Raw genomic sequence first — 115,343 nt, 5'->3', positions numbered from 1 at the left:
CAATGATTAACCTTTCATTATAGTTTGCACACATAAAAGTTGGATTGATGTGGTGTGTTTGGGCATAGCTTTATATCCCCTACCTGTACACTTTATGGCAAAAAAAGAGTTGTTTCAAACAAAGCTAATTAAAAGGCTACTAGAAAATTTGAATGCATTTCCTGTAGATAGAAAAAATCCAGGTCCTAGCGTCTTAAAAATACCTATAAAATTACTTAGACAAAACAAAGTAGTGGGATTTTTCCAAGTGGGACAAGAGCCTCAGAGGAGAAAGAATTAAAAAATGGGGCAATTCATATTGCTTCAAAGGCAAATGTACCAATTATACCTGCAGTTTATATTGGGCCCTCTTCTATAAAAGACTTATTAGGGAGAAAGAAAAGAACAATTATAACAGGAGACCGCATTAAAGTTCCTAAATTGCATATTGACAAAGAGGCTATTATAAAGACAGCAAATGAATTGATTTCAAATTCGTTTGAAAAGTTAATACAAACAAAAAGCAATAATATATAAATACATTAAAAAAACAACTTAGTTACTAAGAGAATATCTTAGCCGCTAAGTTGTTTTTTTGTTTATTTATTATCATTGGTAAGCTCAATTGAAAGTTCCTGAGACAAAATTTTGTTACCAACAAACCAAAATATAAGCGTACTGCCTGCCAACATTAAAAGCGATACAGTAATTATTACTTTATAATCTATTACAAACTCGCCAGGATCAACTAAAAGAAGTATAAAGGTCGTTAGTAAGCCCATTATTATACCAATAATTAATCCAATCCCAATATATAGGTTCACTTGTGACAGTATAACTTTACGAAGACCTTTTGGTGTCACGCCCATTGCACGTAAAACAGCAAATTCTTTCCGTTTAGAGTATATGTTATTTGCTAAAGAGTTAAATACACCAACCATCGTAGATGCAACTAATGTAGCTATGACTAAAATAAATATCCCCCAGCGCTGATAAAACATTTTGTTTGCTTCTTTGACCGATTGTTCATAGTTACTGATTTTAATTTCTGGATACTGACTCTTTAATTCCTCAAGTTCATTAACTGTATTTTTTATATGTTCGGAATCCACATAAAGGGTATAGAAAATAACATCCAGCAATTTTTGGTTATTCCAGTCTACATATGCATCTGCGTTATTTAACAGTTGCTTTTCTATGGCAATGACTTTAAAGGTTCCTTTAGACTCGACAATTTGTGTCTCGTTAGAAAACTCTCCCACTGGAACTGTCTGCCCTACTTTTAAATGGCTCTGCTGTGCAAATCTTTCAGATAATATTAAGCCATTACTAGGAGTTTTACTGTTTAAGTGAGCCATCAATCCTTGTGCTTGTAGTCTTTTGAGATCAACTACTGCATAATTCATATCTACTTTCTTTCCTTCGGTTTGTAATTCTGCCAACCCTAGGGTGCTAAAGTTACTAACGGACTTTACACCTGATAGTTCCTCTACTGTTTTAGTGAATTCCATAGAATTTATTTTGGAATTATCAATTCGAGTTTCAATTAGAATAGGAGTGGCAAAATCTTTTTTCAACTGTTCCAGTTGGCTTATTTGAATTGTACGTAATGTAACAGATCCAAATACGGCAATTATCATTAAGCTGCTTATCATTAAAATAATAGCAGTGTTCTTTCTGACTTGAGGAATAAGGTTTTTCACAGAAATATAAAACTCTTGTCCAAATAACCTTTGCCCATAAGGTAAGAAGAACCATTCTAAGATTTTTGGTAACCAGATAGGAAAAACCAACACAAAGGCTAGCAATACTAAAACCGCTGATATTAAAAGCATAGCAGGCCCATACGTCCCCCTTGTGGGCAACACTTGGCTACCAATAATTAAGAATACAGCAATTCCGACTAAAACTTTTGAGAGAGTAACCCTTACTTTTGAATAACTATAATTAAGTTTTTCGTTTTCCTCCATTGTTTTAAGCGGTAATACCTTTGTACTACGGTAAGCTGGAACAAATAAAAAGAGCTGAATAACAATAAAAGCTAAAATAGAAATACTTATAGCGGCACCCACATTAAATTCCGAAGGTGTGGTTGGAATATTAAATAGCTTTTCTACCCAACTATACAGGGTTCTCTGACTTAAAAAGTTTAGTATAAAACCCAAAGATATACCGGTAATGTTAATCACAGTGCTTTGTATCATAATAATTTTACTAATTTGTTTAGTACTTGCACCTAATGAACGCATAATTGCGAATTGATTTCGCATTTTATAAAGCAATAGTTCGAAATTTGAAATGATAATAAGAGAAGTAACAATTAACACTAATACAGACAATACAACAATAAATAGATGTAATGATTGCAAATTACTTTTTACCCCATAATCTTGCTCAGCAATATCAATGTGTAAGTCTTTATCATAAGATTTTATTTGATTAGCTAAAGTCAGAGTATTTACATTCTTCTTTGCTTTAATTAATAAATAAGTAGCTTCGGCTTTACGATTATCCTTTGCTTGGATATAGCTCTTTACAACCTTTTGGTTAAGTATTAGCATATCTGGGGCAGAACCCGTAGCAGTTAAGTCATCTACTGTCTCTACCAAAGTGTATTTTTTGTTTTCAATAAGGATCTTATCGCCAATTTTTGCGTGTAGAACTTTTGCTAATCCTTTGTTCATTACAACAGACTCTTCATTTAAATCCTCAGTAAAATGGTATCGGCTTTTGGGTAGATAATTATTTTCTGCACCTACTGTATAGATAGCGGTGTCCATCTTGTTTACGTTTAAGTGAGCAATAGAAACTTTAGATACTTTATTAACTTTTTTGTTTTGAACAATTTCGTTCACTAATTTTGGTGTAAGGACGTTGCTTTGGTCCATATTAAATCCTACTGATAAATCCATTTCCCCATACGCCTGTTTCATCTGATTCTTAAGCGTATTCTGAGCATTAAATGAAAATAACACCATACTAAGTACAAGTGTTGCAGAGATAGCTATGCTTAAGATAGATGAAAAGACAATAAACTTATTAGCTTTAAACAAACGTAAAGCTACTCCTTTTATGGTCCTCATAGCGTTTGTTTCTCCGGCTTTGTAATAAGTTTAAATTTCTCCAATATGTAATCTAAATCATTATTTCCGTTACAGTTATACGTATCAACAATGCTACCATCGTGAAAGAATAAAACTCGATCTGCATAAGTGGCTACGTTAGGGTCGTGAGTAACGAGTAATATACTTTGGTTAAGCTGCTTCTTCGTAGACACCAGTGTATTTAATATATCTTCCGAAGTATTAAAATCTAGATTACCTGTTGGTTCATCCGCCAATATGATAGGTGGTTCAGTTATAATCGCTCTTCCTATAGCTACCCGCTGCTGTTGTCCACCTGACAGTTGTACAGGACGGTGTTTTTTCCAAGCTGTTAAGCCCAAGAGCTCAACAATGCTATTTACTTTTGAATCAATTGCATCCGATGTAAGTCCTTTTAAAACTAGCGGCAGAGCTATGTTTTCTTCTACAGATAAATCTTTTAATAAGTGGAATGATTGAAAGATAAATCCAATATTATCTTGTCTGTACGCTGAAGCTTGAGGTTCTTGGAACATATCTTTTGAAAGCATTCCTTTTAATTTAATCGTTCCACTAGTTGGCTCATCGAGTGCTCCTAAAATGTTCAGCAGCGTACTTTTTCCTGAACCACTCGTTCCCATAACAGCAACCATTTCACCTACCCCTAACTGAAAGGATATATCATTTAGTGCAGTGACTTCATAGCCCTCTCCTTTATAAACTTTAGTTAAATTTTCCACCTCTAAAATATGTTTATTTTTCACGTCTTCACCTCGAAGTAAGTTTCTTTTTTGTAGTAACAAAGATGGTTAACTCTTTTATCGCATCTACCTTTGTAAATTTCTCCTATATCTAGTACGTTTCAAAACAGGAATAGTTTTACATTTTGTGAAAAAAAGGAAAAATTTTTAGTTATTTATAAGAAACACAAAAAAGTAGAAGTTTATTAGATAAGCTGCTACATTCAAATTCAAACAAAAACAGTGTTGTATTTGACTCTGTTTTCTTGCTTAAATTCACTTGAACTCACATAAAATATTTCCACTTTTACCCTTATGTCTTGTAGTCCAACACGTAAACAATTATACTTATTTTAGTAAAAATTCATAAAAAAGGAAGTGAAGAAACGTCATGCCGCCAAATCCATCACACCATCCTATTATTCTATTTGATGGTGTTTGCAATCTTTGCAACGGATGGGTACAGTTTGTTATCAAACGAGATCCGCGTGCTCTATTTCGTTTTGCGTCGCTTCAATCTGATAATGCTGGGATCTTGCTGCGTAAGCATAACTATGAGCATCCACCACTTCAATCGGTCATTCTTCTTATGAACGGGAATCTTTACACAGAGTCTACGGCTATCCTACATATTGTCCGCCAGCTTCGAGGACCCATTCAACTAATGGCGTGTTTCCAAGTGGTTCCCGCATTCATTCGAAACCCATTCTATCGTTTCATGGCACGTAATCGGTATAAGTGGTTTGGAAAACAAACGTCATGCATGTTGCCAACCCCTGAAACTAAAATACGATTTTTGGACTAAGCATACAAATGGAGGAAAACAATGCGTTTATCAACAAAAGAGAAATTTCGTTTAAGTATTCTTGCGACCCTAAGGTGGACCATGGCCATTACGTTTCTTATTTATGGAATGGCCAAAATTTACCCAGGACAATTTATAACAGGCGATTTCGTGTTCGATTCAACAAAAGATTCTGCGATGAAACTGGCGTGGTATTTCTTTGGGTATTCTGATTTCTACAACTATTTTATTGCTGCTGGCGAATTATTAGCTGCGTTGTTATTGGTGATTCCGCGTACCGCAACACTAGGGAACATTATTTTTCTCCCCATTATTGCCAACATCACCGTCCTTAACTATTGTTTCAACATTCCTGCCAAAGTGGTGTGTGTTCCGCTGCTTGCAATGAGCTTGCTATTAGTATTGATGGAATATTCAAAGTTAAAAGGCATCTTCTTTGTCAACACTGCTACCCCAATGCAGAAAGTAGACGTTCACTCATCCGAAAGGAAGGTGACCGTTAAATGATTGTCTTTCTTTTGCCGCCCATTATCTTCGGTTTGGCATGTACCTATTATTTTGGTCTTCGAAAAGAAGACTGAACACAGACAATTGCTGTTTTGTTTTGACTAGTAGTTACGGAAACCAGAGAAGTTCTCCATAAGATGCTAAAAAAACTGCTGCAGATAAGGTAATAAAAGCGCAACTTAATGCCACTCTCAAAAACAATAAAAAAGGCAGCAGCTCAACTTATGAGCTGCTGCCTTTTATTTATAGAAACACAGAAATAACCTTTTAACGATACCAAATCGTTTTATCTTGATATGGAATACGTTTTGATGAAGCTTCTTTATTAGGGTGTCCGACGTAAATTAAGCCTAAGAGCTTATCGTCTTCTTCTAGAGATAAAAAGTCATTCAGTTCTGACTGATAGACAATATCACCCGTTCTCCAAATTGTAGCCAAACCTTGTTCTTCCGCTACTAATAGCATATTTTGTATGCTTGCCGCTACGGCAGAGATTTCTTCAATTTCAGGCACTTTTCCTGAAGGACTTACTGCTACAGCAATAATGACAGGAGCACGAAGCGGGCCTTTTTTAGCTTTTGTTGTTTTTTTCAACGCTTCTTCTTCACTTAAGTGAGCAGTTTTTTGCTTCATAATACGTTCCATTTCGTCTCCTAAACGAACGCGTGAATCCCCTGTAAACACTCGGAATTTCCAAGGCTCTGTCTTTTTATGGTTAGGAGCCCAAGTGCCTGCTTCTAACATAAGATTGATAGCATCTTCTGATACATCTTTGTCTTGCATAGCTCCAATCGTTCTTCTGGCTTTAATAATATCTAATACGCTCATGCTTTTCGTCTCCTTTTTCACATTCAATTTATTATAGTTATGTATTTGTCTTGAATATAGAATAATTGAAAATCATTCTCACTGTCAAATGTTTTGATTATCAATTAGGTAACGATGAATATGCCAATTTTTTAAGCGTGTTTGTTTTTTTAGCAGTTTTTCTTTTAATTATTTGGCAGTTCCGGCAAATAAAAAACGATTTGGAACATGTAATCCAAATCGTTTTTTTATCTTATACCCAGCCGCGGAAACGAGAAGCTTCAGCTGATTTTTTGATTCCTGCCATGTAAGCAGCGAGTCTCATGTCTACGTCATTTTCTTGAGCGATTTGATAGATCGTTTCAAATGAATCCACCATTACCTTGCGTAATTTGTAAGCTACTTCCTCTTCAGACCAGTAGTAGCCTTGATTATTTTGCACCCATTCGAAGTATGAAACCGTTACGCCTCCAGCACTTGCTAAAATATCTGGCACTAAAAGCACGCCTTTTTCATCTAAAATGCGCGTGGCTTCAAGCGTAGTCGGTCCGTTCGCCGCTTCGACTACAATAGAGGCTTTAATGTGATGAGCGTTACGAACCGTAATTTGATTCGAAATGGCTGCGGGTACTAAAATATCACATTCTTTTTCTAATAGTTCTTCGTTTGTTATCACATTTGTAAATAAATTCGTTACGGTACCAAAACTGTCGCGTCGATCAAGGAGGTAATCAATATCAAGACCAAGCGGATCATAAAGAGCTCCATACGCGTCTGAAATGCCAATTACTTTTGCACCTGCATCATGCATGAACTTAGCAAGAAAACTGCCGGCGTTTCCGAAGCCTTGAACGATAATTCGCGCTTCTTGCAAGTTAAGGTTTTTCTTTTTAACGGCTTCTTCAATACAAATGGTTACGCCTTTAGCCGTTGCAGTTTCACGTCCTTGAGATCCTCCAAGCACGATAGGTTTTCCAGTAATAAACCCAGGAGAATCGAACTCGCGGAGTCGACTATATTCATCCATCATCCACGCCATAATTTGAGAGTTTGTATAGACATCCGGTGCAGGAATATCTTTAGTAGGCCCAACTATTTGACTGATGGCTCTTACATAGCCGCGGCTCAGTCGTTCTAGTTCACCAAACGACATGTTTCTTGGGTCACATACGATTCCGCCTTTACCGCCGCCGTACGGAAGGTCGACAATCCCGCATTTTAAACTCATCCAAATGGATAATGCTTTCACTTCTTCTTCATTTACTTCAGGATGAAAGCGCACGCCTCCTTTAGTAGGCCCGACAGCATCATTATGCTGAGAGCGGTAGCCAGTAAATACTTTTACCGCTCCATTATCCATTTTAACTGGAATACGAACCGTCATCATGCGCAGCGGTTCTTTCAGCAAATGATACATTTCTTCACCATACCCTAGTTTTTGAAGCGCTTCTTGAATAACGGTTTGAGTAGATAAAAACAAATTAAGTGATTCCTGTTCTTGCTGCTGTTCTTTTTTTAATTTACTAGCTGTTTTTGTAATGGACATTCTGTTCACCCCATATTAATCATTGAATTTTCTCAACGATTTAACATGCAATTCCTGTGCCAATTTCTGCTGCTTTACAACGGTTCTTATATTATACATAATCCGCATTAGCAAGCCTTATATTCCCTGCATAGGCTGATATTAGTATATACTTAAAGAAATAAGACAAACTATTTATACTGAAAAGGAGGAAAATACTATGTTAAATGAAAGAAAAGAACAAGAGCGAAGCAATCACTATATAGAATGCTGTTCCATCTGCGGAGAAAGGCTAACATCTTTTCAAGAAAAAGAAATTTTCACATGCGACAGCTGCTTTGAACAAAAAGTCAACGATGTGCTTTCTGAGCTGTAATCAGGTACTCTATTTTTTAGAAACAGGTGTCACAATATTAAAGTTTGGATCGATAGAATCCTGACAAGACAAAAAGAAATCCCATTTTGATTTATCTCCTTGAACAAATATGACTGAGCTATAAGAGTGATCATTTGTAGTTGTTAGCCGATATAAGGTATCTTGCCACATCGTTACCGTCACCTCAGCTTTCTTTCGCGTATCTCCGAGGTACCTAAAGATTCCATGCTTAAGTTCTGTGAGAGCTACTTCATTGCGATCGGGTATCACAAACAATATACGATAGTTACATGCGCCTGCCTTTAATCCATCTACGCGAATGCTAAATAGTTCTAAAATATTTTTTAAAGGAAGTGTGTCCCATACTTCTTTTGTAATAATGTTGACTGGCAGCGGTATATTACCTAAACGAAGTTCTTTGGCTCCTGTTAAATATTCATTTCGCCAAGGACCAGATTCAGCTATATACCCTAATTGTTCAAGCGCGTCTGCGCATAAAAGTTTTGCCTTCACATGGTGAGGATTAGCGTAAATTACTTGTTTGGTCACTTCAGCTACCCATTGATAGTCGCCTTGCTGAAAACAGCGCTGTGCTTTTTTGACAATGTTGTCCGCTCCGCCCATATACTCTACATATTTCTTAGCTGACTCTTCAGGAAACAGTTTATTTAAATCTACAGGATTGCTGTTATACCAGCCCATATAGCGCTGATAAACCGCTTTTGCGTTATGGTTAACCGTTCCATAAAAGCCGTTTGTATACCACTCGTGAGATAGAGTTTCCGGAAGCTTCATCATTCGGCCGACGTGGTCGATGGTATAACCTTGATTCATCAGCCTTAATGTTTGGTCATGAATATATTGATAAACATCTCGTTGATTTTCGATATAGGTAATACACGACTCGTTTCCGAACCTTGGCCAATTATGTACCCCAAATACAGTTGTTAGTTCTTGGCCAAATAAATTGATTGCTTGCTGCAAGTACCTTGCCCATGCTGCTGCGTCTCTTACTTTTGCTCCTCTGAGCGTATAGAGGTTGTGCTGAGTAGCCGTGCAGTTTTCTGCAATACACAGAGACTTTTCACTAGGAATATAGATGTTCATTTCAGCAGGCGCTTCCGTCCCTGGCGTAAGCTGAAACTGAAATGAGACGCCGTCAATTTTCTTACTTACATAAGAATGATATTCGGAAGGAAGAATTTCTTCTATTCCTGTAATAAGCGTGATCGTTCCAAATGAAATTTCTTTTCCGATGCCGTTGTCAATTAAGCCTTTTTCATCGCGTCGCAGTCGAATACCGTACATATATTGACTTCTTCGTGTCATTGCTGTTGCCGCCGTGACGTTTTCATCGATAACCGCATCCATAAATCCAGCAGGAGCATAAACTTTACTAGTTTTATTTTGTATTGAGTCAGGTAATATCCCTAGAACTCCACCGTAATGATCTATATGCGAATGAGAGAAGATAACGGCTCTAACAGGACGCTTCCCGCAGTGCTCATTTACTAGTTTAAGTGCTTCTTCCGCTGTTTCTTTTGACGTCAAGCAATCAATAACAATCCATCCCGTTTTCCCTTTAACAAATGTAATATTAGCCATATCAAAGCCTCTTACTTGAAAGATACTTTCAGTTACCTGATATAAGCCGGCTTGTACATTTAATTTCCCTTGTTCCCACAGTTTAGGGTGGACAGTAGCAGGTGTAGATTGTTCAAATAAAAAAGCGTACTTTCTTAAATCCCATACAGGATACAGTTGATTTCTTTTGAAAATCAGAGAAAAAGGTACGCGTACAAGAGCTTGGTAATCCGCAAGATTTTGTTCTAATTTAACTTGTTCCCAGTCTATGTTTTTATAAGTCTCAGCATTAGTCGCTGCAGTCTTTTGAGTAGCATCTTTTCGGTGAATCGTTAACTCCTGTTCATAATCAAACAGCATAACCCCCTCCTTTTTATTACTTTATGCGTAAAAATAAGACGAAGTACAAAAGAGAGGGAAAATAGAGTCAACAAAAAAGAAGATGCGCTTAGAACGCATCTTCTTTTTTATACTGAATGTTATGTTTGAATAGTCGAGTATTCTGTCTGAATTAGACAGCCTAGCACTTAGTATAACGATTGTTTACCAATGTGCCTTTTGTAATTAAAGCAAATCTTCCTTCTAAGGTGCTCAATACGTTTCTTGAAGTCGCTGTAGAACAATGCATTTGTACAGTCTCTCCTTTCCTGTATTGGCCTTACATAGAATGTGTACCCGGGGAAAAATAATTAAAACTTGATTTGGGTATTTTTTCAAAAATAATAATAAATCCATTCCGGTGTTTTTTTAAGAGAACGTTCCCATTTAGGGATTTCATCTATTACTGTTTTGGTTAATCTGCGACTGTTTGTTTTATCTTCATTAATTTCTCGTTCTATGTGTGCAATCATCTCGCGATCGTAAATAATACAGCTTGCTTCATCATTTAAATAAAAACTTCTGGGATCCCAGTTGGCTGTGCTAATATTGGCAATCGTATGATCGATGACCATTACTTTTCCGTGAAAAAATCCCTTTTTATATAAGAAAATTCGAATACCTTGGTTTAATAGTTTCTCTGTTTTAGGGTAACTAGGCGGTTTAGTGAACCACGCATCGGTATTGTCTGGAAGTATAATATCAATTAAAACGCCTTTTTCTTTTGCTGAAATAAGTGCATTCATTAAATGTTCACTTGGAATAAAATAAGGGGTAGCAATGGTAAGCTTTACTTTGGCACGGTTGATTAGATCAATCATCTTTTGCTCAAGTTCTTCTCCAGTTGAAAACAGTAGCTGATAGTTTGCTCCGTTAGAGCGAGCGATAGGAACTCGCTGAGGAGATATATGTTGTCCCGTGTCTTCTTCCCAATCTTTCAAAAATTGCTTTTCAATTTCAAAAATCCCTTCTCCTTTGATTCGCAAGTGGTAATCACGCCAATAGCCCAATTTTTTATGCTTCCCTAAGTATTCTTCTCCTATATTAAAACCTCCGAGATAAGCTTCTTGGCCATCTATTACGACAAACTTTCGGTGATTTCGATGATTAATGCTATAGAAAAAGTGCTGCCTGCTTGCTTTTCGGCTAAAAGTAAACTCAACTCCATTTTTCTTAAGATCATCTATGAGTGTTCGGGAGAGATCGTTTCCTCCAAAACGATCTACAGAAAGTTTAACCTTTACCCCTTCAGCTGCTTTCTCTTTCAATAGCTTAAATAGCTTCATGCTAATGTTGTCCGCTCGAATAATAAAAAATTGAATGTACACGTACTTTTTTGCTTTTTTAATGTCCTCAAATAAAGCAAAATATAAACTACTTCCTTGTGCATACAGCGCTATCTCGCCTTGGTAAACAGGCGTTTCGATAAGCGGATGTACGCGAACATAAGCGTTATAGCCTTTTTTTACGTCCCATTGAAAAAACAAACACAAACAAAGCCCGCATACTAAAATAAACAGCATTCTTTTAACCATACTGTACTCCTGATTCATCTAATATGTATATATAGGCTTTGGAGGTTTGTTTTATTTTATATGAGGAAATGTATGGAAATATAAAACGTGTAACACAAAAAGCTTAATCATTTTTTGATTAAGCCTTTGTGTACTTCGCTAGCATTTAGTAAATATAGTCCTTATACAAGTCAGACTGAATAACCTTTTTATAAGCGAGACCGTGTTTCTTAGTAAGAGCTTTTACCTCATCTACACAGCTTTGAGCGCTTCTTGGTGATACATAAATTTCATTGATAAGCTGATGTAAATTACATGTAAGGAGGTTGCCATGCTCGTGAGAAAACTCATACGATCTTTTTTCAAGGATATCCATTCGTTTTTGCCATTGATTTGCGGAAATACCTTGAATTTCAAATAGCTTTTGCAGCTTCCAAGCGTGTATACGACTTGCCACAATAACAAGCCTCAATTCATTTTCATGCTGATAGGATTTGCGCTTGTAAAATAACGTGTCATATACAGAGTGACTGATCATTTCTTTTTGGAAGTCTATGTACTGCACTTTGCCAGAGAAGATTTTATAGCGCAAATCTTTAATACTGCACAATAAATTTTCATAGGTGGTTTTAATAGCTACGCCATCATTCCCCTTTAAATATAGATCCCACATTCCAGCGGCTTCGTAGTCATTGATATGCCAGGATGAAACAGCAGAAAATTCATGGATTTTTCTTATATAGGTTCTAGAGGTACGGTTATGACGTTCGCCTGTTTTTCTTAACTCTTCTATGTTCCACATCGAAGAGCATCCTTCAAGTGGGTCCGAAAATGCATCAGGTTTTGCGAAAAAAAGCGCATTGGTTTCTAGTAAATCTTGAAAATCAGACAGCGGCATAAATCGCCACACTGTCGGATTATTGTGCACCTTATAGCGTTCATCATAATCGTCATAGCTAGATTCGAATCTTTTGGCATATTCGTACGCTTTCTCTCTATAAGCTAAATCCATTGGTTTTCCTCCTCTGAATGCATATTCATACTTGAATTATAGCACTTAATTGTTGTAATTTTCAAAATTATCCACCTGCATTAAGTTCTATTATCAGAAAAGAAGACACGCCTCAACATTTACAGCGCGTCTTCTTATTTAATGAAATGAATGTTTTGCTTAACACTTTCACTTTCTGGCTGATTTAATTCTAATAAATAAATTTCATCCGCTCGAAAATCAGTATTCTTCATTTCTTTTTTTAAGGTACGAATAAAGGCAGCTGAACTTTTTCCATAGGCTTCAAAATAATGAAACGTGTGTACAACAAATAGAATGGATGCTCCACTGTAATCTTTTTTGCTCTTTTTTTGGATGTTTTCTAGCACTTTTTCTATATACTCTTCCACAGAACCTTCCGTCTGGATACGGGGTAGAGCAAAATTTCCTGAATTGACCCTCTGTGCATCTTCAAATTCCAGTTTCCCATCTTTGTAAGAAGTAATTTCAATTCGTTTTTCAGTACCATCCGGCTGAAGAATTAATCCGTCGTATCCTTGACTTCCAATAATAAGCTTCAATTTTGAATTTCTCGGACAATAAGAAGATTGGCTGAAACAATAAAGCGGATAAAACTCTTCAAAAAACTTTTTGAAACGCCCTTTTTTGAGTCGAGCTAATTTTATATACTCTTTGTTTTGATGAATCATTTGCTGCGTGTGTTCAAAATACTGCTTCATTTCTTCTTGCGTTCTGTACACATCAAGGTCTTTAAATAATTTATCCATCTTTTTCACCTTCAATCCTGCCAACTAAAAAAGTATCCTTACTTAGTAGATACATATTCACAAACGTGTGTGACAATTTTCTTTTTTTAGAGATATAGCCTTTTTTAAAACAAAACAAGCACACTTTTCTTTTTTGTACATATTCTGTTATTCGTGCGTTCAATTATAAGCGTACGTTTCAGCCTTTAGTTGTAAAAAATGAACCGTAAACTTACAGCTGATGGCCGATGATATGCGTTTGATTATTTCATAAACTATAACAAACAGGAAACTTAACAATGATTGAGGTGTTGGAAATGTTTGATAATGATTACGTAGTTAAAACCATTCATGATTTACATGTAAAACGTACAGAAAGTAAATTAAAAATCTTCTTAACTTATTTTTGCCATAAAAAATAACGCATGTTTATAGATGGTAATATAGAGTCAGTTATTACTTGAAGTTTCTTATAGGAAGAAGACAGACTGGGACAATTTAAAAGGAATTTGATACAAGTAAAAAGGAACAGTGGTTAATCCGCTGTTCCTTTTTACTACACCTGCAATTCTCGAATAAGTTCAGCAAGAATTTTAATGCTTCTATCGATATCTGGTAAAGAGGCATAGGCGTAAGAAAGCCGAAGATAACTGCCGGTTTCTTGTGCATAGATACTTCCAGAATTAAGCAATATCCCTCTTTTTAAAGCACGAGAGTATAAAGATTTCATTGAAATAGAAGGTTGAATATGCACCCATATAAAAAAGCCTCCTTCAGGATTCGTCCATGTTGCTAAATCTCCTGCGTATGTTTCTAAAGCATTAAGCATCACTTTTCTTCTTGTTCGCAATTCGGTTCGTACGGTCTCCATATGCTGTTGATATAAGCCATTTTTAAACCATTCGGCTGCCACTCTTTGAGATAATGAGCTAGAACCATAATCTGTTTGCATTTTAATATCCGCCAAACGCTCAATGACTGGTTCTGGGCCGACTATCCATCCGATACGTAATCCCGGGCTTAATGTTTTAGAAAGACTGCTAACATATAATACGTGTCCATTTTTATCTAAAGCCTTCAATGGCAAAGGAGGCCGTTCGTCTAGCCATAATTCGCGGTATAAATCATCTTCAATAATAGGAAGCTGATGTTCCTCACATTCTTTCAACAAATCGTAACGCCTTTTTTGGGACATTAATGTTCCCGTCGGGTTATGGAAACATGGATTTGTATATAAAATAGCTTGCCCTTCTTGAGGATCGGCTTGTTTTAAAGCTGCTACTTTTATTCCTTCCTCATCCATAGGGAGACCTTTAAGTTTCATTCCGGCTGATTGGAATACATGTAAGGAGTATAGATAAGAAGGTTTTTCTAGCAAAACCGAAGAGTTCTTTTGCAGCAGTCCAATCGAAATAAGCTGAAGAGCTTGAAGAGCTCCGGAAACAATTAAAATAGAATCTGGAGAGGCTTCAATGCCAATCGTTTTCATGTATATACTTAACCCTTTTCGCAAAGGAAAATACCCCTTTGGTTCTTCGTATCCGAGAACCTCCATATTTTCTGCTACTTTTTTCACGGCGTATTTCATTTTGTTTTTAGGAAATATATCTGGTGAAAGTTCACCTTTGCTTAATTGAATAAGGTTAGAGTTAAATTCGGATTCATTAATATCTTGTACCATTGCTTGACTAGGACGATGCATACCTGATTTCACATGAACGTTCCAATCCGGCGGGTTCGTAGCTAAAAGTGTCCACGTATTATTTATAACAATTGTTCCCGTTCCCATCTTACCTTCAATTAAACCGTCCGCCGTTAATTCATCTAATGCTGTGATGACCGTACTTCGATTAACCTCAAACATAGCCGCAAGCTTTCTCTGACTAGGAATTTTACTTCCGATCGGCCATTCGCCACGAGCGATTTTCCCTTTCATAAAATCAATAATTTGCTTGTATTTTGGATAACTTGAACTGTCCTCTTGAGTCATACGTTTACTCCTATTTTAAAAGTGGTTGGGTTAATTGCCTTTAAACTGGTTGAAGACATTTTATCAAATGTTTATTAACATGGGAACAACAATAGATACTGGTTGGGTTTAAAACAAACAATGGAGATGAATAGGTATGAAATTAACGTTTAGTCTTGTGTTTTTACATTTACTGATGATTAGCTTGTGGGCTTCCGCATTTCCAGTTATTCAAATAGGACTGGAATCGTTCTCTCCTCAGCATCTCGCAGTTGTTCGATTAAGTATTGCTTCTGTAGTGCTATTAGTTATTGCAATAGCCACACGCATGCGCTTGCCTGATATAAAAGATATTCCACTTCTTTTAGTGCTCGGATTTTTAGGGTTTACCGTATATCACACGGCATTAAATATTGGAGAAAAAACCGTGAGTGCGGGTATTGCGAGTTTACTGATCTCGACGACTCCTATTTTTTCCGCGTTTTTAGCTATTTTCTTTTTTCATGAAACGTTCGGAAAAAGAAAATGGATTGGATCTGCAGTAAGCTTTGTAGGTGTTGCGCTTTTAACCTTTAGCAAAGAGAATTTTGTACACTCAGCTAATGGAATTTTACTGATTCTACTAGCTGCCCTTGCAGAAAGCATTTATATCGTATGTCAAAAAGATTTATTAAAGAAGTATGGTTTTCTTTCTTTTGTGACGTACAGTATTTGGGGAGCTACAATTTCTATGCTGATTTTCTTGCCAGGATTAGGAACAGATTTTTTAAATATCTCGTTCAGATCAGCGATAAGCGTTATATATTTAGGGTTATTTCCAACCGTTATTCCGTACATAATACTCGCTTATCTGACATCACGTGTAGGTTCTGCTGAAGCTGCCATTTCTCTTTACTTAACTCCTGCGCTGTCCTTTTTCTTAGCGTGGCTGCTTTTAAAAGATATCCCAAGTGTAGCAGCTATTGTAGGAAGCATTATTACGTTATGCGGCGTGTTGCTTACACATAGTAAAAGACGAGCAGTAGTAAAAAAGACGAGGTTCACAATACAAAGATAATGTGTATGGTTTAGGGAATTCTCTTAGAAGCTATGTTTTTTATTTATATATTTTATTTAGAACATACTTTAATTTCTTCTTTTTGCAGTTTAATTAATATAAAAAACCGCCTTTCTTTAATCTTGGTTTGAGATTTAAAGAAAGGCGGTTTTTTATGCAGTTTCTAATTCTGCTTTTATTTTTCCAGCCACTGCGTGAGTCAGCTGCTGAAGGTCATAAATCTCTTCTCCTGAAAGTACTACATGTCCGTTTAAAACGTGGTTATGTTTATATGCTCGATACGTCACTTCAATACTTTTTATCGCACGCTCTACTTCATCGTTCACCATAATGTTTTCGTAGTGATAGGACAGTGTTTCAATTCGAATCTGCGTATTTTTCATATTCATTCACCCTCCATGAACTGTTGACTAAAAATATGACTGTTAGAGGTGAACTATACATAGAACCTTTTTTGTTACCACCTCCTTTGTTATTTAGAACATATTTTAATTACTTAATTGATGTTTGCTATTCTTATTTTATAAAATCCCAAACCAAAACCCCGCTCTTCGGAGCAGGGTTTTATTGCTTGTAGTACCAACCTTTTTTATCTAAAAACTGCTTAACTTTTACGAAATCAAGTCCAGCTACTGTGAGTTCGGCTGACGGATTACCTATTGCATGTACATTTAATTCACTGTCAATTCCTTCATTCTTTAAGAAAGCACGGAACTCCGTTTCCATGTCTTTACTTAATCCACCTGTTTTAATTGTAACGGGAATAGGTTCCACGTCTTTCATTTGCACAAATCCACCCGGAACAGCCCATGCTGCATACGTATAGCCATATACGCTAAATACCGTATCTTTTTTTATAGTTCTAAAATTTTTTGTTACATTGGCATACTTGTAAACCCCAATATCCTTCTTCGCTTTTACTTGGAAAGAATATTTATCTCCCAGTGAAGTAACCTTAGGTAATGCTTCTTCCATAGGATTGCTTACACCTTTAAGCAATTCCATCATTTTAGCTAAGGTTTTTTCATCAGCTTTTCCAGTTGACGCTAATCCATACTTCTCTTGAAAAGCTTTAACAGCTGCAACGGTTTCATTTCCGTATTGACCATCGCTTCCTTTTTGAGAAAGATCAAACCCTAATTTAATTAAGTTTTGCTGCAGTTCTTTTACGGCTAGTCCGCTATCACCTTGCTGCAATTGTGCTGAGGGATTATTATTATCCACCACCGTAATGCCTGTATTAATACTATTAAAGAAGTCCAGATCCATTTCATTGATATCAACATTGCCTTTAATTCCGTTTACTTTTCCTTGATCTGTATATTGAAACATAGACCATCTATCCCAAATGGCCGTATCACCTGGGTTAGTAAATCCCTTAGAACGGTTACTTCCACTGTAACGAGCTATCCATAGCGGATATTTTGCCACAGCGCTTGTAAAATTGGATTTAATAAAACTATACCCGGTGTAAAGAATAGGCGTAATGCTTGTTTTCCTTTCAATATACTCCATCCATCTAACTGCAAAGGCTGTGACCTGCGCTTTTGTTTTCCCTTTATTTTCTTCCAAATCTAAGCAATGAGGCAAATCAACTTTCATGCTGCCTAATTTATTTAAAAAGAAATTAACTTCTGCAATAGGATCATTATCAGCATGAGCAAAGTGGTAAAATCCCACACGTAAGCCTGCATTTTTCGCTCCTATATAATTATCATATGATTTTTTATCTAAGAAGGTTGTGCCTTCTGTTAATTTAATATATGCGCCTTTTACCCCATCTGACGCCACTTTTGTCCAATCAATTGTTCCGTTGTGATGAGAAACATCAATGACCTTAATATTTTGATTATTACGGTTTTGCACTGCTATCACTCCTTCCTACAAACTATGAATAAAAAAGAAAATGGCAACTGATACAGGCCTAATAGATAGATTTTAGGCTTTGTAGTAAGCTGTCTGATAAGGAGTGATTTGAGCTACTAGGACCTTTTTTGAGGATTATCTTATTAAAATAAAGGAATTTATTTAATTTAATAAAGTTATAAGAGCTATAGTCGTTTATACTAAATATAAAAATATTGTATAAAAAGTGGAGGAATATGATGTCTATAATAAAGGAAGCACGTAGATATGCAGAAGACGCTCATAGCGGTCAAATGCGCAAATTGTCTGATATACCTTATATTGTTCATCCTATTAACGTAGGTAATATCTTAGAAAAAGCAGGTTTTAGTGAAGAAGTAATAGCAGCAGCTTATCTGCATGATGCTGTAGAAGATACAAATGTAACACTTGAAGAAATTGGACAAAAATTTGGTTTAGAGGTAGCGGAGATTGTTGAAGCACACACAGAAGACAAATCAAAAAGCTGGGAAGAACGTAAACAGCATACAATTCAAACCGTTAAAACAGCTTCTCTTGAAGTGAAAGCCTTAATTGTAGCAGATAAATTAGATAATTTACGGTCTTTAAAAGAAAGCTATGATCAGCACGGAGATACGATTTGGAATAGCTTTAAAAGAGGATTTGAAAAGCAGAAATGGTACTACGAGTCCATCAGTAAATACGCTGAAAAAGGATTAGAATCAAGTCAGATTCCAAGCTTCTTTTATACGTACGAACAAGAAGTAAATGATTTTTTTAGAAGTTAATATTCATATAAAGAAATTAGAAAACACTGAAAATAACTATTGCGAACGTGCCATATACGTATTAAAATATAGTAGAGTCAATAAACGATAAAGACTCTACATAATCGGGACTGTAGTTCAGTGGGAGAATACTTGTCTGGCAGACAAGGGGTCGTGGGTTCGAATCCCATCAGTTCCATAAAATCAGTTGTATCAAGGGTTTAAAACACTTTAAAACTCTGCACGATGGAATGGTCGCAATACTGTTTCATTTGACCTCTTCATGATTTCCATGAAGAGGTTTTTTATTTTCTTTTTTTATGATTGATCCTCATGATTTTTATAATTGTTCTTTTCATTGCTTCTACTTACAATTTCTCTAAGTTCGCCCTCGTCGCCTTTTGCATTAATAATTTCAAAAAGCTGATTCAGCCCTTCACTTGTTTCATCTTTTGTTTCTTTGTCCATTCTATCCCCTCCTTTTGCTTTTAGGATGCCCATTTTTTACACAATGTTTCATTTAAAAAGCAATTTATACACATTAATGGTCCATAAAAGTATACCTTTACTCGATACACGGATATACTTAATCAATCCTTTAAGTTTTGCAGCGCTTTATAGTTTTTTTAATACTCATCTATAATAAAATACTCATCACAAACTTCATCAAAATCGTTCTCTTCGTGTAATTCTATTTCTTGATCTTTAGATATCTCGTTTTTTTGTGTAAATAGTTTAAAAAACTTGTTTAACATTGCTCCACCTCATATAAATTATTCATACATTCAGTATGATTAATTTATATGAAGCCAGTATGAATTGAAGCTTAAGATAATTTGAAGTTAGATATTAACGTGAGATGTTAAGCGTGTTTACTTCTCTTTGGTTCTATCCATAATCGAAAGAAAAAATGCAAACTATAAAAAAGAACTTTGCATGCTGCTGCAAAGTTCTTTTTTGTACCATCGTTAAAAGCTATTCAGTTAACAGTCCTTCTTACGCTTTTTTTCAAACCATCCATAGGCAATTTCAGCTTCGATTTCTTTATTTCCTGGAGAAACTAAGAAAATAACGTATGAACCGTTGTTTGGAAAGATAAATTTGCCGTCTTCATCACTTACTAATGTACTTTTCGGCGGAACAACACGGTTAAATACGTTTACCCCTTTAGCAGGAACGCCTTTTACCATTTCTGCAAATTTAATTTTCCCTTTTGGCTTTGAACGTATTGTAGTATTTGCTGGACTCACATTATCTGAAGTTGTTCCTTTTCCAGGGGGGATAGAATTAAACCAAATTTCAGCAGTAAAAGGTTCGTTTGAATAGTTAGTGATAGTAAAAGCATTCACAAATAAATCTACTCCGGAGCCGGAAGGGTTCACTAATCCGCCCCAAGCGTTTCTGTTTCCACCAAAACGAATAGGCTCAGTTTGTCCAACAAAATAGTCTCCTTTTAACGATTGATATAAAGGATTAGGTATATTAACCGCTTTAATATACTGTTTGTTCGACTCATAACTTGACATACAATCACCCCCTTTTTTGTACTATATTTTATGAAGTTTTTCGATAAACGCTTGGACAAGTGTATATATAAACGAAAAAAAGATAGACACCCTCTTGTGCCTACCTTTTTCTATCACTTTTCCAAAATGAAATTTCACTTTTTTCTTTTCTTCCTAGTACTCTTGTCTATACCTGGTGTATAAAGGATTGTTTCGTTACTTTATCGTCCAATGTTTATTTAATATTCCCACAATCACTTATTCTTAACATAGTAATCATCTATTCTTTTACGGTCATAAAATGGAGAATTTTAATCTTTTTTTCGCAATATTCAACGATATCATAACAAGTTGTGAGGATATCATGTCTAGACAGTTCTATTTCATCCAATACAAACTTTGAAAGCTGCTTTTGCAGAACCTCCAGCTTTTTGCTGTCTTCTTCATCGATCCATAGTCCTTCCGTAATACACACATCTGCTAGTTTGTTAATAGATTGAGCCGTCCAGTTTAAGCCGGCTGAAGAAACGGTTATTGTCAGTAAATCATTTTTTATAGCTAGAATAACTTGACACACATGGGTATAGGCATCAACTTTCTTTTGGATAAATGCTTTGCGAAGCTCTTGCTTGTATTGCTCTTTCGACATCGCTATAGCTACGACAGACGTAATGAATGTTCCTGCCAGCGCGATGAGCGACCCTATCAAAATTCCTATCATTTCTTCTGACAAAACGTTCACCTCTTTAAAGATATTTCTATATGCTATGGGACTGAAGGAAATGATATGAGGATAAATACCATGTAAAAACAGCCCTAACTTAGAAAAGTTAGGGCTGAAACACTAAAATATGATGGTAACCAAATTAGATAATACGACTTGTAATAATTCCTTCAATTTGACCAATTTTTTCTTCTAGCTCAGGCACAATCTCGTCACTTACTTGATTGTCAATATCGATCATTGTATACGCATATTCACCGCGGCTTCTGTTCACCATATCTGCGATGTTTAAATTGTAGTTTGAGAATACTTGCGTAAGCTGTCCTACCATATTCGGCACGTTGTGATGGAAAGCAGCTACGCGTTTTTTCCCAGTGTAAGGTAGAGATGCATTCGGGAAGTTCACTGAATTTTTAACGTTTCCTGTTTCTAAGAAATTTTTCACTTGACGTGCTGCCATTACCGCACAGTTTTCTTCTGATTCTTGAGTTGATGCCCCTAAATGAGGAATTGGCACAACATTTTTCATGTTCAAGACATTTTGATTTGGGAAATCTGTAATATATCGACCAACTTTTCCACTTTCAAGAGCAGCTTTCATATCTTCTTCGTTTACAAGCTCACCGCGTGAGAAGTTCAAAATATGAACATCAGGTTTCATGATGCTAAACGTTTCTTTATTGAAAACACCTTTTGTGTCGTCCGTTAATGGAACGTGAACCGTAATATAGTCAGATGCTGCAAATAGTTCTTCTAGAGACATTGCACGCTGTACGTTGCGAGACAAATTCCAAGCTGTATTAACAGAAATGAATGGATCAAAACCAATTACGTCCATATCTAAATCAAGCGCGTCGTTTGCTACAAGAGCACCAATTGCACCTAAACCAATAACGCCTAATGTTTTACCTTTGATTTCTTTTCCAACAAACTGTTTTTTACCTGCTTCAACTAACTTAGGAATTTGATCACCTTGGCCGTCTAATCCTTTTGTCCATTCAACTCCAGCAAATAAGTTACGAGAAGAAGCCATAATTGTAGTTAAAACCATTTCTTTTACTGCGTTTGCATTAGCTCCTGGCGTATTAAATACAACGATACCTTGCTCCGTGCAAGCGTCCACCGGTATATTATTAACCCCTGCTCCAGCTCGTGCAATAGCTTTTAAATTTTGGTCAAATGCCATGCTGTGCATGTTAAAGCTACGCACGACAATCGCATCTGGATTTTCGCTGTCGTTGTCAATTTGATAACCTTCTTGATTAAAAACATTTAGACCTTTTTGTGCAATGTTGTTTAATGTTTTGATTGTTTGTACTTTTTCTAATGTTAATGTGCTCATTTTGTACTCTCCTCTGATTATCATCGTAGTTTTACATGTTTTTACCTTTGGATAAAGGAACTTCATTTTTAATTTTTTTAAAAGTCTGGTTTTTTAGCCTACATGTCTGATAACTTCTATATCCTCTCCCCCTAAACAGAAAGAGGTAAGAGATATGTATTAATCCCTTACCTCTGCCCAGGCGAACGGCTACGTCACTATATGCTTCCTCACGGTTATCCGCGTTTCGCCAGTCACATATAGTCTTTGAAATTAAGTATATTCTAGCAAACTCTTTCAGAACGTTCAACCTTTTTTTAAAAGTTTGCTTTTTTCAGTCTAATTTTTAATCTCTTTAGTGAATCTCCTAATATATTGACAAATATCCTAATACATGTTAAATAAAAAGAGTGATTAGCACTCTATCCACTCAAGTGCTAATTATTTTATAAGCCCTATTTGGAAAGGAGAACTTCTTATGTCAAAAAAAGAATTCAAAGCCGAATCAAAGCGATTATTAGAGATGATGATTAATTCCATCTATTCTCAAAAAGAAGTATTTTTGAGAGAACTTCTATCAAATTCAAGCGATGCAATCGATAAAATTTATTACAAAGCCTTAACAGACGACTCCTTGCGTTTTAACAAAGAAAGCTATTACATAAAAGTAACACCAGATAAAACTAACCGTACCTTAACCATTACGGATACTGGGATTGGCATGACGCAAGAAGAGCTTGAAAGTAGCTTGGGCACAATTGCGCGAAGCGGTTCCCTTGCGTTTAAAAATGAAAATGAAACAAAGGACGGACACACGATTATTGGCCAATTCGGCGTTGGGTTTTACGCAGCGTTTATGGTGGCAGATGTCGTAACGGTGATTAGTAAAGCGTTAGGCAGCAATGAAGCCTATAAATGGGAATCTACTGGTGCTGATGGTTATACAATCGAACCTTGCGAAAAAGAAACGGTTGGAACTCAAATCATTTTAAAAATCAAAGAAAATACAGAAGATGAAACATATGATGAGTATCTAGAAGAGTATCGTTTAAAAGAGATCATTAAAAAATATTCAGACTTTATCCGCTACCCGATTAAAATGGACATAACGGAAAAACGTCCTAAAGAAGGTTCTGATAACGAGCTAGAAGATTATACAGAAGAGCAAGTTATCAACAGTATGGTACCGATCTGGAAGAAAAATAAAAATGAATTGACTTCAGAAGACTATGAGCAATTTTATTCAGAAAAGCGCTACGGGTTTGATAAACCGCTCACTCACCTTCACATTAATGTGGATGGAGCGATTCGCTACAATGCTATTTTATTTATTCCAGAAAATAGTCCGTTTGATTACTACTCAAAAGAATTTGAAAAAGGACTTGAACTGTATTCAAACGGCGTATTAATTATGAATAAATGCGCAGATCTTCTTCCAGACTACTTTAGCTTCGTGAAAGGTATGGTAGATTCTGAAGATTTATCTCTTAATATTTCGCGTGAAATCTTACAGCAAGATCGCCAGCTTCAGCTGATTGCCAAAAACATCGGCAAGAAAATCAAAAATGAATTAAAAAGTTTGCTTAAAAACGAACGTGAAAAGTACGAGAAGTTTTATGAATCATTTGGCCGCCAGCTAAAATACGGCGTTTACAGTGACTTTGGCAGCAACAAAGATGTATTAAAAGACCTGCTTTTATTCTATTCTTCTACAGAGAAAAAGCTCGTAACACTAGACGAGTATGTATCACGCATGCCTGAGGATCAAAAGTATATCTATTATGCATCAGGCGAATCGTACAACCGCATTGAAAAGCTTCCTCAAGCAGAATTAGTTGCAGATAAAGGGTACGAAATTCTGTATTTTACAGAAGATATCGATGAATTTGCGATTAAAATGTTAATGACGTACAAAGAAAAAGAATTTAAGTCTGTTTCAAGTAGTGACTTAGGGATTGAAGCAGAAGAAGAACAGCTCAATGAGTCTGAGGAAAAAGAGAATAAAGAGCTATTTGACTATATGAAAAAAGCTTTGGCGGGAAAAGTAGGAGATGTGCGCGCGTCTAAACGTTTAAAAACACACCCCGTTTGCTTATCAGCTGATGGTGAAGTAACGATTGAAATGGAGAAAATTTTAAGTGCTATGCCTGATAATCAGAATGTAAAAGCAGAAAAAGTGTTAGAAATTAACGTAAATCATGATGTATTCGCTTCTTTAAAAGATGCATTTGAGAATGATAAAGGGAAATTAGACCTTTATACAAATTTATTATATAACCAAGCTCTTTTAATTGAAGGCTTATCTATTAGTGATCCAGTTGAATTCACAAATGATATTTGTAAAATTATGATATAAAAATCAGGCGCAGAATCATTCTGCGCCTGATTATATGTATGGCATAATAAAATTAGTTATATAGTAAGAAGCGATAAAAATGGGTACGGGCAGTTCTTCTGTTACTCTTATTGAGTGTTTGCCTTCTTTAAAATGAAAAAGATCTGATTTAAATTCTGCGACTTTTTCTCTTTTTCCATTAAAAATACACGCTTCCTCTACGGCTTCATGACTGTTTAACATGTAGACGTTATTTCCCCATCTAATTTCTTGTGCTCCTTCGTTTTTGATTATTCCTTTCCCTAATAGATACCCCACTGTTTTTCCACTTTCTTTTATCACCCACCGGTGTTTTTTTATGTGATCAATAAACACCGTTCTTCCTTCCCATTGAACTTGTAAATGTACCTTTAAGCCGCAGGAAAAGATAGGAAACCAAGAAATAGAATCTAAAACTGGAAGTCCATCACGAGTTAAAAAATCAATACTTTTAGTCCACATATTTTTATGCACTCTCTTAAGCTGTCCGACATTTTCTCCATTTTCATTTGTAACTGCTACGGTCTTCCCCGCTGATTTAAAATAGGGAAAATAAAAAATATATTCTTGCATATAAGCCTCCAAAGCTTCTGTACCTTATATTAAAAGCGTGTACATAGTTATGTTTCTATCTTTCATATATTTCGTTTGTTTCTTTGGATTTCTTCCTTTGTTTAAATTGGCTTTGATTTTCTTTTAAATGCTTTAGTAAAGCAACAATCAAGAAACTAACAATCACAAGAAGAAGCCAAGAGCTAATTTTACTTATATGAACCATTGTCCACTGCTGCTGTTGATCTGGATACTGCCATGCTCCGAAAAATGTTGCGATATTTTCAGCGATCCAAATGAAAAAGCCAATCAGTACAAAAGACAATACTAAAGGCATGCGATATGTACGTTTGTTAACCGTAAAATACACAAAAGTTCGATAAAAAATAAGTAAAGTAAAAAGTTTTAAAAACCAGCGGAAGTCGTAAATGAAATGATGCGTGAAAAAGTTAAGGTAAATGGTTATACTTAGTATACTGACAATCCACGTAGAAGGCCAATTCGCAAGCTTTAATTCAAGCCTTCTCCACACTTGGCACATGTAGCTGGCTACACTAGCATACATAAATCCGCTGTACAGCGGAACTCCCCAAACTTTAGTGAAAGCTTTTTCCGGATAGCTCCATGAGCCCATATGAACTTTGTAGAGTTCTAACGCTAGTCCAATTAAATGAAATACTGCAATGACTTTTACTTCATCAAGCGTTTCGCGTTTAAACATCACCATTAAAACTTGAGTTCCTAGACAGACTAATAAAATAAGGTCATATCTAGAAATAAACGGTACTTCAATTATTTTTGTCAGAGCCAATGTAAGAAAAATAATAACAGGAAAAACACAGGATTTTGCTTGTTCTAAACCAAAATAGATTAATTGCTTCATTGTAACATCCTATCTTTATAGTATTCCTTAGTATTTTCACAGAAATGATTCTCTGAAAATTATTGCAGATTTTTCAAATTTATTCAATAAGCATCTCCGCTGTTTTTGTAACTAAACTATGATACCCAGCGGAGATCATTTTTCTCCATTAACTTTTCAAAAAATCGGTTACTCGCTGTACATAGCCCTCTTTATCGTAAGATAAGTACAGATAACTAGTTAACTGTACAGGCTCACCAAAGAAAAAACGTTCATACAGCGTTTCTCTTGTGCCAAACGGACTCATCGTTAAATCCCACGCTAGTCGAAAAAGCTTAATTCGATCTTCTGCTCCTCTCGATTTAGCTTGCAAATAACGCGTAATATCTTCCTTAACCAATGAGCGGCACGTATTTTCTGTTGGTATTGCCATTAGTCCGCTTGCACCTAAAAGCTGGATAATTTCTGTAAAGGTAGGATATGTTTTTGAAAATATATTTGCGGCAATACGAAGTGTAGTTTCATTCGGACGCATGTATCCCCATGTATCAATCTCCGCTTCTTCTTCTGCTTTCATCACGAGAGCTTTCATCGTTTCTAACGCAATAATAAGCTCTGTTGCTTTTTCTCGTACATGTGGATAGTCTGTAATGTTAATGGTTTCAATCAGAGATTGTACAATTCCTAATACAAATTCTGTTTTGACAATTCTCCTTGAAGTTACTTGATGCAGAGCAAAAGCTGAGAAGGAACTAGAAGCAAGGAATGTATTTGATACGTCTACATTTTCATAGAAGAACACGCGGTTCCACGGTACTAATACATGGTCAAAGACAACAATTGTATCCATTTCTTCGAATCTAGAACTTAATGGATAATCAAACGTCGACTCTTTTCCTGCAAATGATTCTCTACAAATAAATTTAATTCCTTTTGTATTACTTGGAATTGAAAAAGCAAACCCTTTTTCTTTTCCTTGAATGCCCGCTGAAGACAGTACGAGCAGCTCATCTGTCATTCCGCCCTGTGTAGCAAGCAGTTTCGCGCCTTGGATAACGATTCCCTCATTGTTTTTATCAACTATTCTTGCTGCTATCGGTTCATCGTTTTGCTCGTAATAAAATTGGATTCGATTGACTTGAGGATCGATGAATGTATGAGTGAGCGATAAGTCGTGCTCTCTCACATATTCATAATAAGAAATGATGTTTTCAGGAAAGCAATTTTCTGCTCCTCTCAGGAGTTCTGCAGAGGATGCAAAAGCCATCAATACGGTATTCATATAATCTGGACTTCTCCCCATCATACCGTGAGTTAAGCGAGCCCACTGCTGAGTCATCTCTCGCCTCTTTTTTAACTCCTCTTTTGTTTTAGGCTGTAAATAAGATGTACCGACAAATTCCTTAGAAGCCGGAGATTGGTATGTCATGATATCTTTGATTTTTTTATCATGCTGAAGATCATAAAGCTTAGCTTGACTGTTAATGGCTCCTTTAAAAGCCGGATGTTCTGATATATCGCCTGTTACGAGCTTGCCATCAACCCATACATTTGCTTTTAATTGGTTAATTCTCTCTACGTATTGCTTCCCATTAATTGCTGACATACTCCCACTCCCAGACTTTCGATAAATATTTTCACCTATTGCATTTTTATCATATTACGATGTCTTTTCCATGTTTCCTTCATACATCACAGCTTTGAGCATAAAAAAAGAAGGTTACAGTAACCTTCTTTTTTTATGATTTATTTATATTGAATATCATTTCTTAGGGATTCAACTTTACTTAATGCTTGGTCAATATCAGGCTCTTCAACATTAAAGTGAGCAAGTGCATCGTGAAGATGCTTAGCAATTGCATTAAAATGTTCGGGTTGAATATTCATATTTGCATGTGCTTTGGCCATCGACTTTCCTGAATATTGATTCGGTCCACCTAAGGCAAAGCTTATAAACTTTGCTTGATGTCGACGCTGTTTATCCATATCCGTGTGCTCGAAAAAGTGACTGACTGTTTCGTCTTTTAATACAAGCTCAGAATAAAAATAGTCTACTACTTTTTCAATCGCTTCTTGTCCGCCCACTTTTTCATACAATGTTTGTTCCAAACCAATTCCTCCTTTTGTACCTTTACCCATTATTACCCAATACAAGTATTCATATTCTTTAAAAGGCTTCTTTATGGAAATTCGTTATTGTCATGTTTTATTCCTCTTCCTCATAAAGAATAAAATGTAAAGGGAATGAACGTAGTGCAAAGGAGTTGTAGAAACTGCATTTAATATCTATCGCTAACGGACTTTAAGCATGACGACATTAGATAAGCGCTTCTCTAATACACGTAAGTATAAGCCGGCACGCCTTTTACTCCTACTCGACATGAAAAAAGAGAGCCGGCAGCTTCTTCGTATTTTTCTTCTTCCTTAGCTGTGGTGATAAATAAGGTTTGTAAATCGTCTCCTCCAAATGTACAGCAGGTTACATTGGAAACAGGAAGATGAATAGATTCTATAATTTCTCCTTTATCTGGATCTACACAAATAACTTTCGAACCTCCCCAAAGCGCTACCCATAATCGGTCGTGCTCATCAATTGTCATTCCATCAGGAAACCCGTCCATATCTGAAAGGTCAATCACCACTTTTTCATCTTCGAGCCTTGTTGTTTCTTTAGAAAATGAATAAGACATAATTTTATTTTTCGGTGAATCAACCAGAAAAAATTTGTCTCCTGTTCGATTCCAAGCTAGTCCGTTTGACACGCTTAATCCTTCTTTAGCGCTCTTAATTACACCTTTTTCATCTACTACGTACAGCTGGGCTTTTCCTTCTTCATCTTCTTCACTCATCGTGCCAATCCAAAAGCGATTATATGGATCACATTTCCCGTCATTAAAACGCATGGTTTTTTCAAGAGTATCTAAACGGATATACTCTTCATGATTCTTTTTGTTTTTATCCACTAAAAGCAGCTGATTACGAGTGGAGACGATCAATTTTGAATGATTGGTTGTAGAAACGCTTGTAACGACTGAAGGAAAATCCATATCTTCTAAGGTTGTCGTTTTTGGATCGTACGTAAGAAGTTTTTTATCTAAAATGTCTACTAGCACTAATCTTTGATTTTCTTCATCCCATAGGGGTCCTTCCAGCAAACGTCCATCGTACTTTTTTTCAATTTTCGCTTCCATTTTCAAGCTCCTTTGTTGTTTTTATGTACAACCGTTTTTTAATTGCTTTCTAAAAAATATTCCTTTAAGTACGCAAAACAAAAAAACAGGAATATGTTTCCTTTTTATAAATACCCGTTGCATAACCTTCTCTAAACACTAGGTTACAAGAGAATCTTTTCATAAAAAAACAGCACGCTATATATAGCGTGCTGTTTTTTTATTATAAAGTTACGTGTTCTTTTTCTAACTCTTTAACACGTGTTGCAAATTCTTCTTCTGTTAAACCATGTTCTTTTACATAGCGGTTACGAGGACTTACTCGGCATTCATGTGAACAAGCGCGTAAATATTTGTGTTCGTTTTCTTCAGAAGCTAAGATTTTCTTGTTGCATTCTGGGTTTGCGCAGTTGACATAGCGTTCACAAGGCTCGCCGGTAAAGTGATCCTTCCCGACAATCACATGCTCTTTTTGGTTAACTGGTACGCTGATGCGCTCATCAAATACATAGCACTGACCATCCCATAGTTCACCTTGTACTTCCGGATCTTTTCCGTATGTTACAATGCCTCCGTGAAGTTGGCTTACATCTTCAAAACCTTCTTCAAGAAGCCATCCAGAGAATTTTTCACAGCGAATACCGCCTGTGCAGTACGTTAAGATTTTTTTATCTTCAAACTGTTCTTTGTTGTCGCGAATCCATTCAGGAAGCTCACGGAAGTTTCGAATATCCGGACGAACAGCTCCTCGGAAGTGACCTAGATCGTATTCATAATCGTTTCGTGCATCGATTACGACCGTATTTTCATCTTGCATTGCTTGATAAAATTCTTTTGGGCTTAAGTAGTTACCCGTTACGCGGAGAGGATTCACATCTTCTTCTAATCGAAGAGTTACTAATTCCTTGCGGTGACGCACGTGCATTTTTTTGAACGCATGTTCATCTGCTTCGTCTATTTTAAATACAATACCTTCAAAACGAGGATCATTTTTCATCGTTTCCATGTATTTGTCTGTTTGTTCAACTGTTCCTGATACCGTTCCATTGATCCCTTCAGCCGCAATTAAAATGCGTCCTTTTAATTCAAGCTCTTTACAAAATGCCAAGTGCTGAGCTGTGAACTCTTCGGGATTTTCAATTGGAGTGTACAAATAATATAGTAGTACTTGATATGGTTTTCTTTCAGTCATGTTGCTTCTTCCACCTATCTGTTTATATTTGCAAGATATAATGCATGTAGGTCGGTTATTGTGAACCGAATTGATGGTAACAATTCATTACTTAAAGGTACATTACGACAAAAACAACATCCTTTCTATAAGGATGCTTCTATCTAAAAAGTAGTATAGTGAATGATTGTTTCAAAAACATACAGTATTTAAGCCTGTAATAGTATAACATATCAAAGCGTTCACTTCTAGGATTTGTTTTTTTATGAACATTTTCTTGCAGAGATACGTTCTACCTGAGCTTTTCTGCGCATACATGATGAGATATGAACCTTTGAGATTGGGGGGGGGAAATGATGCCTTTTTATCCATTAAAAGACGGTGCAACTTTGTACTATGAGCAACAAGGGGAAGGAACACCTATTATTTTCATTCACGGAGTTTGGATGAGCAGTCGTTTTTTTCACAACCAGCTTTCTTTTTTTTCGAAACAGTATCAAACTATTCTTTTGGATTTAAGAGGACATGGAAATTCAAGTCATATTCCGTACGGTCATACAATTTCCACTTATGCTCGTGATGTGCATGAGTTTATAACCACTCATCAATTAAAAGACGTCATATTAGTAGGCTGGTCGATGGGTGCTTTTGTTGTGTGGGAATATTTGAAACAATTTGGTCAAGAAAATGTAAAAGGGAATATTATTGTAGATGAAATGGCTTCAGACTTTAAATGGCCAGACTTTCCGATCGGTGCATTTGATTTACCTGCCCTTATTTCGCTCATGCAGGGTATTCAGCTTGATCGAACAAGTACATTAGAAAGTTTTATTCCGCTTATGTTTAAGGATGAATTAACTGAAGAAGATAAACATTGGATTATGAAAGAAGTAACAAAAATGCCTGAGTCGATAGCCAGTGCCATTTTGTTTGATCAATCCATTGTGGACTATCGAGATTTTCTTTCGTTTATTACAATCCCTACCTTACTGTGCTTTGGAAAAGAAGAAAAGCTCATTCCGGTAGCAGCTGGAATCCATATTCAAAAGCTGATTTCAGGTTCTGTACTTGAAGTTTTTGAAAACAGCTGCCACTGCCCTTTTCTAGAAGAAAGCGATCGATTTAACAAAGTTGTAAGCGACTTTATCGAACATATCTAATTTACAACAAAAAAAGAATTGCCTTGTTTCTAACGGATTCGGTTGATAGAAAGAAGCATAAGTTAGAACTACAAATCAGCAATATAAATGATAAGTAAAAGCGCTCGAAAAAAATCCGAGCGCTTTTACACTTAATGTTCTCCGCTCTCATTGAACTTAACTCTTTTACAGTTTGAGGCGATAACTTATAAGAATATCTTTTGGTTCAAAACCAACTTTCATATATACTCGATTTGCTTGACTATTTGCTTTATCAACAGTTAGTTTAATTTCATCAATTTGTGGAAATAAAAACATCTCTGTTAAAACTTCTTTTAACAACATCGTTCCTAGACCTTGACTCTGAGCATTCTTCGAAATACAAATATACTCCAATGAGGCCTCTCCCATTTCAGTATCCACTTCAAAGTACGCATAACCTTGCAACTCGTTAGAAATATTTTTAAGTACCTTTAACATATTTCTATCGTTAAGTCTCTCAATAATTGTTTTTCCATTGTAATAAGTATTTTGAAACATTGCATTATGCAGCATTTCAAATGCTTGAGAATCACTATGTTTAAATGACTCACTTCTCATTTCAGTAACTTTATCAAAATTTTGTTCTTTAATTTCTAAGATGGAGTGTTCACCAGTCTTTTTTGCTTTTATATCATTCATAAATACTTGTTGCTGTATATTTTCGTTATTAATAAAAAAATGAAATTCTTGGATCAAAGGATTTTCATTAACTAACTGTTTCCATAATTGAGATTGCAATTCAATAGAAGATGTTTTATTAAAAGGTCCCCACACTTCTACTACTGTTTCTTCGATATCAAACCCAATAGCTGCTAAAATTTCTCCTGTCCTATTTCTAGCGATTAAAAATTTAATATCACCCTCGTCACTAATAAAATCTTCTTTTAATGTCTGGTAGATTTCTTCTTCTTTTTCACCACAATAACCAATATGTGATGTTTTCTGACTATTTGTTTCTGATAGAAATCGAGATAATTCACCGAGGTTATTTGCTTTTTCTATAATAGCATCCATAACACTATCCCCTTCTTTAACTCCAATTTAGTGTCGTGTTCGTTCCTATTTCAAGCTATCCCTGCTTATTAACCTCTTTTACCTCCCTAGTTTGAAATTATTATTCTAAAGATATTAATTAATCTAAACACAAATAAGGTAATAAAATCTCGTGTCCGTCATAGGCAAAGCTTACGTTTTCATCTGAGAGCATCTCAGCGTGCTTTGGGATATCAATATCATGTGATAAATGAGTGAACACCATGTTTTTTGCCTGTAGCTTTGCTTTAATCTCCATTGCCTCTGTCACGTCATATACAGATCTTTTTTCTTTTTGAAGATATTCTTTCCAAAAAGATGTACCAAATATCAGTAAATCTAAGTGGTAAAAGGGCTGCCACTGTTCTTTTGTTACATTAAAAGAATCGGATACATACGCCCAGCGTTCGCCTTGTTTTTGATGAACCACAATACCGTAGGAATGACCGTTAAATCCGTGATTTACTTTATGAAACGTAATGGTTGTTTCTCCACTATCCCATTTTAACGTTCCTTTAAAGGTAAGTCCTTTTCTTTTTGCGAGATAAGGAAATCTTTCGGTTAACTCGCTGATGACTTCAGGCGCTCCTACGACTTCTGTATCTACATTGTTCCAGTAGCATAAGTCGGCTAAGTCTCCTAAACCAGCAACATGGTCATTGTGAGGATGAGTAATAAAAACGGTAGAAGGGATTTTTTTGTTATTATATAAATGAAATTGATGTTTAAAATCAGGTGAGACATCAATCAAAAACACGTTACCGTTCATTGTAAATTGTGCACTAGGTCTTGTGCGCTGATTTAATGGATCTTTTTGTATACATACTTTACAGTCACATAATAATCGAGGTACTCCTTGAGCATCGCTCGTCCCGTAAAATAAAAGCTTGTTCATTACTCTATTTCCCCCTTTTTTTCTTCTAAAGGTCTATCTTTTTATTTCAAGAAATGTCCTATGTTGTTCTGCATCTTTCCTTTATTTGTCCTTCTAGAATAAAACCAGCTTTTATGTAAAACAGCCAGTCTTTTTAACGACTGGCTTTGCAATATCCCCTATAAAAAACGTTTTTATGCTTTTTCTATTGATTTCTTTCTTCATCTCTTTCAACAATATGCTGAAGAATAGATAATTTGTTCGTCCAAAATTGTTCGTAGTAAGAAAGCCAATCTTTTACTTCTTTTAAAGGCTCTGGCTGAAGATAATACACTTTTTCTCTGCCTTTTTTTTGTCCATGGACTAAGTCTGCTTCTGAAAGTATATGAAGATGCTTGACAACAGCGGTACGACTTATTGAAAAATGAGACGTTATTTCTGAAATAGGCAATTCTTTTTCAGAAAGCAGCTCAAGTACTTTTCTTCGAGTAGGATCAGCAATGGCTTGAAAGATATCATGCTTGGCAGCTGATGAAGTCATTTAGTTTTCAACAACCTTTCGAAGTTTTTCATTCACGAGACTAATCCACCCGTAGCTCATTCTATCTCGTACCACTGAACTCTTTTCGTTTCCTTTTTCAAGAAGTGTTTCAGCTTCTTTCCATCCGCTATGAATAAGCGTAAATTCAGTTTGATTACCCATTTCTTTTAAGGTAAACGAAACGACCCATCCATCCGTATCCCAAGAGAAAGAAAGATAGTTTGGTGCATCTATTTCTAATACTTTACACGGAGATGGTCCAAAAGGCGATTGTAAATGAAATTCATATCCTATCTGAGGCTGAAAATCATTAGGCATGAACCATTGTTGGAGCCCTTCTGAGGTTGCTACTTTATCCCAAACTTTTTGAATCGGCGCGTTAAAGATTATCGTCTGTTTTACATCTTCTACTACACTTTTATCATTCATCGTTATCTTCATTCTCCTTTTTAAAAAAATAACACCAAAAGGTTTCATATAAGAATGATATAACACCTTTTGGTTTCATGTCAATTCCTTTGAAAATGAAGTCCTTCAATACATCTCCGTTCTTTGATAAAGAAAGTTGTTATGATGTTGAATGAGTGCATTTTGTTATATTTCAAATATATCTTTTAAACAATGCTTCGTCCGCTTTGTGCCAATGCATAATGAATGCCGTGCTGCAATGTTTGAAAACAATCATATTTTGATAAATCAATATGGGTCTCTGATATAACTAAGCCTAAGTCAGCAGAAATTCCTACTAAAATTGTTTTCGTACCAATCAGGGACGCTGCTGCACCTAATTTTTCGATAAGACTTGCCGTATATTCAGTAAGTTCTTTATCCAATCCGGTTAAATCCAGCACAAGATAATTAGCCTGATGTTTTGGGAGGTTATTTAATGTATTGACAATCAAATCTTCTGTTCGATCCTCATCGTATTTGCCAATCAAAGGAACGACGACTATGCCTTCCAAAACCGGAATAATAGGAGAAGAAAGCTTTTTAATAAGATCTTTTAACTCTGCTGTTTTTTCTGCTACAATGTTTTGCAAATGTTCTATTTTCTGCGCTTCTTTTCTTCTGGCTAATTGATGAATATTTTGAGTGATATCAATGTTGGAAGGGAAGTATTCTACTGTGGTGTATTCATGCCCTTCTATTTGATGTTGAATCACCTTGTACCAAATATTTGTTCCGAATAGTCCTGTGAAAATCCCTGCATAATGGGCCGGAAGAAAATTTCCTCCCTTTGTTTTCTTTTGCGCCACGTTAATTTTATGTTCCCAACTGTCTTTTAATTCAGCAGATAGAGTTTTACTTTCAGGATTTAAATATTTAATAGTTGTTTTTCCCCATCCAGCCGAAGCGTATGTATTTGTAATTAACTCAGCCGCTTCAAAAACCGTTACGCCTTTCATATTTTGAAAGTACTCTCCTACTACTAATCCTTGTCGGAAACCAGTGGTTTCCAGTACTACAGAAGCTGCCTCTTCTCCAGATATTTCTTCGATTGTGTCAAACAATGTTTTCATCGCAGAAGAAATCCAAAAAAGGATCGCATCTTCTCCTTCAAAGCTAAATTGTCCCTTTTCTAAATCCCACGCAAAATTAAGACCACCTATATCAATATTCTTTTTTTCACCCATGGCGGAATCTCCTTTTTATATAATCTCTCTACTAATAGTGGTTTTTACGTAAAAGTGAGTATGAATTACCTTAGATGCTACTTTTTTTAATCTTATCATTATTATTAGTTCTAAAGGAACAATTCTTTTCAAACTACTGGGCTTGTAATCGTGATTAAATAAAAAAAGCTTCTTAAATAAAATAGAAGCTTTTTGCCGAAGTATTTAGTTTTCTTCTTTACCTTGGCAGCTCGGACACTCATAAACATGTACAAAATAAAGTCCAATATGGTGGAATCGTTTCCCTAAGCAATCTGGACATGTTCCTGCTTCGCGCATTTGTTCTCGTCGTTTGTCTCGCTGATTAGCGAAGAAATTTACAAATTTCATAAAAGAACCTCCCTCATGTTTTTGACTATAGGTTTTCCTGATGAGAGGTCTTTTATTCGACTAGGTGTATTTATAAAAGCACCTGCTTGATTGTGCTTTTAAACTATACTCACGTTTTCCAATAATACAAAAAGGATAGATAGAGCATTCTTATGACGCTCATCTATCCTTCATTTTTATCCTATATAATGCTTAACGCTATACAGGCGCTTATCACTATTTCCTAACAAGTATCTGATTTTTGATACAGCTAGCATATACAAGTTATTCTTCTACTTTGTATTTTTCTTTTTTCCGAATAAACGGCCACCAGTTTCCTTCTCCAAGCGTTACGACAATCGCTGGCATAAGAAGCGGAAGAATGACAAGGCCATAAAGTAAAAGACCAATAATAACAACCGTTGCTACATGAACAAGTGTTAATACACCTGATGGTATCATAGTCCCAAACGTTCCGGCTAAGATAATAGCAGCAGTGATAATAACCGATCCCATCTTACTCATAGACGTAACCATCCCTTCTGCTACGCCGCTTTTTACTTCTTCGTTAAAACGGTCCAATAAGAAAATAGAGTAGTCAATTCCAAGGGCCACTAAAATAACAAAACTAAAGAATGGCACGGCCCAGCTGATTCCGTCATTCCCCATTATATCCACGAATAGAAGCTCTGAGATTCCCATTGCTGTATAATACGTAAGCAGCAGTGAAGCAATCATGTATACAGGCATGATCATTGAACGGAATAAAATGGTCAGCACAATAAACAGTCCAATCATCATAATAACCATTGTGCGTGAAAGATCCGTTGTGGATAAATCTTTTAAATCTGCATTCGAGCTCGATACGCCTCCGTACACAATTTCTGTATGCTCAAACGGCGTATCAACGACTTCGCTTGCCACCGCTTTTTCAATATTTTTTACGGTTGAAATGGCTTCTTCAGAATATGGATTTTGATCAAGCACTACGCTGAGCTTAACTCCTTTTCCATCTGCAAAAGAATAGTTATCGATGGATTGTTTAAACCCTTTATCTTTCATCACTTCTTCTGGAAGATAAATCCCCGTATCACTAACTGTTGAGCTGTCACTCATGTTATCAAGCATATCTGTTGCTTTTGTTAAGCCATCCGAGATCTTCGTCAGTCCGTCATTCGCACTTTTAACTCCTTTTGCTAACTGGTTGATACTGTCTGATAGCGTTCCAACTTGACCTTGCTGAGCTGAAAGATTCTCATTTGCTTGCTGGAGACCGGTTTGAATGGTAGTAAGCTGTTTACTGATTGCAACAAGCTGCGGGACCGCTTGCTGCACATTTCCTGTTGTAGAGAGCTGAGTGCTGACAAGCTGCAGCTGTTGATTAATTTGAGCTAATCCGTCTGCAGCAGGTGCAAGCGACCCGCCAGATTCTTTAGAAGCAGAACCGGTTTTGTCAGCTATTTGATTTAGCCCTTTTTCAATATCACTTAATCCTTTTTGTACATCTCCGATTCCTTTAACAGCCTCTTTGATTCCGTCTGATACAGAGCCCAGCTGTGAATTAACATATAAATCATCGATCTTTTCTCCGGTAGGCTGTGTGATCGTCATGACAGAGTCCACGTGATCCACTTTTTCAATTGCTTTGCTTATATTTCCTAAATAAGGAATAACATCCGCCTTTGTTAACTCCTTATCTCCTTTAATAACAACATTGACAGGAAAAGCTTTTCCTTCTCCCAGTGCGTCACTGATGGCGTTTAGTCCTTTTATAGATTTATAATCACTGCTGATTTCAGCAGTAGAATCAAACGATACTTTTGAGTCATAAGTTACAATAAAAGGCACGGTAATAACCGCTGTAATAACTAAAAACACGAACGGTCGCGCCACTGCTTTTTTCCCTAAAAAGCCCCACAGCTTATTGTCGCTATGAGAAGCCACTTTTTTAGACGGCCAAAATAATTTTTCTCCAAGCGTAACCATAAAGAGTGGAAGCAGGGTAAATAAAATGACTAGCAGTACACCTACGCCCACTGCTACGCCGACAGCCGATTGAAAAATGGCAAACTTGGCAAATCCGATGGCTGCAAACCCAATAAATACGGCAATTCCGCTGATAAATAGCGTTCTTCCTGCTGTACGATAAGCCGTGATTGTGGCCTCTACTTTATCATGTCCGTTTGCCAATTCTTCACGGAAACGATTAAGTAAAAGAATGCAGTAATCCGTACCAATTCCAAACAAAATAGCTACTAAGAACGTTTGCGTGAACGTTGAAATTGGAAAATCGACATTTTTAACTAAAATTCCTAGTAACGATTGACTGATTAAGTATGTGATCCCCACAATTAAAATAGGAATAAACGGCGTCACTACTGAACGGAAAACGAGTAAAAGCAAACCTAAAATCAAGAAGATAGTAATAAACTCGGTTTTCTTTAACCCTTCTTCTGAACTGTGTGCAAAATCCTGATTAATAAGAGATGCACCTGTTACATATGCCGTAATGTCTTTTGGCACGTTATCATAAATCTGATTCGCTATTTTTTCAACTTTTTCATCCGATCCACTGACAGTAACCGGAACTAAAACGGTTTTTTTGTCTTTAGACATTAATTGATTACGAACATCTTGATCATCTGTTAAAGGCGTTGTGACATCTTTTACACCTTTAATTTTCTCTGTCTTGTCAATGATTTTCTGTATTTGTTTCTCACTATCTTTATCTAATGCGTTATCTAACTTGATAACCATGCTGATGGTATTACTGTCTTCTCCGGCATTTTTTAGAATTTGGCTGGCTCTAGATGAAACGGCATCGTCGGGAAGCTGAGACTGTCCTTTTTCACTTGCGAGCTTTGTTAAATTTGGTGCCGTTAGCATCAATATAACTGTTAAAGCTAAAATGAAGGCCGCAATCACCCATTTAAATTTCACAATAAATTTCATTCTTTGCTTTCCCCTTTTGTAGTTAACTTTTCTTTTGCCATCGTAAGAATTTCAATAAATGTATCTATTTTTTCTTCTTCTACATCATCAAACAAATTCTCAATGATACTAAAACACGCGGCATTTCCGTCATTTATTACCTTTTCGCCTTCAGCCGTAATCTTAATAAGCTTAGAACGTTTATCGCTCTCTAGTTCATTAGTGTCCCACTCCACAAGCCCTTTTTCGAGCAGTTTTTTGATTCGATTCGAAATGGCACTTTTATGAACACCTTGCAAGACTGCAAGACTGCCAGGTGAAGACGGACCTTTAATCATTAAACTATTTAACAAATCAAACTGCTGCCTAGAGACATGTTCGAAGAGGTTATGGCTTATCTCTCTGTGAATTACTTCTGTTCCTACAAACAGCACTTCTTCAAAAAGTTCTACAGCTTGATATAACTTGCTTTTCGTCACTTCTTTCCCTCCTTTGCACATTTAGTTTATAGGTATAAACTATTCAACTTTAAAAATAGTTTATAGGACTAAACTTTATTCTGTCAATAAATTTATGTCTGACTGTCTTCATATATGATAAAGATAAATGGAATTCGAAAAGATACCGCTTACATCAGCTTTTTTGGTTGTCAAAGCTCAATCACTTAAGTATTATTAGTAATTGACTTCTTTTCAAGGAGATATAAATTTTACACACAGAAAGGGTGAACACACATGAATACAATGCATGCTAATGAGCAGGTCAGTAAGAAAGATTCCTTTCCAATTGCTCTCATCTCGTTAACTCTTGGAGCTTTTGCTATCGGAATGACAGAATTTGTTATTATGGGGATACTGCCTAACGTTGCAGAAGATCTTCATGTTAGCATTTCGACTGCTGGTCAGCTCATTACAGGCTATGCTTTAGGAGTAGCAATCGGCGCGCCAATTTTAACTATTTTTACTCATCGACTTCCTCAAAAGCTTCTGCTTTGTTTACTCATGCTTTTATTTATTCTCGGAAATGCAATTGCTATCATTGCACCCAACTATGGAATTTTGATGGGAGCTCGTTTAGTTACGGCATTATGTCACGGTACTTTCTTTGGAGTAGGCGCTGTTATTGCTTCACGGCTCGTGCAGCCGCATAAGCGAGCAAGTGCTGTCGCAACGATGATGGCAGGTTTAACTATTGCAAATATCATCGGTGTTCCTGTAGGAACATTTATTGGTCAACACTTAGGTTGGAGAGCTTCGTTTGGAGCTATTACGATTATGGGGATTATTGCATTTATCGGTATTATTCTGTTTATCCCAAAGCTTGGTCAAGACAAATTAACAGGTCTAAAACAGCAGTTTGCTGCTTTTACCCAACCAAAACTTCTAGTAATGCTTCTTTTAAGCGCAATAGGATGCGGTAGTTTATTTACTGTGTTTACGTACATTACACCGCTTCTTGAAGACGTTACAGGAGTAAGTGAACACAGCGTTACGTGGATACTTGTATTATACGGATGTGGTGTTACGCTTGGAAACGTTGTTGGAGGCAAGCTTGCAGACTGGAAGCTAATGCCTTCGGTTGTAGGTATATTTGCTTTTCTTTGTATCGTGCTGACTATTTTTACGTTTACTGTTAAAAGCCCAGCAGCAGCTATTATCACGCTGTTTTTCTGGGGAGCAGCAGCTTTTGCTGTAATGCCTGGTATTCAAGTGAAGATTATGAACTTAGCACAGGAAGCACCTGCTTTAGCTTCTACTTCGAATCACTCATTTGCTAACTTAGGAAATGCTTTTGGCGCCTTTTTCGGAGGCGTAATTATTAACCATATGGGACTTACTTCACTTCCTTGGGTTGGCGCCATTTTTGTAGGAACGGCTTTTGTTATTAGCACTTGTCTGTTTATTGTGGAAACACGCAAAAAACATAGTGAACAATCGCCCTAACTGTCTAACAACTGAACAACAAGCAAAAAAGAGCCTTTCTTAGATGAAAGGCCCTTTTTTGCTTTTAACTTGCTTTTTTCATTTCTTTACTTGTTAATCGACTGTGTTTACGAGAGTAACCTATATATACAAATATACCAAGCACAATCCATATGCTAAAATACAGCCATGTTGTTTTAGGAAGATTAATCATTAAAAATAAACAAGATAATACAGATAAAATTGGTAAAACCGGGACAAACGGCATTGTAAATCCACGTTTTAAAGTTGGGTGCGTTTTACGTAAGATGATAATGCTGACGCCCACCATGCCGAAAGTTAAAAGAGCTCCGATATTTGCTAAATTCGCAAGTTCTTTTAGATCGATAAATCCTGAAATTAACGCTCCGATAATCCCTACTAGCCAAGTAGAAAGAATCGGAACTCCTGTTTTCTCGTTTGTTTTGGCAAATGCTTTTGGCAGCAAGCCGTCGCGGCTCATCGAGAATAAAATGCGTGTTGCTGCATAAATGTAGGCGAAAATAACAGCCATGATTCCAATGACAGCTCCTGCAGCAATAACTCCTGCCACTGCATTTTGTCCTACTGAATGAAGAACATAGGCCATTGCTTCTGGAACATTCAGTTCCTTGTAAGAAACAACTCCTGTCATAACAAGGCATACTGCTACATAAATAATCGTGCAGATCACGAGTGAACTAATAATTCCAATTGGCAAATTGCGCTGCGGGTTCTTTACTTCTTCTGCTGATGTAGATAAAGCATCAAAACCTAAGAAAGCAAAAAATACGGCCGCTCCCCCTGTCACAACACCTTCAATTCCATAAGGCATAAAAGGAGTCCAATTAGACGGCTTCACATAAAAAGCCCCTACAATAATAAAGAGAAGGATAATAAATAATTTAACAAGCACCATAAAATTATTCACTTTTTTACTTTCTTTAGTTCCTCTTGAAAGCAACCATGTAATAAGAAGTGTAATACAAATGGCAGGAAGGTTTACCAGGCCTCCATTTGCAGGGATCGTAATCAATTCTTTTGGCAGTGAAAAACCAAAACCTTCTAAAAAATTGTTAAAATAAGAAGACCATCCATTTGCTACTGCTGACATCGTTAATAAATAGACGGAAAGCAACGTCCATCCCATTAAGTGCGCTACCACTTCTCCGATGGTTGCATATGTATAAGTGTAAACGCTCCCAGATACAGGTATAGTTGAAGCAAATTCCGCATAACACAGCGCTGCAAATCCGCATACAATAGAAGCCAATATAAAAGAAAAAATAACGGCTGGCCCAGCATCGTTAGCAGCTACTAAGCCTGTTAATACTAAAACCCCTGTTCCTATTACGGCTCCAATACCAAGAAGAGTCAAATCGAATGCTCCTAATGTTTTGACTAGAGATTTGTTTTGACTTTGTTCTAATAATTGCTCGATTGACTTCTTTTTAAATAGTTTTCCCATTGCACTCTCTCCTCTCTGTTACCACTCATCCCTTAAAAAAACTTGAAAATGACGTCTTTTCCCATTCGGCTGCGCATTTTTACTTCAGATACAGAATCAATTATATAGAAATAATTACTAACTTGTCTATTAGTATACTAATATCATTATATATATTTCAAGAGTTTTTGTAAGCGATTTCTTAATATCACTCTATTTTGGATTTATAAACTAAATAATAACATTATCATTGTGCTTATGTATAATAAGTTTGAATAAAAATAATATTCTAAAAAATTATTTTATATGTTTTTAGATAACTTTTTTACTAACTATCTTCAAATATAAATTCCTGACATAGAGATTATTTAGAGAATGATGAATGTTTTATCTTACCGGGTGTTATAATGATGAAAACTGAAGTGTATGAAGGGCGGAGAAAGATGATTAACTTACTTATTGGCTGTATTCTATTAGCACTAGGAGTGTACTTTATGTTTAAATTTCTTTTTTATTCTCCTTCTAAAAAGAAGAAAGCTCAGCAAAATACGAACAAATTGTCCGATGAGGCTTCAGCTTCATCAAATACAAGCGATTCGAATGGAATAAGATAATTTTTTTCACAAAATACCGGCGTTTGTCTAATGCAAAAGTTACACTGCCGATATATAATATTTTATACCCTTCTAGTTCAATATTCCCTTCATTTTGGTGTAAGACAAGATGAAGGGAATCACTATCCGACTTAAAAAATCGGATTTTTCTATTTAGCAAGGTAAATGGCTTCAATAAACTCCGTTTGAATTTTTTTCTTTATTCAAGTTTACAGCTGCCTCTTCCACACTTATTGTTCCTATATTTTTCTTCCCATGCTTTCGCATAGCAAGCGATTCATCTTCCACTTCTTTATCTCCTATCACAGCCATATAAGGAACTTTCAGCATTTCTGCTTCTCGAATTTTTAGCCCTATTTTTTCAATGCGATCATCTACTTCCACACGATATCCTTTTAACTCCATCTCGTGTTTCACTTTATATGCATATTCCATATGCGGCGGTGAAATAGGCAATAGTTTGAGTTGAACAGGAGCCAGCCAAAGAGGAAATTGACCTTCGTAATGTTCAATCAAGATGGCCATAAATCGTTCAACGGAACCGTATATAGCGCGGTGAATCATTACGGGACGATGCGGTTTATTGTCTTCCCCAATATACATACAGTCAAACTTCTCTGGCATTAGAAAATCAAGCTGAACTGTTCCACACTGCCAGCTGCGACCTAAGGAATCTAAAATATGAAAATCGATTTTCGGCCCATAAAAAGCTCCGTCTCCTTCATTAACCTGGTAATCTAAGCCTTTTTCACTTAACACAGATTGAAGCGACTTTTCTGCTTGGTTCCATGTTTCAATATCTCCCATGAATTTTTCAGGTCGTGTGGATAGCTCCACTTTGTAATCGAAGCCAAAATGTGAGTAAAAGTCATGGATAAACGCTAGGATGCGGCTAATCTCAGCTTCAATCTGACTGAGTTCTACGAATAAATGAGCGTCGTCCTGTGTGAATGAACGGACTCTTAGCAATCCGTTTAAAGAGCCAGAAAGCTCGTGGCGATGAACTAATCCAAGCTCTGCGTATCGAATCGGAAGTTCTCGGTAGCTTCTTCGTTTGCTGTTAAACAATAAAATGGCTCCCGGACAATTCATCGGTTTAATCGCATAGTTTTGTTTGTCAACATTTGAAAAATACATATTCTCATGATAGTGCTCCCAGTGTCCTGATTGTTCCCATAGCTCCTGTTTCATCATGATTGGTGTTTTTATCTCCTGATAGCCTGCTTTGTAATGCTTTTGTTTCCAGTAGTTTTCTAACTCATTTCGAACAATCATTCCGTTAGGTAAGAAAAACGGCATGCCAGGAGCTTCTTCCATCGACATAAACAGCTCCAGTTCTTGACCTAATTTTTGATGATTTCGTTTTTCTGCTTCCATTTGTTTTGACATGTTCATTCCTCCAATATGTTTTTATTCAACAAAAAAGCCGCACTCATCCCTAGTAAAGGGACGAATGCGGCCGTGGTACCACCCTAATTCCGTAAAATACCCATACGTATTTTACGCTCAAAAAAGATAACGGTTTTACCGATTGCAGTTTCAGTTATGCACGTTCCCTGCAATAGCTCTAAGGTGGTAAATTAGATGATTTCTTAAGGGCTCTCAGCCAGTGACCCTATTCTCTGCGAAGAAAACAGCACCTAATTCATGTCCTTTTCATTGCTCGTATATTCATTTTTTCTACATAAAAAAAACCGCACTCATCCCTAGTAAAGGGACGAATGCGGCCGTGGTACCACCCTAATTCCGTAAAATACCCATACGTATTTTACGCTCAAAAAAGATAACGGTTTTACCGATTGCAGTTTCAGTTATGCACGTTCCCTGCAATAGCTCTAAGGTGGTAAATTAGATGATTTCTTAAGGGCTCTCAGCCAGTGACCCTATTCTCTGCGAAGAAAACAGCACCTAATTCATGTCCTTTTCATTGCCAAATACTGTTTATTAGTTGTTAAAAGCGATTATAGTGTATAAATTTAACAGAAGTCAAGAGATAATTTTTTATTTTTTAATGTTATAGGATTACTTTATGTTTAAATTCCTCAAAAGTTACTTAGGAATACATGAACTTAAAAAGTTTTTTATTATAATATTAAAAACTGTTTTTTATTCTTGTTTTTACACAATAAAGGCGAATAAGAAAAATATTAAAAGCGCGGATTTATTTTATATACGCTTTATCAACGAAGTAAGATACAATACTTCTCCAAATCAGAATAAGTAACATAGCACCCGTATCATCAAACTTTTATTTGTATACTAAAATATTAAATATGCCTTTTCTACTCATAAAAATATTCAACTTATATTCGTAGAAACTATTTTGTTATCTATCATTACGCGGAAGCTCATCAAGCATGATTCCACTTTGCGGCAAAATCCGTTTTTTCCTGATTTGCTCTTTAAGAATAACATCAAGCTGCCGTTGAATTTTCCTTGTTTCATTTGTCGAAAAATACGGGTGAGCCAGATTTACTGTTTCCAATGGATCTTTGGTCAAATTGTACATTTCAATTTGATCGGGAACCCCTGTTGTTTTGGGGGTAGTAAGACTTACTGGGTAACCTTCATATTGCTCTCGGTGAACGACTTCATCCGGTTCGTCAGATGTTGACCAAAATTGCAGATTATCATGGTAGCGAGCGTATTTCCAAATTTCCTTTCCTGCCGCTGACGAAAACTCTACAATGACCGCTTGAATGTGATTAGGCTGATCAACTGAAGGGTAGCTTTCTTTTAAAAAATTTGTTTGATGAAGTCCTTTTGTTGGGTCATCATCCGTCATGAAGAAAATTGGCGTTTTTTCTTGATGGAGTGTTGTTTCTCCTAGCAACGTGCCAGATAGGTCTCGCCCAACAAGTGGATGTACTTCCGTATGACTTTTTTGAAGTTGTTTTTGAACAGCGGAAGCATCGATATTAGCCAAACTAAGCATTGTCGGGATCAAGTCAACGTGACTAGTCAACAGGTCTGTACGTTGATAGCTAGGAAACAAATGCTTGTTGTGAATGAGAAACGGCACATGAATAGATTCTTCATACATGTTGTACCATTTTTGATGTAGTCCTCCGTGAGCCCCAAGCAAATCACCGTGGTCAGACGTAAAAATAATAATGGTATTTTCATAGAACGAAGATTGTTCGATGGTGCCAAGAATTTTTAAAATTTGTTTATCAACATTTTTTTGAAGCTGATAATATAAGCGCCGGTAGAAACTAGAATTTGGCGTCGGCTGCAGCGCTTTTGGGTAAATGTATTTATAGCTGCTTTGAGCGCTAGGCTTTGTTTGTAAAGATTCTCTAATGGTAGGTGGCGGCTCGATGTCCGGAATTGTCTCGTCAATAGAAAACTGAAACATAGGAAGGTGTTTGGTAATCGCTCCGAACAGCGCAATGTCATGCGGGTTCACAAACGAAGCTACCATGAGCCAAGGCTGCGCAGTCTTTTGATATTCTAATCGTTGGATAAGCTCTATGATTTCCTCTGCATATATTTTGTCTCGTCCACTCACTCCAATGGCCGCAGATGAACCAGAATTGTGCGGGTTTCTCCCTTCCGGCTCTGGACCAATCCACTCTGAAAAACCAAACTTTTCAAGCTTATTAGCCCGTTGATAGAGGCGCTCTTTTTCTGGATCCGGTCTTCCTGTTTGCATCTGGTAGCTAGAAAAAACGTTGTGTGTTCCTGGAATTAAGATGTTCTCATCAGAAATATGCCATTTTCCTTTATAAAAGGTTTGATACCCAGCCTGCTTAAAATAATCTCCCATCGTTGGGACGGTATTAGGCTGCAGCCAAAACATATCAGGATCTTGTGACTTCTTTGCGATACCTTGCGTTTGCGTAACTCCGTGCAAGGAAGGGTACTGCCCTGTAAACAATGTAGCTCGACTCGGTGAACAGGCTGTAGAACCGACGTAGTGACGAGTAAAGGCCATTCCATGCTGTTTTAAAAATTCATGTGCTTTTAAATGTTTTTTTCGCCACTTTTTTACTTCTTTACTTTCATATACGGGTGGAAATCGTTCTTCGTCCACCATAATTAACAAAAAATTAGGCTGCTCCTTCATGTTTACTCCTCCGCGTGTTTATCAAATGTTCTGTATTGATAAACTATGTAAAAAGTACTTTTTTTAGAAGAACGGAGTACGGTTCATGTCTTTTTATACCCAAACAAAAAAAGACTTGGAGGATTTCTCTAAGTCTTTCATAGCTCATTTCAATACGATATTTCTTATTTTTTGTACGTTTTTAGGTGCTGATTTCGTTTATAGGTACCAATTATACTAGGCATACCTACAATTATGCTTATCATAAAACTCCACATCATGTAGCGCTACTCCCATAAAAAAAATGAGCTGACCGACCAGAGCTAACCATGAAGCTATCCAAGCAAACATCATATTCTCTTTCAAGTTATCACCTCATATTTTTAATAAGGTTGTTCTACTGTTTATTTTATGTACATAACTAAAAAAGCTAATGGCTACGCTTATCTAGCCATTAGCTTTTTCATTATTTTGCGAATACATGATGCCCTATTTTAATTGTTTCTTGTTTTTGGCGCAGCCATTGATCTCCCGTTTTATCAGGGTTAAAGAAGAATAATGAACCTTTTCCTTGACCTTGGAAGTTAATTGCTTCTTCTACAGCTTTTTTTGAACCCTTGTCTGCAGGTTTATTAATTTGACCGTTGCTGACTGGGCTGTACTGACCTTTTTGATAAATAACGCCTTTTACAGTGTCCGGGAATTTGCTGCTGTCGACTCTATTTAATACAACTGTCGCCACGGCTACTTTGCCTGCGTACGGCTCTCCTTTGGCTTCAGCTGATACAAGACGAGCTAATAGTTCTTTATCATTTTTATTTACTTGAATGTGCTGTTCATGAGCGGGCGCTGCAGCGAATGCTGAGTAACCTGCACCAAAACTTGGGATAAGCATTGCTATAGCGATCACTAGTTTCTTTATCATAAAAATAAAAAGCCTCCTTGCTATTTCTTGACGTGGTTCATATGCTAGCAGAAAGATAAGAGTCTTTCATTGCAAAAAATTATCCAGTTCCAAAAGAAATTGTATATTATCGTATTTTTTTAACTATTTTTCAGCATATAAAAATATAACTTTACTCATTAAATATGAGTTGCATTTCATTCTTTAGTGGTTTATGATATAAAAATATAAATAGTAATGATTACGATTTTCAAGAAGGACTTTAAGAAAGGATTGATTATTTGGCTAAAAAATCAAAAATAGCAAAAGAAAATCACCGACAAGCACTTGTCGAAAAATATGCTGAGTTAAGAAAACAGTTAAAGGAACAAGGAAATTATAATGAACTACGAAAGCTTCCTAGAGACTCTTCTTCTACTCGCTTGCATAATCGCTGTGAAGTAACGGGAAGACCTCGTGGATATTTACGTAAATTTAAGCTTTCGCGAATTGCATTTAGAGAACTTGCTCACAAGGGACAGCTTCCTGGGGTGAAAAAATCAAGCTGGTAAAATTCTAATGAGGTAAAGGGCCCTCTTTGCTAAAAAAGGAATTAGTATACGTCATAAATCGTAATCATTACTTTTAATAGGAGGGATCAACATGGCTACATGGAACTTAGGTACAACGAAACATCACGTTCTCATTTGCAATGGAAGCAGCTGCAATCGAGTTGGAGCCGAAGAAGTTACACAAGCGATTCGAACTGAGATAGCTAATCAAGAGATGGACGAATACATACATACGACTCGCACTCGATGTAATGGAAGATGTCATGATAAATGCGTCGTCATTTCCTACCCAGACGGTATTTGGTATAAAGATATGAAGCCTGATGATGCACGAGAGCTTATTAACTCTTTAAAGACAGATCAACCTTTTGTCCAAAAAACAAGTCATACTTTTTGCGGAGAAGGTTTCCAGCGAACAGAAGGTACTGTTAAAGGTATCTCAAAACAAAAAGAAACCGTCATCAAAGTATCTAAAAAACTTTAATTTACAACATTGAAACCATGGTCTTTATAAAGGTAACCAACTAAAAGAGAAACATCATTAAAAATGTCTGTTTGTTTTCTCTAATGCGCCTATTGCTTAATCTAAACAAAAAAACCGACCCTAGCAACCGGGTCGGCTTTTTTCACCTCTAAACCTTTAAGAAATTAGATTTTTTCTGTTTCACATATAAAATCTGAACTGTATACTTTCTTGACTACTGACGAAAGAATATCAATTCCTTTCTTTAACTCCTCATCTGTAGCAGTAAGACTTATGCGAATGCACTCCTGGTTGTGAGGACAAGACCGGTTGCCGTGAAAGAATGATCCGCCTGGTACTACAATCAAGTTTTCTGCTTTTAATTTATTGTATAGATCGTTATCACTGAAAGGCAAACCTTCTAACCAAAGCCAACCAAACAACGAACCTTCCGCTTTATGTAAATACCAAGAAATATCATCCGGCATACGTGTAGTTAAAAGATTTTTCAAATAGTCATGTTTTTGTTTATAATGAGTTCTTATATAGTTAGCTGAAATTTCAGGTAACTTCCCGTTCTTTAAGGTGTTAACCACCATCCGCTGACCTAACCTAGAAGAGTGAATCAAAATGTTTGATTGAAATGCTTCCATTACTTTTATGAAGTCACTTTTTCCTATAGCAATTCCTATTCTCTCTCCAGGCAATCCGGCTTTAGAAAGACTCATGCAGTGAATGATGTTGTCATGTATAATTGGATTCATTTCAACAAAGTTCATAGCCGGAAAAGGAGGTGCGTACGCTGAATCAATTAGCAATGGAATGTTATAGTCCTTGCATACTTGGGATATAAAGTGTACGACTTCTTTTGAAAGAATGTTGCCGCTTGGATTATTAGGTCTTGATAATACGACAGCTCCGATATCTGGGTCCTGTGCTATTTTATCTTTGAATGCCTGTTTGTTAAATTCATAACGAAACGTATGATGGTCAAGCTTTGAGACGATAGGAGGAATTCCTTCTATTATAGCTTCCTCTAGTGCCACTCCGCTGTACCCAGCGTAATCCGGCAGCATAGGTATTAATGCTTTTTTAACTCTTCCTTCTTTACTTGTACCGCAAAATGAATTTATAGCTAAAAAAAACAGATTTTGACTTCCTGAAGTGATTAAGACTTGTTCTCTGTCCAGCTCAATACGATAATTCCTAAAGAAGTATTCTCTTATGCAATCAATTAATTCATACGTACCGTAACTAGAACCATATTGGCTAATCAAATTCTTTAGTTGTTTGTCGTTCACAATATCTCTTAAAGCTTCTTCCCACATTTCATAAACTTGAGGGAGTATGGCAGGATTGCCAGCGCTTAAATTCACATATTGATTGAGACCAGAATTGAGCACTTCTTGGATGTCATGCATAATAGCGCGAACGCCTACTTTATTAGTCATTTTGTTTCCGATTTTACTTAAATGCAAAGCATTCATTAGTGCATCTTCTCCTTAGAGATTATGGTCATCGAATAGTAAGTATGGAACTTCAATCTTTTTATTTTGCTGATTAATAAAGTACTTGTTCGGAATAGTAAATTTATCACCATTCTCACTAGGCAATAAGTATTTTCGAACATAATGTTCAGCTTTTTCTTTATAGTCAGAGTCACTTTGAACCGTTTCAAGTTCTTCAATTTCTTTTACTAAAAGATCCAGTTCTTTTAAGCATATGTCTAAATCTAAATAAGCATGGTCTCCTTTTCGGGATATTGAATGCCCATTTGCAACTAACCAGCTAAAAAGAAAAAATCCTGTTCCAGAATCAAAGTTTCGGGGTGCATTATGCTGAATAGGGTATCTTAAAAGTCGTTCAAAGAGAACAAATTCTGTTATCTCTTCCCAAAAAGGATATTTTCTTTTATGAAGAGTCAGCACCGTCTGACAGTCTACTTTAACTTCTTCCAGTATGCCTGCAAAAAAATTCATTTTTGCCTGTATATGCTGGTCAAAAGGTTTATTTCCGCAGTGATGGTAATAATCATGTAGATATCCCCAGATTACCCTTGCCTGATAGGTGTCTTCTCTATTCATAGTATGAGATTTAAAGTTAAAATCAGGAAAGATAGAATACGCTCTTTTTAATGTATCATCATTGTATATGCTGTGAAATTTATTAAAGAAAAATATCGCGAAGTTTTGACTTGTTACCTTTTCTTTTGTTTTTACATTCTCAGGGAAAAATACAATACACTTCCCTTCCATAAATCCTTGAGTACCAGCCAACAGCTTTAAAGATTCACATCCATTTTTAGGATGAGGAAGGTCTGCTTCAATGGAGTTCATGATTTCAGGTTCATCACGAACGGCGATAAAGGCTTCTAAATAAAACCCTCTTTTTGTAGGGCCATTAGGCGTTACAATCGGTCCTAAAAAGAACGTCACCTCTCCGTTTGCAGGCGGGCTATAAGCAATTAACGTTTGATCAAAATAAGGAGATTGATCGAGTCCTCTTTCAATCCAATCACATACGTCATTTTTTAATGCATTCCACACTTCAGGTAAATTTAAAGAGTTATATATTGTTTCAGTTTCAGTAACTACTTTTAATAAGAGCTCTCTAGCTGTTTCGTAATTTCTTTTGACCTCTCCATTTGGGCCCTGATATTTTCTTATCTCATATAGAGCAGGTACTATTTTATCGTTTAATAACTCCACTAAACTTTGAGTATGATTTTTTGTTAACATGATTAAAACCCTCCTTTTTTTAGAACAGCTACTTAGCAGAAATATTTTTAGATGATTTAAGAGTAGAGTTATGTGTGTTTTTCTCTATTTGCTTTTTCAAGTTAATAAATATAACCCCCGTTATTACAAACGCTGTACCTATATAGACCTGTTTGTTTAATGTTTCACCTAAAAAGACAAATCCTACATATAAGGCGATAACCGGTGAAATAAATAGATGCGCCGTTGCTTTTGATATATGCCATTTTTTTAATAAATAAATATTAATAGAAAACCCCAAGACCGATCCTATAATAGCCAAGTACAATAATGAGATAAGACTAACCCCAGAGAAAGTGCGGTTTCCATTCTCTATAAATAAACTAACAATCAGTAAACAAGCGCCTCCACTTAGCATCGAAAAAGAATTAAAGGTCATAATAGGCAAGGATTTTATGCGAGATTGAACTTGAACAGTTATAAAAGCAGAACCTAGCATAGCCATTAAAATGACAATCATGGCTACTATTTGAATAACATTTCCCTGTATAAACAGCTGATTTCCAAATACAACGCTCATACCAATTAGGCACATGACTACACCTATCTTTTGCCCTTTTGTAGCGGGTGTTCCTTTAAATAAGCGATTAAATAAAAGAGCAAACACTGAAATGCTGGCAGCTAAAACGGAAACAAGCCCGCTTGGCAAATAGACGGATGCCCAATAAACAGAACCAAACGGTAGAGCAAAGTACAAAATTCCGTTTAATGCTGAAATGATTACTACTTCTTTTGAAACGGCCATTTTTTTTGTGAATAAGAGGTAGAGGGCAATTATTAAACTAGCAATTAAAAACCTCATACCTGCTGACCATAGAGGCAAGCTATCCTTTAATCCAGTCTTTTGAAAAGCCCATGTCGTTCCCCCGATGACGGCTAATAGACAGAACAAAAGATGTACATGAATACGGGTTAATTTAGAAATCACTGTTTCACCTTATTTCTTTTTTAAAGTTAAGCCTATTTTCTTCCGTGGAGCGTAAAACACATCGGCACTTCTCCAAAATCTTTTAAAACTGTTAACCCCTGCTCGTTAGCAGCTTTACTTGTTGTAATACATGCGTCTACTTTTCCTTCTAAGCAATCAATCGCCGCTTGAGCATTACTATTTACTAACTGAACATTGGGACTGATGGAATGAGCTAAATCAACAGGGGCAGGATGTGAAGCAATTAACAGGTTGTTGTTTGTTATCACCTCTTCTTTTGAGGCAAGCACCATGTTATACGTTGGCATAATAAAGCTATCTACTAGCTCTAAACTAGTTAAATTTTTGAACACAATATCATGTAAGTAAGGATATACCGCACAGCCTAGTAGAGCAGAACTCTCTGTTTCTTTCACATGAACTAAAGCTTCTTCCAACGTTTGATGCAAAAAGACCTGACCTTGTATGCTTTGGCGTTCAAACCACAGATAGCCTGCTTTTTCACAATTTGTTCCTTCAGGCCCTAAGGTATGGATAATGCTAATCTTTTGAAGCTGCTTATTTTTGTTACTAGACGACTCTGCAACTATCATAGCCTTTGATACCCCCTATGCGTTTACTTTATTTTGATAAACGATTTTTACTTTGTTATCTAAATAGCTGTAATACTGCTCACAGTCGGAATAAGAGTCATGAGTGGTTAAAATAAATCCAGGATACCCTGAAAAGTGCGGATATGGTAAAATGTCTGTCCCTTCAGTTATAAATTGAATAACTCTTTTTACTTCAGTATCTCTGCGCACGTCTTCTAAGCCTCGAATTTCTTTAAAAATCCCATGGCCTTGCACAGGGATAATGTAGTTGCCCACCACTTTCTTTCGTTTTCTTTCATTTTTTAATACAGGAGGTTTTAATCCTAATACATAGTGAAAAACTAGCTCCATATAGTTAATACCTGTACTTTCTTTTACGATATAATGAGAAATCCCAGACCCTCCAATGCGCGCTCCTATTTCAATTACATAAGGTTTTCCTGCTGGGTCCAAACGTAATTCAATATGAGCGGGGCCATTCTCAATCCCTAAAGCGGTTGCTGCTTTAGCTGCTTCTTGCGAAATAGATTCCCAAACGTTTTCTTCTAGGTGAGCTGGCGCTATATAAACACCTTCTTCAAAAAAAGGCCCTTTGGAATTTCCTTTGTAGCCTATAGAGAGTACACAAACCTCTCCTTGTACAGAAAACGTCTCAATAGCAAACTCTGGTCCGTCTACAAATTGTTCAATTACCATGCCCGTTTTATTTTTTATGAATTTACTTAGGTCTTCTTCATTTACGCGTCTCACTTTTTCTATGCTGTCAATCAGTTCTTTTTTATTATTCGCTCGTGATACACCTTGACTGGAAAATCCGTTAGAAGGTTTTACTACGACAGGATAAGGCAGTGAAAGATTCTTTAATTCCTCCGTATTTTCAACCTCTTTAAAATACGGAGTGTTAAGATCATTATCTTTTAAAACCTCTCTCATTTTCTGTTTGTTGCGACAGTTACTAATCACAAACGGTGATAAACCCGGTAAGTTTAATTCTTCTGTCAGCTGAGATACAAACTCTAATGCAGGCTCATATAATGTCATAATGCCGTCAAAAGGATTTTTGTGATGCTCTGCTTTAATAATCTCAAGAGCTTTGTCTGAGGTGTGAAATAAATCAATGGGTATGAAATTTTGTACGTTTTTAAGATGCTTAGGTTCTACTTCTTCTTGGTTATAAAAAAACGTCACTTTAATTCCGAGAGCTTCTGCTTCTTCAAAAATAAACGGTAAATATGTATTTTGTAACACAACTGCTAGATGCTTGTTTTGTAACGGCATTTACTTCCCCCCTACTTTTAAACAGCTCTTCACTGTTCAATGACTAAATTCTAATAATCGCTTCATATATTTGTCAATTTAATTTTATATAACATTAGGAATATATAGAATATTTGATATATTAGTAAAAAGTAAAGAAAAGAATGGTTTATAGGGTTAATACTAAAGCGAACTTAAAAGCAGGAATTTTGCTATTCGATTATAAAGATATTGTTAGAAAAAATTTAATGATAATTTTTCTAAAAAAAAGAAAGGTCGACATAGATTCAACCTTTCTTTTTTTATTTTTTATTAAAATAGATATTAACCATTTATAAAGTTACATCTTTTTCAGCCATCTCATTTAGTACTCTTTTTAATGCCACGTCGGGGTTTAATGCGGGATCCTTTATATTCACTTCTTTCATATTGCACTCCTTTTTCATAGATATATCCATTTTTCACTTTTTAGTTTGAATTTATGTGAACCCTTTTTGTTTACTATAACGAAAGAGAAAATAAAAAGAAAAAGAAGTGAACTTATAAGTTCACTTCTTTTTTTGACGTAACATTTATTTCATAGGCTGCAAATGATTATTAGCTTTTTGTTTTGCATCACGCTGAACGAAAAAAATGATGCAGAGCGCCAGAAGATATAAACATGCAAAAGCTGTTATGTACCAAAGTGCTGAGGTAATTCCGCTTGTGTCCATAGTAAAGCCAATAAGTGCAGGAAAAATAGCTCCTCCAAGCCCTGAAAAACCAGTAATTAAACTTGTTACAATACGGGCAGATCCGGTAAACGTATGGTTAGCATATACCATCGTTATCGAATAGATACCTGACATTGCAAGCCCTAAAAACCCTAATAAAATATAGCCTGCTACTGCTTCTTTTAACACAATAAACAGCACTAAACTCACAATTGTCCCTCCAATGCTACCAAAAAGATAACGTTCGTATGTAACAATTCGAATAATCCATCCAGTAGCCACTCGTCCTATGAGCATAGCTACCCAAAAAACGCTTATGCTTAAAGTAGCCTGTGAGGGAATTACGTCTAGATATGTGATAAAAATAGACGAAAGAAAATTATTCATACTGCTTTCTACTCCGGCATACATAAAAATCATCACACTAAAAAGAGTAAGTATTTTCCACCTTTGATTTTTAGTAAGCACAGGCGCAGGTTCTGAGCTGGCATCTGAAGCATCGCTTTCTGAAGTTGAAACAGTCTCTTTTTTAAAAGGAATTATTTTACAAACCACAACCATTAGTAAAGCTAGTACACTTGTTATAAAAAATGAAAACCTCCAGCTGTTCTGTGAAATCAATAAGCTAGCTACTAACGGCATCAACAGCGCACCTAGACCGAATGATACTTCTAAATAACTCATAACAATAGCTCTTCTACCGATAAATACTTCCATCATTAAAGTAGCTACAACTACTTCCAATGCGGCTACACCAATACCGTTTAAAAAATTGAATGCAATAATCCACTCAAATGGAGGCAATAAAAGCATACCTATTTGTGATAACGCTATCATTAGTGCGGCAATTGTAAGTAAATTCATTTCGCTGAAGCGTCCTAATAGAAAAGAAGAAAGCGGAACTCCTATCAAAAATCCTAAAGAACCTAATAATACAAGCTGTCCGCCAACTGTATAGGACACATGATAATGTGTTAACAATTGCGGTAAGACGGATCCTACGGCTGTAATGACTAATCCGCCCAACAAATAAAGCGCATATGAAGCTAGCGCAAACTTTTTCATCTCCCCACTCCCTTAAATTCTCTAAAACTTTCTTTCTGTACTTAATTATAAAGCTTTTCCTTTAGTTGTTAACTGAAATTTGAGAAAAAAACCATTCTTCCTACTCTACTTAATTTCCAGTCATTTATAAGATAAAACAAAAAGAAGAAGACAGGTGTCTCCTTCTTTTTTATTTTTCACTTTACAGTGATGCTTTTAAAATAGCTAAAATATCATCTTTATTTAGTTTCTTAAAGTTACCGAAACCTCCGTGCTCCATTTCACGAGCAGCAATTCCAGCAATTTCGTCTAGTCGCTCTTCTCCGATATCGTAATCTGCTAAGCGAGAAGGTGCACCAAGGCTTGACCAAAAAGCGCTTAGCTTATCGATTCCTTCTAACGCAATTTCTTTGTCACTTTTACCTGCAGTTTCAATATCAAACATGCTTGTCATGACGCGTTTCATACGAGTTACATCTTGATCTACAACGTGTCGCATCCAATTTGGGAATAAGATTGCTAAACCGCCCGCATGAGGAATGTCATATACTGCTGATACCGCGTGTTCAATTGTATGTGAAGCCCAATCTCCAAAGTATCCCATTTGAAGTGTTCCGTTTAATGCGATTGTTCCGGAATATAAAATCGTTTCGCGATGTTCGTAGCTTTGCAGATCTTCTAGCAATTTCGGTGCTGTTTCAATTACTGTTTGTAATACGGAATAGCACATACGATCTTGTAAAGGCGTGTTTTTCACGTTATGGAAATATTGTTCGAACACATGACTCATCATGTCTACCATGCCGTAGATAGTTTGATCTCTAGGAACAGACATCGTGTTCACAGGATCTAGTATAGAAAATACAGGGTGCGTAACGGCGCTTCCCCAAACGTATTTTTCATTTGTTTCCCAATTCGTAATAACAGAATCAGGATTCATTTCAGAACCTGTTGCTGCCAACGTTAATACCGTTCCAAACGGCAGTGCTTTTGTAGCCGTTACTTTTTTGTTAATAATATCCCAAACGTCGCCTTCATACTCAGCTCCGGCAGCGATTGCTTTTGTGCAGTCAATAACGCTTCCTCCGCCGACTGCTAACATGAAGTCAATGTTTTCATTTCGGCAAATTTCAATTCCTTTTCGTACCGTAGATAGTCGAGGATTTGGCTCTACGCCCGCTAACTCATGTATATTTACGTTTAACTCTCTTAACAGCGTAAGAACTTGATCGTATAAACCGTTTTTCTTAATGCTTCCTCCGCCATATACAAGCAAAATATTTTTTCCGTATTTCGGGAGTTCTTCTGATAATGCTTGAAGCTGATCTTTTCCGAAGATTAATTTTGTGGGATTATGATAAATGAAATTTTCCATACTATCTGTATACCTCCTAGTTGAATATAAAGTAAGTTGTCGCATTACGCGAACAAGAATGTAAGTATAAATGTAAAACAAAAATTTTTCAAGAGTTAGGTTCTCAAATCGCGTACTTTATTTTATTGAGTAATTAAAATAAAGAAAATGGCTTCTTAGGTATAAAAAAGAGAGCAAGTAAATGCTCTCTTTAAAGTTCTTTATAAACCATTTTTCTATACGTAACAAAGCCTTCTTTTTCGTAAAAGCTCTCGGCAATCGTATTGTCACTCCAATAGTCTAACTCAATTGTAGTGATCTCTTTTTCACGAGCAATACTATAAATTTCTTTCATCAAACTCGAACCAAACCCTTTGTTTTTATAATGTTCGGCGATATTTATTTGATGAACATAAATTGACTCGTAAGCTTTTTTAAACACTGTCTCTGAATACTGCTTTATTTCTAGCCAAGCGAATCCCACATGCTCTCCATCGTCTTCTCCTAAAAGAAAGATAAATCTATCGTTTTTCATCACTTTCTTAAAAAATTCATGTATCTTCTGAAAATCATATGATTGAAAGTGCTCGGGGTATAATTCTACATGCAGTTGATGAACGGACTGATTAAGCTTGGCGATTTTATCAGCATCGAAAGTACGGCTAATCTTCAATTTTTTCTCTCCTATATATCTCGTATTTAGTAATGTGATCGTTATGAATTTATTTCGTTTAATATAGCCGGTGCGTTTGAGGTAAATAACAGATAGTTTTTATTGGTCGTTTTTATAAAGATGCGGTCAGTCGTTCCGTACGGAGGGCCGATTCGAATGGCGTTTGCTTCTTTGCCTCCGTACGTGTCATCTTCCGTTACTTCAAGAATGTCTTCTAACGGAATCGTAAAGTGTGCAAGCTGCCATTTTATAATGAGATTATCATTTATTTTTCGGACACTGATAGTTGGTGTAAACATTTTGTCCATCCCCTTTGGCTTCTATTTATCTTAACTTTGTCTCTCTGTAACGTGTTCTTTTATCCTTAAAATCGCTTCTTTCGGACAGCCTTGAAAATAGCCTCCGTGATAACAAATAACATGCTCGATCTCATAGTTTAAAAACTTTTCAAGTGATTGAACTGCTTGGTCCATATTTAAGGTCGTTTGTTTAACAGGTTCCATTAGCTGTCCATTTGCCAATACTAGAGCATCTCCGGCAACCAGCGTTTTTGATTTTCTTAAATAAAAACTAACGTGCCCAGGCGTATGTCCGGGAGTAAAAATAACTTCAATGCCTCCGCAGTATGGAAGCAGTTGACTTCCTTTTAATACTATATCCACGTCAACTTTTGGAGGGGTTTTATATAAATATTTTATTTCATCAGGTATAGCTGATAGTTCTTCTTTACTCATTTGACTCGCATTCGTTTTAATAAGCGGAAGTTTTCCTTCAATGTACGGCTTATCAAATTCATGAGCATATACGATGATATTTTTATCTGAATTATTTCGTATATCAGCAGCGCATCCTATATGATCTAGATCTTGATGTGTTAGAAGAATTACTTTTAGCTGTTCAATAGACATATTTAATTTGTTTAACGCCTCTTTGAGTTGATCGATTTGGTCAGGCATTCCTGTATCAATTAAAATAACTTCTTCATTATTCCAAACTAATGTAGGATTTAATGTTATGTCTTGATTAAACGCTCTGGCAGTCAACTGTAGCATTTCAACACCTTCTGAAATTCTCATCACAAACCCCTTTTCCTATTAAAGTTACGAAGGTTTTAACCTCCCTTGTGCAGATTCCAGCGCTATTCTTGAATTTTATCAATAAACAAAATAAAAACCAGACTGGAAAAAAATCACTTTTTGTGTTATGCTATCTATAGAATGAAGCCTAATATGAATGATTTTTATAAGTAAAAAGGTGAGCCTTGTTGTCTAAGGCTCACCTTTTTTTATTTCCTGTCCTCTTTTTGAATACACTCGTGCAAAGGTACAACCTTGGTTTTCTTTGCTATTTTATATCCCCACCACGTCGCTAAAAAGAGAGGCAGACCAATGTATGAGACCGTTAAGCCGTACCAATCAATTTTGTCAGAAAGTACCGCTTGATAGTTCTGGCCTAAAATAACGATGAGGCACATTCCAAATGCAAGAACAGGACCTAGAGGAAACCATTTTGCTTTATAGGCTAGATCATTTATATCCCGTCCTGAAGCAACATATGCTTTTCGGAAACGATAGTGGCTGATGGCAATACCAATCCACGCAATAAATCCGCTCATGCCTGAAGCGTTTAAAAGCCACATATACATTTGATCGCCAAAAATTGATGTTAAAAAGGCAAGACCGCCAATGATAGTGGTTAAAACAAGTGCGTTTACTGGAATTCCTCGACGATTAATTTTTCGAAGCGCTTTAGGCGCTTGCCCTTCATTGGCCATGGACCATAACATTCGCGTAGAAGCATATAAGCCAGAAGTTCCGGCTGATAAAACCGAGGTAAGAATAACAGCATTCATCACTGAAGCAGCTGCAGCAATTCCTGCTTTTTCAAAAACAAGCGTAAATGGACTAACAGCAATGTTATCCACATCTCCTCCTAGAAGAGATGGACTTGTGTAAGGAATGATAAGCCCGATTACAGCAATGGCTGCAATATAAAATAGAAGAATGCGCCAAAAGACTTGGCGAATGGCTTTAGGGATATTTTTTTGAGGGTTTTCACTTTCCCCCGCCGCAATGCCGACTAGCTCTGTACCTTGAAAAGAAAATCCCGCGATAAAGAAAATGCTTAGTACGGACAGAAATCCGCCGTTGACCGGCGCTTCTTCTAATGTAAAGTTTTTAAAACCGATATATTCACCGCCGAAAATGCCAAATATGGTCAGAAGGCCCACTCCGATAAACACAATGATGGTTACTACTTTTACGAGAGCAAACCAATATTCAGATTCTCCATAGCTTTTTACAGATAGGAAATTAAGTAAAAAAATTAAGCCTAAAAACAAAGCGCTCCAGATAATACTTGGCACATCAGGGAACCAAAACTTCATGATAATAGCAGAAGCAGCTATTTCTACAGCGAGCGTAACAGCCCAGTTAAACCAGTAGTTCCAGCCGAGCGCAAAGCCAAGAGCTGGATCTACATAATGACTGGCGTACGTTGAAAAAGAACCTGATACCGGCATAAACGTAGCCATTTCTCCAAGGCTAGTCATGAGAAAGTAAACCATAATTCCAATAGCCCCGTAAGCAATCAGCGCTCCTCCCGGTCCAGCAGTTTGGATAGAAGATCCCGTGGCTAGAAATAAGCCCGTTCCTATTGACCCTCCAATAGCAATCATGGTCATATGACGTGCTTTTAAGTGACGTTTTACATGCTTATCGTCCTGCTTTTTTTCTTCTTCATTACGATTTATATCGACCGCTTCCATACTTATCCCACCTTTATAAATGAACTATGCGCACATGTTTAACGTAAAGCGTATAAGAATATCCATCTCCCACAAAAAGCAGGAGATGGACCCTTCATTGCTTACTTTGAAAAATCAAAGTAGTTTCGTTTTAATAGACGAGGCAAGCTCATAAGCTGTTCGTACGTTACACTTTTTTCTAAGGCAGAGGTGTTGATTAAAAACAGTTGATCTTCAATGTGTCCAACCGTTTCATCTGTTTGATACGTAATTCCGCATTCTGAACATGTAATGGAAGGCGTCTCTTTAATTTCTATAGCTTTTGTGCCGTCAGGAAGCTCCCAATATACCGTTGCATCCGTCTCTTTCGCTTCATAGGATTCGCACCATTGACATTTCAATATTATTCCTCCTTCGCTCCCGCCGTTTCGTATTTTTTCATTTGCGTTTCAAATTTTTTCTCTTTTAATTGATCGCGCTTTTCACGCTTGTCTTTTAAAGAGCTATGCTCTGGATTTTGATCGTACGTTTTCCGGCGGTCAAGACGGTTCAGACCTTCTGGCGTTAAGTTGAACTTTGTATCATCAATAATCGAAAGAACACCGTTGCTTTCAAATTTTTCAAACACTTCAGGATATACTTTTTTATAAAATTCTTCTGCGCTACCACTTTGGTAATTTTGCGGCTCCGGATAAGACGTAATAACACCTTCAAAGTTTCGAAGCACAACTTTATTGGAGCTTTGAGAAATAATGTAATTTGGCTGCAATGGAATTTTACCGCCTCCTCCAGGAGCATCCACGATAAACGTAGGAACTGCATAGCCGGACGTATGGCCGCGAAGTCCTTCCATAATTTCTAGCCCTTTACTGATCGGCGCACGGAAATGGCCGATTCCTTCTGATAAATCACATTGATAAATGTAATAAGGACGCACACGAATTTTTACTAAATCATGCATAAGCTGCTTCATGATTGGCACGCTGTCGTTAATTCCGGCTAAAATAACCGCTTGGTTTCCAACTGGAACTCCTGCGTTCGAAAGCATTTCACAAGCACGCTTTGATTCTTCTGTAATTTCAATTGATGTGTTAAAATGCGTATTTAGCCAAACCGGATGATATTTCTTTAAGATATTGCACAGGTTTTCTGTAATGCGCTGCGGGAACACCACCGGTGCTCTTGTACCGATACGAATAATTTCTACGTGCGGAATATCGCGCAAATTTTTCAAAATATATTCTAAAATATTGTCATTGATTAATAGTCCGTCTCCTCCAGAAATTAATACATCACGGATTTGAGGGTTGGCTGCAATGTAATTAATAGCTGTATCCAGCTGTTTTTTTGGAACGCCCATGCCAATTTGTCCTGAAAAACGTCTTCTTGTACAGTAGCGGCAGTACATCGAGCATTGATTTGTAACTAAAAACAGCACGCGGTCGGGATAACGATGAGTTAAGCCAGGAACCGGTGAATCTTCATCTTCGTGAAGCGGATCTTCTAAATCATACCTTGTTTTATGCAGTTCTTCTGAAATAGGAACAGACTGCATTCTGATTGGACATTTCGGATCGTTCTCATCCATTAACCATGCGTAATAAGGAGTGATATTTAACGGAATCGTTTTGGTTGCAATTTTTACGCCTTCTTCTTCTTGAGGTGTTAAATTTATGACTTTCTTTAAATCTTCCAATGTTTTAATTGTGTTTGTCAGCTGCCATACCCAGTCGTTCCACTGCTCGTCCGTTACATCTTTCCAAAGCTCGATTTCTTTCCAGTGTCTGCTTACTTTATATAATGTATTTTTCATTTTATATTCCCTCCAAAGTTCATTTTTTGAATAGATGTTCTACTAAAAAATTGACCGCACCATATAATAGCGATCTTCTCCTTCGCCAAACTCTCCTGATCGCGTTTCTTTAATCGTAAAGCCCATTTTTTTATACAGCTTCACAGCGCCTTCATTTTTCACATTCACAGTCAAACAAACGCTTTCAAAACTATCTTTTTGTAAAATCGAAAATATTTCTTCTAAGAACAGCTGTCCAATTCCGCTTCCTTGTTTATCAGAGCGGACGTAGAAACCAAAGATATAAGCTTTTGTGACATCTTTGTAATCTCGAAGCAGCTCGCAAATGGCAATTGGCCTTGCGTCATTTTCCTGGAAATATTGAATGAGCTTTCCATAGCGTGCTAAAGGTACAAGCGTCTGTTCATCAACGGCTCCCATGCCGGGAAACGCATCTTTTTCAAGTTCAATCATCATTTTTTGCTGCTCAGGATTTAACGATTCCGGCACTTCGATATAGTACTGCTCTTTTAATGCATCCATTTTTCTTTCCTCCTTTTTTCACTTTCATATTTTGCATCTTGCAGCGGCCATATTGGACTTGGAAGGTGCTGATAATTAAAGGTCGTTAAGCGGTTTGACGCTACGCCTGGCGCATCCACATAGATGATAGATCCTACAAGCGGTTCAAAAGCGGCTCTGAAATGATTTTTAGCTTTTAAACCAATGATTTTTTTCGTCGCTGGCTCAATGCCAATATGGCGAAAAAGTTCAGGATCATTGGCTGATACCGGCCTTCCAATCAGCAAAATATCCAATTCTCCTACTTGAATGTGAGCTGCACCTTTTACATTTACTTTTAAATGCTGATTAAACGGTCCTGAATTGTAAAACTCACCTTCCGACAAAGCAACGACCTTGGCCTCAACTTCAACGGGCTTTCCGAACTCAGGAGAAACTTTTCCTCCTAAGGAAAGAGAGACGTAATTCCCAGCTCCTGCTTGCACGCATTGTTTAATAGATTCAGGGTCATAAAGACCTCCAAACAGTGTCCTCGGCATATTTAGCTTCAGCATGTATTCCAAAAGCTCTGTTGTATCGCCGCTTCCGCAGCTTAAAGGATTGTCCGCTATATCAGCGAGCACTATTGGCTGTTCGTCTGATAGTTTTAACGCTGTTTGCAGACCCTCTTCAACGGTAGGCAAATCCACGATAAAATCTTCTTTTATACTCCAAAACTGAGAAGCTAGTCTCTTTGCTATTTTTTCTGCTGTTTCAGGATTCAAAGCTGTTACGAGCACGCTTGCTCCGGCAATTGAAATATCAGAATAAGGAAAGCCTCCAAAAATAGAAACATTGTATACGTCTTCTTCTTGCTCGGCTTGCTTAGCAAGGTCCATCATTTTTTTCATCGGCCCTTCTGCTGTTCGCATATTAATCGACGGCAAAAGCATAGGCATTTTTTTAAAAGATGCATAATAGATAGCGCTTTCTTTTACTTGTGTTAAAAGCGCTCGCGCAGCGTTCACTCCTTGTTCGTACATATCAACATGAGGATATGTTTTAAACCCGAAATGAAGCGGCGTGTACGTAAGCATATCTTCACTGATATTTGCGTGCATATCGAGCGTAGTAGCAATGGGAACGTCGCTTCCTATGCAGCTTCTTATCTGACTTAACAAATGAGCTTCAGGATCGAAAAGATGCTCTACTACCATTGCGCCGTGCAAAGCGATTAATAAGCCATCTAGCGGGCCGGCGTGAGTAAGCGTATGCAACATTTGCTTTTCAATTGTGTAATAAGCTGCTGAAGATACAATCCCAGACGGAACTGCAGCTGCACAAACAAGGGGAACGATTTCTACTTGCTTCTCTTGCTTTAATACATCTAAAAATCCCCCTACTTCTGTTTTGGTTCCTGAGTATGCTTTATATATTTCCGTTCCAACAAAATAGCCTTCTTGTACAAAGTGTTCTATTTCTGTTTTTAATGGACTAAAGCTGTGAGATTCATGATAAAAAAAGGCAATGCCAATGCGATATGAAGACATGTGCTCCTCCTTTTCGCTAAGGTGCGAGATTAATAGTTGGTGTAGACAGACTTCCATTCTGTCATCACATCAAATGCATGATGAGAAACTTCCCTGTGGCCGTTGCCAGACATTTTCATTCCTCCGAATGCTACTCCCATTTCAGCATTAGATGTTCCGTTATTGATATAGACTAATCCGCTAACAGCGTCTTTTGCCGCTCGGCTGGCATAGTGCAAGCTGCTTGTATAAATAGAAGTGGAAAGCCCGTACATCGTTCCATTATTGACGCTCATTGCTTCTTCGTAGCCATCTACTTCAATAAAAGCAAGCACGGGACCAAAAATCTCCTCTTGAGCAATTGTGTGGTTCGAATGGACGTTATCAATAATTGTAGGCATGTAATAACAAGTTCCTAACTCTGATAAAGCATGACCTCCAAGCGCAATATTTCCGCCTTCTTCCACCGCTTTTTGTACGTAATTTTCTACTAAACGGCACTGCTGTTCATTAACAAGCGGTCCTATCACAACTCCTTGTTCAAGACCATTTCCAATCTTCATTTCTTTTGTAAGAGCTATTACTTTTTTCAAAAGCTCTTCTTTTACTGAACGCTCCACAATCACTCTACTAGCTGCGGTACAGCGCTGCCCCGTTGTCGTAAATGCTGATTTAACAATTCCTTCTGCTGCTTTATCCAAATCGGCATCTTTTAACACAATAACAGCGTTTTTTCCTCCTAGCTCTAAAGAAATTCGTTTTAAGGTTTTGCTGCTCATTTCTGCTAACTGCTGACCAACTTCCGTAGAACCTGTAAATGATATGATTTTCACTTCAGAGTGCGTAGCAAGCTTTTGTCCAACAATTCTGCCCGATCCTGTAAGCAAGTTAATTGTTCCTTTTGGAAGCCCCGCAGCGTGCAATACTTCCATAAAAATCTTCGCTGAGAGCGCTACTTCTGAAGCCGGCTTCCAGACAACGGTATTGCCAGCGATTAAAGCGGCAAACATTTTATAAGAAGCGAGAGAAACAGGAAAGTTCCAAGGTGTAATACATGCCACAACTCCAAGCGGTTCGCGAACCATTTTTATATCTCGGTCAGGAAAGCCAGCGGGCACTATTTCGCCAAACAAACGTCTTCCTTCTCCAGCCATATACTGAGCTGTTGCAATGACGACACCAACTTCCCCTATGGATTCTGTCAGCGGTTTTCCCATCTCTTTTGTCATCACTTGAGCTAGCTCTTCTTTTCTGTCTTCAAAAAGCTCAGCTGCTTTTGTTAAAAATGCTGCACGTTCAGGAATGGATGTATTTTTCCAGTGGCTGTAGGCTGTACTAGCCGCTTTTACCGCATCATCAACTTGACTAGCCGTAGCGGCTGCGCACGTTCCAACGAGCTCTTGTGTTGCAGGGTTTATACTTTCAAAATAGGTTTGCTCCTCTTCACTTACCCACTCGCCGTTAATATATAAATTTCCTTGTAACAGTTCGATTTTAGTCTGACTCATATTGTTACCCTCCTTTTCATTTAAAAAGCTAGTTAATTGAAACTGCTTCTGTGATGGCTTCTTCTAGTAAAGACAGTCCTTGATCCAGCACGTCTTTATCAATATTTAGCGGCAGCATTAAACGAATGGTTTGCCCTTTGACTCCACAGTTCATAATTAGCAGTCTTTTTTCCAGCGCTTTTGATTTAATAACAGGGACATAAGCAGCTGCTGTTTCAACATGAAATTCAATACCAATCATCATACCAATTCCTCTAACCTCTTTAATAGCCGGTAAATGTCCGATAGAATGCTGAAGGCGTTTAACAATATCAGCGCCTACTTTTTCACTGCGCTCTACAAGCTTTTCTTCTTCAATGATTGAAATATTAGCTAAAGCCGCTGCGCACGATACTGGATTTCCGCCAAAAGTAGAACCATGTCCAGCTGTTGGCCATTTCTCATGCAGTTCTCGGCTTGCTACAATGGCTCCTAAAGGCATGCCGCCGGAAAGAGCTTTTGCTAAAACTAAAATATCTGGTGTGACTCCAGCATGTTCTGCGGCAAACATTTTTCCAGTGCGCCCAAATCCCGTTTGCACTTCATCAAAAACAAGCAGAATGCCATAATCATTCGCTATGTCTCTCAGTGCACGTAAAAAGCTAGAAGGAGCAGGGTAATAGCCCCCTTCGCCCATGACTGGCTCAATTACAATCGCCGCTACGCGTGAAGGATCCACTCGCAGATCAAACAGCTTTTGCAGTTGATTTAAGCAATATGCTTCTGCATCTTCCTCGTCAACATTAGGAAGCTGACTTGGATAAGGATAAGGGACGTGATACACTTCTCCTAAAATCGGCTCGTAGTAGCTGCGGTATTTTGAGCTTGAAGCCGTAATAGCTGTAGCTCCTAGTGTACGACCGTGAAAAGAACCTTCAAAAGCAATTATCGCTGGTCTGCCAGTGGCCGCTTTTGCTAATTTGAGCGCACCATCAATGGCTTCTGCGCCTGAGTTTGAAAAAAACACCGTGTCTAAGTTTCCAGGCGTAATTTGCGCAAGTTTTTCTGCCAAATTCACTGCTGTTTCGTAATAGCCGTAGTTTAAGCCTAGGTGAAGCAGCTGATCTGCTTGTTTTTTTATCGCTTCTACCATCTTTTCATGCGTATGACCCACTGCATTGACAGCTACTCCTGATACAAAATCAATATATTCCTTGCCATCAGCTGTCCAAAATTTCGCACCGTGCGCTTTTTCAATAACAAGCTCTGTTACTCTTGTCATCACCGGTGATAAATGTTTTTTTCCTTTGATTTGAAGCTCTTCTGTTTTATTTTGTACTTTCATATGACTCATCCTTTCTTATGTGCTGATAAAAAATAGAAAACGCATAATCTAGCAATCTCACTATTTCATCAACTTCTGATTTCGTTATATTTAAAGGAGGACTGATAATGATATGTTCTCCTTTATGTCCATCTATAGATCCGGATCCTGGATAAAAGACGCCTCCAAGCTCCATACAAATTTCATTGAGCTTTTCGCTGGCTGCTTCACGTGGCTCGAAAAATATCTGTTGATTGGCGTCTTTCATTAGTTCTAATCCAATTAAAAGTCCGCGGCCGCGAATATCTGAAATATAAGGATGCTTGCGCTGCAGCGCTACTAAACATTCCATTAAATACGCGCCTTGAGTTTCAACGTTTTGAAGGATATTCATTTCTTCATACATATCCAAAGCAGCAAGGCCTGCCGCTATTGAAACAGGATGTCCACTGTACGTATAGCCATGAAGAAATTTCCCGCTGCTATTTTCTAACAAGCCTTGAATCAGACGGTCATGAACAATCATTCCTCCTAAAGGAGCGTACCCCGCTGAAACTCCTTTACCAAACGTTAGGATATCCGGTTCGATTCCGAATTGTCCCACTGCAAAATCAGTTCCCGTTCTCCCGAAGCCTGTCATCACTTCATCAACAATCAAAAGAATGTCATAACGGCTACAGAGCTCACGTACTTTTTTGAAATAGTCAAGCGGAGGTACAACAGCTCCTTGCTGACTTCCTACGATGGGCTCTGCGATAAAAGCTGAAATATTTTCTGGACCAAGCTCTAAAATGGTGCGTTCAATATCGGTGATACAGCTCCAGTTTTGATTTGCCACGCAGTCTTCTTGATTGCGATTATACGGACAGCGATGACAATACGGCGAATAGACATGCGCAAAATGTAAAAGATTAGGTGTATAAGGATATCGTCTTTTTACGTCTCCTCCAGCTGATAGTGCCCCTATCGTGTTTCCATGGTAAGACTGCCACCTTCCGATTACGATGTGTTTTTGCATCTTTCCGGCATCCCTGTGATATTGCCTTGCTAATTTTAATGCACTTTCATTTGCTTCTGATCCTCCTGATGTAAAATAGACTTTGTTTAAATGAAGCGGCGCCATTTCTCCAATTTTGCCTGCAAGTTTATGCAAAACATCCGTTTCAAAACGCAATGTATGAACAAACGCCGCTTTTTTTGCCTGCTCCGCCATCGCCTCGGCTATTTGCGCAATGCCGTGCCCTAAGTTTGCCGCCACGGCGCCGGAGCAGCCGTCTAAATACTTTTTTCCTTGTTCATCTATTAAGTAGCTTCCTTCACCATGCGTAATCATTGGATACTTTTTTGTTAAATCTCTATGAAAAACATAATCTCTTTTTATTTCGTCCATCTTTCCACCACCATCGCCATTCCTAATCCTCCTGCAACGCAAATAGTAGCCAGGCCGTATCGTCTTTTTTGCTTTTGGAGTTCATGACACAGAGTTGTGATGATTCTTGCCCCGGAGCAGCCTAAAGGGTGTCCAAGAGCAATCGCTCCTCCGTTTACATTCACTTTTTCTGATGTGATGTCCCATTCTCTTAAGCAAGCAATACTTTGAGCGGCAAATGCTTCGTTTAATTCAATCAAGTCCATATCACCTAAGCTTAAACCAGCTTTATTTAAAGCAATTTGCGAAGCAGAAACGGGGCCAATTCCCATTTCCTTTGGAGAGACGCCCGCTGCGGCAAACGACACAATCTTTGCCATAGGCGTTAATCCAAGCTGCTCAGCTTTTTCTTCCGACATCAACAGCATCATTGAAGCGCCATCGTTTCTGCCGGATGAATTGCCGGCTGTCACCGTTCCATTCTTTTGAAAAACAGGCTTAAGCGCACCAAGCTTTTCTTTGCTAGTAAGACGAGGAAATTCATCTGTTGCAAAATGCCTCATACCTTTTTTTCCTTCTTTTACAGGTACCGGGATAATTTCTTCTTCAAACAAACCCAGTTCTATAGCCCGCCTAGCTTTTTCCTGACTATAAAAAGCAAACTCATCTTGTTCCGTGCGGCTAATACTATATTTTTCAGCGAGCCACTCTGCCGTCTGTCCCATCGTAAACGTTCCGTATAACGTTTCAGGCTGTGATTTTGGCTGACTTTCTGTATTAGAGTCATAGAGTGTTAAATCACCAACGTGAAAACCAAAACGAGTGCCTACCGTATAGTGCGGTGCTTGAGACATGCTTTCCGCTCCTCCGGCTAATACCACTTCGGCTTGACCTGATAAAATGGACATAGCTCCATTCATTACAGCCTGCATGCCTGAACCGCACTGGCGGTGCACGGTATAAGCTGGAATACGTTCAGAGAATTGAGCTCTCAGCCCGGCTACTCTCGCTATATTAGGAGCATGAGCGCTTTGTTTCGTCTGTCCGACAATGATTTCATCAACAATCTCTGAAGTATATCCCGCTGAAGACAAATTGTTTTTCATCACAAGAGAGACTAGTTCTTCTGGAAGCGTATCTGCAAGCGAACCGCCAAACTTTCCAATAGGGGTTCGAAATGCATTTACAATCACTGCCATTATGCTGTCACCTCATTGTTTTTATTAAATAATTTAGAAACGTGAAAAGAAGCCTCTGTTTTTTGTTGTACTTCCTCTAAAGAAACACCCGGAGCTGTTTCAAGAAGTTCAAGACCAAGATCCGTTACCGAAAAGACAGCTAATTCCGTAATAACCATATCAACTCGTCGCTCTGAAGTAAGCGGGTAAGTTAACTTCCCAACTAGCTTTGACTCTCCTTGACTATTCGTATGAAGAGTCGTAACAATCACTTTTTTTGAGCCTTCTAATAAATCCATTGCTCCTCCTACGCCAAGAACGCTTTTCCTAGGAACAGCCCAGTTCGCAATTCTGCCTGCTTCATCTACTTGAAGCACTCCAAGAATGGATACATTCACATGGCCTCCGCGTATCATGGCAAAGGAATCAGCGCTGTTAAAAAATGAGGATCCTTCTAAAACCGTGACGGGCAGCTTCCCCGCATTCACAAGTTCTGGATCTATATAACCTTCTTTAGGAGTAGGGCCAACTCCGAGAATCCCGTTTTCTGAATGTAAAAACACATGAACATCGGGTGAGATATAATTAGCAACCAAAGTAGGAATCCCTATCCCTAAGTTCACTACATCTCCGTGACAAAGCTCTTTTGCAGCGCGCGCAGCAATATATTGTTTGACGTTCATCTTATTTTTCTCCTTTCACTACGATATAAGTAACATATAAATGAGGAGTTACAATTTCTTCAGGAGAAATTTGTCCAACTTCAACAACTTCTTCTACTTCCGCAATCACGATATTAGCGGCCGTTGCCATAATTGGATTAAAGTTTCTTGCTGATTTGCTGTAAATAAGATTTCCCAGTCGATCTGCTTTTTTAGCTTTTATAAGAGCTACATCTGCGTGCAGCGATTCTTGCAAAACATATTTCTTTCCTTTTAACACTCGTTCTTCTTTTCCTTCCGCCAGCTGGGTCCCTACGCTCACAGGCGTATAAAATCCTCCGATGCCTGCTCCTCCTGCTCTAATTGCCTCGGACATTGTTCCTTGCGGGATGAGCTCCACTTGAAGTTCTTGTTGTTGATAAGCGTGTACAACTTCAGGGTTGGAAGTAAAATAAGACCCTATGGCTTTTTTTACTTGTTTTTTTTGAACCAATACACCTAATCCTTTTCCAGGTTCACCGAGGTTATTACTAATAATCTCTAAATCTTTAAGGTTTGATTTGGCAATCGCTTCAATCAGACTAAGCGGGCTTCCAACAAGACCAAATCCACCTACCATAATGCGTGCGCCATCTGTTATTTTTTCTATTGCTTCTTCGCGCGTGATGATTTTGTTCATTTTGTTTCCTCCTTTTCTTTTTATATTTCACAGCGCTTTACACGAAAAAAACCAAGCAGGACACAATGACTCCCCAAAGAAAAAGGGATGTCCCCCACTCTTTGTAAAGTGTGTGTGTCTGCTTGGTTTTAATAAGACCATGAAAAGAGGTTGTCTTCTCACTTTATTCTAACCAAACGCTATGTAATTTTTTGATTCACATTATCCCAGTAACGTTGGATTGCAGCCTGAAGCGCTACGATAATCGCCTGTTGAGATGGAGCAAAATAATAATTTTGAATACGTTCAATAAGAGGTTCAATTCCATCTGCAAGGCAGTAACCAATAAGCAGCTTCCGGAAAAAATTTTGCGTTAGCTCCGTAATAAACGTAAACTCAGCATTTACAATTTTATGCTCTGTCAGATCCACTTCTAGTACAATTCCCGCATGCTTATACATTTCATACATGGAAGTTCCCTGTGGAGCTTTTGCATATCCTGTCACAATGACTGTATTCAGTATTTGCATGCCCCTTAATCTCCTTTTAAAAACTATTTGATTACTCTGCACTTTTACACTAATAATTCTGAAAGGTCAAATGAGGCTAACTCATATGCTTTTAGTTATGTAAGTGCTTTCATTTTTAAAAAGATATGTTCTTACACAACTAACATTTCGCCTTTTCTAGACAAAATCCTTCTTTTCTTTTAAAAAACTTTCTATTTTTTTATTTATTCCGCTTTATTGAAATTTATTCGAGTCTCCATCAAACTTTTCATCCGCTATACGGATGGACTCTGTTGGACAGCCTTCAAACGCATCTATCAAATCGTCTTCCAACTCTTGGGGCACTTCAACCGTGCCTTGATTATCATCAAGTATAACGAACGCAATTCCTTCATCATCATAATCATAAATATCAGGTGCCGCAGCTCCGCATGCGCCGCACGCAATACACGTTTCTTTATCAACTATCGTATATTTCCCCATGGTCATTCTCCTAACTAAGTTTAAAAGTTATTACTCATTACCAGCCGCGTTCTTGCATACGATTTTCTGGTAATAATGATGAAATTTCAATTCCTTTCATTGCACTTCCTAACCCTTTTGACAAGCTTGCAATAAGTTCATAGTCTTGATAATGTGTTGTTGCTTCCACGATTGCACGCGCAAATTTTTCCGGGTTGTCTGATTTGAAGATTCCTGATCCAACGAACACACCGTCTGCTCCAAGCTGCATCATTAAGGCTGCGTCTGCTGGTGTTGCTACGCCGCCTGCGGCAAAGTTTACAACCGGTAAACGGCCTTCACGTTTAATTTGCAGTAAGAGCTCATAAGGCGCACCTAATAGCTTAGCTTCTGTCATTAACTCATCTTCATCCATGCCTACCACTTTACGTACTTGAGCGTTTACTTGGCGCATATGACGCACTGCTTCGACGATGTTTCCTGTTCCTGGTTCGCCTTTTGTACGAAGCATTGAAGCACCTTCACCAATTCGTCTTGCTGCTTCGCCTAAATCACGGCATCCGCATACAAATGGAACCGTAAATGTACTTTTGTTAAGGTGATATTCCTCATCAGCTGGAGTGAGTACTTCACTTTCGTCAATATAGTCTACGCCCATTGCTTCTAGCACGCGCGCTTCAACGATATGGCCGATGCGGGCTTTCGCCATAACTGGAATGGATACAGCGTTCATCACTTCTTCAACAATTGTTGGGTCTGCCATACGAGACACGCCGCCTGCTGCACGGATATCGGCTGGAACACGCTCTAACGCCATAACGGCAACAGCGCCTGCTGCCTCTGCAATTTTTGCCTGTTCTGCATTGATCACGTCCATGATAACGCCGCCTTTTTGCATTTCTGCCATTCCCCGCTTCACGCGGTCCGTTCCATTTCTCACCATATTCAATTCCTCCTTTATATGTTCAAACACTTATTATGCAACTTCCATGCCAGTGTTAAAATATAGAAGAAATTAGTAAAAAACATTGATTTTTATGCCAAATTATTAAGCGGTTTTTAAAAAATTGGCAGGTGAAAGCCAATTTTTTAAACCAAAACAGCTCCCGTCCCTATTAGAGACGGAAGCTGTTTTGTTACGGAACTAACACTAATTTTCCGGTCGTTTTTCTTCCTTGAAGCAGACGATGTACATCTGCCGCTTCATCAAGTGAAAATGTGCCGCCCAGCATTAATTTTAGCTGACCGGAATTTACGTAGTTTAATAGCTCATGCAGGCTTTGCTGATAAAGCGCTGGTTTTGCCATCATTTGAGGTAAGAAAAAGCCTAGAACCGATTGATTTTTTTCCATCAGGCGGGCAGGGTTGAATTTTACAGGTTTTCCGCTAGCCATTCCGTAAAAAACGAGACGCCCAAATGGTGCAAGACATTGAAGAGATTCATAGAATATATGCCCTCCTACCATTTCTAAAATAATATCGGCTCCTTTTCCTTCCGTTACTTCTAAAATTCGTTTTTCCCAGCCTGTTTCTGTATAGTTAATCGCTTCGTCAGCTCCGAGATTTTTTGCGAGCTCAAGCTTTTCTTTAGAGCTCGCTGTAGCAATGACTTTTCCGGCTCCAAAAATTTTGGCAAGCTGAACAGCTAAGGTTCCGACGCCGCCTGCTGCCGCATGAACGATGACGGTTTCTCCTTTTTCAAGGCGACCCATCGTTTTTAAAATATGATAAGCCGTTAGTCCTTGAAGAGGCAAAGCAACCGCTTGTGTTAAATCCACATTCTCCGGCAACGGAATAAGGCCTCTTGAATCTGCCAGCGTGTACTCCGCGTATCCTGTTGCTCGATTAGATCCTAGCAGCGTCACGACTTTTGTACCTACTTGTATCCCTTTTACATCCTCGCCTACTTCAACCACTTCGCCCGCTACTTCAGAACCTGGAATAAAAGGAAGCGGTGTTTCTACTACATATGCTCCTTCACGCCGCGCAGCATCGGCATAATTAACGCCGATTGCCGCAACTTTAATGAGCACATCTTTCTTTTTTGGTACAGGGCGTGCAATATCGATAACTTGAAGAACATCAGGTCCCCCGTACTGCGTAAATTGAATGGCTTTCATCGTAGATCCCCCTTTTATTTCCCTTGAAATAGTGGCTTTCTTTTTTCTTTAAACGCAGATATTCCTTCTTGATGATCTCTTGTTTCTACCATAAGAACTTGCGTTAGCCTTTCTTGTTCGAGCACTTGTTGTAACGTTAAATGAAATGAATCGTTGACAATTTTTTTCATTTTCCCATACGCTTTCGTTGGTCCTTGTGATAAGCGGCTTGCAAAGGAAGTTACCTCATCTTTCAGCTGATTTAACGGCACTACACGGTTTAAAAAACCGGCTTTATAAGCTGTTTCGGCATCCATAGGCTCTCCTAAAAATAACAGTTCCTTCGCTCTGTGGGGACCGACGACCTTTGTAAGAAAGTAAAGGCCTCCTCCGTCTGAAATCAATCCAACTTGAGAAAAGCTTAATACAAATCGGCTTTCTTCTGACGCAATGATAAAGTCAGAAGCGAGAGCTAAATTAAAAGCCGCTCCTGCTGCAAACCCATGAACTGCTGCAATAATTGGCTTCTCTAAATTTTGCATCGCTAAAATACATTCATTTAAACGGCCGATATGTTCATACACATCCGCTCCGGATGCTTGACCCATCGTTTTTACATCGCCTCCGGCAGAAAACGAGCGCCCCGCTCCATTTAATATGACTACTTTAATAGAATCGTCCCTTTGCGCCTGTTTTATTTCAGCTGTTAGCTTTTCAATCATTTCTTCACTGAATGCATTTAAACGATCTGGACGATTTAACGTTAAAGATAAAATAGTCCCCTGCTTTTCTACTACTAAATCACTCATAATTCGGATTCCCTCCTCTTTACTTTGCATTAAACGATAAGCCACCCGCCGTCTACTAATAAATCACTTCCCGTCATATACGATGCCTCTTTAGACGCTGCAAAAGCAATAACATTTGCAATTTCATCTGGTTTACCTACACGTTTTAAAGCCGTATTTTTTTCGATTGCCTTAGTGAAGCGCTCATTTTCAAGTCCAGGCTGTGTTAAAGGTGTTTCTACGAATCCAGGAGACACAGAGTTTACTCTGACTCCGTGAGGTGCTAATTCAAATGCCATTGCTTTTGTAAAGTTTATTAAAGCAGCTTTAGCAGCGCTGTAGTGAGGAATTTGCGCACCTGCTTTATGTCCTGAAAGAGAAGCGACATTAACAATAGATCGATTTTCTCCTATTCCTTCAGTTAAAAAAGGAATCAACTGTTTTGTTATAAGAAATACGCTTGTTAAATTAACGTCCTGTACGTGTTTCCACTGTTCAAGCGTTGTTTCTTTAATTGTTGAATTAACAGATCCGCCTGCATTATTAATTAATAAATGAATTTGTCCGTACTTTTCTTTTATAAACTCAGCAAGCTCTTTGACGTCTTCTTCTTTCGTTACATCAGCTGGGAAAATATCCGTGCATTTTCGTTCACACAGTGTGTCAATAGCGGATGCAGCCTGTACTAGCTTTTCTTGCGTTCGCCCGACAAGAATGACGCGGGCTCCTTCTTTTGCCATTCTCTGAGCGGTCGCTTCTCCAATGCCGCTTCCAGCCCCTGTAATAACAGCTATTTGCCCTTCAAAACGCATGATATCCCTCCCTATACAACATATCGCCCGCTGTCAATAAACTCACGAGCGATGCCTCGATTGCGCGTGAATTCGCCTTCACTTTGCAAATCATTCATCCATTTTCCAAGAATGGTGCGGTACTGCCGATGTTTTTCACCCGTTAACATCCCGTTTATTAATTGTCGGGCCTGTTTTTCAATTTCAAAGAGCGTTTCACTAACAACCGTTGCTGTCAGCTTGCTTTTTAACTTTTCTTTTTCTTCTCCATTTCTAGTTACGGCTTTTTCCGTGCGCAGCACAGATGACTCTATGGCAAATAGTCCAACAGCAATTTCTGCGAGCTTCATCAGCGTTTCTTGTTCTTGTGCTAGATTGGCTTGAAACGTTTGGAATGCTGTTCCTAATAAAGCAAGAAATAAATGTCTTGTGGTAATAACCGCCTGCTTCTCTCTGGCTAGAAGTTCATTTGAAGGTATTTCCCACTGACCGCTCATCAATTCACTAACGGCATGTTCTACTTGTTTGCTCAGCTCTATTTCTCCTTTGCCTGCTTTTTTTAGAAGCTGAGTTGGAAGTAATAGGCGGTTAATTTCATTTGTACCTTCAAAAATACGATTGATGCGTGAGTCACGATATACTTGTTCGATTTTATATTCTTGAATAAACCCTGCGCCGCCATGAAGCTGCAGCGATTCATCGGCAATTAAATCAAGAGTTTCCGATCCGTACACTTTACAAACTGAACATTCCATTGCAAATTCAGCCAGCTGTTTAGCTACTAACTTATGATTTTCACTTTCATATAGTCCACCAAGCGCCTCTTCTAGTAAACCAGCTGTACGGTACTGGATAGATTCAGATGCAAAAATACGAGCCGCCATTTTAGCTATCTTTTCTTTTGAAGCATTAAATTCCGCAATAGCTGTTTTAAACTGCTTGCGTTCTTTTGTATAAGATAAAGCAAGTTCAAACGCATATTTTGCTGCGCCCATACATGCAGAACCTAAGTTAAAACGTCCAAGGTTTAAGACGTTCAACGCAATCAAGTGACCTTTTCCTACTTGTCCAAGTACGTTTTCTACAGGTACTAAACAATCTTCGTAAATAACTGTACGAGTAGACGACCCTTTGATTCCCATTTTCTTTTCTTCTGGGCCGAGAGACAGTCCTTCAAAATCTTTTTCTACAATAAAAGCAGTAAAATGTTCTCCGTCTACTTTTGCATATGTGATGAACGTATCTGAAAAGGCAGCATTGGTAATGTACTGCTTCGTTCCATTTAATACATAATGCGTTTTTTCAGGATTTAATACGGCTTTTGTTTGGGCTGCAAGAGCATCAGAACCAGCTTCTGGCTCTGTCAGACAGTAGGCGCCAATATATTCACCGCTTGCCAATTTAGGCAAGTATTTTTCTTTTTGCTTCTTGGTGCCAAAATACGTAATAGGAAGTGTCGCAATGCATGTATGATTAGAATGAGCGACTCCATATCCACTTGTCCGGCCAATGATTTCACCGACGAGTCCTTTGCTTACTTTATCAAGACCTAGTCCTCCATATGTTTCTGGAATACTGTGAGCAAGAAGTCCAAGCTCGCCTGCTTTATGCATCAATTCTACTACTTTATTAAAATCCTGCTGCTCAATGTCACTGTGGTAAGGGTCTACTTCTTTTTCAATAAACTGCTTTGCTGTCTGAGCAATCATACGATGCTCATCCGTTAAGTCTTCGGGTGTATAAACGTGATGCGTAGATGTTTTTTTTAGTAAAAATGATCCGCCTTTTGCTTCGGTTTTCATTTCAGACATATCGTTTCCTCCCCGTTTACTAGCTTTTTTTTCACTACCTTAGGAACTACGGAATAGACGTTTTTCCGGCTTACAAAGCCAATTTCGTCTAGAAAGCCATACTGAGTGAGCATTTCTCCTACGGATGAGCGTTTCAATATTTCAAGAGGTGAATGCTCATAAGCTTCATACAAAAGCAGTGCGGCTTTTGCAGCATCCGTTAAATGAAATGTTTTTAATCGCAGCAGGCAGTTTATAAAATGACCCGCTCCATATAAATCTTCTAGACAGAAGCGATCCGACGAACCTGAACAAACTAATAAAACAGTTTCAGCTTGTCCTTGCTGATAGACAGCTCTGGCAACTGCTTCTCCATTTAAAAGTGAAGCAGCATACACCTGTTTTGCTTTTTCAGCGCTACGAATGGCCACCGTTCCATTAGTGGTAGACAAAATAACTGTTTTATTTTTAACATGCTCCTTTAACGTGCTGGGGTTTGGATCAAAAAAGCCTTCAATCGTTTTTCCTCTATATTCGCCTACAAGTGCAATTTCGTCAGGCTTATACGTTTTTGCTTTATTACGCGCTTCTTCTTCATTTTTTACTGGGATAACTTCTGTTGCTCCTTGCTGTAAAGCAGCCGCAATTGTTGACGTAGCCAATAAGACGTCAAATATAACGACCGTTTTTCCTTCTAGCTTTTTGGCAAGAAGCTCTTCTTTTTTGAGTATTACGTGAACTTTTCTTTTCATATATGCCCGCGTTCTGTATGCAGAGCATGAATAATTAGTGTTTTTACATACTCTCCAAATTGTGAAAACCGTTTATCATTTGTTTGGCCTTTTTTATAACGGTAATAAATTTGCTGACAAATGACAGCAAGTTTGAAGTACGCAAATTTCAAGTAAAAGTCAATGTGTGAAACATCTCGTCCGCTTTTTTTAGCATACGCTTCTACAAAATCTCGACGGGAATAAAAGCTTTTTTGCACAGTAACAGGTGGGTTCCCCAATCCTCTTTTTAAAAGTTCAGGGTCACTATCTTCCATCCAATAGCTCAGCGCAACTCCCAAATCAGCAAGCGGGTCTCCAACGGTTGTCATTTCCCAGTCAAATAATCCTACAATTTTCTTTCCATCCGGTGAAAATAACGTATTGTTAAGCTTATAATCATAGTGAATAATGGTCGAATGCTGTGTAGTGGGAATGTGTGTGGTCAACCATTTTTTTAAGGCTTCTACTTCCGGTATGTCACTTGTTTTTGATTTTTCATAACGATGAATCCATCCGTGTACTTGACGTTCTAAAAATCCTTCGGGCTTGCTGATTTTTTCAAGCAGCGTGCCTTTATAAGGAACATCATGAAGTTGAGCAAGAACATCCACCATTTGTTCTGAAATACAACGGCAAAGTTCGCTAGTTCCTTTCACGTCTTCTGGAAACGCTGTGTCGATGAGAACACCGTGCTTTTGTTCCATTAAAAAAAAGGATTTCCCGACCACCGTCTCATCTTCACAAAACACATACGGCCTAGGAGCGAGAGGAAAAGACTTCGATAAAACAGATAAAATTTTATATTCTCTTTGCATGTCATGCGCTTTTGGCGCAACTGGCCCAAAGGGAGGGCGTCTCAACACCGCCTCCCACTCTCCGACTGAAAGAGCGTAGGTTAAATTGGACGCACCTGATCCAAATTGCTTGATTAAAAGAGGCTCTTTAGGTAAATCAGGAATCGAAACACGGAGAAACTGATGCAGTTTTTCCGTGTTTAATTCTTCTCCTTTTCGTACAGGAATGATTTGTGACATTCTTTTACCACCTGCTTTTTTATAGTTAAACAGCTACTTTATAATTCATCAAAAACTGCTTAATGTCCGCTGGAATAGAAACGCTTTTTTGCGCATCAAAATCAAAGTACACAATGACAGCTTCTCCTTTAGCAATCAGCGACCCCGTCTTGCTGTCGGTAATTTCATGGCCAATTGTAAAGCTTTTATTCCCGACATTAGATACAAAGGTTTTAATCATTAGCACTTGATTAAAATAACCTTGCGCAACAAAATCACATTTAGTAGACGCTAAAATATACTCCCACTTTTTTGTATGCATGGATGCTCCCATTTCTTCAAAAAAAGCAATGCGGGCCTCTTCTAAATAAATGAAATAGCTCGTATTATTAATGTGACCAAGTGCGTCTGTTTCGCAAAAACGCACTTTGACCTGTGTTTCATACATGGTTTTCTCCTCCTTTACTTATGTGAAAAAACAGCGGGACGCTTTTCAATAAATGCTGATACTCCTTCTTTAATATCTTCTGTTTGAAAGACTTCTTCAAACAGCTCTGCCTCAAGTTCAAGACCTTCAGATAATGTACGATTCATTCCTTCGTTTACCGCTGTCTTAATTCGAGAAAGTGACGGAAGAGAGTGGCGGTTAAATTTCTTAGCCAGCTCTTTAGCTTTTTCGAGCCCTTTTCCTTTAGGCGTGACATGATTGGCAAAGCCTGCATGAAGCGCTTCTTCTGCAGAAACAGGACTGCCGGCAAACATCCACTCTTTAGCTTTAGAAACGCCGATTACGCGTGGAAGACGCTGAGTGCCGCCTCCTCCAGGAAACAATCCGAGTTTCACTTCCGGAAGACCGATTTGAGCATGTTCTTCGGCAATGCGTATATCAGCAGTTAGTGAAAGTTCGCACCCTCCTCCAAACGTTAAACCGTTTAACACGACAATTGTTGGTTTTTCAATGTTTTCAAGTTTTTGCAAAACGCGATGGGTTTTCATAAACTCTTCTTTAATGCCGCTTTGCCCCATTAACTGAGGAAACTCTTTAATATCAGCTCCAGCCATAAACGCCCGGTCGCCCGCTCCCGTTAAAATGATTGTAATGACATCAGGATCTTTACTAAGCTCTTCATACGTTTCTTCAAGCTGCTGCACAACAGCTTGGCTCATTACATTTAAAGGCGGGTTATCAATGGTTACAATTGCCGTTTTCTCTTCTTTTTCAATACGTACAAATTTTTTCATCATTGCTTCACTCCCTGTGTGTGGTATGTGTAAAAACCTTTTCCTGTTTTGCGCCCAAGCTCGCCTTTTTGAACTTTTTCTTCAATGCACGCAGCTGGCTTGTCCTCTGGATCCCCCGTTTCGCTATAGCGCTGCTGCATCACAAAATATCCGACGTCAATTCCTGAAAGATCCATCAATTCAAAAGGACCGATCGGGTGGTTGAGCGCTTTTTTGCAAATCGTATCAATATCTTCAAAATCTGCGTATCCATTCTCATAGAGAAAAACGGCTTCTTTTTGCAACGCTCCTAAAATTCGATTGGCAATAAAACCTGAGATTTCTTTTTTCAGAAGGACTGCTGTGCGATTAATTTGCTTACAAACTTCCATTGTCGTTTGAGCTGTTTGTTCACTTGTCTTCTCACTCATCACAACTTCTACGCAGTCCATTACAAGAGGAGGAAAAAAGAAATGCATGTTAACGATTTGCTCTGGACGGTTTGTTGCACTTGCAATAAGCGAGTTAACAATAGTTGAACTATTTGATGCTAAAATGGCGTGACTTGGTGCGTACTCATCTATTTCTTTAAAAACGCTTTGTTTTACATCTAACTTTTCTACAACGGCTTCAATCACAAAATCAGAATTTGAAACCGCTTCCTTTAATGTGTTTGTAAAAGACAACCTTTGAAATGCGGCTTCTTTAGCATCCGGGGAGATTTTGCCTTTATGAACCCACTTGTCTATAATTGCTTCCAGCTTATTTTTTGCATCAATGAGTGATTGTTCATTCATATCTTGGATAATCGTTTCATATCCTCCAAGTGCACAAAGCATACCGATTTGATGTCCCATTTGTCCTGCGCCAATGACAGCAATACGCTGTATATCTTTACTATCCATGTTATATCCTCCTTTTAATATAAAAGGAGAGAAAGAGCTTATACTTTCCCGCCTTTTACGAGCACTGTCTAGCCTAACAGCTACTGTGACTGAATACCTTTCATTAGCATCTTATAAAAAATAGCTGCAACTTCTCGATCTGTCTTTTCACCATCCGGCTGAAACCAAAAATAGCTCCAATTTGTCATTCCTAATATGCCTAGCGTCACGATATCTGAAGGCAAATCTGAACGGAATTGCCCTGCTTCCATTCCTTTTTCAATAATTTCTTGTACGTTTTCTTTAAAACGATCGCGCTTTGGAATGATTTGTTCTAAGTGTTCTTCACTCAAATGACGCATCTCTCGAAAGAACACTTTAGCTCGAAGACCTTCTTTCTCAATATCATGAACAAGTTTAAAAATAATACTGTGAAGCTTTTCTGGATAAGATGTTGTCTTATCTGCAAGAATCGTCTCTTGGTTTTCTATTAATCTTTCAATATATTGAAGATGAATATCCATTAAAAGCTCTTGTTTGCTTTTGAAATAATAATAAAACGTTCCTTTTGTGACGTTTAATTCATTTACAATATCTTGAATAGACGTTTCTTTGAAACCTTTTTGAGCAAAAAGCTGAATGCTTCGTTCCATCATCAAATCTTTCATCGTCAAACCCTCTCTGTCTTTTCTCATTTTCACAAATTATACCATGGCTTAGAGGGAGCTTTTGAAAAAGTTTGTTTATGTTCAGCTTCTTTACATCGTTTCTTTCATCACTTCTTCTCGCAGTGCCCGTCGCAAAATTTTCCCTACGTTAGTCTTAGGAAGCTCGGCGCGAAACTCAAAGATTCGCGGAATTTTGTAAGCTGCAAGGTGATGTCGGCAATAAGAAGTAAGCTCTTCTTCAGAAAGAGATTTCCCTTCTTTCACTACCAAAATCGCTTTAATGGTTTCTCCTCTGTAAGGATGCGGCACGCCAATTACAACGGCTTCTTTAATGTGGCTGTGTTCATATAAAACTTCTTCAATATCTCGAGGATACACATTAAAACCACTCGCAATAATCATATCTTTTTTTCGATCAACGATAGATAAATACCCGTCTTCATCTATCTGTCCTATATCTCCCGTGTACAGCCAGCCGTTTCTGAGCGCGTGAGCCGTCTCTTCAGGCTGATTCCAATAGCCCTTCATAACTTGAGGCCCTTTAATCACTATTTCTCCAAGCTCTCCTCTTGGCATTTCTTTTGTTCCGGTAGCCACGTCTACAATTTTATAAGCAGTTTGCGGAACGCCAAGTCCGACTGTACCTGGCTTTCGTTCACAAAACGGCAGGTTGCAATGCGTCACGGGGGATGCTTCTGATAAGCCATACCCTTCTAACACTTTAGCGCCCGTTTTTCGTTCGAACTCTTTCATCAGCTCAACAGGCATCGGCGCACTGCCACTGTTGCAGATGCGAATACTTTCGATGTTGTATTCTTCTGCCCGCGGATGATTTGTAATCGCAACATACATAGTTGGCACGCCAGGAAAAATACTAGGCTGCTCTTTTTTGATTGTATTTAGTACTTCTTCCAAATCAAAACGTGGCAATAGCAATATTTCATTTCCGCAAAGAATCGATAAATGCATACAGGAAGTCATGCCAAATACGTGAAACAATGGAATAACGGTTAAGCATTTTTCTTTTCCTAATTCAATATCATGTTTAAATATTTCGTATGATTGAACTGCGTTTGTGTAAATATTTGTATGTGTAAGCATCGCACCTTTAGATGGTCCGGTCGTTCCTCCCGTATACTGAAGAACAGCAATATCGTGTGCTGGATGGATAACCGGCTGATGAAATTCATGCTTGATGGTTAAAAAATCTAGGAAGGAAAGGTCTGGTGATGTAGGAACAAAAGGTTTTTGCAAGCTGACAGTTATCGCTTCTTCTATATCAACGCGGTTTCTTATCTCTTGAAGTCTCGTATAAAAATCATCGAGTAGAATTATTTTTTTTGCCCCGGAATCGTGTAAAATATGCTCTAGCTCTTGCTTGACAAGCATAGGGTTGACCTGAGTAACAATGCCGCCCGCCGCTACAATGGCGAAATAGCTTATTATATATTGCGGACAGTTTGGCAGCATAATTGCTACACGATCTCCTTTTTTAATTCCTTTTTTCTGCAGCGCTCCTGCAAATACGCGAACTGAGTGGTACAGCTCTTGGTACGTTAACGTATGCTGATACATGCGCGTGGCTGTGTGAGCAGGATAACGTTCGGCTGTTTCTTTCAGCATATCAAATAGTGAAATATCTTCGATGTGAATGTCATGAGTGTAGGTTTCTGGATAAGGTGTAAACCATTTTTTAACGTCTTCCATCAAGTTACTCCTTTCTTATTCACATAGCATGAACTCCACCGTCTACTGTCAGAATATCGCCCGTAATATAATTAGACGCTGCAGAAGCAAGAAAAACAGCCGCTCCTTTTAAATCAGCTTCGGAGCCAAAGCGTTTTAAAGGGGTTTGACTTAGAAAATAATCTTTTCCTTGTTCCATAATCGCACCTGACATTTTAGTAGGAAAAAATCCCGGCGCAATCGCATTAACTTGAATATTATGCTGACCCCATTTGACAGCTAAATCTTTCGTGAACGTAATGACCGCTCCTTTACTCGTGTTGTACCCGATTGTATCCATATACTGAGGGTCCGTTCCTCCAAGACCCGCAATTGAAGCAATGTTAATAATCTTACCAGCTTTTTGTTTAATCATTTCTTTTCCAGCTTCTTGGGACATTAAAAACGTTCCTGTCACATTAATATTCATCACTTTTTGCCATGCTTCAAGAGGCATTTCTTCAACCGAAGCTCCCCACGTAGCTCCGCTGTTGTTAATTAAAATATCAATGCGTCCAAATGTTTCAATCGTTTGATGCACGACATTTTTAATATCTTCAGGCTGACTGATATCGCATGCTAAAGCGAGAGTTTTTACGCCCATGGTGGCCAATCGATCAGCCACTTGCTGACATGCTTCTTTTTTTCTTGAACATAGAACAATATTTGCCCCTGCCTCTGCAAGCCCTTCTGCCATTTGTTCTCCTAATCCTCTGCCTCCTCCGGTAACAATAGCTGTTTTTCCAGTTAAATCAAACAAATCCTTTATGTGCATACGTTGCCTCCTGTTCTTGATAGGATTTTAGCTCAAGTCTTGCAAGCTGTGCTTTGTGCACTTCGTCTGGACCATCAGCGAGGCGAAGAGTGCGGGCATTTGCCCAAAGTGCCGCAAGCGGCGTATCTTCTGAAACACCTGCTGCTCCAAATGCTTGAATAGCGCGATCAATGACTTTTAAAGCCATAGCAGGAGCCATTACTTTAATCATGGCAATTTCTTTCCGCGCTTTTTTATTTCCAACTGTGTCCATCATATAAGCAGCTTTTAATGTTAATAAGCGAGCTTGCTCAATTTCAATACGCGATTCTGCCACCCATTCTTGAATAACCCCTTGTTGAGAAAGCAACTTATTAAACGTAGAACGATTTTGAATACGCTTACATAATTCTTCAAGCGCTCTTTCAGCTGCTCCTATTAGACGCATGCAGTGATGAATACGTCCAGGCCCTAATCTGCCTTGAGCAATAGCAAACCCTTTTCCTTCGCCTAAAAGCATATTGGATGCTGGCACACGCACATTATCATAATGAATTTCAGCATGTCCATGAGGAGCGTGATCGTATCCAAAGACTGGCAGCATTCGTTCAATTTTAACTCCCGGAGTATTTAATGGAACTAGAATCATAGATTGCTGTTCATATTTAGATGCGTTAAAATCACTTTTTCCCATGACAATAGCAATTTTGCAGCGAGGATCTCCCGCACCTGAAGACCACCATTTTCTTCCGTTGATTACATATTCATCGCCTTCTCTTACAATACTGCACTGAATGTTTGTGGCATCAGAAGAACCTACATCTGGTTCTGTCATAGAAAAGCAGGAGCGAATGTCTCCATTTAACAGCGGCTTTAGCCATTTTTCTTTTTGTTCAGGCGTTCCGTATCGAACCAGTACTTCCATATTGCCAGTGTCAGGAGCTCCGCAGTTAAAAGCTTCTGGTCCAATAATAGAACGGCCCATAATTTCGCAAAGGGGGGCATATTCGACATTTGTTAGACCCGCTCCGTATTCGCTTTCTGGCAAAAATAAGTTCCATAATCCAGCTTGCTTTGCTTTTTCTTTTAACTCTTCCATGATCGGAGGAACAGCTGACCATCTAGATGGCTGTTCATTCAGCTGATGTTCGTATAGCCGTTCATTTGGATAAATATGCTCTTCCATAAAAGAGGTCAATTCTTTTTGCAGCTTCACTACTTTGTCAGAGTAAGAAAAATACACGGTAGTCCCTCGCTTTCATTTACTTACTAACCGGTTGGTATGTTACATATTTATCATAAATGAAGGGAAATAATTCAGCAAGATATTTTTAGAAAAATTCTAAATATTATATTATTTAAAAAGAAAAAAAGAGAGGTTTTAAGCTCTCTTTTTACGCGGATGTCATTTCCTCAAATACGGCTGATACCTTTTCAAACTCATCGTCATCTTCAATTGAAGACCATTCACCATCACCTTCAATTTTCAAAAAGAAAACGTCAATTTCTTCTTCTGTTTCAATTAAAACTTCTTCCACAAACGCAACAGCAATATAATCTTGCCCTTCAATCGTCATTTTTCCAAGCACTTCAATATCTTGCTCTTGATCATTTTCATCTAAAATTGTAAAAATCTCTCCCGTTTCAATACGTTCCATCGTATTCCCTCCTATTTTAACCTCATTATTCGTTCACTAACATGTATTCCCCTTTAGAAAAGGTTTCATGCTTATAAAAGTAGAATCTACTTTTTAAAAGGCAAAAGAATGTCTACGGTAGTTCCTTTTCCAAGTTCACTTACAAAGTTAATTTCTCCTCTATGTTCTCGAATGATCTTATAGCACACCATCAGTCCAAGACCCGTTCCTTTCTCTTTGGTACTATAAAAAGGTTTTCCTAAATGCTGCATTCTTTCCTGAGTGATGCCTGGCCCCTCGTCGCTAAACCGGACAACAAGGTTGTCATGATTAAATCTTTTTAGCTGAATCGTTACGGTTCCTCCACTTGGCATAGATTCGACTGCATTTTTAAATATATTGCTAAACACCTGTTTCAACTGATTTTCTTCGCATAATACGAGAGGAAGATGAAGATCAATTTCTTTTTTTACGTGAATTTTATCTGTAATACCTTGCACCTCAGCTAGCTTTAACGTATTCTCTAAAATATCTTGGACGTGTTTGTCTTTGTAGGTTTTCGCCTGAGGCTTTGCAAGACTCAAAAACTCATCGGTAATCAATTCAATTCTATCTAACTCATGATTTATCATTTCTACATAGTAAGGCTGACTGCTCGTTTCTTTCAATAACTGCATAAATCCTTTTACCGCCGTCAGAGGGTTTCGAATTTCGTGAGCAATACCAGCCGCTAACTGTCCGACTAAGGAAAGCTGAGCGGATTCACGCAGCAATTTTTCAGTTTTTTTACGTTCTGTAATATCACGAAATAAAACTTGAATGGCCTGCTTTCCCATATAGGGAATAGGAAAGGCAATGGTTTCGGCATCAATCGTATGACCGTCTTTATGAATAAACTGTTCTTCCTGCAGATCTACAGATTTATTTTCTGTTTTCATTCGATAAATTCGCTGTTTCACAACATCATAGTAATCAGGGTGAACAAATTGATAAACACAAGCTCCTAATACGTCTTGAGGATTTTTGTATCCTAGAGCTTTGGCTCCTGCAGGGTTGATGTAATCAATTTTCCCTTCACTATGAACGATAATAGCTTCCGGGGATAACTCAATCAAACTTCGGTAGCGCTGTTCGCTTTCTTTTAAAGCCGTCTCATCCTGCTTGCGCGATGTTATATCTCGATAGACAAAAGCGATGCATAACGGCCAATCATTCATATTTTCAACGCGGAATAGTGTGACGCTTACATTAATTAAATACCCGTCTTTATGCTGTCTGACCGTCTCGAATTCCGTTTTCGATTCCCCTGATTGAATAGTTTTATGAAGTTCGCACACGGGCTCCTTTAAAAACGAAGGTATAATCGGAAGAGGCTTTTGATAAATTTCTTCAAACGTCCAGCCAAATGTATTCTCAAACGCAGGATTCACTTGAAGCGTTTTACCTTCTAAGTCAACAATTGCAACAGCATCTGCGTTATGATAAATAAAAGGTTGAATCTGTTCTTTTTTGTCTTGATAACTAGTTATATTCACGCAATGTCCCATAATTTCAGGTTTTTCTGTGTAAGATAAAGGGGTTAAGTTTACTACATAGCGTTGATCATTTATTTGAAGCTCGTACATAAGCTTTTTCTTTGTATTTAGCGCTTCCAAAAAATGCTCATACGAGACCCATTCTTCTAAAGGTACCTTTTGATCATGAGCGCTTTCACCTTGATACATACTGTAAACAAGATGGTCGCCTTTTTGTTTGTAAGCAAATATGATTCCTAGCGCCTCAGCTGAATGATTTTCTGCATGTAATCGGACTATTTTTTTATTTTCGTTCATATTTACCTACCCCTCACTAGCATCTTTCCTACTCGTTCTCATTCTCTTAATTTTACATGAGGATTTTAGAATTTACTAGATAAAGAAGCGGATATTTTCCATTCATTCACATAAAAAAAACGCCTGTAAAGGCGATTTTTTATGTGAATATGAATTACTTTGAATGATGCATTTTATGACAGTGTCGCTTCGGCACAAAACCATTTTTCTCCATATGCTGATAGCGATTTTCCATATGTGAAGAAATGTTTTGACTCTCCGTTTTGCTTAGCACGCCGTACTCCACATATTTTGAAAGTATTTCTTTCTTTTTTGCTAGCATTTCTTTGTACAGCACGGACAATTCCTGCTTTTGCTGAGACGTCAGCTGCACGTCTTTTGTTTCTGGCTGAGGATTGTTTTCTGCTAATACAGGCGTCGCGCTCATAAATAAAAAAGCTGCTGCTGCACTTATCATAACCTTTCGCAAACAATCTACTTCCTTTCATCCTATAGTAGCTATAGTTTGCGAACTTCTATTTGTTTTCATTCATTCTGTTTGCTTAAGACTCGATAGCTCCTCTTACATCATAGTCGCTAAGATCAATTTCCATTTCCATTTCAAGTGCTAATTTAGCAAGCTCCGAACCAAGATAAGGACCCGACGTTAAGCCTGAAGCTCCGAGACCATTCGCCACTAGTATTCCTTCGTAAGCCGGAAGAGCCCCAATGACTGGCAAGAAGCCTGGAGTAAATGGTCGAAACCCTACCCTTGTTTCTAAGACTGTGCTTTCTGTTAAGCCGGGAGCAATTGATAAGGCCTTTGAAAAAATTTCATGAAGTCCCCCAGCAGTTACTCTCAAGTCATAACCCGTTTCGTTTTCATGTGTTGCTCCAATAACAATTTGACCTTGTTCAAACGAAAGAATATATTGGTCGCTTGGAGGCATCACAACGGGCCAGTCTTTTGTATCTAAATCAGAGAGATGCAAGTGGACAATTTGCGCTTTTTGAAAGCTTGCTAAAAATTTTACTCCAAGAGGCTCTAGTAATTGATTTGCCCACGCTCCTGCTGTCACGATTGTTGTACTTGCTAGAAGGGTTTGTCCATTTACGGAAACGCCCGTTACTTGATTATTTTCATAAAGTAGTTCTGCGTTTCCTTCTATTATTTTTGCACCGTTTTTCTTCGCTGCATTCACAAGTGCGTTTCGAAGAGCTCTTCCGTTAACACGAGCGGCTCCACTAATATGAACTGAACTGTATTCTTCCGAAAGAACCGGAAACAAAGCCTGTGTTTCTTTAGCAGATAAACGTGTAATTTCGCCTATTTCGGGAGCTTCTTCCCGACGCTTATATGCTCTTTCTTCCATTTTTTTAAGCTTTTGTTCATCAGTATGTAAGCTAATTGCTCCTACTCGCTTATATCCCGTATCCGTTTCTCCATCTTCTTCTAATTGCTGAATTAATGTTTGATAGTACTTAGCGCCGCCTTTTGCTAAGCGGTACCATGCTTTATTTCGACGCTGCGAAAGCCATGGACAAACAATTCCTGCTGCTGCATCAGTAGCTTGACCAGCATCCTGGCGATCTATCAATGTCACATCTGCTCCTGCTTTTGCTAAATGATATGCTGTAGAAGCTCCAAGTATCCCAGCTCCAACTACGATGTATGTTTTCATACCAAAACACCCTTTTCCTTCTTCTAGTATTCTCATGCTACATGTATGCAATTTTAGCATAGCAAAAAAAGAAGCCACATACTAGGCGAAGCTATTTTGAGCTTACTTTTACGTCTTGCTGACTTTGACATATAGCTCCCTTCATTTCGTAAACAAAAGCGTTAGAAGTTCTTTTACGGAGATTATAGCAGGGTGAAGACAGTCATAAATAGTGGTAGTACGTCTTTAACGATGCTGCTTACGGCTTTTCTATTATAGTTTCTGAATAAAAGCGGAGAGAATAAAATTTCTATAATATGTAAATAAAAAGAAATAACCATTATTTTAAGGAGAGCGTATGCAATCTTCATTTGTATTATTTTTCATCATTCTTGGTTTACTATTTGGTAAGTGGCGAAGGTATCAAGAATACTATCCTACTTTGCTGTTTTGGGTCACGGGGAATTTGCTTTATGAAGTGCTGCTGTTTCATCACCGCGTATGGGTATTTCACCCTGTTGGTATTGATCACCTTTTTCTACCCGATCACCTAATGGTTTCCCTTGGAATAACCTTAATTATTTATCCGTTTGTTATACCGGTTTTTTTAGGAAGGCTGCCGCTGCATGTAAGCGGCCGGCTGTGGTGGATTCTTTTGTGGGCGCTTTTATTTACTGTGATTGAGTTCATTGCTTATGTTAATCACAGTATCACTCATCATTATGGATGGTCGCTGCTGTGTTCTTTTCTCTTCAATATTGTCACGTTCTCACTTTTAGTCATTCATCAGAAGACAGCGCTGGCTGCTTGGATTTTATCTGGAAGCTTCATAGCTTTTTTATTTATTTTTTTTGATATTCCTATGCCTTAATTTTTCATTGACTAGACAGCGGAAAAAGAAATATAATAGGAATTACATTTAAATATAATTTTCCTCTCTGAGAATAGAGGTGCATGAAATCAAGAGTCACTTATTGGAGACTAATGGAGTCTGTGAAGATAAGTAAAAGGGATTTCGTGCCGAAGTATATAAACATCCATTGTGTTCATATACTGGTTCAGTATTGAATAAATGCTGAGCTGTCACAAACCATTTGGTTTGTGGAGAGCTATTGAAGAGATGTTGATGCCTAGAATGTAATAATACTTTATTATTATGAAACCAAGACGCGTGAACATCACTTCACGGGTCTTTTTTGTGTTTTTCTACTGACCATCAAAGTTCAAAGTTATAGTTGAATGATTTAAATGGAGGGATACGGATTATGTACTTACATGGAACGAGTAAAATTAACAGCAGCAATCATTTAGAAATTGGGCAGTGCGATACGGTCGAACTGAAAAAACAATACGGCACTCCCCTATACATCTACGATCAAGAATTAATTGAGACGAAATGCAAGGCCTTCCATTCAGCCTTTCAAAGAAGCGGATTTTCATATCAAATCGCCTATGCAGGGAAAGCGTTTCTTTGTATGGAAATGGCTAGCCTTTTAACGAAGCTTGATATGTCATTAGATGTGGTCTCAGGAGGCGAACTATTTACAGCTCTTGAAGCTGGATATCCAGCTGAACGCATTCATTTTCACGGAAATAACAAAACGATTGAAGAAATTGAAATGGCTCTTGATGCGAATATTGGCTGTTTTGTTGTGGATAACTTCACCGAACTTGAAGTTTTGCATGCCTTAGCAGCTGAGCGTAAACAGAAAGCATCTATTCTTCTGCGTGTTACTCCAGGGATTGAAGCCCACACACATGAGTATATTATGACCGGACAGGAAGACTCCAAGTTTGGATTTGGTCTTTCCAATGACCAGGCTATGAAAGCGGTAAGTTCTGCATTAGAAAAACCTTACTACGATCTTTTAGGCATTCATTGTCATATTGGTTCACAAATTTTTGAAGTAGATGGTTTTTCTCGCGCCATTGATATTTTAACTGATTTTTTATTCAGTATTCGTGATAAAATGGAGTTTGAAGTAAAAGTTTTAAACGTAGGTGGTGGTTTTGGTATTCGTTATACCGAAAGCGACTCTCCTCTTCCAGTTGAGTATTATGTAGATGCACTGACAGAAAAACTAAGCCGTACATTAACTGAACAGAATTATACCCTTCCAGAAGTCTGGATTGAGCCTGGAAGAAGCATCGTAGGAGAAGCGGGTACAACGCTTTATACAATTGGCTCAACGAAGGAGATTCCAGGTGTACGTAAATACGTAGGAATTGACGGCGGTATGACCGATAATATCCGCCCTGCCCTTTACGATGCAAAACATGAAGCTGTCTTGGCTAATAGAGTGACGGATAAAAAAGATGAAACAGTATCAATTGCGGGGAAATGCTGTGAATCAGGAGATATGCTTATTTGGGATATCGATTTACCGCGCGTTAATCAAGGAGATTTATTAGCAGTGTCCTCTACAGGTGCCTACAACTATTCAATGGCTAGCAATTACAACCGTATTCCGCGCCCTGCTGTTGTATTTGTAAAAAATGGAGAAGCTCGTCTTGCTGTAGAGCGAGAAACATACGAAGATTTGGTGCGTAAAGATGTAAAGCCAGTCGTTACTACGTATGCAATGAGCAAATGATAGCTGTTCTTGCGTAGTAAAGAAGCTATTGTTGTTTGGAGGAAATTTAACTATGGTTTTAAGTGTATTTAAAACGTACAGATCATCGCTTATTCTGCTTCTCGCTATTTTAATTGGCGGGATAGCAGGATATGCTATCGGGCCCGATGTGGCAGTCGTAAAGCCCTTTGGTGATTTGTTTCTTAATTTAATGTTCATGATTATCATTCCCCTTGTCTTTTTTAGTGTTGCTTCGGCAATCGCAAACATGAACGAAATGAAACGTCTTGGTAAAATTATGCTAGGCATTGCCGTTGTGTTTGTCGCCACTGCTGCTGTTTCAGCCGTTCTAGGCTTTTTAGGCGCATCACTTTACAATCCGCTGCACAACGTAGATACTTCTGCCATTAAAGAATTGATGGGTGACAGTGAAAATACAGCTGAAAAAATGACGCTTTTAACTCAGCTTGTTGGCACATTTACTGTACCTGATTTTGTTCAGTTGTTTTCGAAAGAGCATATTTTACAATTAATTGTCTTTGCCGTCATTTTCGGTATTGCTACTACGATGGCTGGTGAAAAAGGACAGCCCATGGCAAAATTTCTGACTTCGGGTCAAGAAGTATCGATGAAGGTTGTTAAAATTGTGATGTACTATGCTCCAATTGGTTTAGGGTGCTATTTTGCTACTGTAGTAGGAGAACTAGGACCAAAGATCTTACAAGGGTACGCTAGAGCATTTATTCTTTATTTATTAATTGCAATCGTTTACTATTTCGGCTTTTTTACGCTATACGCATGGATTGCTGGCGGTAAAGCAGGAATTAAACTGTTCTGGAAAAATGCAGCTGCTCCTTCTATCACCGCTATTGCTACCTGTTCTTCTGCTGCATCTATTCCAGTCAATTTAGATGCAACAAAGAAAATGGGTGTGCCACTTGATATTGCTGAAACGGTGATTCCATTAGGAGCAAACACGCATAAAGATGGTTCTGTTATCGGGGGTATTCTAAAAATTGTTTTCTTATTCAGTTTGTTTGGAAAAGATATGACGTCTGCTACGAGCATTTTGAGTATTTTAGGCGTAGCCTTTTTAGTTGGAGCTGTAATGGGAGCAATCCCTGGAGGCGGTATGATTGGCGAAATGTTAATCATTACAATTTACGGATTTTCGCCAGAAGTTCTGCCCATTATTGCCGTCATTTCCACGATTATTGACGCCCCTGCTACCCTGTTAAATAGTACGGGAAATACAGTAACAGCGATGCTTGTTACAAGGTTTACAGAAGGAAAAGACTGGATTAACAAAATTATCACCACCGATAAAGTCGCCTAGTAAAAAAGCAAAGGGAACAGTCTTAGTGACTCTCCCTTTGCTTTTTTCGTGTCCAGTAATATCGATAGCGGTGTATAAAGTCTGTAAATACGCACATTCTATAGGTATGTTTCATAACCGGACTGGAGGTGTCGTCTAATGAGTAACGCTGCAGGAGGTTCAAAGAAGAATCAACCGAATGATGCGAATCACGTAAGTGCAGAAACAAAAGCTCATCAAAAACGTCTAACTGAGCAAAACAAACAAGAGCATCAAGCTGAAGAGCGAAAATAAAATGACGTTAAAGAGCGCAGCGCCTGCGTTCTTTAACGTCATTTTATTTTGAGAGAGAGCTTCATTACGCCGCTCGTTATAGGTCTATCGTACAACCTCCTTTCAAACTTTTACATATTCTATTAATAGGTTTGTAAAAGGAGGAATGATATGATGTTTTCTTGGCTAGAGATTACCGCCGCAGCCTTTGGGCTTTCAGTTATTTTGATAAGTTTTGCATTTTTGCCCGAACGTACAGGCAAAAATCTTTATATCCCTCATCAGCTAGTAGCAAAATCTATGTTTCTCTATAAAAAGAGTATTCGTTTTATAAATCAACTTCGGCAGAAACTTTAGTTCACTTCCTTTCCTCGTTTTTATTCATTGGATAGACCCCCCTTTTTAATCAGCGCATTTACAGTAAATAATTTAATAGTTAAAATAAAGAGTAAAGAAAAAGGATAAGCAGTTTGCAGAAATGGAGTTTCACATGGAAATCAGAGACTTAGAATACTTTATAGAGGTAGCGAATCATAAAAATTTTACAAAGGCAGCGCTGCAAGTTCATTTGTCACAAACGGCTTTAAGTAAAGCCGTCAAAAAAGTAGAAAATGAACTAGGATTTGAGCTTCTTGATCGTTCGACAAGAGAATTAAAGCTAACGGATGCAGGAGAAGTTGTGTATCACCAAGCAGCTAAAGCTCTGTCGGTGTTAAAAGACATGCCTCACTTGTTGGGAGATTTGATGAACTTGCAAACAGGGCAAATCAAGATGGGAGTCCCTCCGCTCATCGGGACCTTGTTTTTCCCGAAGATTGCAAAAGCATTTAATAATCAATACCCTAAAGTATCTCTAGAACTTATTGAATTTGGAGCAAAAAAAATTGAAGCACTTGTGGAAGAGGCTGGCGTAGATATGGGGATCGTTATGCTTCCTCTCACAAGCGGTCATGATGAGCATTTTCACGTATACCCGTTCGTTAAGGAGAGATTCCTTTTATACGCCCATAAAAACCATCCTTTAGCGAAACGTGCTTCCGTCTGGATGAAAGAACTGGAACACGAAAAATTCATTATGTTCAGTGAAGAATTTACGCTGCACGACCGGTTAATTCAAGATGCTTTAAAATCAGGCTTTGTGCCTTCTATCGCGTATAAAAGTTCTCAATGGGATTTAATTATTGAATTAACAGCGGCAGAACTAGGTATTGCTATTTTACCCGAATCGCTTTATGCCAAAGTGAAAGATCCCAATATTATTACCATACCTATTGCAGATCCTGAAATGATGTGGGAACTTGGAATTATTCTGTTAAAAGAACGCTACAGTTCATTCGCTGTACGAGAGTTGATTAATTTTTTAACCGAAAAACAAATGACAGATAAATTGGGGCCCATTTAAAAAGAGTCTGGAACAAAAATATGTTAGTTGAAGGACAATCCGAACGACTTTGGTTGAGAATCCAACTCGTTCGGATTTTTTTAAGATGATGATGAACGTAGGTTTCATGTATGTAGGTGCTTCTAGCTGCTCATTGGATAAATTTAGTTATGTCTCCGTCTCTTTTTATGTGTAATACAAATTTTATCATTCAACAATCCCTACAATGAATCCATCATAGCCTTTGCTTCCAACGGTTTGTATAGCCGTGGCGCTGATTCGTTTTTCTTGAGCCAGAGCATTCATAAACTGTCGAATTCCCTTTACATTTTCATCTTCACTTTCTGAGTTCACCACATGCCCTTGACGAACAACATTATCACAAATAATCGTACTTCCTCTTTTCGATAATTCCAAAGCCCACTTTAAGTAATTTGGGTTATTCGGCTTGTCAGCATCAATAAAGATAAGATCAAACGGCTCTGTTCCCTTATCCTTTAATACAGCTAATGTATCAAGCCCAGGGCCCACAATAACTTCTACTAAGTGGCTTACTCCCGCTCTTTTTAAATTAGCTCTTGCTACTTCTGCATGCTGAGCGCTTAATTCGAGCGTAATCAGCTGTCCGTCTTTGGGAAGAGCCCTGGCTAGCCAAATCGTGCTGTACCCTCCAAGAGTACCAATTTCCAAAATGCGTTTAGCTCCTTTTAATGAAGCTAACAAATGGAGAAACTTTCCTTGACTAGGCGATACATCGATGGCAGGTAATTCAGCCTCTTGATTTGCCTTCAATACCTCATCAAGAATAGGGTCAGGTTGTATAAGCTTATCATTCATATAAAGATCCACTTCATTCCAAATTTCATATATAGACATTTCCATACTCCTCCACATAAGTGATAAAAGCTTTACTATTCAAAGATACGAATATGTGTTTCTCATATCCACCTTGTTGCCTTAATCGTTCGTATTATGAATGTGTTCTAGCTCTCTAATAAACTATCCTGCTCGCTCTTAAAAAGAATTGTTATATGTCCATAAAAAAAGACCTTCAGAGAGGTCTTTTTTATCTTTAAATAATCGTAACTTTACTAAGATCTATCTTGGCACTTTTTAAAAAGTTATATGTCAATTTATCCATTTTTGCACCTTCAAAATCGGATTTTTTTAAATCTGATCCTCGAAACTGTACATTTAGCAAAGTTGCGTTGCGAAATGAAGCTTTTTTTAATGATGTTCCTTCAAAGATTGTTCCGTTAAATGTTTCTTCGTCAAATACAATGTCTGTTAAATTACATTGCTTAAAGTACGTGTTGTCATAGATACAGCCTTCAAAACTGGCCTGTTTAAAATTTGCCCATTTAAATTGTACGCCTGTTAAATTAACGTGATGAAATATTGCTTTCGTTAAATTGCTGCTTTTAAACATGCTGTCTGTAAGATCTGCGTAGCTAAAATCAGATTCATTCAAATTACTGGCATTAAATTTCCCTTTATACACCGATACAGAACGAAAATCAGATTTTGTAAGCTCGGTCTTTGAAAAATCCATAGGGACGGTTTGCTTTAATTCCTTTGTTTCTACATTCATTGATTGAATTAGTTCTGCGATATCGCCGATAGAATTGATTGTCATATAATAAGCCTGTTCTTCATTATGCCCGTCTTTTTTATAATCTGTAAATTTTTCCTGCAAATTCTGTGATAGTTCTTCTTCTAGATCTTGAACATTTTTTACATCCTGATAAGGAGCCAAAATGTTATGCACATGATTTTTTATTTTTTCGTTCATTTATAACATCATCCTTTCTTACAACAATAAATCGATAATTTTTTTCGCTTGCTCCCAATTTTCTTTGTTTTGTTTATATACGCTTTTTCCTTGTTCTGTAATTTTATAATACTTTCTGCGGCCGCCTTGTACAGCATCTCCCCAGTAAGAAAGAATATGGCCGTCTTTTTCCAGGCGCTTCAAGCTTGAATACATTGTGGCTTCTTTTAATTCATACTGCTCTTTAGAGTAGGTATAAATAAGCTTACTAATTTCATAACCATACTTATCGCCGCTGAGAAGTAATTTCAAAATCATTGTATCTGTATGTCCTCGAAGTAAATCTGAAGACATTTTTGCATATACCAAAGTATCACCTCTTTATGTATAATTTAAATCATATTACTATGACAGTCAAGGTATTATATTCAATAAAATACACTAATATATAATTGCACATATGTAAATAGCTTAACCAGTAGAAAATAGCCGGTAGAAACGTACCGGCTATTTTCTGGGAGACACCTTATTCTTCGTTATAGCCGAGCTTAAATACTATCGGCGTATTTTCTGCTGATATTTTCCAAACCATGTGATGATACCCCTTGCTCCAGTAATCTTTTACTAAATAATCGGGGATTCCAAATATGTTTTTCCATACTTCCTGAGCATTTTTGTATCCGCTATCCAAACAAATTTTTTTAATTTCTCTGCTTTGAAGCGTAAGCAGCATAGTATGTAAAAGCAGCGTCCCTATACCTTTTCTCTGGTACTTTGGATGAACAAAAACTGTGCCGATTTCAATCCATCCTTGCAGCTCTCCTTTTATACACGCCGTAATTAATTCACTAGCAGGACCATATTCAATACAGCCAATAATCTTGTTGGTGCACGTATCTATTCCGAGCCAAAAGAATCGATGTTTTCCATCGCTATCAAGGTCACTTTTTAAATATTGTTCTTTACTTTCAATTTCTATTTGTATATCGTTCACCATGTCAGACAGACCCTCTCTATGAAAGGTATCTGTAATTACTTCATTAAAAAGCTCGTGAAGTTCTGCGCGGTCTTCTATTTTTGGTCTTCTTATTTCAATATGACGCAATATTCATTCCTCCTTGTTATTTCACGGCAGAATATGAAGCTTTACCATTATTATTTATCCATATATGTTGATAATCCTTTTCTCTTTCTACAGTTTTTCCAATAAAAAAGCACGAGAAACTTTGAGTTCTCGTACTCTTTTATAATATGGATTCTACTTTTCTATTGGGAACTGTTAATACTGATTCACAAAGCCCTGGATTTTACATACGAATTCAGAAAGATTCTCCTTTATCTCTTTATCCTCTGTTTTCTCTACTTGCTCCTGTATGGCATCAATCATTAAACGTGCTCTTTTAGGATCTATAGAGGCCGGTTGGCTGCTATTGTTTGATAGACTTTTCAAAATTTGATTGGTCATTTTGTTTTTATCATGAATATAAAATAATATTTGAGGAACTTGATTAATTAACAAATTTACATATCTGCGAAACTCCTCTATCTCATATAATTCTCTTGAAGTACCTTTAAAGCCATCAACTGAAAGCATAAGACTCTGGTAGCCTTTATCACTGCGTTGATTAAGTGCTTTAATCACTTTCAAAAATCGATCGAACTTTAGATAGCGTATTTCATCTTTCCTTAATTCTAAAAATTCAATTTCTCCTTTTTCCAAAAAGGGATCCTTGATAAGACTATTATCATTCATATACATTCTCTCCCTACTAATTTATTAGTTGCAGAGCTTGTTTTGAATTCATTTGTCTATCGTTTTAGTAATTGTTTACCTCTTTTAGGGCCATTTTAAAACCTTTATTTGTAAAACGCTTACATAAATGTTCTCAATTGCCTGTCGCGTTGAGGGCACCCTGCTTATTATCTGATAAATGACGAATGAAAAAGAGCTCCTTTACAGAAGCTCTTTAAAAAAAATTACAGGGATGCTGATAACTTTATATCTTATTTGCTTCTTTTAATACTGCTAATAAGTATTCCCATGTCTTAATAGTAGACGGAATGCTCAGGTGCTCATCAGGCGTATGAACGTCGTACATATCGGGTCCGAGCGAAATGGCGTCTAATCCAGGGATTTTTTCTAGGAAGATACCGCATTCAATTCCAGCATGGATAGCGATGATCTCCGCCTCTTCTCCATACTTTTCTTTGTAAACCTTTTTACATAATTCACGAATTTTTGAATCTCCATTGTACGCCCATTCAGGATAATTACCTTTTGTTTCAACTGTTCCTCCGACTAATTGAGCAAGGATGCACACTTGGCTTACTATTTTTTCTTTTAAGCTTTTTACTGAGCTGCGAATTTCATTTTGAAAAACAACCTCAGATTCTGTTGTCGTGATCACGCCTAAGTTGGTAGAAGATTCTACTAATCCTTCAATATTTATACTCATGCTTTGAACTCCGTTTGGTGTTAGCATAATAGCTTGTACAATTCGTTCTGTCGTTTCCTTTGTAAAACATTTCTCAACGGAAGAAGATTTGTTCATTTTTACATATACGCTCGGATCAGCCGCTTGTAGTTCATTTTTTGCTATTTCGTTCCACTCCCGAACCTTATTTTCTAGCTTTCCTACCTCAGAAGGCTCAACTGATAGAATTGCTTCTGATTCACGGGGAATCGCATTTGATTTTAATCCTCCACTAATGCCGCTTAAAGAGTAGGAAAGTTCGTTTTGCAAATCATGTAAAACTCTCCCTAGCAGTTTATTCGCATTTCCTCTTTCTTTGTCAATTTCCATCCCGGAATGTCCACCGCGCAGTCCTCCGATGCTTAAGCTATATGTTTCTGATTTATTGGAAGACGACTCCCAGTTTACGGGGATACGAAGCACTCCTTTTACCCCACCTGCGCTGCTGACAAGCAGTTTTCCATCTTCTTCTGTATCAAGATTAATAAAGATTTTCCCTTCAAAATGAGCAGGATTTACGGCAATGGCTCCGCCCATAGTTGTTTCTTCTTCAGTGGTAATGACTACTTCAAGAGAGGGGTGCGCTATATTTTGAGCATCTAGTAAAGCCAGTGCATATGCAACGGCAATTCCGTTGTCAGCTCCTAGCGTAGTACCATCTGCATAGAGCATATCTTCCACAACTCGCAGTTGAAGCGGATCTTTTTCAAAATCATGGACAGTTCCTTTATTTAACTCGCATACCATGTCCATATGTCCTTGCAAAATGATAGCTGGAGCATTTTCATATCCTTTAGCTGCCGGCTTTTTAATGATTACATTTAAAGCTTCGTCTTGTATAACCTCAAGGTTTCTTTCTCTTGCAAAAGAAACTAAATAGTTACTAATTTCTTTTTCATTTCCAGATCCTCTAGGAATAGCTGAGATTTCGTTAAAGAAATAAAAAACCGGATGTTTAATTAATTCATTTACTGTTTGCACCATATGTATCATCCTTTCTAATCTGTAGGCTTTTTTATCCTACTATTTATCTTTACAGGAGAAATAGTATAAGGCTGCTTTTATGTATCGCCTAGTTATATTTTAACGTTGATTAACTCAATAGAATAGATATAACCTAAAAAAGCATAAATGAGCCCGTTAGACTTATTTATGCTTTTGGTAATTTATTCTATTTTTATTGAGCTGTATATCCGCCGTCCATTACTACCGCTTGACCAGTTACACCTTTTGCTTTATCACTCGCCAAGAAGATAGCATAGTCAGCAATTTCGCTAACGTCTAGTAATCGTTTTTGAGGGACTAAAGGATAAATAACTTCTTCAAGAACGCTTTCTAATGGTACGTTTCTTGTTTTAGCTAAACCATCTAACTGACCTCTTACTAATGGTGTATCCACATAGCCAGGACAAAGTGCATTAACCGTAATACCATGTGCTGCACCTTCAAGAGCAGCTACTTTTGTTAAGCCGATCACACCGTGTTTGGCACTGTTATAAGCTGCTTTGCCTGCAAAACCGATTAAACCGTTGATAGAAGAAACGTTAATAATACGTCCGAACCCTTGTTTTTTCATGATTGGAAACGCGTGCTTAATCGCCATAAATGGAGCTGTTAGCATAATTTTAATCATTAACTCATACTTTTCAGTTGGAAACTCTTCAATTGGAGAAACATGCTGCAAGCCAGCGTTATTAATGAACGTATGAACCGCTCCAAAATGTGCGTTTGCTGTTTCGATTAAATGTTTGATTTCTTCTTCTTTTGTTACATCGGCTTTGACACCAAGCGCTTCGAATCCAGCTTCACGAAGATTTTGTGCTGCAGACTCTACGGCAGTTTGGTCAATATCAGATAACACAATTTTTCCGCCGTTTTCAGCGAATCGTTTACCTATTTCAAACCCAATTCCTCTTGCTGCTCCTGTGATTACAATTACTTGATTTTCAACCATGTGTATTCTCCTCCTGTTTTTAAATAATACCAGCTGCCGCTAATGCGACTCCTGCAAATAAAGCGATAGTTGGAATAATAAATGCAACAACAAATACGTCTTTATACGTTTCTTTATGCCGAAGACCAGTTACGGCTAACAGCGTTAACAGTGCACCGTTATGCGGTAAAATAGATGCACCTGACGCAACGCTTGCAATACGGTGCAGAGCGTCAGCACTTAAATTCGTCGTTTGAGACAAGTGATACCACGTATCTCCTAATGCTTGAAGCGCAATACCCATACCACCGGATGCTGAACCCGTGATCATCGCTAGCACTTGAACGCTTAACGCTTCTGAAACGAGCGGATTACTCGAAATGTTTAATAGCACGTGCGTGACATCTTTAAACTCTGGAACTGCTGTAATAACCGAGCCAAAACCAACTGCTGCACTCGTGTTAATAACAGCCATTACGGATCCTTTTGCTCCTTCATTTATAGAAGAAATAAACGTCTTATAGTGTTTGAAATTAATAAGTAAAATAGAAAAAATACCAATTAATAATGATACGATAGGCTCCCATTTTAAAACGTTTAATGTCACGACAACGATAATCAGAGGTAAAATAGCTAATATTACATTCATCGAGTCCTGCTCTTCACTTGCGGCAACCGATGATTCATTAGGCTCAGTAAATCCTTGATTTTTAGCTTTTAATTTTTTATCGCGATAAGCTAACCATAAATAGCCTCCCACTGCCATAATAAGGCCTGAGACAATTCCAATAATCGAACCGGACATTGCATTGGTTTTAAATGTAGCAGTCGGAATCAGATTTTGAATTTGAGGCGTACCTGGAATCGCTGTCATTGTAAATGTAAATGCTCCGAGTGCAATGGTTGCTGGCAGTAAATTTCGCGATACGTTAGCTTCTCGAAATAATGCGATTGCTAAAGGATAAATTGCAAAGACAACAACGAATAGACTCACTCCGCCGTATGTCAAAATGGCTGAAGCAATCAGCACCCCTAAAATGGCTCTTTTACTTCCAAATAATTTAGCAATACGCTGCGCCAACGATTTAGCTGCTCCTGTATCTTCCATTAGCTTTCCAAAGACGGCTCCTAATAAAAAGATGGGGAACCATTTTGCAGCGAAATCTACAAACCCTCCCATATACACATCTGTGTAAGTAGGCAGTACTTTTAAACCGCTAAAATAAGCAACGAACGTAGCTACGACAGGTGCCACCCAGATAATAGACCATCCTAGATAAGCAAAAAACATCAACAATAACAATCCTACAATAATAACCACACGGTAACCTCCTTTCCTTTTAATACATATACATAATGGATTATTTCACAACACAACAAGTTTACACCCGTTGTTTTTATAAGTAAAATGAATAAAAGGAATCAAAACTATGAATAAAAGTCGTAGTTTATTTAAAAATTCACTCTCGATTATTTTTCCCCTATAATTTCATTCTGAGTAGAAGCTATAAAATACACTTCCTTCCTTTTTTCTTGTACAAGCTAATTTTTTTCTGTCACATCCCGCTTTCTTCCTTTATTTTCTTTTCTCTTATAAGTTTTTCCGAACATATAGATGGGTATTTGAATGTTATGACACAGAAAAAGAGGCGATCTTATGCTACACTTCATAACAGATTTACTGAAACAATTTGGAATTTGGGGACTTTTAAGCGGACTGGCCATTGAGGCTTCATCACTGCCGTTTCCTGGTTCTCTTCTCACCCTTACCTACGGATACTTATTAAACATGCACATAGTAAAATTATTATTAATCGCTCTTGCAGGAAGCGCCGTTTATACAGCTTTTAGCTTTATACCGTATGGGATAGGCTATAAATTAGAAGATAAGGTAAAGAAAAAATTATCAAAAAAGAAAAAAGCATTTGAGAAATCACAAAAATGGTTTAAAAAATGCGGATTATGGAGCATTGCGATTGCTCGTCCTTTAGGGCTCGGAAACTACATTTCCTACCTTTCAGGGCTATCTAAAGTGAAACCTATGCCGTTTGCTCTGCTCACATTTCTTGGTATCTTTCCTTTGAATATTGCCATGCTTTGGCTAGGACAAATCGGAAACTTTAAGTCCATTCAGTCTTTTATCTCAGATGCACAAACGTATATTCTAATTGCAGCGGTAGTGGCTGTATGCGGATTTTTAATTTATAAGTTCTATTTTAAAAAGAGTAGTTGCAGCGAACAGTCTAGTTCAACTTAAGATTAAGAGTATAAAAAAAGACCCTTCGGGGTCTTTTTTTATTAAATGGAAATAACACCTAAGATTAATGCTGCTATTGTCATCACTGCCGTAGTGCCTAGAGCCCACTTAATTAAAAATCGTTGCAAATCACTGAAGTTTAGCACCCAACTTCAAATGTTTACAAACAGACTTCTAAAGGGAAAAATAAATCGAATAAACGCTTGACTTAAAGTGTACTTTAACAATTATAATCAATTTGAAAACATCGAAAATGGAGGAATCAACATGAAATATACAGTAATTACTGGCGCAAGTTCAGGAATTGGATATGAAACAGCTTTAGCTTTCGCAGCGCGCGGAAAAAACCTTATATTAGCTGCACGTAGAGAGGACAAGCTGGATGAATTAAAAGGAAAGATTGAAGAACTGAACCAAGATGTAAATGTTATTATCCAGTCGGTTGATTTATCCGTGGCAGAAAATGCTCATACGTTTTATGAGTCACTCAAAGAGTATGAATTAGAAACTTGGATTAACAATGCTGGATTCGGAAACTTTGCTTCTGTCGGTGAACAAAAATTAACTAAAATTGAAACAATGCTTCACTTAAATATCGAAGCTTTAACCATTCTTTCTTCTCTATTTGTAAGAGATTATGAAAACGTTGAAGGTACACAGCTTATTAATGTCTCTTCTGGAGGCGGCTACACGATTGTTGCTGATGCAGTCACTTATTGCGCAACAAAATTCTACGTAAGTGCATTTACAGAAGGTCTTTCTCAAGAATTAAAGGGAAAAGGAGCAAAAATGCAGGCTAAAGTTCTTGCTCCAGCTGCTACTGAAACAGAATTTGCACAGCGTTCGATGGATATGAGTGATTTTGAATACGAAGGACGAGTACCTAAGTTCCATACGTCAAAAGAAATGGCTGCTTTTATGCTGGATCTTTATGATAGCAATAAAACGGTAGGACTTGTAGATGGAGTGACTTACGAATTTCACTTAAAAGATCCTATCTATCCATATGCAGACAGAGCAACCAGTTCAGATTCTTAAACGAAAAACACCCTTCCGAGGGTGTTTTTTTATGGCCGTTTAAATGAGTAACTATCTTGTTTATGTAATGAAGATGCTTAAAGATAATCTTTTCATATTTATCTTTCCACTCTTTACTTCCTGATTTTTGTTTCACTTTTTTGCACATACTAACCGAACGGAGGTGACAAAAATGGGTACAAAAAAATCTGCTAACCGAGGTCAAGTAGCCCCTGGTGTTAACCCTCAAGGACATGGAAAAGATGTTGAATTTTCAACAGAACCGAAAAGTGAACTTGAAAACAAAGCGAAGAAATCGAATACAAAAATTTAATTAAAAAGGAGAAGATTACTCTTCTCCTTTCTACCCCTCTTAACTACTTTTTCTAAGACGAAACTCCACAGATTGTTTACTCCTTTCTGCTTCTTATAAAACTGCATCAATAGTATAAAAAAGTATACTATACAACAAAAATGTGCGTACTTGTTAGAATGATTTATATGATTTATGATAAATCTGCAAACGGATTTTATGACAAATTGTATGTTAACTGACTGTTAGTTGTAAGCTATACAGGGTATAGATTACTCTGAACAGTTCATCATTAAATATTTTTACAGAAAGGTTGTTTACACATGAACAATACAGATAAGAAACAAGAAATTTTAGACGCATTTAACTTTCGTCATGCTACAAAAGAGTTTGATCCAACGAAGAAAATTTCCGATGAAGATTTCCAATTTATTTTAGAAACAGGGCGCTTATCTCCAAGCTCAGTAGGTTACGAGCCTTGGAAGTTTTTAGTCGTTGAAAATAAAGATTTAAAAGAAAAATTAAAAGCTGTTTCTTGGGGAGCACAAGGTCAAATTCCTACAGCAAGTCATTTTGTTATCATTCTTTCTCGCACAGACGCAAGATATGACTCTGAATATGTATTGGATCTTCAAAAAAACGTAAAAGAAATGCCGGATGATGTATTAGAGACATTAATGCCTCGTTATAAAGATTTCCAAGAAAATGATTTTCACTTGTTCGAAAGCAAGCGAGCGCTATTTGATTGGGCTAGCAAACAATCTTATATTGCACTAGCTAATATGATGACATCAGCTGCTCAAATTGGCATTGATTCTTGCCCAATTGAAGGGTTTAACTATGACCAAGTACATGAAATTCTAAAAGAAGAAGGATTACTAGAAGACGGCAAGTTTGATGTTTCCGTTATGGTTGCATTCGGCTACCGAATTCATGAACCTAAGCGCGGCAAGACAAGAAGAAGTATGGATCAAGTTGTACAGTGGATAAAATAATAACAAAAAAAGAAGGGATGACAGCAATGTTATCCCTTCTTTTTTATATCTTTATATGCTGCTATAAAATCAGCAGGATCGGTGTGTATGGTATAAGCGAACATCCCTTGATTTGTATGTAAGTATAAAAAGCCGCTTTCTTTTGAGACGCATTTGTAAGAGATATCAAACACGCTGTTAACGTGGAAGCAATTTTTCTCTGTTTGAATACTATCAGCGTATAAGCATATGTCTTTTGAATGCTGAATCGTCACCTTTTGTGTTCGTTTCACTTTTCTTTCAATGTATGTATAAGGAATCATCGAAATAATGCTCATAGCGCAGCTCACCTTCCCCATGGATATTTGTCTTTGAAAAATCCAACATCTTATTAACAAAACTCTATCACTTACCAAAAAACAATTCCAGAAAGAGTATTTCTGGAATTGTTTTCAAGATTGTTGCTCTTTATTTTCTTCATCTTTGCAAAAGTCGATATTACTGTTTGTCATAGAGGCAATAGCAGGAGAACCATTTCCAAACGAAAAACAAGCTCCTACCGATTTTGTATTTGCTGTGTGGCTATTTTGTACAACACAGCCTACGCTTACATTCGAATTGTCTTTTAACCCGTTAGTCACGATATTCTCAATGTTAATAATACAGCCCATTTTAACACCTCTTTCGTTTCTATTAACGTATGTCATCTCTGTGTATATGTATAGGATGTTCGCCTATTAATGATAAGTTGTTTTCTGCAAAATACAAAAAAAGAATCTTCGTGTACTCTTTAAGCAGAGAAGACACTAAAATGATGTCTTCTCCTTAAGTCAATTTAACTTTTTACGGCTTTTTCCCAGTCTGATGCAAATTTTTCAATTCCTTGCTCTGTTAACGGGTGTTTTACTAATTGTTCAATTACGGCATACGGAATGGTCGCAATATGCGCCCCAGCAAGAGCTACTCGTGTGACGTGATCTGGGTGTCTTACTGACGCTGCTATAATTTGTGAGTCAATGTGTTGAACTCGAAATAGCTCTGCAATTCGAGATACCAGATAAACCCCGTCTTCTGAAATATCGTCTAAGCGTCCTAAAAATGGCGATACGTATGTGGCACCGGCACGAGCTGCTAGAAGCGCTTGATTCACTGTGAAAATTAACGTTACGTTTGTTTTTACGCCTTTTTTAGCTAGATAACGGGTTGCTTCCAATCCAGCAATGGTCATAGGAAGTTTAATCGTTATATTTTTGTCTCCTCCGTTAATTTTGATAAGCTCTTCTGCTTGAGCAATCATGTCATCTGCTGTTACTGTGTCGGGCGTGACTTCTGCTGAAACGGATTCTACTTCCGGGACGGTTTTTAAAATTTCTTCGATGCGATCTTCAAACTTTACGCCTTCTTTAGCTACTAGCGAAGGGTTTGTAGTAACACCTGATAATACCCCAATTTTATATGCTTTTTTAATATCTTCCAGGTTAGCTGTATCAATAAAAAATTTCATCATGTATTCCTCCACTCGTTATAGTAAAAGCAGCTTTTCAGGGGCGTTTTTGCATGACTTTATGTTCAAATAGAATTGCCCTCTTCATATTGTCTTCATAAAATAAAATTTATTTCCTTTCAAATGCTGTATGTTTTTCTCCAAGTTTTCCCTCTCTTAAATTCATCGGAATAACTTTTATTTGCATGTATCATACTAATGATGTTGAAAAACCCCTCATATGCTCCACTAAAAAACCTTCAGCACTTATGCTGAAGGTTGAGATTCATTCTATTCTTAATTTTTCAGTCCTCTATAGCGAGCTGTTTTTAGTTCTTGAACGTAAGGTTCAAAGTCCGGCATCTCTACAGATCTCGCCAATTCGATTGCCTTTTCAATATCGTATGGAATACGCACGAATTGAATAGAAAATGCTGAAGGGCTTTCGTCTTGATCCTTTCCTTCCAAGATAAGATAGGAAGCTTGTGGTAAATCAAGCGGGTTTCCTACACTTCCTACATTACATAGCGTTTTCCCTTTAATATGTTGAATAAATGCATTATGTACATCTCCGTAACAGATGACATCTGGCTCTCTTGATCCTTTTATATTTTCCGTATATTCCGTATTAGCAAATAGACTAAGGCGCTTTTCAAGTGAATCCCAGGGTTGAATTCGGTCATAAAGACTTCTAGGTGAAGCGTGAAACATTCTAATTAATTTTCCGCTCATCATAAACTCAACAGAAAAAGGAAGTTCCTTTAAGTATGCCTCTTGAGCTGAACTTAACTTCTTCTGATGCCATTTTAGCGCTTCAAATTCCGCAGGCTTTGTAATGAAGTCATCCCAGTTTCCCATTACTGTTACTTCGCACTTTTCTTTTATGATATCAATCGCTTTACTTGAGTCAGGTCCTTTTCCTACTAAATCACCTAGACAAATGATGCGATGGATATCTCGTTGTTGTATGTCAGCTAAAACTGCTTCTAATGCAGGAAGATTTCCGTGGATATCTGAAATAACAGCAATTTTATCCATTGATTCCTCCACTCCTTTTTCATATGTATGTATTCAATTCTTTTCTTTATTATAACATTTTATAATAAGACCGTTTACTAAAACGGGTCCTCTTCATTTAACAAACAACGGTATAATTCGAATGGATATAAAAGGGAGGAATAAGAAGCGGATTTTTATGAATTGAGAAGAAATCTATCTTCCTGATTTATTAACATAAAATAAAGGAGTACTGTAATATATTTATACGAGTACTCCTTTATTGGTAGTAAGGTAGTATAGAAAGTCGTAAGATACCTCATTTATCTTGCGACTTTTGGTTTATAACTTATTGAACACCAACTGCGTCAAATGACTTGCCTACTGAAATTACTTCTTGAGATCCTGAACCGTATAGATCAGCAGCAGCTTGTACTAAACCTGCACGCGCTTGGCTAAACGTTGTAGATTGAGTGAAGTATAGCGTATTAGCACGGTAATAAATTTTTCCTAGCTTATCGCCGCCGATGCCTGTTACAGTAACGCCGTAATGCGTTCCTCCGTTAGCTAGCAAGTAAGCAGCTTTGTTGATAATACCACTGTTTGTATGAACTCCGCCGTTGTCACTAGAACCTGTATAGCGCTTTGAATAATGATCCGGATCTCCGTATTTCGCTGGGTTGCTCATTGAACGAAGGGCATCACCGCTTGTTCCAGGCGTATAAATATCTTCTCCAATTTCCCAATCTGGATTGCGGTTGTCATAGTATTCTACCAATGTTCCGAAAATATCGGAAATTGCTTCGTTTAATGCACCTGATTCATATTGATAGATTAAATTAGAACTTCTTTCTGTGACCGCATGCGTCAATTCATGTCCGATAACATCTAATCCTCCTGATAGCGGAACAAAAGTAGTTCCATCTCCATCTCCATATACCATTTGAGAGCCATTCCAAAACGCATTGTTGTAGCCGCTGCTATAATGAACAGTCGATTTTAGCGGAGCTCCTGCATTGTCATAGGAGTTGCGGTTAAACTTGTTTTTATAATAATCATATGTCACGCCTGCATAATAGTGAGCATCTACTGCAGCTGCATCGCGGGTTGCATTGTACGTATTATCGATATCTGCCCATAGCGTACCCGGAAGAGATGTACGATTTTTTGCATCGTACGTATAGATTGTAGCGCCTCTTGTATTATCTTGTAAGTAGTACGTAGAACCAGATAACGTTGTCTTTAAGGATTTAGTATCTCCAAGCACTCCTTTCCCTGAGCCAATAGCATTTGTGCCTGTTACAGGTTTCGCTGCCGGTTTTGCCGCTTGCTTCACGTCGGCTTTTGAACCAGCTACGGAATCAATTGTATTGTACTTATCCAGTACTTTACCGCTAGTAGCATCAACAAAGTAATAATAGTTGCCTGGTTCAGGATTTAAGAAATTTAAATTTACTACATAAGCATATGTAGTGTCTGAACCATTTTGATAAATATACAGTTCAGATGAAGGAGATTTTTCATACGTCGGCTTAAATCCTAAGTCTTTTTCAGCTGCTTGAATCGCCTTTTTGCTGTCAACTTGCTTCTGTCCTTTTAATTTTTCCTTTTTATCTAAATCAGGAGCTACTGTACCTGATACAACTTTTAAGGTTCCATCTGTCGCTACGTGTGCTAATTGAGTAGATCCCCAAACAGGAATATTATTATATACTTGCTGCAAGCGTACCACGGTTGCTTGTTCCACAGGATCTTTCACCACTTCTGTTACTTTAAATGAGTTTTGAGCATTTTCATTTCCTAATTTATATTTGTCTTTATTTGTATTCATATAGTGAAATACAACGTCTTGAGCCTTCTGTGATGACGGTCCTGAAAGCTTTCCGGAAATAAACTCAGGAGATTTGATTTCTTTGTTATACTTTTCAGTTGAAAGTACATTATTTGGCGCAGCACTGCTCGTATGTGCAAAAGCAAATGATGAAGAAAGAATACCAACTGATAATAATACCTTTAAAGCCTGTTTTTTCTTTTTCATAGTTTTTTCTCCCTATCCCTAGTAAATTTAATTACCTCAATTTTTCTGTTAATTGTGATAATTAGCAACATTATAGCAACTAAAAATTACTACGTCTATATATTATTTTAATATTCCTATTATTATGAAAATTAAAAATAAACACTCTGCAATAAGTCTTTTTTACCTATTTAAACTATATGAAAATCATTTACGTTGATTTTCATACAAGTAAAATAATTCTTCTAGTCAGCTGATAAAAACTAGCGGTCTAGGTAGTGTTATTCGGTCTTACTATCAGTTCTATTAAGCATTTTACAAAAATTACTTATAAGGAAAATTATAAATTTCAGACCCTTTTTGCAGCTTAAGTCTACTCTTCCTCTTCATTTTTTTATTTTTTTAATCTATTAATTAAATTTTTTATATGTTTTTTATGTATGTGCACAACATTATTTTATTATAGTACTGCCCTTCTTATGAACATAAAAAAGCACGAATCTACTAAAATCTTTGCAGATTCGTGCTTTTTTTTATTTGAAACATGTACAACCAACGATAACTAATAAAACAAATAGTACAACGATTAATGCAAAACCGCCACCGTAATTACCGTAGCCGCCGTAACCGCCGTAGCCATAACCACCGCCGTAACCCCAGTTACAAAATCCCATTTCACTTCACCTCCGTAGCCTGTTTACTCTATAGCATATGTACAGGCTAGGAAAAATGCTCGCCCATTTATCGCCCTTTTATGACGATAAAAAGAGATTGAGACATAACGAAATCACTCCAATCAACCGCTAGAAGCAACCAGCTAAATTAAACCCATGTTCACCATAGCAAAAAAATCCGAACGATGAATCGTTCGGATCTTCCTTCAACTAAAATACTTTTGTCCCATCCTCTTTTAAGATAACAAATATTAACTTATTTACTTTTAGAAGCTTGTTCTTTAAAGCGAAGTATGTAATACGGAACAATACAAATAACCGCCAAAACGAGAGCCGTTAAACTGACTATGCGGGGATTATTCAGCCCAAAAGAATAGTCTCCAAAAGATGCTCCAATCGCAATAATAGCAAAAATAATATACAGAATACGAAATATGTTAATCCACTTTTTCTGTTTAATCGTAACCACTCCTTTGCTTATTTTACTCCAGCATAGAATATTATAACTTTACTAAACAACTTGTTGCAAAATTTCTTCTTCCTTTAACTGATTACCTTTTATTCTAACGGTAAACAAATTTCCACATTCGTCCCTTTGTTTACTTCACTTTCAATACTAAGAGTTCCTTTATGCTGCTGGATAATATTAAAGCATATCATTAACCCTAACCCAATGCCGTCTTCTTTAATACTGTAAAATGGTTCACCTAAATGTTTGATACGATCTTTTGAAATTCCTACACCTTCATCAATAATTTGAATATAAAGGTGATTGCTGTCTTTTTGTCTCAGCTCAACTTTAATTTCTCCTCCAGAAGGCATTGCTTCAATCGCATTTTTAAGAATATTTATAAACACCTGTTTCATTTGATTGCTTTCACAATATACAAGAGGCATTTCTCCATATGAATGAAGTTCAATAAAGATGTTTTTCATGGTTGCTTGAGGCTGCAGCAATAAAATCACTTGTTGAATTAACAGCTGCAAATCAATTGACTGAAATGTTACGGCCTGTGGTTTTGCCACTGACATGAATTCATCTGTAATCATTTCAATACGCTCAATTTCAGAGGATATAATATTCATATAGGTTAACTCTTCTTTACTCGCTTTTTCAGTTAATAGCTGCATAAACCCTTTGATGGCCGTTAAAGGATTTCTAATTTCATGAGCAATAGCTGTAGCAAGCTGCCCGACCGCTGCTAATTTCTCAGATTTCTGCAGCAGCTCTTCTGTTTTTAAGTACTCTGTTCTGTCTCTTGAAACAATAAGAAGCACTTTTTTGTTTTCTATATTGAACAGCTTTCCACTATATTCTAGTTTTTTTATTTCGCCAGACTTAAATGCAAACTGTGATTGCAGCGTAAAAGAAAGATTTCCTTGGCGGATTTCTTCGACTGTTTTTTGAACAATGTCAGAATCTCTAGGTATAATATGGTGGCAAGGCATGGATAAAAGCTCTTCTCTCGTATATCCAAAGCGCTTACAGCCGGCTTCATTTACTTCAATAAAACGAGAAGGAAAATGATTCGAACCTATTTCAAGTAAATAAATTGCGTCGTTTGCATATTCAAATAACGTGCGGTACTTTAACTCACTTTCCTTAAGCTTACGATGTAACAAGTCAAGCTCTTGTTTAGCTTTTTTAGCTTCAGATATATCCACACATACTCCAGACAAACCTACCAACTCATCTTTGCCATTAAAAATCGGCGAAATAGTGATGCGAAGGTCTACTAAACTTCCATCTTTACGAGCTCTTACTACTTCTACTCGATTGATTGCCTCTTTTTCAGCAACCGTCTTTTTTATATTCTCATGTACGTCCTCACTAAAAGCTCCTGCTATATCGTAATATTTTTTCCCAATGACTTCGTGGGCTTTCCAACCATATACTTTTTCGTAGGCTTCATTAACTCGCAAGATCCGCCCTTCTAAATCAGTTATGATCACCGCATCCATGTGATGATTAATAAAAGACTCCAGCTGTTCTTTCGTATATTCTAATTCTTTTTTCATTATTCTGATAAAAAAAGAATCTTCTTCATCCTTACATGAATCTGATCCAGCATAAGCAGCTTCTTCTGCTACAGCGTAAAATTTACGATAAAATTCTATCGTCGCTACGGCTATTCCCAGTCCGAGAATTCCGAACACTAAATATTCTACTTCGCTATAAAACGGCGACTGAATAGGTGTATTCCAGAAGTAATTTGTCAGTAAGACATGAACGATAAAATGAATAAAAAAACAAAGAAGAGATTGTTTTAATAAAGCAAACTTCTTTCTATATCGAATAAGAGGAAAGGAAAACAAAAAGGTAAAAATTAAAATTAAGATAGTCAGTAACCAATGACTTTCTAAATAGATACTGCACACGGCCATAGTAATACCTGCAACTGCACCGGCTCTATAACCAAAGTATAAAACGGTCAAAATAAGAGGAAGAAAACGTAAATCATATGTAATCTGTTGATACGTAACGCTATATACCATAAGAATAGCAGAAACAATACTTGCATAAATACCACTCATCCATTTGTATTTATGGGCTAGACGCTGTAACAAAAATATTCGTATCGCAATCATAATACTCACAAAAAACGAAAAAATACATAAGTTAACAAATAGTCCGCTACTAACCACTCCTTCTAATCCTCCTTTACTTGTAAATATGCGTGAAATAATTCCCTTATATAGAGAGTGTAACATGAATAAGCGCTGCTATTTATAAAATTAATAAAAAAACTAGTCTTGCCCGAGGCAAGACTAGTTTTTTTATTATCTATGCTGATCTTGATACATAGGTCCTTCTGAAATCATATTGCTTTCAGAAACGTACGTAGGATCTGAATGCACATCTTTATTTAGGCTAGCATTTACCTGCTGTTTTTTAGATAAACTTGAAAGTTTTACTTTGGCACTTCGAACAAATCCTTTTACTTTTCGTCGTTTCGCAGCATCGCTTAATATATAAGACGTAATGCCGACTCCTACAGTTGATAGGGTAATACCTGATATCAATGCTTTTTGTTTTCGTTTTCTCATAATAGCTCCTTCCTTGTACCTTTTTGAATCTTACAGTGACTTTTCCCTATTAGGTAATCTCTCAAACCAGATTATTCAGATTATTCACTTCTTTAACAAGACGCGGCAGTGTGTCCGCTCCTGCTATCCCATCTGAAAAAAGGCCATATCGATTCTGGAATTTTTTCACCGCAGCGATTAATTCATCTCCATAGAAACCGTCTGCTCCAAACTTCGGAAGAGAAAAACCTAGTGCAAGTAAGTTTTGCTGAATTTGTTTGACTCCTAACCCTCTATCACCTTTAGAATACACAAAGGGTCCTTTTGTATTATTCGTCATAGAGAGATTTGTTGTGACTTCTTTAAAAAATGAGTAGTCCATTTCATTTATATCCACGTTTGTAGAAATTCCTTTTACTCTGCCAGAATCCGTATACTGAAACATTGCCCATCGCTGCCACTGACTTAGCTCACCAGGGTGCTGCATACCGCCTTGTCTGTTGGCTGCACTATATCTTGCTACCCACAAAGGATACTTACTTATTTCGTTTGTAAAAAAAGTTTTAGCAAAATGATAGTTCGTATATACGATAGGCTTAATCCCTGTTGTTTTGTGAACATGCTCGAGCCAGCTTGCGGCAAAGCGAGAAATAAACTCTTTGGACTTTTTCTTATCTTCTTCTAGATCCAAACATGGGGGAAGGTCTAGTTTCATTTGTCCGAGCTGAGTAATAAAAAAAGCAGCTTCTTTTTCCGGACTATTTGTACAGTGAGCATAATGATAAAATCCTA

Annotated in this window: 114 protein-coding genes, 1 tRNA gene, 2 pseudogenes, 2 riboswitches and 2 other annotated features (1 of these 121 running past the window's edge); of the genes and pseudogenes, 24 read left to right on the top strand and 93 right to left on the bottom strand. The window is 37.5% G+C overall.

Annotated features, from left to right (window positions below):
- Positions 1 to 16 precede the first annotated feature (16 nt).
- Positions 17 to 516 (top strand): annotated as a pseudogene (locus U9R83_RS27695) (1-acyl-sn-glycerol-3-phosphate acyltransferase).
- Positions 517 to 578: 62 nt separating this feature from the next.
- Here U9R83_RS27695 and U9R83_RS12015 read toward each other — a convergent pair.
- Positions 579 to 3,032 carry an FtsX-like permease family protein gene (locus U9R83_RS12015; protein ID WP_243549362.1) on the bottom strand — a complete coding sequence of 818 codons (2,454 nt, stop codon included), beginning with the start codon at positions 3,030 to 3,032 and terminating at the stop codon, positions 579 to 581.
- A gap of 26 nt (positions 3,033 to 3,058) precedes the next feature.
- Complete coding sequence (locus U9R83_RS12010) at positions 3,059 to 3,826, bottom strand: ABC transporter ATP-binding protein (RefSeq protein ID WP_243549360.1); 768 nt, start codon at positions 3,824 to 3,826, stop codon at positions 3,059 to 3,061.
- A gap of 367 nt (positions 3,827 to 4,193) precedes the next feature.
- Between U9R83_RS12010 and U9R83_RS12005 the strand changes: the two genes are divergently transcribed.
- Positions 4,194 to 4,607 carry a thiol-disulfide oxidoreductase DCC family protein gene (locus U9R83_RS12005; RefSeq protein WP_243549358.1) on the top strand — a complete coding sequence of 138 codons (414 nt, stop codon included), beginning with the start codon at positions 4,194 to 4,196 and terminating at the stop codon, positions 4,605 to 4,607.
- A gap of 21 nt (positions 4,608 to 4,628) precedes the next feature.
- A complete protein-coding gene (locus U9R83_RS12000) occupies positions 4,629 to 5,114 on the top strand; it encodes a hypothetical protein (protein WP_116741083.1) in 486 nt (161 codons plus the stop codon).
- 267 nt (positions 5,115 to 5,381) lie between these two features.
- Here U9R83_RS12000 and U9R83_RS11995 read toward each other — a convergent pair whose 3' ends face one another.
- Both U9R83_RS11995 and U9R83_RS11990 read right to left on the bottom strand, forming a co-directional pair.
- Positions 5,382 to 5,942 carry a nitroreductase family protein gene (locus U9R83_RS11995; protein ID WP_014460005.1) on the bottom strand — a complete coding sequence of 187 codons (561 nt, stop codon included), beginning with the start codon at positions 5,940 to 5,942 and terminating at the stop codon, positions 5,382 to 5,384.
- A gap of 232 nt (positions 5,943 to 6,174) precedes the next feature.
- Positions 6,175 to 7,467: a Glu/Leu/Phe/Val family dehydrogenase gene (locus U9R83_RS11990; protein WP_182420564.1), complete on the bottom strand. Its 1,293-nt coding sequence runs from the start codon at positions 7,465 to 7,467 to the stop codon at positions 6,175 to 6,177.
- Positions 7,468 to 7,666: 199 nt separating this feature from the next.
- On the opposite strand from U9R83_RS11990, the gene U9R83_RS11985 reads away from it, so the two are divergent.
- A complete protein-coding gene (locus tag U9R83_RS11985) occupies positions 7,667 to 7,822 on the top strand; it encodes a hypothetical protein (protein WP_014460007.1) in 156 nt (51 codons plus the stop codon).
- A 9-nt stretch (positions 7,823 to 7,831) separates the two neighbouring features.
- Here the strand turns inward: U9R83_RS11985 and U9R83_RS11980 are convergent, their stop codons facing one another.
- The 4 genes from U9R83_RS11980 to U9R83_RS11965 form a co-directional block, all read right to left on the bottom strand.
- Positions 7,832 to 9,766: an alkyl/aryl-sulfatase gene (locus tag U9R83_RS11980; RefSeq protein WP_208732287.1), complete on the bottom strand. Its 1,935-nt coding sequence runs from the start codon at positions 9,764 to 9,766 to the stop codon at positions 7,832 to 7,834.
- 353 nt (positions 9,767 to 10,119) lie between these two features.
- Complete coding sequence (locus tag U9R83_RS11975) at positions 10,120 to 11,319, bottom strand: phospholipase D-like domain-containing protein (RefSeq protein WP_208732288.1); 1,200 nt, start codon at positions 11,317 to 11,319, stop codon at positions 10,120 to 10,122.
- Positions 11,320 to 11,464: 145 nt separating this feature from the next.
- On the bottom strand, positions 11,465 to 12,310 hold the full coding sequence (locus tag U9R83_RS11970) for a DUF2971 domain-containing protein (protein ID WP_243549357.1): 846 nt from the start codon (positions 12,308 to 12,310) through the stop codon (positions 11,465 to 11,467).
- A 134-nt stretch (positions 12,311 to 12,444) separates the two neighbouring features.
- On the bottom strand, positions 12,445 to 13,077 hold the full coding sequence (locus U9R83_RS11965) for a hypothetical protein (RefSeq protein WP_208732290.1): 633 nt from the start codon (positions 13,075 to 13,077) through the stop codon (positions 12,445 to 12,447).
- Positions 13,078 to 13,355: 278 nt separating this feature from the next.
- Between U9R83_RS11965 and U9R83_RS11960 the strand changes: the two genes are divergently transcribed.
- Entirely contained in the window at positions 13,356 to 13,478 is a 123-nt protein-coding gene (locus U9R83_RS11960) for a hypothetical protein (RefSeq protein WP_014460012.1), read from the top strand.
- 134 nt (positions 13,479 to 13,612) lie between these two features.
- On the opposite strand, the gene pdxR is transcribed toward U9R83_RS11960, so the two are convergent.
- A complete protein-coding gene (gene pdxR, locus U9R83_RS11955; RefSeq protein WP_208732291.1) occupies positions 13,613 to 15,046 on the bottom strand; it encodes a MocR-like pyridoxine biosynthesis transcription factor PdxR in 1,434 nt (477 codons plus the stop codon).
- Positions 15,047 to 15,182: 136 nt separating this feature from the next.
- Between pdxR and U9R83_RS11950 the strand changes: the two genes are divergently transcribed.
- The gene (locus tag U9R83_RS11950; RefSeq protein ID WP_208732292.1) at positions 15,183 to 16,082 is read left to right on the top strand and encodes a DMT family transporter; all 900 of its coding nucleotides are present in this window, start codon (positions 15,183 to 15,185) and stop codon (positions 16,080 to 16,082) included.
- A gap of 152 nt (positions 16,083 to 16,234) precedes the next feature.
- On the opposite strand, the gene U9R83_RS11945 is transcribed toward U9R83_RS11950, so the two are convergent.
- Both U9R83_RS11945 and U9R83_RS11940 read right to left on the bottom strand, forming a co-directional pair.
- Positions 16,235 to 16,465, bottom strand: a complete 231-nt coding sequence (locus U9R83_RS11945) for a hypothetical protein (protein WP_230624629.1) — start codon at positions 16,463 to 16,465, stop codon at positions 16,235 to 16,237.
- A gap of 181 nt (positions 16,466 to 16,646) precedes the next feature.
- Positions 16,647 to 17,948, bottom strand: a complete 1,302-nt coding sequence (locus tag U9R83_RS11940; protein WP_208732293.1) for a GH25 family lysozyme — start codon at positions 17,946 to 17,948, stop codon at positions 16,647 to 16,649.
- Between the two features lie 239 nt (positions 17,949 to 18,187).
- Between U9R83_RS11940 and U9R83_RS11935 the strand changes: the two genes are divergently transcribed.
- Together U9R83_RS11935 and U9R83_RS11930 are read left to right on the top strand one after the other, a co-directional pair.
- Positions 18,188 to 18,736, top strand: a complete 549-nt coding sequence (locus tag U9R83_RS11935) for an HD domain-containing protein (protein ID WP_208732294.1) — start codon at positions 18,188 to 18,190, stop codon at positions 18,734 to 18,736.
- 106 nt (positions 18,737 to 18,842) lie between these two features.
- A tRNA-Ala gene (locus U9R83_RS11930) sits at positions 18,843 to 18,914 on the top strand.
- Between the two features lie 119 nt (positions 18,915 to 19,033).
- Here the strand turns inward: U9R83_RS11930 and U9R83_RS11925 are convergent.
- The 4 genes from U9R83_RS11925 to U9R83_RS11910 all read right to left on the bottom strand — a co-directional run bounded on the left by U9R83_RS11925 (position 19,034) and on the right by U9R83_RS11910 (position 22,286).
- A complete protein-coding gene (locus U9R83_RS11925; RefSeq protein WP_014460035.1) occupies positions 19,034 to 19,183 on the bottom strand; it encodes a hypothetical protein in 150 nt (49 codons plus the stop codon).
- A 515-nt stretch (positions 19,184 to 19,698) separates the two neighbouring features.
- Entirely contained in the window at positions 19,699 to 20,241 is a 543-nt protein-coding gene (locus U9R83_RS11920) for a DUF6143 family protein (protein WP_208732295.1), read from the bottom strand.
- A gap of 259 nt (positions 20,242 to 20,500) precedes the next feature.
- Positions 20,501 to 20,962 carry a hypothetical protein gene (locus tag U9R83_RS11915; protein ID WP_243549355.1) on the bottom strand — a complete coding sequence of 154 codons (462 nt, stop codon included), beginning with the start codon at positions 20,960 to 20,962 and terminating at the stop codon, positions 20,501 to 20,503.
- 124 nt (positions 20,963 to 21,086) lie between these two features.
- A complete protein-coding gene (locus tag U9R83_RS11910; RefSeq protein WP_013057119.1) occupies positions 21,087 to 22,286 on the bottom strand; it encodes a phosphoglycerate dehydrogenase in 1,200 nt (399 codons plus the stop codon).
- Between the two features lie 168 nt (positions 22,287 to 22,454).
- Positions 22,455 to 22,533, bottom strand: a riboswitch (ZMP/ZTP riboswitch).
- A 210-nt stretch (positions 22,534 to 22,743) separates the two neighbouring features.
- Here U9R83_RS11910 and htpG point away from each other — a divergent pair.
- A complete protein-coding gene (gene htpG, locus U9R83_RS11905; protein WP_208732296.1) occupies positions 22,744 to 24,621 on the top strand; it encodes a molecular chaperone HtpG in 1,878 nt (625 codons plus the stop codon).
- A gap of 30 nt (positions 24,622 to 24,651) precedes the next feature.
- On the opposite strand, the gene U9R83_RS11900 is transcribed toward htpG, so the two are convergent.
- The 6 genes from U9R83_RS11900 to trhO form a co-directional block, all read right to left on the bottom strand.
- A complete protein-coding gene (locus U9R83_RS11900) occupies positions 24,652 to 25,212 on the bottom strand; it encodes a tubby C-terminal domain-like protein (RefSeq protein WP_014460040.1) in 561 nt (186 codons plus the stop codon).
- A 55-nt stretch (positions 25,213 to 25,267) separates the two neighbouring features.
- A complete protein-coding gene (locus U9R83_RS11895; RefSeq protein WP_014460041.1) occupies positions 25,268 to 26,074 on the bottom strand; it encodes a DUF817 domain-containing protein in 807 nt (268 codons plus the stop codon).
- A 148-nt stretch (positions 26,075 to 26,222) separates the two neighbouring features.
- Entirely contained in the window at positions 26,223 to 27,659 is a 1,437-nt protein-coding gene (gene hpaB / locus U9R83_RS11890) for a 4-hydroxyphenylacetate 3-monooxygenase, oxygenase component (protein ID WP_014460042.1), read from the bottom strand.
- A 140-nt stretch (positions 27,660 to 27,799) separates the two neighbouring features.
- Positions 27,800 to 28,162: a group I truncated hemoglobin gene (locus tag U9R83_RS11885; RefSeq protein WP_025751868.1), complete on the bottom strand. Its 363-nt coding sequence runs from the start codon at positions 28,160 to 28,162 to the stop codon at positions 27,800 to 27,802.
- 224 nt (positions 28,163 to 28,386) lie between these two features.
- Entirely contained in the window at positions 28,387 to 29,244 is an 858-nt protein-coding gene (locus U9R83_RS11880; protein ID WP_014460044.1) for an SMP-30/gluconolactonase/LRE family protein, read from the bottom strand.
- Positions 29,245 to 29,446: 202 nt separating this feature from the next.
- Positions 29,447 to 30,415, bottom strand: coding sequence for an oxygen-dependent tRNA uridine(34) hydroxylase TrhO (gene trhO / locus U9R83_RS11875; protein WP_140450866.1), 969 nt, complete (start codon positions 30,413 to 30,415; stop codon positions 29,447 to 29,449).
- Between the two features lie 335 nt (positions 30,416 to 30,750).
- Between trhO and U9R83_RS11870 the strand changes: the two genes are divergently transcribed.
- A complete protein-coding gene (locus U9R83_RS11870) occupies positions 30,751 to 31,554 on the top strand; it encodes an alpha/beta fold hydrolase (protein WP_208733474.1) in 804 nt (267 codons plus the stop codon).
- Positions 31,555 to 31,719: 165 nt separating this feature from the next.
- Here the strand turns inward: U9R83_RS11870 and U9R83_RS11865 are convergent, their stop codons facing one another.
- The 8 genes from U9R83_RS11865 to U9R83_RS11830 all read right to left on the bottom strand — a co-directional run bounded on the left by U9R83_RS11865 (position 31,720) and on the right by U9R83_RS11830 (position 39,414).
- A complete protein-coding gene (locus tag U9R83_RS11865) occupies positions 31,720 to 32,589 on the bottom strand; it encodes a GNAT family N-acetyltransferase (protein WP_182420572.1) in 870 nt (289 codons plus the stop codon).
- A 118-nt stretch (positions 32,590 to 32,707) separates the two neighbouring features.
- Complete coding sequence (locus tag U9R83_RS11860) at positions 32,708 to 33,502, bottom strand: MBL fold metallo-hydrolase (RefSeq protein ID WP_328575245.1); 795 nt, start codon at positions 33,500 to 33,502, stop codon at positions 32,708 to 32,710.
- A 184-nt stretch (positions 33,503 to 33,686) separates the two neighbouring features.
- Complete coding sequence (locus tag U9R83_RS11855) at positions 33,687 to 34,022, bottom strand: ArsR/SmtB family transcription factor (RefSeq protein ID WP_014460050.1); 336 nt, start codon at positions 34,020 to 34,022, stop codon at positions 33,687 to 33,689.
- Positions 34,023 to 34,451, bottom strand: coding sequence for an SRPBCC family protein (locus U9R83_RS11850; RefSeq protein WP_208732298.1), 429 nt, complete (start codon positions 34,449 to 34,451; stop codon positions 34,023 to 34,025).
- A gap of 185 nt (positions 34,452 to 34,636) precedes the next feature.
- Positions 34,637 to 35,656 (bottom strand): STAS domain-containing protein, encoded by a 1,020-nt coding sequence (locus tag U9R83_RS11845; protein ID WP_182420575.1) that lies wholly within the window; start codon positions 35,654 to 35,656, stop codon positions 34,637 to 34,639.
- A 204-nt stretch (positions 35,657 to 35,860) separates the two neighbouring features.
- Positions 35,861 to 36,025, bottom strand: a complete 165-nt coding sequence (locus U9R83_RS11840) for a hypothetical protein (protein WP_181160216.1) — start codon at positions 36,023 to 36,025, stop codon at positions 35,861 to 35,863.
- Positions 36,026 to 36,289: 264 nt separating this feature from the next.
- Positions 36,290 to 38,956, bottom strand: coding sequence for an MMPL family transporter (locus U9R83_RS11835; protein WP_243549353.1), 2,667 nt, complete (start codon positions 38,954 to 38,956; stop codon positions 36,290 to 36,292).
- Positions 38,953 to 39,414 carry a MarR family winged helix-turn-helix transcriptional regulator gene (locus U9R83_RS11830; RefSeq protein WP_014460056.1) on the bottom strand — a complete coding sequence of 154 codons (462 nt, stop codon included), beginning with the start codon at positions 39,412 to 39,414 and terminating at the stop codon, positions 38,953 to 38,955. Before U9R83_RS11830 ends, U9R83_RS11835 begins: the two co-directional genes overlap by 4 nt.
- Before the next feature lie 255 nt (positions 39,415 to 39,669).
- On the opposite strand from U9R83_RS11830, the gene U9R83_RS11825 reads away from it, so the two are divergent.
- Positions 39,670 to 40,878: an MFS transporter gene (locus U9R83_RS11825; RefSeq protein ID WP_047750945.1), complete on the top strand. Its 1,209-nt coding sequence runs from the start codon at positions 39,670 to 39,672 to the stop codon at positions 40,876 to 40,878.
- Positions 40,879 to 40,942: 64 nt separating this feature from the next.
- Here U9R83_RS11825 and U9R83_RS11820 read toward each other — a convergent pair whose 3' ends face one another.
- Complete coding sequence (locus U9R83_RS11820; RefSeq protein WP_098626481.1) at positions 40,943 to 42,343, bottom strand: amino acid permease; 1,401 nt, start codon at positions 42,341 to 42,343, stop codon at positions 40,943 to 40,945.
- A gap of 386 nt (positions 42,344 to 42,729) precedes the next feature.
- Here U9R83_RS11820 and U9R83_RS11815 point away from each other — a divergent pair, with 386 nt between their 5' ends.
- Positions 42,730 to 42,936 (top strand): hypothetical protein, encoded by a 207-nt coding sequence (locus tag U9R83_RS11815; RefSeq protein WP_014460059.1) that lies wholly within the window; start codon positions 42,730 to 42,732, stop codon positions 42,934 to 42,936.
- A gap of 171 nt (positions 42,937 to 43,107) precedes the next feature.
- Here U9R83_RS11815 and thrS read toward each other — a convergent pair whose 3' ends face one another.
- The 3 genes from thrS to U9R83_RS11800 all read right to left on the bottom strand — a co-directional run bounded on the left by thrS (position 43,108) and on the right by U9R83_RS11800 (position 47,909).
- On the bottom strand, positions 43,108 to 44,325 hold the full coding sequence (gene thrS, locus U9R83_RS11810; protein ID WP_208732300.1) for a threonine--tRNA ligase: 1,218 nt from the start codon (positions 44,323 to 44,325) through the stop codon (positions 43,108 to 43,110).
- Between the two features lie 53 nt (positions 44,326 to 44,378).
- Positions 44,379 to 44,605 (bottom strand) — a binding site (T-box leader).
- A gap of 41 nt (positions 44,606 to 44,646) precedes the next feature.
- Positions 44,647 to 44,873: a binding site (T-box leader), on the bottom strand.
- 389 nt (positions 44,874 to 45,262) lie between these two features.
- A complete protein-coding gene (locus U9R83_RS11805; protein WP_208732301.1) occupies positions 45,263 to 47,005 on the bottom strand; it encodes a sulfatase-like hydrolase/transferase in 1,743 nt (580 codons plus the stop codon).
- Between the two features lie 445 nt (positions 47,006 to 47,450).
- Complete coding sequence (locus U9R83_RS11800) at positions 47,451 to 47,909, bottom strand: cell wall hydrolase (protein WP_014460063.1); 459 nt, start codon at positions 47,907 to 47,909, stop codon at positions 47,451 to 47,453.
- Between the two features lie 260 nt (positions 47,910 to 48,169).
- Between U9R83_RS11800 and rpsN the strand changes: the two genes are divergently transcribed.
- Positions 48,170 to 48,439 carry a 30S ribosomal protein S14 gene (gene rpsN, locus U9R83_RS11795; protein WP_208732302.1) on the top strand — a complete coding sequence of 90 codons (270 nt, stop codon included), beginning with the start codon at positions 48,170 to 48,172 and terminating at the stop codon, positions 48,437 to 48,439.
- A 91-nt stretch (positions 48,440 to 48,530) separates the two neighbouring features.
- A complete protein-coding gene (locus U9R83_RS11790; protein ID WP_014460065.1) occupies positions 48,531 to 48,923 on the top strand; it encodes a (2Fe-2S) ferredoxin domain-containing protein in 393 nt (130 codons plus the stop codon).
- Between the two features lie 164 nt (positions 48,924 to 49,087).
- On the opposite strand, the gene U9R83_RS11785 is transcribed toward U9R83_RS11790, so the two are convergent.
- The 41 genes from U9R83_RS11785 to U9R83_RS11585 all read right to left on the bottom strand — a co-directional run bounded on the left by U9R83_RS11785 (position 49,088) and on the right by U9R83_RS11585 (position 90,094).
- Positions 49,088 to 50,389 (bottom strand): valine--pyruvate transaminase, encoded by a 1,302-nt coding sequence (locus tag U9R83_RS11785; protein ID WP_098626467.1) that lies wholly within the window; start codon positions 50,387 to 50,389, stop codon positions 49,088 to 49,090.
- 15 nt (positions 50,390 to 50,404) lie between these two features.
- Positions 50,405 to 51,640 (bottom strand): DUF6421 family protein, encoded by a 1,236-nt coding sequence (locus U9R83_RS11780; RefSeq protein ID WP_182420582.1) that lies wholly within the window; start codon positions 51,638 to 51,640, stop codon positions 50,405 to 50,407.
- 28 nt (positions 51,641 to 51,668) lie between these two features.
- Positions 51,669 to 52,607, bottom strand: coding sequence for a DMT family transporter (locus U9R83_RS11775; protein ID WP_014460068.1), 939 nt, complete (start codon positions 52,605 to 52,607; stop codon positions 51,669 to 51,671).
- Positions 52,608 to 52,639: 32 nt separating this feature from the next.
- Complete coding sequence (locus U9R83_RS11770; protein WP_208732303.1) at positions 52,640 to 53,200, bottom strand: hypothetical protein; 561 nt, start codon at positions 53,198 to 53,200, stop codon at positions 52,640 to 52,642.
- 15 nt (positions 53,201 to 53,215) lie between these two features.
- A complete protein-coding gene (locus tag U9R83_RS11765; protein ID WP_014460070.1) occupies positions 53,216 to 54,478 on the bottom strand; it encodes an ATP-grasp domain-containing protein in 1,263 nt (420 codons plus the stop codon).
- Between the two features lie 551 nt (positions 54,479 to 55,029).
- A complete protein-coding gene (locus U9R83_RS11760) occupies positions 55,030 to 56,235 on the bottom strand; it encodes an MFS transporter (protein ID WP_098626461.1) in 1,206 nt (401 codons plus the stop codon).
- A gap of 181 nt (positions 56,236 to 56,416) precedes the next feature.
- Entirely contained in the window at positions 56,417 to 57,589 is a 1,173-nt protein-coding gene (locus U9R83_RS11755) for an iron-containing alcohol dehydrogenase (protein ID WP_014460073.1), read from the bottom strand.
- 190 nt (positions 57,590 to 57,779) lie between these two features.
- Positions 57,780 to 58,241, bottom strand: coding sequence for a GNAT family N-acetyltransferase (locus U9R83_RS11750; protein WP_098626459.1), 462 nt, complete (start codon positions 58,239 to 58,241; stop codon positions 57,780 to 57,782).
- 41 nt (positions 58,242 to 58,282) lie between these two features.
- Positions 58,283 to 58,540 carry a SunI/YnzG family protein gene (locus U9R83_RS11745; RefSeq protein ID WP_033578994.1) on the bottom strand — a complete coding sequence of 86 codons (258 nt, stop codon included), beginning with the start codon at positions 58,538 to 58,540 and terminating at the stop codon, positions 58,283 to 58,285.
- 30 nt (positions 58,541 to 58,570) lie between these two features.
- Positions 58,571 to 59,317 carry an MBL fold metallo-hydrolase gene (locus U9R83_RS11740; protein ID WP_208732304.1) on the bottom strand — a complete coding sequence of 249 codons (747 nt, stop codon included), beginning with the start codon at positions 59,315 to 59,317 and terminating at the stop codon, positions 58,571 to 58,573.
- Between the two features lie 209 nt (positions 59,318 to 59,526).
- Positions 59,527 to 61,008 carry an amino acid permease gene (locus U9R83_RS11735; protein WP_182420585.1) on the bottom strand — a complete coding sequence of 494 codons (1,482 nt, stop codon included), beginning with the start codon at positions 61,006 to 61,008 and terminating at the stop codon, positions 59,527 to 59,529.
- 101 nt (positions 61,009 to 61,109) lie between these two features.
- Positions 61,110 to 61,388, bottom strand: a complete 279-nt coding sequence (locus U9R83_RS11730; protein WP_013057076.1) for a YokU family protein — start codon at positions 61,386 to 61,388, stop codon at positions 61,110 to 61,112.
- 2 nt (positions 61,389 to 61,390) lie between these two features.
- The gene (gene ablA, locus U9R83_RS11725; protein WP_098626453.1) at positions 61,391 to 62,800 is read right to left on the bottom strand and encodes a lysine 2,3-aminomutase; all 1,410 of its coding nucleotides are present in this window, start codon (positions 62,798 to 62,800) and stop codon (positions 61,391 to 61,393) included.
- 42 nt (positions 62,801 to 62,842) lie between these two features.
- Positions 62,843 to 63,322, bottom strand: coding sequence for a GNAT family N-acetyltransferase (locus tag U9R83_RS11720; RefSeq protein WP_208732305.1), 480 nt, complete (start codon positions 63,320 to 63,322; stop codon positions 62,843 to 62,845).
- On the bottom strand, positions 63,310 to 64,830 hold the full coding sequence (locus tag U9R83_RS11715) for a M81 family metallopeptidase (RefSeq protein WP_014460081.1): 1,521 nt from the start codon (positions 64,828 to 64,830) through the stop codon (positions 63,310 to 63,312). Before U9R83_RS11715 ends, U9R83_RS11720 begins: the two co-directional genes overlap by 13 nt.
- A 29-nt stretch (positions 64,831 to 64,859) precedes the next feature.
- Complete coding sequence (locus U9R83_RS11710) at positions 64,860 to 66,317, bottom strand: aldehyde dehydrogenase family protein (RefSeq protein WP_209369224.1); 1,458 nt, start codon at positions 66,315 to 66,317, stop codon at positions 64,860 to 64,862.
- Between the two features lie 28 nt (positions 66,318 to 66,345).
- Positions 66,346 to 67,641 carry an aminotransferase class III-fold pyridoxal phosphate-dependent enzyme gene (locus U9R83_RS11705; RefSeq protein WP_029321798.1) on the bottom strand — a complete coding sequence of 432 codons (1,296 nt, stop codon included), beginning with the start codon at positions 67,639 to 67,641 and terminating at the stop codon, positions 66,346 to 66,348.
- Positions 67,625 to 69,010, bottom strand: coding sequence for an aminotransferase family protein (locus U9R83_RS11700; RefSeq protein ID WP_098626449.1), 1,386 nt, complete (start codon positions 69,008 to 69,010; stop codon positions 67,625 to 67,627). Before U9R83_RS11700 ends, U9R83_RS11705 begins: the two co-directional genes overlap by 17 nt.
- Positions 68,998 to 70,188: a thiolase family protein gene (locus U9R83_RS11695; protein ID WP_182420587.1), complete on the bottom strand. Its 1,191-nt coding sequence runs from the start codon at positions 70,186 to 70,188 to the stop codon at positions 68,998 to 69,000. Before U9R83_RS11695 ends, U9R83_RS11700 begins: the two co-directional genes overlap by 13 nt.
- The gene (locus U9R83_RS11690) at positions 70,188 to 70,850 is read right to left on the bottom strand and encodes a 3-oxoacid CoA-transferase subunit B (RefSeq protein WP_243549349.1); all 663 of its coding nucleotides are present in this window, start codon (positions 70,848 to 70,850) and stop codon (positions 70,188 to 70,190) included. Before U9R83_RS11690 ends, U9R83_RS11695 begins: the two co-directional genes overlap by 1 nt.
- A 1-nt stretch (position 70,851) precedes the next feature.
- Positions 70,852 to 71,508: a CoA transferase subunit A gene (locus U9R83_RS11685; protein ID WP_098626443.1), complete on the bottom strand. Its 657-nt coding sequence runs from the start codon at positions 71,506 to 71,508 to the stop codon at positions 70,852 to 70,854.
- A 179-nt stretch (positions 71,509 to 71,687) separates the two neighbouring features.
- The gene (locus U9R83_RS11680) at positions 71,688 to 72,017 is read right to left on the bottom strand and encodes a DUF3870 domain-containing protein (RefSeq protein ID WP_013057066.1); all 330 of its coding nucleotides are present in this window, start codon (positions 72,015 to 72,017) and stop codon (positions 71,688 to 71,690) included.
- A gap of 213 nt (positions 72,018 to 72,230) precedes the next feature.
- The gene (locus tag U9R83_RS11675) at positions 72,231 to 72,479 is read right to left on the bottom strand and encodes a ferredoxin (RefSeq protein ID WP_013057065.1); all 249 of its coding nucleotides are present in this window, start codon (positions 72,477 to 72,479) and stop codon (positions 72,231 to 72,233) included.
- Between the two features lie 37 nt (positions 72,480 to 72,516).
- Positions 72,517 to 73,401: a pyridoxal 5'-phosphate synthase lyase subunit PdxS gene (gene pdxS / locus U9R83_RS11670; protein WP_014460089.1), complete on the bottom strand. Its 885-nt coding sequence runs from the start codon at positions 73,399 to 73,401 to the stop codon at positions 72,517 to 72,519.
- A gap of 193 nt (positions 73,402 to 73,594) precedes the next feature.
- Positions 73,595 to 74,578, bottom strand: a complete 984-nt coding sequence (locus U9R83_RS11665; RefSeq protein WP_014460090.1) for a quinone oxidoreductase family protein — start codon at positions 74,576 to 74,578, stop codon at positions 73,595 to 73,597.
- A 14-nt stretch (positions 74,579 to 74,592) separates the two neighbouring features.
- Positions 74,593 to 75,366: an enoyl-CoA hydratase/isomerase family protein gene (locus U9R83_RS11660; protein WP_328575244.1), complete on the bottom strand. Its 774-nt coding sequence runs from the start codon at positions 75,364 to 75,366 to the stop codon at positions 74,593 to 74,595.
- Between the two features lie 29 nt (positions 75,367 to 75,395).
- Positions 75,396 to 76,157 (bottom strand): SDR family NAD(P)-dependent oxidoreductase, encoded by a 762-nt coding sequence (locus tag U9R83_RS11655; protein WP_226701239.1) that lies wholly within the window; start codon positions 76,155 to 76,157, stop codon positions 75,396 to 75,398.
- Positions 76,158 to 76,168: 11 nt separating this feature from the next.
- A complete protein-coding gene (locus U9R83_RS11650; protein ID WP_328575243.1) occupies positions 76,169 to 77,947 on the bottom strand; it encodes an acyl-CoA dehydrogenase family protein in 1,779 nt (592 codons plus the stop codon).
- On the bottom strand, positions 77,935 to 78,678 hold the full coding sequence (locus U9R83_RS11645; RefSeq protein ID WP_014460094.1) for a 2-phosphosulfolactate phosphatase: 744 nt from the start codon (positions 78,676 to 78,678) through the stop codon (positions 77,935 to 77,937). The genes U9R83_RS11650 and U9R83_RS11645 overlap by 13 nt, the downstream gene beginning before the upstream one ends.
- Positions 78,675 to 79,733, bottom strand: coding sequence for a phosphotransferase family protein (locus U9R83_RS11640; protein WP_243549343.1), 1,059 nt, complete (start codon positions 79,731 to 79,733; stop codon positions 78,675 to 78,677). The genes U9R83_RS11645 and U9R83_RS11640 overlap by 4 nt, the downstream gene beginning before the upstream one ends.
- A gap of 25 nt (positions 79,734 to 79,758) precedes the next feature.
- Positions 79,759 to 80,160 carry an acyl-CoA thioesterase gene (locus U9R83_RS11635; protein WP_013083164.1) on the bottom strand — a complete coding sequence of 134 codons (402 nt, stop codon included), beginning with the start codon at positions 80,158 to 80,160 and terminating at the stop codon, positions 79,759 to 79,761.
- A 14-nt stretch (positions 80,161 to 80,174) separates the two neighbouring features.
- Positions 80,175 to 80,957: an enoyl-CoA hydratase gene (locus U9R83_RS11630; RefSeq protein WP_014460096.1), complete on the bottom strand. Its 783-nt coding sequence runs from the start codon at positions 80,955 to 80,957 to the stop codon at positions 80,175 to 80,177.
- Positions 80,954 to 81,838, bottom strand: coding sequence for a 3-hydroxyacyl-CoA dehydrogenase family protein (locus U9R83_RS11625; protein WP_014460097.1), 885 nt, complete (start codon positions 81,836 to 81,838; stop codon positions 80,954 to 80,956). The genes U9R83_RS11630 and U9R83_RS11625 overlap by 4 nt, the downstream gene beginning before the upstream one ends.
- Before the next feature lie 80 nt (positions 81,839 to 81,918).
- Positions 81,919 to 82,485, bottom strand: coding sequence for a TetR/AcrR family transcriptional regulator (locus U9R83_RS11620; protein WP_014460098.1), 567 nt, complete (start codon positions 82,483 to 82,485; stop codon positions 81,919 to 81,921).
- A gap of 90 nt (positions 82,486 to 82,575) precedes the next feature.
- A complete protein-coding gene (locus tag U9R83_RS11615) occupies positions 82,576 to 84,192 on the bottom strand; it encodes a long-chain-fatty-acid--CoA ligase (RefSeq protein ID WP_014460099.1) in 1,617 nt (538 codons plus the stop codon).
- A 19-nt stretch (positions 84,193 to 84,211) separates the two neighbouring features.
- Positions 84,212 to 84,985, bottom strand: coding sequence for an SDR family oxidoreductase (locus U9R83_RS11610; RefSeq protein ID WP_014460100.1), 774 nt, complete (start codon positions 84,983 to 84,985; stop codon positions 84,212 to 84,214).
- Positions 84,963 to 86,207, bottom strand: coding sequence for an acyl-CoA dehydrogenase (locus U9R83_RS11605; protein WP_014460101.1), 1,245 nt, complete (start codon positions 86,205 to 86,207; stop codon positions 84,963 to 84,965). The genes U9R83_RS11610 and U9R83_RS11605 overlap by 23 nt, the downstream gene beginning before the upstream one ends.
- Before the next feature lie 151 nt (positions 86,208 to 86,358).
- Positions 86,359 to 86,622 carry a DUF1292 domain-containing protein gene (locus tag U9R83_RS11600; RefSeq protein WP_243549341.1) on the bottom strand — a complete coding sequence of 88 codons (264 nt, stop codon included), beginning with the start codon at positions 86,620 to 86,622 and terminating at the stop codon, positions 86,359 to 86,361.
- Positions 86,623 to 86,708: 86 nt separating this feature from the next.
- Positions 86,709 to 88,433 carry a PAS domain-containing sensor histidine kinase gene (locus U9R83_RS11595; protein ID WP_115653888.1) on the bottom strand — a complete coding sequence of 575 codons (1,725 nt, stop codon included), beginning with the start codon at positions 88,431 to 88,433 and terminating at the stop codon, positions 86,709 to 86,711.
- 154 nt (positions 88,434 to 88,587) lie between these two features.
- On the bottom strand, positions 88,588 to 88,902 hold the full coding sequence (locus tag U9R83_RS11590; protein ID WP_115653887.1) for a YckD family protein: 315 nt from the start codon (positions 88,900 to 88,902) through the stop codon (positions 88,588 to 88,590).
- 73 nt (positions 88,903 to 88,975) lie between these two features.
- Positions 88,976 to 90,094 (bottom strand): NAD(P)/FAD-dependent oxidoreductase, encoded by a 1,119-nt coding sequence (locus U9R83_RS11585; RefSeq protein WP_226701236.1) that lies wholly within the window; start codon positions 90,092 to 90,094, stop codon positions 88,976 to 88,978.
- 337 nt (positions 90,095 to 90,431) lie between these two features.
- On the opposite strand from U9R83_RS11585, the gene U9R83_RS11580 reads away from it, so the two are divergent.
- The 6 genes from U9R83_RS11580 (at position 90,432) to U9R83_RS11555 (ending at position 95,636) form a co-directional block, all read left to right on the top strand.
- Entirely contained in the window at positions 90,432 to 90,944 is a 513-nt protein-coding gene (locus tag U9R83_RS11580) for a CBO0543 family protein (RefSeq protein WP_025751926.1), read from the top strand.
- Positions 90,945 to 91,010: 66 nt separating this feature from the next.
- Positions 91,011 to 91,193, top strand: a riboswitch (Lysine riboswitch).
- 145 nt (positions 91,194 to 91,338) lie between these two features.
- The gene (gene lysA / locus U9R83_RS11575; protein WP_014460106.1) at positions 91,339 to 92,667 is read left to right on the top strand and encodes a diaminopimelate decarboxylase; all 1,329 of its coding nucleotides are present in this window, start codon (positions 91,339 to 91,341) and stop codon (positions 92,665 to 92,667) included.
- Positions 92,668 to 92,719: 52 nt separating this feature from the next.
- A complete protein-coding gene (locus U9R83_RS11570) occupies positions 92,720 to 93,982 on the top strand; it encodes a dicarboxylate/amino acid:cation symporter (protein ID WP_115653885.1) in 1,263 nt (420 codons plus the stop codon).
- Positions 93,983 to 94,120: 138 nt separating this feature from the next.
- Positions 94,121 to 94,255 (top strand): hypothetical protein, encoded by a 135-nt coding sequence (locus tag U9R83_RS11565; RefSeq protein WP_013057043.1) that lies wholly within the window; start codon positions 94,121 to 94,123, stop codon positions 94,253 to 94,255.
- Between the two features lie 150 nt (positions 94,256 to 94,405).
- The gene (locus U9R83_RS11560) at positions 94,406 to 94,591 is read left to right on the top strand and encodes a hypothetical protein (protein ID WP_115653884.1); all 186 of its coding nucleotides are present in this window, start codon (positions 94,406 to 94,408) and stop codon (positions 94,589 to 94,591) included.
- Positions 94,592 to 94,724: 133 nt separating this feature from the next.
- On the top strand, positions 94,725 to 95,636 hold the full coding sequence (locus U9R83_RS11555; protein WP_115653883.1) for a LysR family transcriptional regulator: 912 nt from the start codon (positions 94,725 to 94,727) through the stop codon (positions 95,634 to 95,636).
- Positions 95,637 to 95,822: 186 nt separating this feature from the next.
- On the opposite strand, the gene U9R83_RS11550 is transcribed toward U9R83_RS11555, so the two are convergent.
- The 8 genes from U9R83_RS11550 to U9R83_RS11515 form a co-directional block, all read right to left on the bottom strand.
- Positions 95,823 to 96,509, bottom strand: coding sequence for an O-methyltransferase (locus tag U9R83_RS11550; RefSeq protein WP_115653882.1), 687 nt, complete (start codon positions 96,507 to 96,509; stop codon positions 95,823 to 95,825).
- A gap of 178 nt (positions 96,510 to 96,687) precedes the next feature.
- On the bottom strand, positions 96,688 to 97,407 hold the full coding sequence (locus U9R83_RS11545; RefSeq protein WP_014460112.1) for a pentapeptide repeat-containing protein: 720 nt from the start codon (positions 97,405 to 97,407) through the stop codon (positions 96,688 to 96,690).
- Between the two features lie 18 nt (positions 97,408 to 97,425).
- A complete protein-coding gene (locus U9R83_RS11540; RefSeq protein WP_013057038.1) occupies positions 97,426 to 97,755 on the bottom strand; it encodes a PadR family transcriptional regulator in 330 nt (109 codons plus the stop codon).
- A gap of 157 nt (positions 97,756 to 97,912) precedes the next feature.
- On the bottom strand, positions 97,913 to 98,491 hold the full coding sequence (locus U9R83_RS11535) for a GNAT family N-acetyltransferase (protein ID WP_243549338.1): 579 nt from the start codon (positions 98,489 to 98,491) through the stop codon (positions 97,913 to 97,915).
- Positions 98,492 to 98,665: 174 nt separating this feature from the next.
- Positions 98,666 to 99,139 (bottom strand): hypothetical protein, encoded by a 474-nt coding sequence (locus U9R83_RS11530; protein ID WP_014460115.1) that lies wholly within the window; start codon positions 99,137 to 99,139, stop codon positions 98,666 to 98,668.
- Between the two features lie 244 nt (positions 99,140 to 99,383).
- A complete protein-coding gene (locus tag U9R83_RS11525; RefSeq protein WP_243549337.1) occupies positions 99,384 to 100,844 on the bottom strand; it encodes an aminoacyl-histidine dipeptidase in 1,461 nt (486 codons plus the stop codon).
- Positions 100,845 to 101,037: 193 nt separating this feature from the next.
- Positions 101,038 to 101,814 (bottom strand): 3-hydroxybutyrate dehydrogenase, encoded by a 777-nt coding sequence (locus U9R83_RS11520; protein ID WP_014460117.1) that lies wholly within the window; start codon positions 101,812 to 101,814, stop codon positions 101,038 to 101,040.
- A gap of 19 nt (positions 101,815 to 101,833) precedes the next feature.
- Positions 101,834 to 103,114: a GntP family permease gene (locus U9R83_RS11515; RefSeq protein WP_115653878.1), complete on the bottom strand. Its 1,281-nt coding sequence runs from the start codon at positions 103,112 to 103,114 to the stop codon at positions 101,834 to 101,836.
- Positions 103,115 to 103,450: 336 nt separating this feature from the next.
- On the opposite strand from U9R83_RS11515, the gene U9R83_RS11510 reads away from it, so the two are divergent.
- The gene (locus U9R83_RS11510; RefSeq protein ID WP_014460120.1) at positions 103,451 to 104,050 is read left to right on the top strand and encodes a DedA family protein; all 600 of its coding nucleotides are present in this window, start codon (positions 103,451 to 103,453) and stop codon (positions 104,048 to 104,050) included.
- A gap of 41 nt (positions 104,051 to 104,091) precedes the next feature.
- Here the strand turns inward: U9R83_RS11510 and U9R83_RS27690 are convergent.
- Positions 104,092 to 104,193 (bottom strand): annotated as a pseudogene (locus U9R83_RS27690) (hypothetical protein); the annotation flags it as partial.
- 124 nt (positions 104,194 to 104,317) lie between these two features.
- On the opposite strand from U9R83_RS27690, the gene U9R83_RS11505 reads away from it, so the two are divergent.
- From U9R83_RS11505 to U9R83_RS11495, 3 genes are all read left to right on the top strand, one after another.
- A complete protein-coding gene (locus U9R83_RS11505) occupies positions 104,318 to 105,088 on the top strand; it encodes an SDR family NAD(P)-dependent oxidoreductase (RefSeq protein WP_115653877.1) in 771 nt (256 codons plus the stop codon).
- 172 nt (positions 105,089 to 105,260) lie between these two features.
- Positions 105,261 to 105,401, top strand: a complete 141-nt coding sequence (gene sspL / locus U9R83_RS11500) for a small, acid-soluble spore protein L (protein ID WP_013057030.1) — start codon at positions 105,261 to 105,263, stop codon at positions 105,399 to 105,401.
- Positions 105,402 to 105,703: 302 nt separating this feature from the next.
- Positions 105,704 to 106,375, top strand: a complete 672-nt coding sequence (locus U9R83_RS11495; RefSeq protein ID WP_099330993.1) for an NAD(P)H-dependent oxidoreductase — start codon at positions 105,704 to 105,706, stop codon at positions 106,373 to 106,375.
- Between the two features lie 29 nt (positions 106,376 to 106,404).
- Here U9R83_RS11495 and U9R83_RS11490 read toward each other — a convergent pair whose 3' ends face one another.
- From U9R83_RS11490 to U9R83_RS11445, 10 genes are all read right to left on the bottom strand, one after another.
- Positions 106,405 to 106,692 carry a 3-isopropylmalate dehydratase gene (locus U9R83_RS11490; RefSeq protein WP_099330992.1) on the bottom strand — a complete coding sequence of 96 codons (288 nt, stop codon included), beginning with the start codon at positions 106,690 to 106,692 and terminating at the stop codon, positions 106,405 to 106,407.
- A 114-nt stretch (positions 106,693 to 106,806) separates the two neighbouring features.
- Positions 106,807 to 107,025 carry a spore germination protein gene (locus U9R83_RS11485; protein ID WP_028413367.1) on the bottom strand — a complete coding sequence of 73 codons (219 nt, stop codon included), beginning with the start codon at positions 107,023 to 107,025 and terminating at the stop codon, positions 106,807 to 106,809.
- Between the two features lie 164 nt (positions 107,026 to 107,189).
- Positions 107,190 to 107,858: a fructose-6-phosphate aldolase gene (gene fsa / locus U9R83_RS11480; RefSeq protein ID WP_115653875.1), complete on the bottom strand. Its 669-nt coding sequence runs from the start codon at positions 107,856 to 107,858 to the stop codon at positions 107,190 to 107,192.
- A 276-nt stretch (positions 107,859 to 108,134) separates the two neighbouring features.
- The gene (locus U9R83_RS11475; RefSeq protein WP_099330990.1) at positions 108,135 to 108,875 is read right to left on the bottom strand and encodes a metallophosphoesterase family protein; all 741 of its coding nucleotides are present in this window, start codon (positions 108,873 to 108,875) and stop codon (positions 108,135 to 108,137) included.
- A gap of 307 nt (positions 108,876 to 109,182) precedes the next feature.
- Complete coding sequence (locus U9R83_RS11470) at positions 109,183 to 110,871, bottom strand: M4 family metallopeptidase (RefSeq protein WP_243549336.1); 1,689 nt, start codon at positions 110,869 to 110,871, stop codon at positions 109,183 to 109,185.
- A 512-nt stretch (positions 110,872 to 111,383) separates the two neighbouring features.
- Positions 111,384 to 111,524 carry a YjcZ family sporulation protein gene (locus tag U9R83_RS11465; protein ID WP_013057023.1) on the bottom strand — a complete coding sequence of 47 codons (141 nt, stop codon included), beginning with the start codon at positions 111,522 to 111,524 and terminating at the stop codon, positions 111,384 to 111,386.
- Positions 111,525 to 111,780: 256 nt separating this feature from the next.
- Complete coding sequence (locus tag U9R83_RS11460) at positions 111,781 to 111,993, bottom strand: hypothetical protein (RefSeq protein ID WP_013083131.1); 213 nt, start codon at positions 111,991 to 111,993, stop codon at positions 111,781 to 111,783.
- Positions 111,994 to 112,082: 89 nt separating this feature from the next.
- Complete coding sequence (locus U9R83_RS11455; protein ID WP_328575242.1) at positions 112,083 to 114,170, bottom strand: PAS domain S-box protein; 2,088 nt, start codon at positions 114,168 to 114,170, stop codon at positions 112,083 to 112,085.
- Positions 114,171 to 114,305: 135 nt separating this feature from the next.
- The gene (locus U9R83_RS11450; RefSeq protein WP_140450848.1) at positions 114,306 to 114,572 is read right to left on the bottom strand and encodes a hypothetical protein; all 267 of its coding nucleotides are present in this window, start codon (positions 114,570 to 114,572) and stop codon (positions 114,306 to 114,308) included.
- Positions 114,573 to 114,633: 61 nt separating this feature from the next.
- A protein-coding gene (locus U9R83_RS11445) for a GH25 family lysozyme (RefSeq protein WP_243549333.1) crosses the window boundary here: on the bottom strand, positions 114,634 to 115,343 show its 3' portion. Its footprint extends 187 nt past the window's final position; only the last 710 of its 897 coding nucleotides appear in the window; its start codon lies beyond the right edge, outside the window; the stop codon is at positions 114,634 to 114,636.

It is taken from the genome of Priestia sp. LL-8, assembly GCF_036227845.1.
Lineage (GTDB): Bacteria > Bacillota > Bacilli > Bacillales > Bacillaceae_H > Priestia > Priestia zanthoxyli.
This window is presented reverse-complemented; position numbering and strand designations above follow the sequence as displayed.

What these genes read in the sequence shown, in the direction of transcription:
- U9R83_RS11965 (WP_208732290.1), bottom strand. Translation starts at nt 13,077, where the DNA reads ATGGATAAATTATTTAAAGACCTTGATGTGTACAGAACGCAAGAAGAA.
- U9R83_RS11815 (WP_014460059.1), top strand. Translation starts at nt 42,730, where the DNA reads ATGATGAAAACTGAAGTGTATGAAGGGCGGAGAAAGATGATTAACTTA.
- lysA (WP_014460106.1), top strand. Translation starts at nt 91,339, where the DNA reads ATGTACTTACATGGAACGAGTAAAATTAACAGCAGCAATCATTTAGAA.
- U9R83_RS11800 (WP_014460063.1), bottom strand. Translation starts at nt 47,909, where the DNA reads ATGATAAAGAAACTAGTGATCGCTATAGCAATGCTTATCCCAAGTTTT.
- U9R83_RS11545 (WP_014460112.1), bottom strand. Translation starts at nt 97,407, where the DNA reads ATGAACGAAAAAATAAAAAATCATGTGCATAACATTTTGGCTCCTTAT.
- U9R83_RS11690 (WP_243549349.1), bottom strand. Translation starts at nt 70,850, where the DNA reads ATGAACGTCAAACAATATATTGCTGCGCGCGCTGCAAAAGAGCTTTGT.
- U9R83_RS11995 (WP_014460005.1), bottom strand. Translation starts at nt 5,942, where the DNA reads ATGAGCGTATTAGATATTATTAAAGCCAGAAGAACGATTGGAGCTATG.
- U9R83_RS11550 (WP_115653882.1), bottom strand. Translation starts at nt 96,509, where the DNA reads ATGTGGAGGAGTATGGAAATGTCTATATATGAAATTTGGAATGAAGTG.
- U9R83_RS11610 (WP_014460100.1), bottom strand. Translation starts at nt 84,985, where the DNA reads ATGCACATAAAGGATTTGTTTGATTTAACTGGAAAAACAGCTATTGTT.
- htpG (WP_208732296.1), top strand. Translation starts at nt 22,744, where the DNA reads ATGTCAAAAAAAGAATTCAAAGCCGAATCAAAGCGATTATTAGAGATG.
- U9R83_RS11845 (WP_182420575.1), bottom strand. Translation starts at nt 35,656, where the DNA reads ATGGGTGAAAAAAAGAATATTGATATAGGTGGTCTTAATTTTGCGTGG.
- sspL (WP_013057030.1), top strand. Translation starts at nt 105,261, where the DNA reads ATGGGTACAAAAAAATCTGCTAACCGAGGTCAAGTAGCCCCTGGTGTT.
- U9R83_RS11620 (WP_014460098.1), bottom strand. Translation starts at nt 82,485, where the DNA reads ATGAAAGATTTGATGATGGAACGAAGCATTCAGCTTTTTGCTCAAAAA.
- U9R83_RS11710 (WP_209369224.1), bottom strand. Translation starts at nt 66,317, where the DNA reads ATGAGTCAGACTAAAATCGAACTGTTACAAGGAAATTTATATATTAAC.
- U9R83_RS11640 (WP_243549343.1), bottom strand. Translation starts at nt 79,733, where the DNA reads ATGTCACAAATCATTCCTGTACGAAAAGGAGAAGAATTAAACACGGAA.
- U9R83_RS11790 (WP_014460065.1), top strand. Translation starts at nt 48,531, where the DNA reads ATGGCTACATGGAACTTAGGTACAACGAAACATCACGTTCTCATTTGC.
- U9R83_RS11715 (WP_014460081.1), bottom strand. Translation starts at nt 64,830, where the DNA reads ATGTCTTCATATCGCATTGGCATTGCCTTTTTTTATCATGAATCTCAC.
- U9R83_RS11485 (WP_028413367.1), bottom strand. Translation starts at nt 107,025, where the DNA reads ATGGGCTGTATTATTAACATTGAGAATATCGTGACTAACGGGTTAAAA.
- U9R83_RS11625 (WP_014460097.1), bottom strand. Translation starts at nt 81,838, where the DNA reads ATGGATAGTAAAGATATACAGCGTATTGCTGTCATTGGCGCAGGACAA.
- U9R83_RS11745 (WP_033578994.1), bottom strand. Translation starts at nt 58,540, where the DNA reads ATGTTTACACCAACTATCAGTGTCCGAAAAATAAATGATAATCTCATT.
- U9R83_RS11570 (WP_115653885.1), top strand. Translation starts at nt 92,720, where the DNA reads ATGGTTTTAAGTGTATTTAAAACGTACAGATCATCGCTTATTCTGCTT.
- U9R83_RS11505 (WP_115653877.1), top strand. Translation starts at nt 104,318, where the DNA reads ATGAAATATACAGTAATTACTGGCGCAAGTTCAGGAATTGGATATGAA.
- U9R83_RS11450 (WP_140450848.1), bottom strand. Translation starts at nt 114,572, where the DNA reads ATGAGAAAACGAAAACAAAAAGCATTGATATCAGGTATTACCCTATCA.
- U9R83_RS11825 (WP_047750945.1), top strand. Translation starts at nt 39,670, where the DNA reads ATGAATACAATGCATGCTAATGAGCAGGTCAGTAAGAAAGATTCCTTT.
- U9R83_RS11680 (WP_013057066.1), bottom strand. Translation starts at nt 72,017, where the DNA reads ATGCAAATACTGAATACAGTCATTGTGACAGGATATGCAAAAGCTCCA.
- U9R83_RS11935 (WP_208732294.1), top strand. Translation starts at nt 18,188, where the DNA reads ATGTCTATAATAAAGGAAGCACGTAGATATGCAGAAGACGCTCATAGC.
- U9R83_RS11860 (WP_328575245.1), bottom strand. Translation starts at nt 33,502, where the DNA reads ATGAACAAGCTTTTATTTTACGGGACGAGCGATGCTCAAGGAGTACCT.
- U9R83_RS11910 (WP_013057119.1), bottom strand. Translation starts at nt 22,286, where the DNA reads ATGAGCACATTAACATTAGAAAAAGTACAAACAATCAAAACATTAAAC.
- U9R83_RS11785 (WP_098626467.1), bottom strand. Translation starts at nt 50,389, where the DNA reads ATGAATGCTTTGCATTTAAGTAAAATCGGAAACAAAATGACTAATAAA.
- U9R83_RS11835 (WP_243549353.1), bottom strand. Translation starts at nt 38,956, where the DNA reads ATGAAATTTATTGTGAAATTTAAATGGGTGATTGCGGCCTTCATTTTA.
- U9R83_RS11665 (WP_014460090.1), bottom strand. Translation starts at nt 74,578, where the DNA reads ATGAAAGCCATTCAATTTACGCAGTACGGGGGACCTGATGTTCTTCAA.
- U9R83_RS11820 (WP_098626481.1), bottom strand. Translation starts at nt 42,343, where the DNA reads ATGGGAAAACTATTTAAAAAGAAGTCAATCGAGCAATTATTAGAACAA.
- U9R83_RS11490 (WP_099330992.1), bottom strand. Translation starts at nt 106,692, where the DNA reads ATGAGCATTATTTCGATGATTCCTTATACATACATTGAAAGAAAAGTG.
- U9R83_RS11880 (WP_014460044.1), bottom strand. Translation starts at nt 29,244, where the DNA reads ATGGAAGCGAAAATTGAAAAAAAGTACGATGGACGTTTGCTGGAAGGA.
- U9R83_RS11765 (WP_014460070.1), bottom strand. Translation starts at nt 54,478, where the DNA reads ATGCCGTTACAAAACAAGCATCTAGCAGTTGTGTTACAAAATACATAT.
- pdxR (WP_208732291.1), bottom strand. Translation starts at nt 15,046, where the DNA reads ATGACTCAAGAGGACAGTTCAAGTTATCCAAAATACAAGCAAATTATT.
- U9R83_RS11615 (WP_014460099.1), bottom strand. Translation starts at nt 84,192, where the DNA reads ATGGAAGACGTTAAAAAATGGTTTACACCTTATCCAGAAACCTACACT.
- U9R83_RS11805 (WP_208732301.1), bottom strand. Translation starts at nt 47,005, where the DNA reads ATGAAGGAGCAGCCTAATTTTTTGTTAATTATGGTGGACGAAGAACGA.
- U9R83_RS11870 (WP_208733474.1), top strand. Translation starts at nt 30,751, where the DNA reads ATGCCTTTTTATCCATTAAAAGACGGTGCAACTTTGTACTATGAGCAA.
- U9R83_RS11700 (WP_098626449.1), bottom strand. Translation starts at nt 69,010, where the DNA reads ATGGACGAAATAAAAAGAGATTATGTTTTTCATAGAGATTTAACAAAA.
- U9R83_RS11585 (WP_226701236.1), bottom strand. Translation starts at nt 90,094, where the DNA reads ATGAAAACATACATCGTAGTTGGAGCTGGGATACTTGGAGCTTCTACA.
- U9R83_RS11510 (WP_014460120.1), top strand. Translation starts at nt 103,451, where the DNA reads ATGCTACACTTCATAACAGATTTACTGAAACAATTTGGAATTTGGGGA.
- hpaB (WP_014460042.1), bottom strand. Translation starts at nt 27,659, where the DNA reads ATGTCAGCAATTAATGGGAAGCAATACGTAGAGAGAATTAACCAATTA.
- U9R83_RS11945 (WP_230624629.1), bottom strand. Translation starts at nt 16,465, where the DNA reads ATGAAAAATACGCAGATTCGAATTGAAACACTGTCCTATCACTACGAA.
- U9R83_RS11520 (WP_014460117.1), bottom strand. Translation starts at nt 101,814, where the DNA reads ATGGTTGAAAATCAAGTAATTGTAATCACAGGAGCAGCAAGAGGAATT.
- U9R83_RS11650 (WP_328575243.1), bottom strand. Translation starts at nt 77,947, where the DNA reads ATGTCTGAAATGAAAACCGAAGCAAAAGGCGGATCATTTTTACTAAAA.
- U9R83_RS11580 (WP_025751926.1), top strand. Translation starts at nt 90,432, where the DNA reads ATGCAATCTTCATTTGTATTATTTTTCATCATTCTTGGTTTACTATTT.
- thrS (WP_208732300.1), bottom strand. Translation starts at nt 44,325, where the DNA reads ATGTCAAAACAAATGGAAGCAGAAAAACGAAATCATCAAAAATTAGGT.
- U9R83_RS11595 (WP_115653888.1), bottom strand. Translation starts at nt 88,433, where the DNA reads ATGAACGAAAATAAAAAAATAGTCCGATTACATGCAGAAAATCATTCA.
- U9R83_RS11900 (WP_014460040.1), bottom strand. Translation starts at nt 25,212, where the DNA reads ATGCAAGAATATATTTTTTATTTTCCCTATTTTAAATCAGCGGGGAAG.
- U9R83_RS11895 (WP_014460041.1), bottom strand. Translation starts at nt 26,074, where the DNA reads ATGAAGCAATTAATCTATTTTGGTTTAGAACAAGCAAAATCCTGTGTT.
- U9R83_RS11470 (WP_243549336.1), bottom strand. Translation starts at nt 110,871, where the DNA reads ATGAAAAAGAAAAAACAGGCTTTAAAGGTATTATTATCAGTTGGTATT.
- U9R83_RS11865 (WP_182420572.1), bottom strand. Translation starts at nt 32,589, where the DNA reads ATGGATGCTATTATAGAAAAAGCAAATAACCTCGGTGAATTATCTCGA.
- trhO (WP_140450866.1), bottom strand. Translation starts at nt 30,415, where the DNA reads ATGACTGAAAGAAAACCATATCAAGTACTACTATATTATTTGTACACT.
- U9R83_RS11695 (WP_182420587.1), bottom strand. Translation starts at nt 70,188, where the DNA reads ATGGCAGTGATTGTAAATGCATTTCGAACCCCTATTGGAAAGTTTGGC.
- ablA (WP_098626453.1), bottom strand. Translation starts at nt 62,800, where the DNA reads ATGAAAAATACATTATATAAAGTAAGCAGACACTGGAAAGAAATCGAG.
- U9R83_RS11685 (WP_098626443.1), bottom strand. Translation starts at nt 71,508, where the DNA reads ATGAACAAAATCATCACGCGCGAAGAAGCAATAGAAAAAATAACAGAT.
- U9R83_RS11850 (WP_208732298.1), bottom strand. Translation starts at nt 34,451, where the DNA reads ATGAATGATAAAAGTGTAGTAGAAGATGTAAAACAGACGATAATCTTT.
- U9R83_RS11630 (WP_014460096.1), bottom strand. Translation starts at nt 80,957, where the DNA reads ATGATGAAAAAATTTGTACGTATTGAAAAAGAAGAGAAAACGGCAATT.
- U9R83_RS11760 (WP_098626461.1), bottom strand. Translation starts at nt 56,235, where the DNA reads ATGAAAAAGTTTGCGCTAGCTTCATATGCGCTTTATTTGTTGGGCGGA.
- U9R83_RS12000 (WP_116741083.1), top strand. Translation starts at nt 4,629, where the DNA reads ATGCGTTTATCAACAAAAGAGAAATTTCGTTTAAGTATTCTTGCGACC.
- U9R83_RS11675 (WP_013057065.1), bottom strand. Translation starts at nt 72,479, where the DNA reads ATGGGGAAATATACGATAGTTGATAAAGAAACGTGTATTGCGTGCGGC.
- U9R83_RS11970 (WP_243549357.1), bottom strand. Translation starts at nt 12,310, where the DNA reads ATGGATTTAGCTTATAGAGAGAAAGCGTACGAATATGCCAAAAGATTC.
- U9R83_RS11705 (WP_029321798.1), bottom strand. Translation starts at nt 67,641, where the DNA reads ATGAAAGTACAAAATAAAACAGAAGAGCTTCAAATCAAAGGAAAAAAA.
- U9R83_RS11780 (WP_182420582.1), bottom strand. Translation starts at nt 51,640, where the DNA reads ATGTTAACAAAAAATCATACTCAAAGTTTAGTGGAGTTATTAAACGAT.
- U9R83_RS11600 (WP_243549341.1), bottom strand. Translation starts at nt 86,622, where the DNA reads ATGGAACGTATTGAAACGGGAGAGATTTTTACAATTTTAGATGAAAAT.
- U9R83_RS11840 (WP_181160216.1), bottom strand. Translation starts at nt 36,025, where the DNA reads ATGAAATTTGTAAATTTCTTCGCTAATCAGCGAGACAAACGACGAGAA.
- U9R83_RS11740 (WP_208732304.1), bottom strand. Translation starts at nt 59,317, where the DNA reads ATGAGAATTTCAGAAGGTGTTGAAATGCTACAGTTGACTGCCAGAGCG.
- U9R83_RS12005 (WP_243549358.1), top strand. Translation starts at nt 4,194, where the DNA reads ATGCCGCCAAATCCATCACACCATCCTATTATTCTATTTGATGGTGTT.
- U9R83_RS11560 (WP_115653884.1), top strand. Translation starts at nt 94,406, where the DNA reads ATGATGTTTTCTTGGCTAGAGATTACCGCCGCAGCCTTTGGGCTTTCA.
- U9R83_RS11920 (WP_208732295.1), bottom strand. Translation starts at nt 20,241, where the DNA reads ATGTCAAGTTATGAGTCGAACAAACAGTATATTAAAGCGGTTAATATA.
- U9R83_RS11770 (WP_208732303.1), bottom strand. Translation starts at nt 53,200, where the DNA reads ATGATAGTTGCAGAGTCGTCTAGTAACAAAAATAAGCAGCTTCAAAAG.
- U9R83_RS11960 (WP_014460012.1), top strand. Translation starts at nt 13,356, where the DNA reads ATGATTGAGGTGTTGGAAATGTTTGATAATGATTACGTAGTTAAAACC.
- U9R83_RS11755 (WP_014460073.1), bottom strand. Translation starts at nt 57,589, where the DNA reads ATGGAAAATTTCATTTATCATAATCCCACAAAATTAATCTTCGGAAAA.
- U9R83_RS11720 (WP_208732305.1), bottom strand. Translation starts at nt 63,322, where the DNA reads ATGGATGCATTAAAAGAGCAGTACTATATCGAAGTGCCGGAATCGTTA.
- U9R83_RS11555 (WP_115653883.1), top strand. Translation starts at nt 94,725, where the DNA reads ATGGAAATCAGAGACTTAGAATACTTTATAGAGGTAGCGAATCATAAA.
- U9R83_RS11980 (WP_208732287.1), bottom strand. Translation starts at nt 9,766, where the DNA reads ATGCTGTTTGATTATGAACAGGAGTTAACGATTCACCGAAAAGATGCT.
- U9R83_RS11530 (WP_014460115.1), bottom strand. Translation starts at nt 99,139, where the DNA reads ATGAATGATAATAGTCTTATCAAGGATCCCTTTTTGGAAAAAGGAGAA.
- U9R83_RS11655 (WP_226701239.1), bottom strand. Translation starts at nt 76,157, where the DNA reads ATGCGTTTTGAAGGGCAAATAGCTGTTATTACAGGGGCTGGAAGCGGC.
- U9R83_RS11660 (WP_328575244.1), bottom strand. Translation starts at nt 75,366, where the DNA reads ATGAGTGATTTAGTAGTAGAAAAGCAGGGGACTATTTTATCTTTAACG.
- U9R83_RS11495 (WP_099330993.1), top strand. Translation starts at nt 105,704, where the DNA reads ATGAACAATACAGATAAGAAACAAGAAATTTTAGACGCATTTAACTTT.
- U9R83_RS11985 (WP_014460007.1), top strand. Translation starts at nt 7,667, where the DNA reads ATGTTAAATGAAAGAAAAGAACAAGAGCGAAGCAATCACTATATAGAA.
- U9R83_RS11635 (WP_013083164.1), bottom strand. Translation starts at nt 80,160, where the DNA reads ATGTATGAAACACAGGTCAAAGTGCGTTTTTGCGAAACAGACGCACTT.
- U9R83_RS11950 (WP_208732292.1), top strand. Translation starts at nt 15,183, where the DNA reads ATGAAATTAACGTTTAGTCTTGTGTTTTTACATTTACTGATGATTAGC.
- U9R83_RS11735 (WP_182420585.1), bottom strand. Translation starts at nt 61,008, where the DNA reads ATGGAAGCGGTCGATATAAATCGTAATGAAGAAGAAAAAAAGCAGGAC.
- U9R83_RS11465 (WP_013057023.1), bottom strand. Translation starts at nt 111,524, where the DNA reads ATGGGATTTTGTAACTGGGGTTACGGCGGTGGTTATGGCTACGGCGGT.
- pdxS (WP_014460089.1), bottom strand. Translation starts at nt 73,401, where the DNA reads ATGGTGAGAAATGGAACGGACCGCGTGAAGCGGGGAATGGCAGAAATG.
- U9R83_RS11565 (WP_013057043.1), top strand. Translation starts at nt 94,121, where the DNA reads ATGAGTAACGCTGCAGGAGGTTCAAAGAAGAATCAACCGAATGATGCG.
- U9R83_RS11645 (WP_014460094.1), bottom strand. Translation starts at nt 78,678, where the DNA reads ATGAAAAGAAAAGTTCACGTAATACTCAAAAAAGAAGAGCTTCTTGCC.
- U9R83_RS11475 (WP_099330990.1), bottom strand. Translation starts at nt 108,875, where the DNA reads ATGGATAAAATTGCTGTTATTTCAGATATCCACGGAAATCTTCCTGCA.
- U9R83_RS11975 (WP_208732288.1), bottom strand. Translation starts at nt 11,319, where the DNA reads ATGGTTAAAAGAATGCTGTTTATTTTAGTATGCGGGCTTTGTTTGTGT.
- U9R83_RS11855 (WP_014460050.1), bottom strand. Translation starts at nt 34,022, where the DNA reads ATGACTTCATCAGCTGCCAAGCATGATATCTTTCAAGCCATTGCTGAT.
- U9R83_RS11925 (WP_014460035.1), bottom strand. Translation starts at nt 19,183, where the DNA reads ATGGACAAAGAAACAAAAGATGAAACAAGTGAAGGGCTGAATCAGCTT.
- fsa (WP_115653875.1), bottom strand. Translation starts at nt 107,858, where the DNA reads ATGAAATTTTTTATTGATACAGCTAACCTGGAAGATATTAAAAAAGCA.
- U9R83_RS11990 (WP_182420564.1), bottom strand. Translation starts at nt 7,467, where the DNA reads ATGTCCATTACAAAAACAGCTAGTAAATTAAAAAAAGAACAGCAGCAA.
- U9R83_RS11525 (WP_243549337.1), bottom strand. Translation starts at nt 100,844, where the DNA reads ATGGTGCAAACAGTAAATGAATTAATTAAACATCCGGTTTTTTATTTC.